Source organism: Rhizobium sp. CB3060 (assembly GCF_025200735.1).
Taxonomy (GTDB): domain Bacteria; phylum Pseudomonadota; class Alphaproteobacteria; order Rhizobiales; family Rhizobiaceae; genus Rhizobium.
Genome location: NZ_CP104158.1, coordinates 3,240,965 through 3,354,560 on the forward strand (window position 1 = coordinate 3,240,965; position 113,596 = coordinate 3,354,560).

General features: G+C 60.7%; 110 protein-coding genes, 1 tRNA gene and 2 pseudogenes (2 of these 113 cut by a window edge). 56 read left to right on the forward strand and 57 right to left on the reverse strand.

Annotated elements, in window-relative coordinates:
* Nucleotides 1-38 carry the 5' end (the start) of an NCS1 family nucleobase:cation symporter-1 gene (locus N2601_RS15670; protein ID WP_104824667.1) on the reverse strand. The gene continues 1,417 nt to the left of window position 1, outside the view, so only the first 38 of its 1,455 coding nucleotides appear in the window; the start codon lies at nt 36-38; its stop codon lies off the left edge, out of view.
* A 336-nt stretch (nt 39-374) separates the two neighbouring features.
* Here N2601_RS15670 and rplS point away from each other — a divergent pair, with 336 nt between their 5' ends.
* The 5 genes from rplS (at nt 375) to leuC (ending at nt 4,517) form a co-directional block, all read left to right on the forward strand.
* A complete protein-coding gene (gene rplS / locus N2601_RS15675; protein ID WP_104824668.1) occupies nt 375-914 on the forward strand; it encodes a 50S ribosomal protein L19 in 540 nt (179 codons plus the stop codon).
* A 207-nt stretch (nt 915-1,121) separates the two neighbouring features.
* Nucleotides 1,122-1,919, forward strand: a complete 798-nt coding sequence (locus N2601_RS15680) for a basic amino acid ABC transporter substrate-binding protein (protein ID WP_104824669.1) — start codon at nt 1,122-1,124, stop codon at nt 1,917-1,919.
* Between the two features lie 34 nt (nt 1,920-1,953).
* Nucleotides 1,954-2,832, forward strand: coding sequence for an amino acid ABC transporter permease (locus tag N2601_RS15685; protein WP_104824670.1), 879 nt, complete (start codon nt 1,954-1,956; stop codon nt 2,830-2,832).
* An 84-nt stretch (nt 2,833-2,916) separates the two neighbouring features.
* Nucleotides 2,917-3,039, forward strand: coding sequence for a hypothetical protein (locus tag N2601_RS15690; protein WP_260303993.1), 123 nt, complete (start codon nt 2,917-2,919; stop codon nt 3,037-3,039).
* Between the two features lie 68 nt (nt 3,040-3,107).
* Complete coding sequence (gene leuC, locus N2601_RS15695) at nt 3,108-4,517, forward strand: 3-isopropylmalate dehydratase large subunit (protein WP_104824671.1); 1,410 nt, start codon at nt 3,108-3,110, stop codon at nt 4,515-4,517.
* Nucleotides 4,518-4,610: 93 nt separating this feature from the next.
* Here the strand turns inward: leuC and N2601_RS15700 are convergent, their stop codons facing one another.
* A complete protein-coding gene (locus N2601_RS15700) occupies nt 4,611-5,510 on the reverse strand; it encodes an EamA family transporter (protein WP_104824672.1) in 900 nt (299 codons plus the stop codon).
* Between the two features lie 81 nt (nt 5,511-5,591).
* Here N2601_RS15700 and N2601_RS15705 point away from each other — a divergent pair, with 81 nt between their 5' ends.
* Nucleotides 5,592-6,101 (forward strand): MarR family winged helix-turn-helix transcriptional regulator, encoded by a 510-nt coding sequence (locus tag N2601_RS15705; RefSeq protein ID WP_104824673.1) that lies wholly within the window; start codon nt 5,592-5,594, stop codon nt 6,099-6,101.
* Nucleotides 6,102-6,176: 75 nt separating this feature from the next.
* Here the strand turns inward: N2601_RS15705 and N2601_RS15710 are convergent, their stop codons facing one another.
* The gene (locus N2601_RS15710; RefSeq protein ID WP_104824674.1) at nt 6,177-7,166 is read right to left on the reverse strand and encodes an aldo/keto reductase; all 990 of its coding nucleotides are present in this window, start codon (nt 7,164-7,166) and stop codon (nt 6,177-6,179) included.
* A gap of 13 nt (nt 7,167-7,179) precedes the next feature.
* Nucleotides 7,180-7,575: a (R)-mandelonitrile lyase gene (locus N2601_RS15715; protein ID WP_104824675.1), complete on the reverse strand. Its 396-nt coding sequence runs from the start codon at nt 7,573-7,575 to the stop codon at nt 7,180-7,182.
* A gap of 124 nt (nt 7,576-7,699) precedes the next feature.
* Between N2601_RS15715 and N2601_RS15720 the strand changes: the two genes are divergently transcribed.
* On the forward strand, nt 7,700-8,593 hold the full coding sequence (locus N2601_RS15720; protein WP_104824676.1) for a LysR family transcriptional regulator: 894 nt from the start codon (nt 7,700-7,702) through the stop codon (nt 8,591-8,593).
* 109 nt (nt 8,594-8,702) lie between these two features.
* Here N2601_RS15720 and N2601_RS15725 read toward each other — a convergent pair whose 3' ends face one another.
* Together N2601_RS15725 and N2601_RS15730 are read right to left on the reverse strand one after the other, a co-directional pair.
* Nucleotides 8,703-9,533, reverse strand: coding sequence for an aldo/keto reductase (locus N2601_RS15725; RefSeq protein ID WP_104824677.1), 831 nt, complete (start codon nt 9,531-9,533; stop codon nt 8,703-8,705).
* A gap of 145 nt (nt 9,534-9,678) precedes the next feature.
* The gene (locus N2601_RS15730) at nt 9,679-10,227 is read right to left on the reverse strand and encodes a L,D-transpeptidase family protein (RefSeq protein WP_260303193.1); all 549 of its coding nucleotides are present in this window, start codon (nt 10,225-10,227) and stop codon (nt 9,679-9,681) included.
* Nucleotides 10,228-10,375: 148 nt separating this feature from the next.
* Here N2601_RS15730 and N2601_RS15735 point away from each other — a divergent pair, with 148 nt between their 5' ends.
* Nucleotides 10,376-11,059, forward strand: a complete 684-nt coding sequence (locus N2601_RS15735; RefSeq protein ID WP_104824679.1) for a response regulator transcription factor — start codon at nt 10,376-10,378, stop codon at nt 11,057-11,059.
* Nucleotides 11,060-11,067: 8 nt separating this feature from the next.
* Nucleotides 11,068-11,523 (forward strand): cyclic nucleotide-binding domain-containing protein, encoded by a 456-nt coding sequence (locus N2601_RS15740; protein WP_104824680.1) that lies wholly within the window; start codon nt 11,068-11,070, stop codon nt 11,521-11,523.
* A 10-nt stretch (nt 11,524-11,533) separates the two neighbouring features.
* Here the strand turns inward: N2601_RS15740 and N2601_RS15745 are convergent, their stop codons facing one another.
* The 6 genes from N2601_RS15745 to tesB all read right to left on the reverse strand — a co-directional run bounded on the left by N2601_RS15745 (nt 11,534) and on the right by tesB (nt 19,195).
* Nucleotides 11,534-12,337, reverse strand: coding sequence for an exodeoxyribonuclease III (locus N2601_RS15745; RefSeq protein WP_104824681.1), 804 nt, complete (start codon nt 12,335-12,337; stop codon nt 11,534-11,536).
* A 204-nt stretch (nt 12,338-12,541) separates the two neighbouring features.
* On the reverse strand, nt 12,542-13,207 hold the full coding sequence (locus N2601_RS15750) for an outer-membrane lipoprotein carrier protein LolA (RefSeq protein WP_104825251.1): 666 nt from the start codon (nt 13,205-13,207) through the stop codon (nt 12,542-12,544).
* 134 nt (nt 13,208-13,341) lie between these two features.
* Nucleotides 13,342-16,002 (reverse strand): FtsK/SpoIIIE family DNA translocase, encoded by a 2,661-nt coding sequence (locus tag N2601_RS15755; protein WP_104824682.1) that lies wholly within the window; start codon nt 16,000-16,002, stop codon nt 13,342-13,344.
* A 277-nt stretch (nt 16,003-16,279) separates the two neighbouring features.
* The gene (locus N2601_RS15760; RefSeq protein ID WP_104824683.1) at nt 16,280-17,719 is read right to left on the reverse strand and encodes an ammonium transporter; all 1,440 of its coding nucleotides are present in this window, start codon (nt 17,717-17,719) and stop codon (nt 16,280-16,282) included.
* A 27-nt stretch (nt 17,720-17,746) separates the two neighbouring features.
* Entirely contained in the window at nt 17,747-18,097 is a 351-nt protein-coding gene (locus tag N2601_RS15765; protein WP_199773498.1) for a P-II family nitrogen regulator, read from the reverse strand.
* A gap of 213 nt (nt 18,098-18,310) precedes the next feature.
* Nucleotides 18,311-19,195: an acyl-CoA thioesterase II gene (tesB, locus tag N2601_RS15770; protein WP_104824684.1), complete on the reverse strand. Its 885-nt coding sequence runs from the start codon at nt 19,193-19,195 to the stop codon at nt 18,311-18,313.
* An 83-nt stretch (nt 19,196-19,278) separates the two neighbouring features.
* Here tesB and N2601_RS15775 point away from each other — a divergent pair, with 83 nt between their 5' ends.
* The gene (locus N2601_RS15775; RefSeq protein ID WP_104824685.1) at nt 19,279-20,493 is read left to right on the forward strand and encodes a ubiquinone biosynthesis hydroxylase; all 1,215 of its coding nucleotides are present in this window, start codon (nt 19,279-19,281) and stop codon (nt 20,491-20,493) included.
* A gap of 27 nt (nt 20,494-20,520) precedes the next feature.
* On the opposite strand, the gene N2601_RS15780 is transcribed toward N2601_RS15775, so the two are convergent.
* The 4 genes from N2601_RS15780 to N2601_RS15795 all read right to left on the reverse strand — a co-directional run bounded on the left by N2601_RS15780 (nt 20,521) and on the right by N2601_RS15795 (nt 23,257).
* On the reverse strand, nt 20,521-20,709 hold the full coding sequence (locus N2601_RS15780) for a Trm112 family protein (protein ID WP_104824686.1): 189 nt from the start codon (nt 20,707-20,709) through the stop codon (nt 20,521-20,523).
* Nucleotides 20,710-20,718: 9 nt separating this feature from the next.
* Complete coding sequence (locus N2601_RS15785) at nt 20,719-21,378, reverse strand: LON peptidase substrate-binding domain-containing protein (RefSeq protein WP_104824687.1); 660 nt, start codon at nt 21,376-21,378, stop codon at nt 20,719-20,721.
* 232 nt (nt 21,379-21,610) lie between these two features.
* Nucleotides 21,611-22,588, reverse strand: coding sequence for a thioredoxin (trxA, locus tag N2601_RS15790; protein ID WP_104824688.1), 978 nt, complete (start codon nt 22,586-22,588; stop codon nt 21,611-21,613).
* A gap of 159 nt (nt 22,589-22,747) precedes the next feature.
* Entirely contained in the window at nt 22,748-23,257 is a 510-nt protein-coding gene (locus tag N2601_RS15795; protein ID WP_104824689.1) for a prolyl-tRNA synthetase associated domain-containing protein, read from the reverse strand.
* Nucleotides 23,258-23,500: 243 nt separating this feature from the next.
* Here N2601_RS15795 and N2601_RS15800 point away from each other — a divergent pair.
* Nucleotides 23,501-23,575, forward strand: a tRNA-Gly gene (locus N2601_RS15800).
* Between the two features lie 143 nt (nt 23,576-23,718).
* On the opposite strand, the gene N2601_RS15805 is transcribed toward N2601_RS15800, so the two are convergent.
* Both N2601_RS15805 and N2601_RS15810 read right to left on the reverse strand, forming a co-directional pair.
* Nucleotides 23,719-24,003 carry an acylphosphatase gene (locus N2601_RS15805; protein WP_104824690.1) on the reverse strand — a complete coding sequence of 95 codons (285 nt, stop codon included), beginning with the start codon at nt 24,001-24,003 and terminating at the stop codon, nt 23,719-23,721.
* Between the two features lie 97 nt (nt 24,004-24,100).
* Nucleotides 24,101-25,372 (reverse strand): MgtC/SapB family protein, encoded by a 1,272-nt coding sequence (locus N2601_RS15810; RefSeq protein ID WP_104825253.1) that lies wholly within the window; start codon nt 25,370-25,372, stop codon nt 24,101-24,103.
* A 229-nt stretch (nt 25,373-25,601) separates the two neighbouring features.
* Between N2601_RS15810 and N2601_RS15815 the strand changes: the two genes are divergently transcribed.
* The 3 genes from N2601_RS15815 to N2601_RS15825 all read left to right on the forward strand — a co-directional run bounded on the left by N2601_RS15815 (nt 25,602) and on the right by N2601_RS15825 (nt 27,754).
* Entirely contained in the window at nt 25,602-25,958 is a 357-nt protein-coding gene (locus tag N2601_RS15815) for a hypothetical protein (protein WP_104824691.1), read from the forward strand.
* A gap of 139 nt (nt 25,959-26,097) precedes the next feature.
* Nucleotides 26,098-26,739, forward strand: a complete 642-nt coding sequence (locus N2601_RS15820; protein WP_104824692.1) for a DUF1007 family protein — start codon at nt 26,098-26,100, stop codon at nt 26,737-26,739.
* Between the two features lie 175 nt (nt 26,740-26,914).
* Entirely contained in the window at nt 26,915-27,754 is an 840-nt protein-coding gene (locus tag N2601_RS15825) for a MipA/OmpV family protein (RefSeq protein ID WP_104824693.1), read from the forward strand.
* Here N2601_RS15825 and N2601_RS15830 read toward each other — a convergent pair.
* From N2601_RS15830 to N2601_RS15880, 11 genes are all read right to left on the reverse strand, one after another.
* The gene (locus N2601_RS15830) at nt 27,695-29,029 is read right to left on the reverse strand and encodes an SAM-dependent methyltransferase (protein ID WP_104824694.1); all 1,335 of its coding nucleotides are present in this window, start codon (nt 29,027-29,029) and stop codon (nt 27,695-27,697) included. The two genes, N2601_RS15825 and N2601_RS15830, sit on opposite strands and share 60 nt — an antisense overlap.
* Entirely contained in the window at nt 29,029-29,457 is a 429-nt protein-coding gene (locus N2601_RS15835) for an EamA family transporter (protein ID WP_104824695.1), read from the reverse strand. The genes N2601_RS15830 and N2601_RS15835 overlap by 1 nt, the downstream gene beginning before the upstream one ends.
* Complete coding sequence (locus N2601_RS15840; RefSeq protein WP_104824696.1) at nt 29,457-30,602, reverse strand: peptidogalycan biosysnthesis protein; 1,146 nt, start codon at nt 30,600-30,602, stop codon at nt 29,457-29,459. Before N2601_RS15840 ends, N2601_RS15835 begins: the two co-directional genes overlap by 1 nt.
* Complete coding sequence (locus tag N2601_RS15845) at nt 30,583-31,398, reverse strand: alpha/beta hydrolase (RefSeq protein ID WP_104824697.1); 816 nt, start codon at nt 31,396-31,398, stop codon at nt 30,583-30,585. Before N2601_RS15845 ends, N2601_RS15840 begins: the two co-directional genes overlap by 20 nt.
* The gene (locus tag N2601_RS15850) at nt 31,388-32,260 is read right to left on the reverse strand and encodes a fatty acid desaturase family protein (protein ID WP_104824698.1); all 873 of its coding nucleotides are present in this window, start codon (nt 32,258-32,260) and stop codon (nt 31,388-31,390) included. The genes N2601_RS15845 and N2601_RS15850 overlap by 11 nt, the downstream gene beginning before the upstream one ends.
* Complete coding sequence (locus N2601_RS15855) at nt 32,257-32,610, reverse strand: EamA family transporter (RefSeq protein ID WP_104824699.1); 354 nt, start codon at nt 32,608-32,610, stop codon at nt 32,257-32,259. Before N2601_RS15855 ends, N2601_RS15850 begins: the two co-directional genes overlap by 4 nt.
* Nucleotides 32,607-33,560, reverse strand: a complete 954-nt coding sequence (locus N2601_RS15860) for an arginase (RefSeq protein ID WP_104824700.1) — start codon at nt 33,558-33,560, stop codon at nt 32,607-32,609. Before N2601_RS15860 ends, N2601_RS15855 begins: the two co-directional genes overlap by 4 nt.
* Before the next feature lie 4 nt (nt 33,561-33,564).
* Nucleotides 33,565-34,986: an aspartate aminotransferase family protein gene (locus tag N2601_RS15865; RefSeq protein ID WP_104824701.1), complete on the reverse strand. Its 1,422-nt coding sequence runs from the start codon at nt 34,984-34,986 to the stop codon at nt 33,565-33,567.
* Nucleotides 34,987-35,005: 19 nt separating this feature from the next.
* Nucleotides 35,006-35,689 (reverse strand): MtnX-like HAD-IB family phosphatase, encoded by a 684-nt coding sequence (locus tag N2601_RS15870; protein WP_104824702.1) that lies wholly within the window; start codon nt 35,687-35,689, stop codon nt 35,006-35,008.
* Nucleotides 35,690-35,858: 169 nt separating this feature from the next.
* On the reverse strand, nt 35,859-37,238 hold the full coding sequence (locus N2601_RS15875) for a sensor histidine kinase (protein WP_104824703.1): 1,380 nt from the start codon (nt 37,236-37,238) through the stop codon (nt 35,859-35,861).
* Entirely contained in the window at nt 37,235-37,891 is a 657-nt protein-coding gene (locus N2601_RS15880; RefSeq protein ID WP_104824704.1) for a response regulator transcription factor, read from the reverse strand. The genes N2601_RS15875 and N2601_RS15880 overlap by 4 nt, the downstream gene beginning before the upstream one ends.
* Nucleotides 37,892-38,130: 239 nt before the next feature.
* Here N2601_RS15880 and N2601_RS15885 point away from each other — a divergent pair, with 239 nt between their 5' ends.
* Nucleotides 38,131-38,415: a hypothetical protein gene (locus N2601_RS15885; protein WP_104824705.1), complete on the forward strand. Its 285-nt coding sequence runs from the start codon at nt 38,131-38,133 to the stop codon at nt 38,413-38,415.
* 63 nt (nt 38,416-38,478) lie between these two features.
* On the opposite strand, the gene N2601_RS15890 is transcribed toward N2601_RS15885, so the two are convergent.
* Nucleotides 38,479-39,897, reverse strand: coding sequence for an aminotransferase-like domain-containing protein (locus N2601_RS15890; RefSeq protein WP_104824706.1), 1,419 nt, complete (start codon nt 39,895-39,897; stop codon nt 38,479-38,481).
* A 106-nt stretch (nt 39,898-40,003) separates the two neighbouring features.
* Here N2601_RS15890 and N2601_RS15895 point away from each other — a divergent pair, with 106 nt between their 5' ends.
* The 5 genes from N2601_RS15895 to N2601_RS15915 all read left to right on the forward strand — a co-directional run bounded on the left by N2601_RS15895 (nt 40,004) and on the right by N2601_RS15915 (nt 43,852).
* Nucleotides 40,004-40,867 carry a DMT family transporter gene (locus tag N2601_RS15895; protein WP_260303195.1) on the forward strand — a complete coding sequence of 288 codons (864 nt, stop codon included), beginning with the start codon at nt 40,004-40,006 and terminating at the stop codon, nt 40,865-40,867.
* An 82-nt stretch (nt 40,868-40,949) separates the two neighbouring features.
* Nucleotides 40,950-41,414, forward strand: coding sequence for a nuclear transport factor 2 family protein (locus N2601_RS15900; protein ID WP_104824707.1), 465 nt, complete (start codon nt 40,950-40,952; stop codon nt 41,412-41,414).
* A gap of 4 nt (nt 41,415-41,418) precedes the next feature.
* Complete coding sequence (locus N2601_RS15905) at nt 41,419-41,982, forward strand: TetR/AcrR family transcriptional regulator (RefSeq protein ID WP_104824708.1); 564 nt, start codon at nt 41,419-41,421, stop codon at nt 41,980-41,982.
* Nucleotides 41,983-42,153: 171 nt separating this feature from the next.
* Nucleotides 42,154-42,369, forward strand: coding sequence for a TetR-like C-terminal domain-containing protein (locus tag N2601_RS15910; RefSeq protein WP_104824709.1), 216 nt, complete (start codon nt 42,154-42,156; stop codon nt 42,367-42,369).
* Between the two features lie 157 nt (nt 42,370-42,526).
* Nucleotides 42,527-43,852, forward strand: coding sequence for a glucoamylase family protein (locus N2601_RS15915; RefSeq protein ID WP_104824710.1), 1,326 nt, complete (start codon nt 42,527-42,529; stop codon nt 43,850-43,852).
* 50 nt (nt 43,853-43,902) lie between these two features.
* On the opposite strand, the gene N2601_RS15920 is transcribed toward N2601_RS15915, so the two are convergent.
* From N2601_RS15920 to N2601_RS15930, 3 genes are all read right to left on the reverse strand, one after another.
* Entirely contained in the window at nt 43,903-44,892 is a 990-nt protein-coding gene (locus tag N2601_RS15920) for an Ldh family oxidoreductase (protein WP_260303984.1), read from the reverse strand.
* A gap of 89 nt (nt 44,893-44,981) precedes the next feature.
* Nucleotides 44,982-46,517, reverse strand: a complete 1,536-nt coding sequence (amaB, locus tag N2601_RS15925; RefSeq protein ID WP_104824711.1) for an L-piperidine-6-carboxylate dehydrogenase — start codon at nt 46,515-46,517, stop codon at nt 44,982-44,984.
* 88 nt (nt 46,518-46,605) lie between these two features.
* The gene (locus N2601_RS15930; protein ID WP_104824712.1) at nt 46,606-47,889 is read right to left on the reverse strand and encodes an NAD(P)/FAD-dependent oxidoreductase; all 1,284 of its coding nucleotides are present in this window, start codon (nt 47,887-47,889) and stop codon (nt 46,606-46,608) included.
* A gap of 178 nt (nt 47,890-48,067) precedes the next feature.
* Between N2601_RS15930 and N2601_RS15935 the strand changes: the two genes are divergently transcribed.
* Nucleotides 48,068-48,304, forward strand: a complete 237-nt coding sequence (locus N2601_RS15935; RefSeq protein WP_034522129.1) for an Lrp/AsnC ligand binding domain-containing protein — start codon at nt 48,068-48,070, stop codon at nt 48,302-48,304.
* A 287-nt stretch (nt 48,305-48,591) separates the two neighbouring features.
* The gene (locus N2601_RS15940) at nt 48,592-49,794 is read left to right on the forward strand and encodes a glycosyltransferase family 4 protein (RefSeq protein WP_104825255.1); all 1,203 of its coding nucleotides are present in this window, start codon (nt 48,592-48,594) and stop codon (nt 49,792-49,794) included.
* On the opposite strand, the gene N2601_RS15945 is transcribed toward N2601_RS15940, so the two are convergent.
* Nucleotides 49,761-50,615, reverse strand: a complete 855-nt coding sequence (locus N2601_RS15945) for a glycosyltransferase family 2 protein (RefSeq protein ID WP_104824713.1) — start codon at nt 50,613-50,615, stop codon at nt 49,761-49,763. The two genes, N2601_RS15940 and N2601_RS15945, sit on opposite strands and share 34 nt — an antisense overlap.
* Nucleotides 50,616-50,800: 185 nt before the next feature.
* On the opposite strand from N2601_RS15945, the gene N2601_RS15950 reads away from it, so the two are divergent.
* The 4 genes from N2601_RS15950 (at nt 50,801) to N2601_RS15965 (ending at nt 56,255) form a co-directional block, all read left to right on the forward strand.
* A complete protein-coding gene (locus N2601_RS15950; protein WP_104825256.1) occupies nt 50,801-52,315 on the forward strand; it encodes a lipopolysaccharide biosynthesis protein in 1,515 nt (504 codons plus the stop codon).
* 10 nt (nt 52,316-52,325) lie between these two features.
* Nucleotides 52,326-54,119, forward strand: coding sequence for an alpha/beta hydrolase (locus N2601_RS15955; protein WP_104825257.1), 1,794 nt, complete (start codon nt 52,326-52,328; stop codon nt 54,117-54,119).
* A 62-nt stretch (nt 54,120-54,181) separates the two neighbouring features.
* Nucleotides 54,182-54,850, forward strand: a complete 669-nt coding sequence (locus tag N2601_RS15960; RefSeq protein ID WP_104825258.1) for a response regulator — start codon at nt 54,182-54,184, stop codon at nt 54,848-54,850.
* A complete protein-coding gene (locus N2601_RS15965; RefSeq protein WP_104824714.1) occupies nt 54,840-56,255 on the forward strand; it encodes a sensor histidine kinase in 1,416 nt (471 codons plus the stop codon). The genes N2601_RS15960 and N2601_RS15965 overlap by 11 nt, the downstream gene beginning before the upstream one ends.
* 40 nt (nt 56,256-56,295) lie before the next feature.
* Here the strand turns inward: N2601_RS15965 and N2601_RS15970 are convergent, their stop codons facing one another.
* Entirely contained in the window at nt 56,296-57,009 is a 714-nt protein-coding gene (locus N2601_RS15970; RefSeq protein ID WP_104824715.1) for a DNA helicase, read from the reverse strand.
* A 348-nt stretch (nt 57,010-57,357) separates the two neighbouring features.
* Here N2601_RS15970 and N2601_RS15975 point away from each other — a divergent pair, with 348 nt between their 5' ends.
* Nucleotides 57,358-57,948 carry a sugar O-acetyltransferase gene (locus N2601_RS15975; RefSeq protein ID WP_104824716.1) on the forward strand — a complete coding sequence of 197 codons (591 nt, stop codon included), beginning with the start codon at nt 57,358-57,360 and terminating at the stop codon, nt 57,946-57,948.
* A gap of 86 nt (nt 57,949-58,034) precedes the next feature.
* Here N2601_RS15975 and N2601_RS15980 read toward each other — a convergent pair whose 3' ends face one another.
* The 3 genes from N2601_RS15980 to N2601_RS15990 form a co-directional block, all read right to left on the reverse strand.
* Nucleotides 58,035-58,916 (reverse strand): ABC transporter permease, encoded by an 882-nt coding sequence (locus N2601_RS15980; protein ID WP_104824717.1) that lies wholly within the window; start codon nt 58,914-58,916, stop codon nt 58,035-58,037.
* 13 nt (nt 58,917-58,929) lie between these two features.
* Nucleotides 58,930-59,748, reverse strand: a complete 819-nt coding sequence (locus N2601_RS15985; RefSeq protein WP_104824718.1) for an ABC transporter ATP-binding protein — start codon at nt 59,746-59,748, stop codon at nt 58,930-58,932.
* A gap of 109 nt (nt 59,749-59,857) precedes the next feature.
* A complete protein-coding gene (locus N2601_RS15990; protein ID WP_260303196.1) occupies nt 59,858-60,871 on the reverse strand; it encodes an ABC transporter substrate-binding protein in 1,014 nt (337 codons plus the stop codon).
* Nucleotides 60,872-61,771: 900 nt separating this feature from the next.
* Between N2601_RS15990 and N2601_RS15995 the strand changes: the two genes are divergently transcribed.
* The 7 genes from N2601_RS15995 to N2601_RS16025 all read left to right on the forward strand — a co-directional run bounded on the left by N2601_RS15995 (nt 61,772) and on the right by N2601_RS16025 (nt 67,722).
* The gene (locus tag N2601_RS15995) at nt 61,772-62,074 is read left to right on the forward strand and encodes a hypothetical protein (RefSeq protein ID WP_104825259.1); all 303 of its coding nucleotides are present in this window, start codon (nt 61,772-61,774) and stop codon (nt 62,072-62,074) included.
* A 196-nt stretch (nt 62,075-62,270) separates the two neighbouring features.
* Nucleotides 62,271-62,729, forward strand: coding sequence for a helix-turn-helix domain-containing protein (locus N2601_RS16000; RefSeq protein WP_104824720.1), 459 nt, complete (start codon nt 62,271-62,273; stop codon nt 62,727-62,729).
* A gap of 378 nt (nt 62,730-63,107) precedes the next feature.
* The gene (locus tag N2601_RS16005; RefSeq protein ID WP_245463907.1) at nt 63,108-65,021 is read left to right on the forward strand and encodes a tetratricopeptide repeat protein; all 1,914 of its coding nucleotides are present in this window, start codon (nt 63,108-63,110) and stop codon (nt 65,019-65,021) included.
* Between the two features lie 28 nt (nt 65,022-65,049).
* Nucleotides 65,050-65,346 (forward strand): hypothetical protein, encoded by a 297-nt coding sequence (locus tag N2601_RS16010; protein ID WP_104824722.1) that lies wholly within the window; start codon nt 65,050-65,052, stop codon nt 65,344-65,346.
* A gap of 25 nt (nt 65,347-65,371) precedes the next feature.
* On the forward strand, nt 65,372-66,625 hold the full coding sequence (locus N2601_RS16015; protein WP_104824723.1) for a YcaO-like family protein: 1,254 nt from the start codon (nt 65,372-65,374) through the stop codon (nt 66,623-66,625).
* Nucleotides 66,622-67,347, forward strand: coding sequence for a TfuA-like protein (locus N2601_RS16020; protein WP_104824724.1), 726 nt, complete (start codon nt 66,622-66,624; stop codon nt 67,345-67,347). Before N2601_RS16015 ends, N2601_RS16020 begins: the two co-directional genes overlap by 4 nt.
* A gap of 132 nt (nt 67,348-67,479) precedes the next feature.
* The gene (locus tag N2601_RS16025; RefSeq protein WP_104824725.1) at nt 67,480-67,722 is read left to right on the forward strand and encodes a hypothetical protein; all 243 of its coding nucleotides are present in this window, start codon (nt 67,480-67,482) and stop codon (nt 67,720-67,722) included.
* 134 nt (nt 67,723-67,856) lie between these two features.
* Here the strand turns inward: N2601_RS16025 and N2601_RS16030 are convergent, their stop codons facing one another.
* Nucleotides 67,857-68,540 carry a TetR/AcrR family transcriptional regulator gene (locus N2601_RS16030; protein WP_104824726.1) on the reverse strand — a complete coding sequence of 228 codons (684 nt, stop codon included), beginning with the start codon at nt 68,538-68,540 and terminating at the stop codon, nt 67,857-67,859.
* 85 nt (nt 68,541-68,625) lie between these two features.
* Here N2601_RS16030 and N2601_RS16035 point away from each other — a divergent pair, with 85 nt between their 5' ends.
* From N2601_RS16035 to N2601_RS16050, 4 genes and pseudogenes are all read left to right on the forward strand, one after another.
* Nucleotides 68,626-69,936: an efflux RND transporter periplasmic adaptor subunit gene (locus tag N2601_RS16035; RefSeq protein ID WP_104824727.1), complete on the forward strand. Its 1,311-nt coding sequence runs from the start codon at nt 68,626-68,628 to the stop codon at nt 69,934-69,936.
* 8 nt (nt 69,937-69,944) lie between these two features.
* Entirely contained in the window at nt 69,945-73,091 is a 3,147-nt protein-coding gene (locus tag N2601_RS16040) for an efflux RND transporter permease subunit (protein WP_104824728.1), read from the forward strand.
* Between the two features lie 140 nt (nt 73,092-73,231).
* Nucleotides 73,232-74,254, forward strand: a complete 1,023-nt coding sequence (locus N2601_RS16045; RefSeq protein WP_104824729.1) for a zinc-binding alcohol dehydrogenase family protein — start codon at nt 73,232-73,234, stop codon at nt 74,252-74,254.
* Nucleotides 74,255-74,351: 97 nt separating this feature from the next.
* A pseudogene (locus tag N2601_RS16050) lies at nt 74,352-74,611 on the forward strand (FitA-like ribbon-helix-helix domain-containing protein).
* A gap of 129 nt (nt 74,612-74,740) precedes the next feature.
* Here N2601_RS16050 and N2601_RS16055 read toward each other — a convergent pair.
* The 5 genes from N2601_RS16055 to N2601_RS16075 all read right to left on the reverse strand — a co-directional run bounded on the left by N2601_RS16055 (nt 74,741) and on the right by N2601_RS16075 (nt 85,209).
* Nucleotides 74,741-77,848, reverse strand: a complete 3,108-nt coding sequence (locus N2601_RS16055; RefSeq protein WP_104824730.1) for an efflux RND transporter permease subunit — start codon at nt 77,846-77,848, stop codon at nt 74,741-74,743.
* Entirely contained in the window at nt 77,845-80,964 is a 3,120-nt protein-coding gene (locus tag N2601_RS16060) for an efflux RND transporter permease subunit (RefSeq protein ID WP_104824731.1), read from the reverse strand. Before N2601_RS16060 ends, N2601_RS16055 begins: the two co-directional genes overlap by 4 nt.
* Complete coding sequence (locus N2601_RS16065; protein ID WP_104824732.1) at nt 80,961-82,469, reverse strand: efflux RND transporter periplasmic adaptor subunit; 1,509 nt, start codon at nt 82,467-82,469, stop codon at nt 80,961-80,963. The genes N2601_RS16060 and N2601_RS16065 overlap by 4 nt, the downstream gene beginning before the upstream one ends.
* A 369-nt stretch (nt 82,470-82,838) precedes the next feature.
* Entirely contained in the window at nt 82,839-84,002 is a 1,164-nt protein-coding gene (locus N2601_RS16070) for an amidase (protein WP_104824733.1), read from the reverse strand.
* 100 nt (nt 84,003-84,102) lie between these two features.
* Nucleotides 84,103-85,209, reverse strand: coding sequence for an RHE_PE00001 family protein (locus tag N2601_RS16075; protein WP_260303197.1), 1,107 nt, complete (start codon nt 85,207-85,209; stop codon nt 84,103-84,105).
* Nucleotides 85,210-85,380: 171 nt separating this feature from the next.
* Here N2601_RS16075 and N2601_RS16080 point away from each other — a divergent pair, with 171 nt between their 5' ends.
* The 3 genes from N2601_RS16080 to N2601_RS16090 all read left to right on the forward strand — a co-directional run bounded on the left by N2601_RS16080 (nt 85,381) and on the right by N2601_RS16090 (nt 89,133).
* Nucleotides 85,381-87,891 (forward strand): heavy metal translocating P-type ATPase, encoded by a 2,511-nt coding sequence (locus N2601_RS16080; protein ID WP_104824735.1) that lies wholly within the window; start codon nt 85,381-85,383, stop codon nt 87,889-87,891.
* Between the two features lie 91 nt (nt 87,892-87,982).
* Complete coding sequence (cueR, locus tag N2601_RS16085) at nt 87,983-88,369, forward strand: Cu(I)-responsive transcriptional regulator (protein ID WP_104824736.1); 387 nt, start codon at nt 87,983-87,985, stop codon at nt 88,367-88,369.
* Nucleotides 88,370-88,815: 446 nt separating this feature from the next.
* Complete coding sequence (locus tag N2601_RS16090) at nt 88,816-89,133, forward strand: hypothetical protein (RefSeq protein WP_104824737.1); 318 nt, start codon at nt 88,816-88,818, stop codon at nt 89,131-89,133.
* A 38-nt stretch (nt 89,134-89,171) separates the two neighbouring features.
* On the opposite strand, the gene N2601_RS16095 is transcribed toward N2601_RS16090, so the two are convergent.
* Complete coding sequence (locus N2601_RS16095; protein WP_104824738.1) at nt 89,172-90,362, reverse strand: acetyl-CoA C-acyltransferase; 1,191 nt, start codon at nt 90,360-90,362, stop codon at nt 89,172-89,174.
* Nucleotides 90,363-90,555: 193 nt separating this feature from the next.
* Here N2601_RS16095 and N2601_RS16100 point away from each other — a divergent pair, with 193 nt between their 5' ends.
* Both N2601_RS16100 and N2601_RS16105 read left to right on the forward strand, forming a co-directional pair.
* Nucleotides 90,556-90,780: a type II toxin-antitoxin system VapB family antitoxin gene (locus N2601_RS16100; protein WP_104824739.1), complete on the forward strand. Its 225-nt coding sequence runs from the start codon at nt 90,556-90,558 to the stop codon at nt 90,778-90,780.
* Complete coding sequence (locus N2601_RS16105) at nt 90,780-91,175, forward strand: type II toxin-antitoxin system VapC family toxin (protein WP_104824740.1); 396 nt, start codon at nt 90,780-90,782, stop codon at nt 91,173-91,175. The genes N2601_RS16100 and N2601_RS16105 overlap by 1 nt, the downstream gene beginning before the upstream one ends.
* A 16-nt stretch (nt 91,176-91,191) precedes the next feature.
* Here the strand turns inward: N2601_RS16105 and N2601_RS16110 are convergent, their stop codons facing one another.
* From N2601_RS16110 to hutI, 7 genes and pseudogenes are all read right to left on the reverse strand, one after another.
* A complete protein-coding gene (locus tag N2601_RS16110) occupies nt 91,192-91,500 on the reverse strand; it encodes a hypothetical protein (protein WP_104824741.1) in 309 nt (102 codons plus the stop codon).
* Nucleotides 91,501-91,603: 103 nt separating this feature from the next.
* A complete protein-coding gene (locus N2601_RS16115; RefSeq protein ID WP_260303198.1) occupies nt 91,604-93,043 on the reverse strand; it encodes an MFS transporter in 1,440 nt (479 codons plus the stop codon).
* A 203-nt stretch (nt 93,044-93,246) separates the two neighbouring features.
* Nucleotides 93,247-93,872, reverse strand: a pseudogene (locus N2601_RS16120) (sulfite oxidase-like oxidoreductase).
* A gap of 77 nt (nt 93,873-93,949) precedes the next feature.
* Nucleotides 93,950-94,513, reverse strand: a complete 564-nt coding sequence (locus N2601_RS16125; RefSeq protein ID WP_104824743.1) for a HutD/Ves family protein — start codon at nt 94,511-94,513, stop codon at nt 93,950-93,952.
* A gap of 1 nt (nt 94,514) precedes the next feature.
* The gene (hutU, locus tag N2601_RS16130; protein ID WP_104824744.1) at nt 94,515-96,200 is read right to left on the reverse strand and encodes a urocanate hydratase; all 1,686 of its coding nucleotides are present in this window, start codon (nt 96,198-96,200) and stop codon (nt 94,515-94,517) included.
* Between the two features lies 1 nt (nt 96,201).
* Nucleotides 96,202-97,737, reverse strand: coding sequence for a histidine ammonia-lyase (hutH, locus tag N2601_RS16135; RefSeq protein ID WP_104824745.1), 1,536 nt, complete (start codon nt 97,735-97,737; stop codon nt 96,202-96,204).
* Nucleotides 97,734-98,990 (reverse strand): imidazolonepropionase, encoded by a 1,257-nt coding sequence (gene hutI / locus N2601_RS16140; protein ID WP_104824746.1) that lies wholly within the window; start codon nt 98,988-98,990, stop codon nt 97,734-97,736. The genes hutH and hutI overlap by 4 nt, the downstream gene beginning before the upstream one ends.
* Nucleotides 98,991-99,091: 101 nt before the next feature.
* On the opposite strand from hutI, the gene N2601_RS16145 reads away from it, so the two are divergent.
* The gene (locus N2601_RS16145) at nt 99,092-100,435 is read left to right on the forward strand and encodes a formimidoylglutamate deiminase (RefSeq protein WP_104824747.1); all 1,344 of its coding nucleotides are present in this window, start codon (nt 99,092-99,094) and stop codon (nt 100,433-100,435) included.
* An 83-nt stretch (nt 100,436-100,518) separates the two neighbouring features.
* Nucleotides 100,519-101,238 carry a histidine utilization repressor gene (gene hutC, locus N2601_RS16150; protein WP_104824748.1) on the forward strand — a complete coding sequence of 240 codons (720 nt, stop codon included), beginning with the start codon at nt 100,519-100,521 and terminating at the stop codon, nt 101,236-101,238.
* Between the two features lie 109 nt (nt 101,239-101,347).
* Here hutC and N2601_RS16155 read toward each other — a convergent pair whose 3' ends face one another.
* Nucleotides 101,348-101,500, reverse strand: a complete 153-nt coding sequence (locus N2601_RS16155; protein WP_158704499.1) for a hypothetical protein — start codon at nt 101,498-101,500, stop codon at nt 101,348-101,350.
* Nucleotides 101,501-101,679: 179 nt separating this feature from the next.
* Here N2601_RS16155 and N2601_RS16160 point away from each other — a divergent pair, with 179 nt between their 5' ends.
* From N2601_RS16160 to N2601_RS16190, 7 genes are all read left to right on the forward strand, one after another.
* Nucleotides 101,680-102,264: a TetR/AcrR family transcriptional regulator gene (locus tag N2601_RS16160; RefSeq protein ID WP_104824749.1), complete on the forward strand. Its 585-nt coding sequence runs from the start codon at nt 101,680-101,682 to the stop codon at nt 102,262-102,264.
* Nucleotides 102,265-102,471: 207 nt separating this feature from the next.
* Complete coding sequence (locus N2601_RS16165; RefSeq protein ID WP_104824750.1) at nt 102,472-103,095, forward strand: hypothetical protein; 624 nt, start codon at nt 102,472-102,474, stop codon at nt 103,093-103,095.
* A gap of 186 nt (nt 103,096-103,281) precedes the next feature.
* Nucleotides 103,282-104,139, forward strand: a complete 858-nt coding sequence (locus tag N2601_RS16170) for a cytochrome b/b6 domain-containing protein (protein WP_104824751.1) — start codon at nt 103,282-103,284, stop codon at nt 104,137-104,139.
* Nucleotides 104,136-104,912 carry a molybdopterin-binding protein gene (locus N2601_RS16175; RefSeq protein ID WP_104824752.1) on the forward strand — a complete coding sequence of 259 codons (777 nt, stop codon included), beginning with the start codon at nt 104,136-104,138 and terminating at the stop codon, nt 104,910-104,912. Before N2601_RS16170 ends, N2601_RS16175 begins: the two co-directional genes overlap by 4 nt.
* Before the next feature lie 112 nt (nt 104,913-105,024).
* Entirely contained in the window at nt 105,025-105,279 is a 255-nt protein-coding gene (locus tag N2601_RS16180) for a hypothetical protein (RefSeq protein WP_104824753.1), read from the forward strand.
* A 177-nt stretch (nt 105,280-105,456) separates the two neighbouring features.
* Nucleotides 105,457-105,690 carry an AbrB/MazE/SpoVT family DNA-binding domain-containing protein gene (locus tag N2601_RS16185; protein ID WP_104824754.1) on the forward strand — a complete coding sequence of 78 codons (234 nt, stop codon included), beginning with the start codon at nt 105,457-105,459 and terminating at the stop codon, nt 105,688-105,690.
* 1 nt (nt 105,691) lies between these two features.
* Nucleotides 105,692-106,099: a type II toxin-antitoxin system VapC family toxin gene (locus N2601_RS16190; protein WP_104825261.1), complete on the forward strand. Its 408-nt coding sequence runs from the start codon at nt 105,692-105,694 to the stop codon at nt 106,097-106,099.
* A 34-nt stretch (nt 106,100-106,133) separates the two neighbouring features.
* On the opposite strand, the gene N2601_RS16195 is transcribed toward N2601_RS16190, so the two are convergent.
* Nucleotides 106,134-106,622, reverse strand: a complete 489-nt coding sequence (locus N2601_RS16195; RefSeq protein WP_104824755.1) for an Lrp/AsnC family transcriptional regulator — start codon at nt 106,620-106,622, stop codon at nt 106,134-106,136.
* A gap of 136 nt (nt 106,623-106,758) precedes the next feature.
* On the opposite strand from N2601_RS16195, the gene N2601_RS16200 reads away from it, so the two are divergent.
* Nucleotides 106,759-107,511, forward strand: a complete 753-nt coding sequence (locus N2601_RS16200) for a tryptophan 2,3-dioxygenase family protein (RefSeq protein WP_104825262.1) — start codon at nt 106,759-106,761, stop codon at nt 107,509-107,511.
* A 19-nt stretch (nt 107,512-107,530) separates the two neighbouring features.
* Here N2601_RS16200 and mntR read toward each other — a convergent pair whose 3' ends face one another.
* Entirely contained in the window at nt 107,531-107,986 is a 456-nt protein-coding gene (mntR, locus tag N2601_RS16205; protein ID WP_104824756.1) for a manganese-binding transcriptional regulator MntR, read from the reverse strand.
* 200 nt (nt 107,987-108,186) lie between these two features.
* On the opposite strand from mntR, the gene N2601_RS16210 reads away from it, so the two are divergent.
* From N2601_RS16210 to N2601_RS16220, 3 genes are all read left to right on the forward strand, one after another.
* Nucleotides 108,187-109,542 (forward strand): Nramp family divalent metal transporter, encoded by a 1,356-nt coding sequence (locus tag N2601_RS16210; RefSeq protein WP_104824757.1) that lies wholly within the window; start codon nt 108,187-108,189, stop codon nt 109,540-109,542.
* 132 nt (nt 109,543-109,674) lie between these two features.
* On the forward strand, nt 109,675-111,504 hold the full coding sequence (locus tag N2601_RS16215; RefSeq protein WP_104824758.1) for a M23 family metallopeptidase: 1,830 nt from the start codon (nt 109,675-109,677) through the stop codon (nt 111,502-111,504).
* 172 nt (nt 111,505-111,676) lie between these two features.
* A complete protein-coding gene (locus N2601_RS16220; protein ID WP_104824759.1) occupies nt 111,677-112,105 on the forward strand; it encodes a GFA family protein in 429 nt (142 codons plus the stop codon).
* On the opposite strand, the gene N2601_RS16225 is transcribed toward N2601_RS16220, so the two are convergent.
* Both N2601_RS16225 and N2601_RS16230 read right to left on the reverse strand, forming a co-directional pair.
* Entirely contained in the window at nt 112,102-113,025 is a 924-nt protein-coding gene (locus N2601_RS16225) for an SMP-30/gluconolactonase/LRE family protein (RefSeq protein WP_104824760.1), read from the reverse strand. The two genes, N2601_RS16220 and N2601_RS16225, sit on opposite strands and share 4 nt — an antisense overlap.
* A 270-nt stretch (nt 113,026-113,295) precedes the next feature.
* A protein-coding gene (locus N2601_RS16230) for a xanthine dehydrogenase family protein molybdopterin-binding subunit (protein WP_104824761.1) crosses the window boundary here: on the reverse strand, nt 113,296-113,596 show its end. 1,988 nt of this gene lie beyond the right edge of the window; the window shows 301 of its 2,289 coding nt (coding positions 1,989-2,289); its start codon lies beyond the right edge, outside the window; the stop codon is at nt 113,296-113,298.

Sequence of the window (113,596 nt, forward strand, 5' to 3'; positions counted from 1 at the left end):
TCGTTGTAGAGCAAGGGCGATGGATTATTCACTGTCATGACTGCCTCTTTTCTTAGCTCCCCTGAAGAAATAAGTGTGCAGCACGACGCGAATTTTGACAATTATTTAAACCCTTCGGACACCAGCTTGTTTTTTAGTCAGCGCAAGGAGCGGATTCCGTCAAAAGCGACGTCTCGCTCATGAAATTCCCCGACAAGGGGTGACAAAGCCGCGACAATAGGATATGTGCGCGCCCGGCATGGGAAATTTCCCATCAACCAGCAAAGAAAAGCAGACGTATTCGCTCCTGCCTTTATTGGCAGATATCCGAGGCTCGACCAAGGATAGACCATTCGGAGCGCTCTGGCTGTTGAACCAACAAAGAGGTTGATAACATGAACATCATTCAGCAGTTGGAAGCCGAACAGGCCGCCAAGATCGAAGCCAAGCGTACCCTTCCCGAGTTTTCGGCCGGCGATACCGTCCGCGTCAACGTGAAGGTCACGGAAGGCAACCGTACCCGCGTTCAGGCCTATGAAGGCGTTTGCATTGCCCGCTCCGGCGGCGGTCTGCAGGAAAACTTCACGGTTCGCAAGATCTCCTACGGCGAAGGCGTCGAGCGCGTATTCCCGGTTTACTCGCCGCTGATCGAAAGCGTCGAAGTCGTTCGCCGCGGTAAGGTCCGTCGCGCCAAGCTCTACTACCTGCGCGACCTGCGCGGTAAGGCTGCCCGTATCGTTGAAAACACCGGCACGCGCGCTCGCAAGCTCAACGATGCCGAGCGCCAGGCTTTGGCCGATGAAAAGGCTCGCATTGAAGCTGAAAAGGTTGCCGCAGCTCAGGCTCTCGCAGCCGAGAAGGCAGCAGCAGAAGCCGCCGAAGCAAAGGCAGCAGCCGAAGCCGCTGCAGCCGCCGCGGAACCGGCAGCAGAATAAGCTTTCCTCTTGGATTGCAGAGATCAAGGCGGCCTTCGGGTCGCCTTTTTTGTTGCGAAGGAGATAAAGGGACGAGAAGGAAAATTCCCCGCAAACCACGAGCTTTGGAGAGGCTTTTCTGTTTTTATCGTCGCGACCATGGCAATAGCCTTGCCATTCGCTTTCTAATTATGACAATTTTCCGTTGCGCTATCCGGGGAGATTTCCATGACATTCCGTCGTTCGTTTCTTTTGGGCCTGACCGCCCTCGTGCTTGCACCATTTGCTTCTTTCGCCGCCGATCTGCCGAACCTGAACGGCAAGACCGTGGTCGTCGTCACTGAGAATGCCTATCCGCCGCTGCAATTCGTCGACCCCAAGTCCGGCAAGCCGATCGGCTGGGAATATGACGCGATGAACGAGATCGCCAAGCGGCTGAACTTCAAGGTCGAGTACCAGAACACGAGCTGGGATGCGATGATCCAGGCCGTCTCCGAAGGCCAGTACAACATCGGCATGACCGGCATTACCATCAAGGAAGACCGCAAGCAGAAGGTCGACTTCTCCGATCCCTATATGCGCTCGCAGCAGTTCATGTTGGTGCGCGGCGACGAGAAGCGCTTCACCGATGCCAAGAGCTTCGCCGCCTTCAAGGAAGGCCTGATCGGCGCGCAGCCGGGCACGACCCCCTTCTACACCGCCGTCTATGAAGTCCTCGACGGCAACGAGCAGAACCCGCGCATCAAGACCTTCGAAACCTTCGGCGCGACCGTGCAGGCGCTGAAGACCGGCGATGTCGATCTGGTGCTGACCGACGGCACGGCAGGCAAGGGTTACGTCGACGCTTCAAACGGCGGATTGAAGCTGATCGGCGATCCTCTCGGCACCGAGGATTTCGGCTTCATCTTCCAGAAAGGCTCCGATCTCGTCGCTCCGATCAATGCCGCCATCGCCAGCCTGAAGGCCGACGGCACCTTCGACGCCCTGAACAAGAAGTGGTTCCTCGACTACAAGATGGGCCAATGAACCCTGCAGATCGATATACTGGAAGCCCGCTCTGATGGCACCATTGACAGGCCTGGGCGGGCACCCCGGCAAGGATGACTTTCCCTGGTGGTTGATCGCCCTTGCCATACTCGGCGTCGTCATTTCCTTTGCAATCGCGGCAAACGGCCTCTACGCCCAGATCTTCTCTCTTCTGCTCAACGGCATCGGCGTCACGATCTTCGTGACGCTGGTGGCCTTTACGCTTGCCATGCTGCTCGGCCTTGGGCTTGCGCTGCTTGGCCTGTCGGACTTCCTCGTGCTGCGGCAGGCGGCGCGCTTCTATATCGAGATCGTGCGCGGCATCCCGATGCTCGTGCTGCTCTCCTACGTCGCCTTCGTTGGCACACCGGCCTTCGTCGCCGTTTATAACTTCATCATTTCCCCGTTGATTTCCGCCGGCTGGACAAGCCCGCTTGTCGTCCGCGACGTGCCGTTCGTCTGGCGCACGATCATCGCGCTGACGATAGGCTATTCGTCCTTCATCGCCGAGATCTTCCGCGCCGGCATTCAAGCCGTCGACCAGGGCCAGATCGAAGCGGCAAAGGCGCTAGGCCTCACCCGCTTCCAGCGTTTCCGCCTCGTCGTCTTTCCGCAGGCGATCCGCGTGATCCTGCCACCGCTGTCCAACGACTTCATCGCGATGGTGAAGGACAGCTCGCTGGTGTCCGTGCTGGGCGTTGCCGATATCAGCCAGCTTGCCAAGCTCTATTACTCGGCCAATTTCCGCTACTTCGAAACGCTGTCGATCCTCGCTTTCATCTACCTGTTGCTGACGATTGGCCTGTCGCTATTGCTGCGGCAGCTCGAAGCCTGGATGCGCCGGCGTTCGGGCGGCGATCGCTCCGCCTTCCGCCGCATGGCGCCTGGCCAGCCGCCGGATGCGCAAGTGTGATGGCTGCGGCCAAACGTCGGCCCACCCAACACCACCCTATCGCCACCATTGCCGAAGGTTTTGAAAATTGGTATGAGCATCGGCATGACAAAGATCATGAGCAAAGACGGACAGCTCGTCACGGCTTTCGTGCTGCAGGACCATAAGCGCCTGCCGGCCCGATTCTTTGCGATGATTTCGGGCGCGCTCAACAGCCGACTTCGCTGATCACTCCCGAGGCCGGCGGTCCTGATCCGTCACCCCCATTTTCGACAATGCAATATGGATCTGTAGCCATGAGCGCTCCACGCACCCTTTACGACAAAATCTGGGATGATCATCTCGTCGACAGCCAGGACGACGGCACCTGTCTTCTCTACATCGACCGTCACCTCGTTCATGAAGTGACGTCGCCGCAGGCTTTCGAAGGCCTGCGCATGAGCGGCCGTAAGGTTCGCGCCCCGGAAAAGACGCTGGCCGTCGTCGACCATAACGTTCCGACCTCTGCTGATCGCCATCTCGGCATCAAGAACGAGGAAAGCCGCATCCAGGTCGAGGCGCTCGCCAAGAACGCGGCTGAATTCGGCGTGGAATATTACTCCGAAAACGACAAGCGTCAGGGCATCGTCCACATCATCGGCCCTGAGCAGGGTTTCACCCTGCCCGGCATGACCATCGTCTGCGGTGACAGCCATACGTCCACCCACGGCGCCTTCGGCTCCCTGGCGCACGGCATCGGCACCTCCGAGGTCGAGCATGTGCTCGCCACACAGACGCTGATCCAGAAGAAGGCGAAGAACATGCTGGTGCGCGTCGACGGCCAGTTGCCGGAGGGCGTCACTGCCAAGGACATCATCCTCGCCATCATCGGCGAGATCGGCACTGCCGGCGGCACCGGCTACGTCATCGAATATGCTGGCGAAGCGATCCGCGCGCTGTCGATGGAAGGCCGCATGACGATCTGCAACATGTCGATCGAAGGCGGCGCCCGCGCCGGCCTGATCGCGCCGGACGACACGACCTTCGAATATATCAAGGGCAAGCCGCGCGCGCCGAAGGGTGAAGCACTGGAGCAGGCGATCGCCTACTGGAAGACGCTGCAGAGCGACGAAGGCGCGCATTACGACCGCGTCGTCGTGCTCAACGCTGCCGCCCTGCCGCCGATTGTCTCCTGGGGTTCGTCGCCGGAAGACGTCGTCTCTGTGCAGGGCATCGTTCCGAACCCGGACGAGATCCAGGATGAGACCAAGCGCGCTTCCAAGTGGCGCGCCCTCGACTACATGGGCCTGAAGCCGGGCACTCCGATGACCGAGATCAACATCGATCGCGTCTTCATCGGCTCCTGCACCAACGGCCGCATCGAGGACCTGCGCGCCGTCGCCAAGGTCGTCGAAGGCAAGACGGTGGCATCCACCGTCGACGCGATGATCGTTCCGGGCTCCGGTCTTGTGAAGGAACAGGCGGAAGCCGAAGGCCTCGACAAGATCTTCAAGGCCGCCGGCTTCGACTGGCGCGAGCCGGGCTGTTCCATGTGCCTCGCCATGAACGATGACCGCCTGAAGCCGGGCGAGCGCTGCGCCTCCACCTCGAACCGCAACTTCGAAGGCCGCCAGGGCTTCAAGGGCCGCACCCATCTGGTCTCGCCGGCTATGGCAGCGGCAGCGGCAATCGCCGGTCACTTCGTCGATATTCGCGAATGGAACTGATTGATTTCAGATAACCGACAAAGGCGGCTTTCGAGCCGCCTTTTTTGTTTGTCTCGATGGACGAAGCACTGATCGGATTCCCGTCACCGGACTCTATCGTTCCGACGCGATTGCCGGATTGGCGGACGCTGATTTCCCGGCAGAAGGAAGCTGCTGCGCGCGCTGGCTCAGCCAGACGCTGCCAAGCACGATGGCGATGCCCAGAATCTGAATTGCGCTGAGCTGTTGGTCCAGCACACCCCAGCCGAGGATCACGGCGGTCATGGGACTGAGAAAGCCGAGCGGCGAGACGACGGATGGTTCCAGGCGCGACAGGCCGCGAAACCAGAGAATATAGGTGAGCGCCGCTCCAATCAGGCCGAGATAGGCAAAGCCCAGAATATTGGCGGCGGTCGGAAGAGGAAGCGGCGGCTCCATCATCATGGCGAAAGGCAGCAACAGCAAGCCGCCAGCGGTCAACTGCCAGGCAGTAAAGGTGAGCGGCGAGACATCGGGCCGCCAGCGCCGGCTGAGCACGGTACCGGCCGCCATGGAGACGGCGCCGCCGACCCCGGCCGCAATGCCGACGGGATCGAGCGTTGCCCGCGGCGTAAGGATCAAGAACGCAACGCCGACAATGCCGGCAAGCGCCGCCACGATAGAAAGGCCGCGGATCGGCGAGCCGAGCAAGAGGCGGGCCAGCACGATGACGATCAGCGGCTGGATCGCACCGACGGTCGCTGCCACGCCGCCCGGCAGCCGGTAGGCGGAGATGAACAGCATCCACCAGAAGATGGAGAAATTCAGAGCGCCGAGGACGAGCGATCTCACCCACCAGATGCCGTGCGGTACCCGCCGCACGATGGCGAGCAGAAGCAGCCCTGCGGGCAACGCACGCAACAGGGCAACCGTCAGCGGATAGCCGGCCGGCAGAAGTTCCGTCGTCACAAGATAGGTGCTGCCCCAGATCGCCGGCGAGACGGCGGTCAACAAGAGATCGGAATTGCGCGTCATGTCTTACTTCCGAATTTATCTTGACCTCAAGATAATCTGAAATATCTTGACGTCAAGATATTTTCATGGCGATGTCCGGGCATGGATCGCATCGACAAGATTCTTGCCCAATGGAAAAGGGAGCGGCCCGATCTCGATACCACCCCGATGGGATTGATCGGCCGCCTCGGAAACGTAGCCCACCATCTTGGCCGCGAGATGGAGCGTACTTTCGCGCAGTTCGGCTTGAATCGCGCAACCTTCGACGTGCTGGCGACGCTGCGCCGCTCGGGAATGCCCTATGCCCTCTCCCCCAGCGATCTGATGGCCGCCATGATGGTAACCTCCGGCACCATGACCAATCGCATCGATCAACTGGAAAAAGCTGGCCTCGTTGCCCGCAGCGTCAACCCTGAAGACGCCCGCAGCTTTCTGGTATCGCTGACCGAAAAGGGTTTTGCGCTGATTGACAGCGCGGTGGCAGCCCATGTCGAGACGCAGACCCGTCTCGTCTCTGGTCTGTCGGAGGAGGAAAAAGCAGCATTGAATACGCTGCTCGGTAAATATCTATCTGACTTCGAGACTGCGCTGGAGAAATCCGCCGCAGTCTGAACCGCCGAAAAGTAGCCCGCCGATGACGGGCTATTTTTACGCGTAGCATTCTTATCGGATCGGCCGCGTGGCGCTCTAACGGTTGACCCTTGCTTGCAGGTGCGGAGGATAGCGGTCCCCCTGCACGGCGATCTGAGAGAGTGCGTCGTCGATACGCTGAAGATCGTTGGCGGTGAGCACGACATCAACCGCTCCGATGTTCTCTTCAAGCCTGTGCATCTTGGTCGTCCCAGGGATCGGAACGATCCAGGGCTTTTGGGCAAGCAGCCAGGCAAGGGCAATCTGCGCCAACGTCGCCCGCTTCTGTGCCGCGATTGCGCCAAGCAGATCGACGAGGGTTTGGTTGGCCTTTCGCGCTTCCGGCGTGAAGCGTGGGACGATGTTGCGGAAGTCCTTACTGTCGAATGTAGTGCTTTCGCTGATCGCGCCGGTGAGGAAGCCTTTTCCGAGCGGGCTAAAAGGAACGAAGCCTATGCCGAGTTCTTCAAGGGTGGGCAGAACCTCCTCCTCAGGCTCTCTCCACCAGAGTGAATATTCGCTTTGAAGGGCCGCGACCGGTTGGATCGCGTGCGCACGCCGGATCGTCTGTGCGCCGGCCTCCGACAATCCGAAATACTTGACTTTGCCCTCTCCGATCAGATCCTTCACCGCACCGGCGACATCTTCGATCGGGACGTTCGGATCGACGCGATGTTGATAGAAGAGATCGATGGCGTCGGTCTTCAGACGCATCAGCGCGGCTTCGGCAACCCTGCGGATATGTTCCGGCCGACTGTTCATTCCGCTCTGGCCGCCATTCGCATCGAATTCAAAACCGAACTTCGTTACGATCACGACTTTTTCCCGAATGGGCGCCAGGGCTTCGCCCAGAAGCTCCTCGTTCTTGTAGGGGCCGTAGGCTTCGGCGGTGTCGAAGAAGGTGACGCCGCGTTCGAAGGCCGCACGGATCAGCTTGATCGCCTCTTGCGTATCCGTCGCCGGGCCATAACCATAGCTGAGGCCCATGCATCCGAGACCGAGAGCCGAGACTTCGAGACTGCTGTTTCCAAGTTTACGCATCTGCATGGCTTCTCCTCCCTCAGGCCCGATATTGCTCGTCGCTGACATGCTCCATCCATTCGACCACTTTGCCGTCGCGATGTTCCTGAATGGCGATATGGGTCATGGCCGTGGTGGGTGAGGCGCCGTGCCAATGCTTTTCGCCCGGAGAGAACAAGACAACGTCCCCGGGCCGTATGTCTTCGATCGGCCCGCCCTCGCGTTGAACCCGGCCAAGACCGGCCGTCACAATCAGGGTTTGACCGGCGGGGTGAGTATGCCAAGCCGTGCGGGCGCCCGGCTCGAATGTGACGCTGGCACCGGCCGCGCGCGTGGACTCATGGGCTTGAAACAGCGGATCCACCCGGACTGTTCCCGTGAACCAATCGGCTGGTCCCCTGCTCGATGGCTGCGAACCGTTTCGTTTGATTTCCATGACCTTCGTCCTTTGATCTAAGGGCAGCGCGATGAATTCGGCTGCTGATAACAGGCATTTAGGGCATGCGATTGACCCCGATTAGATGGTAAAAGTGGCAAAGGCTTATGAGAAGGGTTCATGAATGCCGCGCCAGCCCGTGAATGACCTCATTGCGTTCCTTGCCGTGGCACGGGAACAAAGCTTCACCAAAGCAGCCGCAAAACTCGGCGTTTCCCAATCGGCGCTAAGCCATACCATCCGCGGACTGGAGGCTCGTTTGGGGCTCAGGCTGCTGACCCGCACCACCCGCAGCGTCTCACCGACCGAAGCAGGCGAGCGTTTGCTCGTGACCATTGGCCCTCGCTTCGATGAGATCGAAAACGAATTGGCCGCCCTTAGCGAATTTCGCGAAAAGCCAGCAGGCACCATTCGCATTACCGCCGGTGAGCATGCAGCCGAAACCATCCTTTGGCCTGCACTGGAAACATTGCTGCCGCAATATCCGGATGTCCATGTCGAGATCATCGTCGACTACGGCCTGACCGATATCGTCGCCGAACGATATGATGCCGGCGTGCGGCTGGGTGAACAGGTGGCGCGAGACATGATCGCCGTGCGCATCGGTCCCGACATGCGCATGGCTGCCGTCGGTGCTCCCACATATTTTGAGAAACGGCCGAAACCGCTGACTCCTCAGGATCTGACCGGTCACAATTGCATCAATCTGCGCCTGCCGACGTACGGCGGCATCTATGCTTGGGAATTCGAGAAGGACGGGCGGGAGCTGAAGGTGCGGGTCGAAGGCCAATTGGTGTTCAACAATATCGCACTCCGCCTGAACGCGGCACTGGCAGGTTTAGGCTTGGCATATCTTCCGGAGGATATCGTGCAGCCCCATCTTCACGACGGGCGGCTCGTCAGGGTTCTCGAGGACTGGTGTCCGCCCTTTGCCGGATATCATCTCTATTATCCGAGCAGGCGGCAGGCCTCGCCGGCCTTCGCCCTGGTGGTGAATGCGCTTCGCCGCCGCATTTGAAGAGATTTTGCCCGCGGCACGATCAACGATTCTAAGCGGCCCGGAGTATCGGCTCCGGGCCTTCCGAATGCTGAGCGGAAAGACAATTCCCCTCCGCAAACCTCGACAATCAGAACGCCGCCGTCATCGGGTCCGGCCCGATACGTCCGCCAGCCGAATCCAATCTGGCGATTTCGGCGAGATCATACGCATCGAGTTTGAAGTCGAACACGTTGAAGTTTTCTTCGATGCGGCTCGGCGTCACCGATTTCGGGATGACGATCAGCCCGTTGTCCATGTGCCAACGGATGATGACCTGCGCCGGCGTGCGGCCATGCTTGGCGGCAACCTTGCCGATGACGGCGTTGCCGAGAAGCTTGCCCTGGCCGAGCGGGCTCCAGGACTCCGTCTTGATGCCGAGCTTGTCGTGCACCTCGCGCAAGCCCCTCTGCTGAAAGGTCGGATGCAGCTCGATCTGGTTCAGCACCGGGGTGACGCCGGTCTCGCCAATAATGCGGTCCAGATGCTCCTTGGCGAAATTGGAAACGCCGATCGAGCGGGCGCGGCCTTCTTCCTTGATGCGCAGGAAAGCCTTCCAGCTATCGAGGTAACGGCCACGATGCGGCGACGGCCAGTGGATGAGATAGAGATCGACATAGTCGGTGCCGAGCCGCTTCAGGCTTTCATCGAACGCCTTCAGGGTCGAATCGAAACCCTGGGCTTCGTTCCAGAGCTTGGTGGTCAGGAAGATATCCTTGCGGGCGACGCCGGACTGGCGAATGCCTTCGCCGACGCCGTCTTCATTGGCGTAGATGGCGGCCGTGTCGACATGGCGGTAGCCGGCCTTCAGCGCCGCGCTGACAGCCATCGGCGCGACGTTTTCCGGCGTCTGCCAGACGCCGAGGCCGACCTGCGGAATGGAATTGCCATCATTGAAAGTGATCGTCGATTGCGTGGTCACGATAAGTCTCCAAAGGATGAGAAGCGGTGGAGTGAAGGCGTGATTTAAATTCTGAAAGAAAGAAGCCGGGCCAGGGCCGCAGGGGCGCGCCGGTCGCAAACCTATATAGTGGGGAATACTGGGATTTTAACCCCGGGGCCGCCAGTCAGACGACGCGGATGGTCGTACCCTTGCGCAGCAGCGGAAGGATCCGCCGCATGTCGCGAAGATCGACCGCGACACACCCCGCCGTCGGCTCGTAGCCCGGCCGGATCAGATGAAAGAAGATCGCCGAGCCGCGGTGACGCTGGCGCGAGCGGATGTTCCAATCGAGCACCAGGCAGATGTCGTAAAGCCCATCGTGCCGCAGCATCTCTTCATGGCTTGGCTTGAACGGCGCCTTGACCAGCCTGTTGTAATTGGCGTCTTCCGGCTGATCGCACCAGAGCATGCTCTTGCGAATGCGCCGTATCGGCAGAGATGTACGTAGAAAGCGGACATGATCGCCGCGCGTGAAGCCGTAAAGCAGCTTCATCGCCGCAATCGGCGTCGCGCCGTCCCCTTCCCGCTTCAGCACGCTGCGCCCCGATCGGCCGATCGCCGCCGGCAGCGCCAGCGGCCCGATCTGCACTAGGGCGCGCGTGGACTTCCCCGGCGCGGGACGAACGACGATTGTGGAAACGGCCCGCCTGCCACCCGCCCTTGCTTTTTGCATTTTCCTCACATGTTTTTGCTTTGCTTGTGATTTCGTTTGAAATCATAGCAGTTTCAACTGGACGACCAAGCCCGAGCTGCCTGACGACTTGCTAAAAATGCAATTTGGCGTAGGACTTAAGGTGCAATAGAACGAGGACCGCAACGGCATGACCGCACGCACCATTCTGCTGGTGGATGATGACAACGACCTGCGTGAAATGCTGGTCGAGCAACTGTCCCTTTATGAGGAGTTCACGGTTCTGCAGGAAGCGACCGCCGGCAAGGGCGTCGCGGCCGCACGCGCCGCTCCCGTCGATCTGCTGATCATGGACGTCGGCCTGCCCGATATGGACGGCCGCGAAGCGGTGAAGCTGTTGCGCAAGAGCGGCTTCAAGGCACCGATCATCATGCTGACGGGCCACGACACCGATTCCGACACCATCCTCGGCCTCGAAGCCGGCGCCAACGACTATGTCACCAAGCCGTTCCGTTTTGCCGTGCTGCTTGCCCGCATCCGCGCGCAACTGCGCCAGCACGAGCAGAGCGAGGACGCAACCTTCACCGTCGGCCGTTATCTCTTCAAGCCAAGCCAGAAGCTGCTGACCACGGAAGATGGCCAGAAGATCCGACTGACGGAAAAGGAAGCGGCGATCATCCGCTATCTCTACCGCGCCGACCAAAAAGTCGTCACCCGCGATATCCTTCTCGAGGAAGTGTGGGGCTACAATTCCGGCGTCACCACCCACACGCTGGAAACCCATGTTTATCGCCTGCGCCAGAAGATCGAGCGCGATCCCTCCAACGCCGAAATCCTGGTAACGGAAAACGGCGGCTACAAGATCATTCCGTAGGCGATACGATGGCGCTCAACGACGATATCCGCCTGCTGTCGCAATTGCCGTTGTTCCACGGCATGGGCGATGAGCCGTTGCGGCTGATCGCCTTCGGCGCCGACCGTCGCCATGTCACAGCCGGCCTCACTCTGTTCCGCGAAAAATCGCCAGCCGAATGCGCCTATGTCATCGCCCGCGGCAGTTTTGAGCTGAGCACCCTTGATCCCACGGGGCAACCCCATGTCGAGGCCACCGTGCAGGCCGGCGCCATGCTGTCGGAGCTGGCGCTGGTGACGCTGGTGGAGCGCAAATACACCGCCGTGGCGCTGGAGGACTCCGATGTCATCCGCATCACGCGGGCGCTATTTCACCGGCTGATCGAGGAATACCCCGACGCCGGTCTGCTCATCCAAAACCGCGTCCGCGAAAATTTCGCCGTCCTCGCCAAGCAGGCCGCGGCGCTCCTGCACCGGTTTTCTTGAAACTCCTGGCTCAGAGATTGAAATGCGCGGTCACCGGCACATGGTCGGACGGGCGGTCCCAGCCCCGGGCCGCCTTCAGGATCTCGATGCGCTGCAGGAGCGGCCCGAGATCGGATGACGACCAGATGTGGTCGAGACGCCGGCCGCGATCCGCCGCTTCCCAATCCTTGGCGCGATAGCTCCACCACGTATAGAGCTTCTCGGTCTCCGGCACATGCTGGCGCATCAGATCGAGCCAGGCGCCGCGTTTCATCACCTCGATCAACCCGTCGGTTTCGACCGGCGTGTGGCTGACGATTTTCAGCAATTGCTTGTGCGACCAGACGTCATGCTCGAGCGGCGCGATGTTGAGATCGCCGACCAGGATCGCTGATGTGTTCGGTTCGGCATTGGCATGCAGCCGCTTCATCTCGTCGATAAAATCGAGCTTATGGCCGAACTTCGGATTGATCGTCCGATCCGGCTCGTCACCGCCGGCCGGAACATAGAAATTATGCAACCGGATGCGCCGGCCGCCGCGTTCGAAGATCGCCGAGATATGTCTGCTGTCGCCGACATTGCAATAATCCTGCCGATGGTCCTCGGTCAGCGGAACACGCGAGGCGATGGCGACGCCGTGATAGCCCTTCTGGCCATGGACGATGATGTGCTCGTAGCCGAGCGCCCGCAAAGGCGACAGCGGGAAGAGCTCGTTGGGGACCTTGGTTTCCTGCAGGCAGAGAATATCGGGCCGGTGCTGCATCACGAATTGCTCGACGATCGGCATGCGCAGCCGCACCGAGTTGATGTTCCAGGTCGCAATCGAAAATCCCATGCCCAAACCCTTATCCTTAGAGCGGTTCAGCGTTTCACAGAATCGCTTTCCCGCTCTATCCGTTTGTTTTTACGCATTCCGGACGGAAAACCGCTTCGCACTTTTCCTGGAATTGCTCTAATCAGGCTAGGGATTTAGACTGGCAAGGAGAGAAAAGGAAGATCGTTCAACCTCTTCTCCCCGTTCGTCATGGCTGGCAGGGGATCACCGGCTCGTGCCGGTATAATCGATCCGGAAAACGCTGTCGTCGAAGGAAATATTGGTCTTCACATTGTTGATGATGACATCCGTGGTCTTGCCCTGGGGGTCGATGACCGTCCATTGGCGCAGGTCGTACGTCTTGGAATCGAAGATCATGGCGATGGTCGAATCACCGAAGACGGTGCGGTTTCCGAGCGTGATCTTGGTAAGGTCCGGCTGTGCATCGACATTGCGCACCATGTCCGCGGAAAGGTCGATCTTGTTGGCGAGCAGCAGGCTCAGCGGCGTCTTCGAGAGCTGATACATGTTGTTCGTACGCGTCTGGTCGTTGATGACCTGGACGTTGTTGCCGTCGCAGATGACGCGCATGCGGGACGGCGGGTCATAGTTGAAGCGCAGCTTGCCGGGGCGCTGGATGAAAAACGCACCGCTCATCTGGTCGCCACGCGGCCCGATCTGCAGGAAGCCGCCCTTCATGGTCTTGATGGACGAAAAATGATCGGCGATCGCCTGGGCTATGCCGGGATTGAGGGTCGCAGCCGCAGCTTGCGACTGCGCAAAGGCCGACGCGGGGGCCGCGCTTGCCGCACCGGCCGCCAGCACAGCGCCGAGGAAATGACGGCGGGTCAGGTTCAGGCTGGTCAAGGGCTGTGCATCGGTCTTTTTCATCGAATTCTCCTTCATGCTTTGTCCATGGCGCGCAAAATCGGCGTCTTCATGGCGCGGCGGCCCATGCTCGATCACGGGCCGCGATCAAATCTCCGAAAGCATATTCGGGATATGTGACACGGGCTCGCGATCCCTCAGCGATCGAGAACATCCGCTTCCGTCGGCACGAGAATCTCGCGCTTGCCGGCGTGGTTGGCCGGGCCGATCAAGCCTTCCTGCTCCATACGCTCGATCAGCGAGGCGGCACGGTTATAGCCGATGCCGAGCCGGCGCTGGATGTAGGAGGTCGACGCCTTGCCATCGCGCAGCACGATCGCCACGGCTTGGTCGTAGGGGTCCTCCGAGTCGGAAAGGTTGGCCGTACCCGCCGGACCGTGACCATCGTCGTCATCATCATCGTCGGCAGTGATCGCATCGAGATATTGGGGAGAACCCTGCGTTTTCAAGTAGGATACGATATCTTCCACCTCGCCGTCGGCGACGAAGGGGCCGTGGACACGCTGGATGCGCCCGCCGCCGGCCATGTAGAGCATGTCGCCCATGCCGAGGAGCTGCTCGGCGCCCTGTTCGCCGAGGATCGTGCGGCTGTCGATCTTCGATGTGACCTGGAAGGAGATGCGGGTCGGGAAGTTCGCCTTGATCGTACCGGTGATGACGTCGACCGACGGACGCTGCGTCGCCATGATGACATGGATGCCGGCCGCACGCGCCATCTGCGCCAGACGCTGCACGGCGCCTTCGATATCCTTGCCGGCGACCATCATCAGGTCGGCCATCTCGTCGATGATGACGACGATGTAAGGCATGGGCTTCAGATCGAATTCCTCGGTCTCGTAGATCGCCTCGCCGGTCTGGCGGTCGAAGCCGGTTTGCACGGTGCGGCTGATCGCTTCGCCCTTGGCGACGGCCTGCTCGACGCGGGTATTGAAGCCGTCGATGTTGCGCACGCCGATCTTCGACATCTTCTTGTAGCGCTCTTCCATCTCGCGGACGGTCCATTTCAGCGCGACAACGGCCTTTTTCGGATCGGTGACTACAGGCGAGAGCAGATGCGGAATGCCGTCATAGACGGAGAGTTCGAGCATCTTCGGATCGATCATGATCAGGCGGCACTGTTCCGGCGTCATGCGATAGAGCAGCGACAGGATCATGGTGTTGATGGCGACCGACTTGCCCGAGCCGGTGGTACCGGCAACGAGCAGATGCGGCATCTTGGCGAGATCGGCGATAACGGGCTCGCCGCCGATCGTCTTGCCGAGCGCCATGGCAAGCTTGGCCTTCGAGCTTTCGAAATCACGGCTGGCGACGAGCTCGCGCAGGTAAACGGTCTCACGCGTGGAATTCGGCAGTTCGATACCGATGGCATTGCGGCCGGGAACGACGGCGACGCGGGCGGCGATGGCGCTCATCGAACGGGCGATATCGTCGGCAAGCCCGATCACGCGCGAAGACTTGATGCCCGGCGCGGGCTCCAGTTCATAAAGCGTGACGACCGGGCCGGGCCGGACATGGATGATCTCACCCTTGACGCCGAAGTCCTCGAGCACGCCCTCGAGCATGCGGGCATTCTGCTCCAACGCATCGGAAGACAGCGTCGCGTCACGCACGATCGTCTTCGGCTCGGCAAGCAGATGCACGGCCGGAAGCTGGAAACCATAGGGACGGATGAAGGAGGTTTGCGCCTCGCGCTCGGCGCGGATACCGGGCTTCGGGCGGGCGGCGGCGGGAACGACGCGGTGGCCGCCGGGAACCTTCGGCGAAGCGGGACGCAGCGCCGCCCATTCGTCTTCCTCGTCATCCGGCAGAATACCGGCCGGGCGCGGCAGCTCGCGCTCATAGGAGGGATCGTCGTCCTCATCCTCGTCATCGTCGATACTCATCGACGGCGGAGAAACGACGCGGCGCTGCGCCGGACCGTCCATCGACGGCTCGACGCGTTCGCCACGGGCAACCGGCGCCTTGGCGCGCACCGGCTCGTTCAGCGTACCGAACTCGTCGTCATTGAAGTCGTAGGGCGCATCGAAGGCATGGTCGCGGCGCTTGCGCGGCCCCATGCCGAATAGCCGGCGAAGGCGCGCCTGCGTATTGTACCAGGCATGCATGAGGGCGCCAAAGGCCAGGAAGCCGCCGCGATCGTCATCCTCGTCGTCGTCGCCGACATTGCGCGCACGGCTCGGCGTGTTCTCGTATTCCTCTTCGTCCTCCTCATCTTCCGGCAGGCTGCGGCCGAGAACGCCGGCAGCAAACAGCATCAGCCAAGCCGCGGGAATCGCGAGAATGGAGCCGAACACGGTGGCGAAGACGCCGCTCGGATAGGTGCCGATGAAAAGAGCGGGGAAGCGCAGAACGATGTCGCCGATAACGCCGCCGATACCGTTCGGGATCGGCCAGGTCGGAGGCGCGGGGAAGCAGGCGATGGAACCGGCAGCAACGATAGCCCCGCCGACCCAGGCGCCGAGACGAGCCGGCACACGATGAATCCTGCGGTTGGAAATCAGCGCAACAGCCCAGGCGACGACCGGCAGCAGCGCGACGACCGAGGCAAGACCGAGCGCCTGCATCATGATGTCGGCAAAGGCAGCGCCGGAAAAGCCGAGTATGTTCGTCGGCGCGTTGCTCGTGGCGTAGGAATAGCTGGGGTCCATGACGTTCCATGTCGCCAGTGCCGCAACGGCAAGCGCCAGCAGGAACAGCAGCGCGAAGCCGCTGAGGCCCCTCACCTGCCGCCAAACCACTCCCGAAAGCGAGAGACGACCGGAAGGACCGCCCAACGCTGCCGAATTGCTTCTGCCCATATTATCCAGCCCGTTCGTTGTCGAAAAGCACGCGAATCGGCTTCATGCCAACTCACGGAATACGTCGGCCCTAGCTAATCAGAGGAGGGTTAATGGCATGTTAACCATGCGGGTGCGGCGGGCGAATCAATGAAATATGGGCGCGTGGCAGACGGTCGCGCGAACAAAAAAAGCCCGAACCGAGGTCCGGGCCAAGAGCGGCTCATTTTTGATAAATGAACCGCGACGGGATGTTCTGCGACGTCGGAAACTTTGTTCCGGCGTCGCAAGCCCCAGATTAGGAATTGTGGTAAGCGGCTTCGCCGTGGGAGGCGAGGTCGAGACCTTCGCGCTCTGCTTCCGGCGTCACGCGGAGGCCGACGATCACGTCGACGATCTTGTAGAGGATCGCCGAACCGACGCCGGACCAGATCAGCGTGGTGAGTACACCCTTCACCTGAGCGAGCAACTGGGTTGCGGTGCCCGGATAGGAGGCTGCGAAGTCAGCCGTCGAATAGTCGACGATGCCTGCACCGCCGAGGGCCGGATTGACCAGGATGCCCGTCGCGATGGCGCCGAAAATACCACCAACGCAGTGAACGCCGAAGACGTCGAGGCTGTCGTCGTAGTTGAACTTGTTCTTCACGACGTCGACGAAGAAGTAGCAGATCGGCGAAACCAGCAGGCCGAGAACGATGGAGCCCATCGGACCGGCAAAGCCGGCAGCCGGCGTGACGGCGACGAGGCCAGCAACGGCACCCGAAGCAGCACCGAGCATCGAAGCCTTGCCGCGGGTGAAGGTTTCAACCACGCACCACGAAAGAGCGGCGGCAGCGGTGGCAACGAAGGTGTTGATCATGGCGAGCGAAGCGTAGCTGTTGGCTTCGAGGTTGGAACCGGCGTTAAAGCCGAACCAGCCGACCCACAGCAGCGAAGCGCCGACCATGGTGAGCGTCATCGAATGCGGAGCCATGATCTCCTTCTTGTAGCCGGTGCGCTTGCCAAGCATGATCGCGCCGACCAGACCGGCGATACCGGCATTGATGTGAACGACCGTGCCGCCCGCGAAGTCGATCGCGCCGAAACCGAAGACCATGCCCGACGGAGCCGAGTACGAGCTTGGACCACCCCAGAACCAGACCATGTGAGCGATCGGGAAGTAGATGAACGTGACCCACAGGAAGACGAAGAGCATCACGGCCGAGAACTTGATGCGCTCGGCGAAGGCGCCGACGATCAGGGCCGGCGTAATGCAGGCAAAGGTCATCTGGAAGCAGACATAGGTCAGCTCCGGAATGCCAACACCCTTGGTGAAGGTTTCGACGAGATCCTTCGGATCGGTGCTGACGCCAGCGAGGAAGGCCTTGGAGAAGCCGCCGACGAAGCTGTTCAGCGAGCCGCCGTCGGTAAAGGCAAGCGAGTAGCCATAGACGCACCAGATGATCATGACCATCGCGGTGATCATGAAGACCTGCATCAGGACGGAGAGCATGTTCTTGGCGCGGACGAGACCGCCGTAGAACAGCGCCAGACCCGGAATCGTCATCAGAAGAACGAGAACCGTGGAAACCAGCATCCAGGTGTTGTCACCCTTGTCCATGGTCATTGCCGGTGCTGCGGCAGCGGCCGGCGCTGCGGCTGTCGTGGCTTGCTGCGCAAAGGCAATCGCCGGCGCGAGCAAGGCCGCGGAAAGCGCGCCTACCCGTGCGAGAGTGGAGGAAAGCTTTGTAGATGTCATGCAGATAACTCCCTGATCGGCCGTGTCTTACAGCGCGTCTGAATCGGTTTCGCCCGTACGGATGCGCACGGCATGGTCAATCGAGTAGACAAAAATCTTGCCGTCGCCGATCTGACCCGTCTTGGCGGACGCCGCGATGGCTTCGACGGCCTTGTCGACGATTTCGGTTGCGACCGCGACTTCGATCTTCAGCTTCGGCAGGAAGCTGACGGCATATTCGGTGCCACGATAGATTTCGGTGTGCCCCTTCTGGCGCCCGTAACCCTTCACTTCGGTCACAGTCAGGCCTTGGATGCCGACAGCCGTGAGGGCCTCACGGACCTCATCGAGCTTGAACGGCTTGATAATGGCCATCACAATTTTCATCTGGTTTCCCATCCTTTGTTACCCTCGGCACGGAGCCGACTCTCCTTGCCGCTGACGACTGTTTCAGCAGCGACTGAGGGTACACATTCAAGGGACGTGCCAGATTCGTGACACTATTATAACTAATTGAATTTTAACGACTTTGCGGAAGGCACCTAATAAAGCGGCAGATCTCGGCGCGCCTCGCGCACAAATAATATGCAAATTTGAAAAATTGCATATTATTTAATCATTTGCCTTTTTACGAATCAAACCTTCCTGCGCCACCGACGCAATCAGGACACCAGAGCGCGTAAAAAGACTGCCGCGGGCCAAGCCGCGCGCGCCTGAGGCGCTTGGGCTATCCTGGGTATAGAGCAACCAGTCGTCGAGCTTGAACGGCCGGTGGAACCACATGGCATGATCGAGGCTCGCCACTTGCAGGCCCTGATCGAAAACCGACGTACCATGCGCATGAAGCGCTGCGTCGATGAGCGTCATGTCCGAGAGATAGGCAAGCACTGCATTCCGATAGAGCCGGTCATCCGGCACCGGTCCGGTCAGGCGAACCCAGATATCCTGCCGCTGGCTGGGCTCAGTACGGGAGAAATAATGATCGAGCGATACCGGCCGGATTTCGATCGCCCGCTTCCTCTCCCAATAGCGGCGCACATTTTCCGGCGCATTGGCGAGATAGCGCTCCTTGATCTGCTCCTCGTCCATCAGTTCTTCCGGAGCCGGCACCTGCGGCATCTCGCTTTGATGCTCGAAACCGGGCTCGTCGATCTGGAAGGAAACCGTCATCGCGAAGATCGCCTTGCCGTGCTGGATCGCCAGCACGCGGCGCGTATTGAAACTCGAGCCATCCCGCAGGCGGTCGACCTGATAGAGGATCGGCACAGTGGGATCGCCGGGGAGCATGAAATAGGCGTGCAGCGAATGCGCGAAACGATCGTCCGCCACCGTCCGCTGCGCCGCCATCAGCGCCTGGCCGATGACCTGCCCGCCGAAGACGCGCTGCCAGCCGACCTGCGGGCTGTTGCCGCGAAAAAGGTTCATCTCGATCGTTTCGAGATCGAGCGTCGCGAGCACGACTTGCATGGCGGTCAATTTCTCGTTCTCGCGCGACATTTTGCATGAACTCCGACGGTAGGAACCACGAATGGGATGCTCTATATAGAACAGGAAATGACAGTAGGACACGGGGAAGCGCTATGTTGGACATGCTGGTAGTGGGTGGCGGTTATGTGGGTCTCGCCGCCGCGGTTGCCGTCAAGCAGGCAGCCCCCCATCTTGACGTCATGGTCATCGAGGCCGCCCCGGAAAGCGCCTGGAAAAAGGACATGCGCGCCTCGGCGATCATCGCCGCCGCTTCAAAGATGCTGGAGGTTTTCGGCATCTGGGACGAGATCAAGCCGGAAGCGGAACCGATCACCCGCATGATCGTCACCGATTCGCGCACCAGCGATCCCGTGCGGCCAGTCTTTCTTACTTTCGATGGGGAAGTGGCGGAAGGTCAGCCCTTCGCCCACATGGTCCCGAACCTCACCATGGTCGGCGCGCTGCGCGGCGCTTGCGAGCGCCTTGGTATTCCGATTCGCCACGGCGTCAGCGCGACAGACTTCAAGACCGGCGATGCCAACGTTACGCTGACGCTCTCGGACGGCAGCGGCCTAGAAACAAAGCTGCTGGTCGCCTGCGATGGCGTGCGCTCCAAGCTCCGCGATATGGCTGGAATCAAGACGGTGAGCTGGGACTATGGCCAGTCCGGCATCGTCGTGACCGTCGAGCACGAGCGGCCGCACAATGGCTGCGCAGAGGAACATTTCCTACCCTCCGGCCCCTTCGCCATCCTGCCGCTGAAGAACAATCGCGCCTCGCTCGTCTGGACCGAGCGCACCGCAGATGCCGACCGGCTGGTCGCCTCCGACGATCTGGTATTCGAAGAGGAATTGGAGCGCCGTTTCGGCCACAAGCTCGGCGCACTGCACGCAGTCGGCGAGCGCCGCGCCTTCCCGCTCGGCCTGACGCTTGCCCGCGACTTCGTCGCACCGCGCTTTGCACTCGCCGGCGATGCCGCCCACGGCATCCACCCGATCTCCGGGCAGGGCCTCAACCTCGGCTTCAAGGATGTTGCGGCATTGGCGGAAACCGTCGTTGAAGCCGACCGCCTTGGCCTCGATATCGGCTCGATCAATATTCTCGAACGCTACCAGACCTGGCGGCGCTTCGACACCTTCCGCATGGGGGTGACGACCGACGTGCTGAACCGGCTGTTTTCCAACGATATTACGCCGGTGCGGATCGCCCGCGATTTCGGCCTCGGCCTCGTCGACCGCCTGCCGAAACTAAAATCCTTCTTCATCGGCCAGGCCGCCGGCACGGCTGCCAGGGACAGTCCACGGCTTCTCGCCGGCGAGGCGATCTGAGTTCCTTTATCGGGAGAACAATCCCCCTCAGTCCTCTAAGCGCCGCGCCTCCGAGATCAGCATGATCGGAATGCCGTCGCGGATGGGATAGGCGAGCCGCGCCTTTTCCGACACCAGTTCGTTCTTTTCGCGATCATAAGTCAGCCGTCCCTTGGTAAGGGGGCAGACGAGGAGATCGAGCAGTTTCGGGTCCACCTTGCTGACGGTGATATCCATCGCAACCCCCTACTGCATGACGGAATCGGTATCCCCGAAGCGGGCGAGTACGATTTCGATGATGGCGATGAAGGTCTCCGCCCGCGTCTTCAGGTCGGGCGCTTCCAGCAGCGCCTGCTTCTCGGCGGGATCGAAGGGCGCCATCATCGCCAGCGAATTGACCAGCGTCATGTTGCTGGCGCGCTCCACGCTCTCCCAGTCCGCCTCCAATTTATTGGCGTCGAGATAGGCCCGGAAGGCCAACAGAAGTGCCGAACGATCGACCGTATCCTCCTCGTCGCGCGACTTGAGGTCGGAAATGAAGGGCGTAATACGGAAGCTGCGATAGGGATGGTGGCCGGTGATCTCGTCCATCAGCCGGAAGCGGCAGATGCCGGTCAGCGAGACGATATAGCGGCCATCGCCCGTCTCGGCGAAGGAGGTGATGCGCCCAAGGCAGCCGACATGCGCAAGATGCGGCGTTTCCGGATGCTCGCCGAGCGCCGGCTGCACGACGCCAACCAGCCGGTTGCCGGCGATCGCGGCATCGAACATCGAAAGATAACGCGGCTCGAAGATATTGAGCGGCAATTGCCCGGTCGGCAGAAGCAGAGCACCGGACAGAGGAAAGACAACCACCGAATCCGGCAGATCGCTTGGCTTCAGATATCTGGCATTGCCGACTTGCATGATTTTCGTCCCGCTACATCACCGTGCTGCGCCTTGTGAGACGCGCAAGAACGATACCCCAACGGACATTCTTCTTCCGTCACACGCCGCGCCACAGGACAATGTGACCCCCTCTCCCGAAAACACAAGAGCATTTCCGGGCAAAACGCCGAAGCATTTCGCTTTCCTGTTCAACCGAGGCAACCGCGACGCCCCGAATGGCGCGTCAGGTTCCTTCCGGACAGATGACGCCTTAGGAAAACAGGATCGACGAAAGCTTGCGACGCGCGGCAATGGTCGCCGGATCCTTGGCACCCCAAACCTCGAAGAATTGTAGCAACTGACGGCGCGCGCCATCGTCGTCGAAAGCGCGGTCGCGGCGCATGATCGTCAGCAGATGCTCGGCCGCCTCATCGCGCTTGCCCTCGACATTACGGATCTTGGCAAGTTTGACGCGCTGCTCGTGATTGTCCGGATTGACCGCCAATTCCTGTTCGAGCGCCACGGGATCGCCGAGCTTGCGGGCCTCCTCGATCTGATCGAGCTTCTTCACCACGGCCTGGATGCCGGCATCATTGGCAAGCGTTTCCGGCAGATCCGTCAGCGCTTCGCGCGCCCTTTGGCTCTGGCCGGCCGCGATCATGCACTCGGCCATGCCGGCAAGCGCCTTGGCGTTTTCCGGATCGGCCTGCAGCACCGCGCCGAACAGCTCGGCGGCGCCATTGATATCGCCCCCGGTGAGAAGACCGGCAGCCTCTTCCAAAATCGCTTCGATCTCCGCCGCCTGGTCGCCGGCACCGTCAGCCGGACCACCGAGCCGATCGATGAACTGGCGAACCTGGCTTTCGGGGACAGCGCCCATGAAACCGTCGGCCGGACGGCCGTTGACGAAGGCAATCACCGCCGGGATCGACTGGATGCCGAGCTGGCCGGGAATGGCCGGATGATCGTCGATATTCATCTTGACCAGCTTGACGCGGCCCTTGCCCTCGTTGACGACCTTTTCCAGAACCGGCGTAAGCTGCTTGCACGGGCCGCACCAGGGCGCCCAGAAATCCACCAGCACCGGCTGGTTGCGCGACTCCTCGATAACGTCCCGCGCGAAATTCGCCGTCGTGGTGTCCTTGATGGGCGAAGCGCCGCCGGATGCGACAGGTGCGGCACCATAGGATGCCGAAGCCGACATCTGGCCGCCGAAGGACGCGTTATAAGGATTGTTTGAACCGCTCATGAGTGTCTCCCGCCTGCCGGTATCCTGGACCCTTTAAAGCATGATTCCAAAAGGAAAGAAGCAGCCTTTGGATAAAATCACGCCCAATGAAATAGCCAAAGCGACAGGCCAATTCGAAGATAGGTCCTCTCGCTCTAATCGTAGCGCTAAAATCGTATGTCAGCCCGTCACTTTCAAGACTAGCGGCGTATGACCCGTCGCCTCCATGAAACGAAGGAGATCGCCGCTGGCAATCGAGGTCGTCGCGTCGTTCGACAACGGGTGGCAATTGACGATGTCGTGCTCCATCAATTCGGCATCGATCACAAAGGTAACGTTCTTGCCTGTATCGTTGATCGCCCCGAAGGCCGTCACCGCGCCGGGAACGACACCCAGATATTCTAGCAGCTTTTCGGGTTTGCCGAAGGAGACTTTGCTGGTCGCACCGATCAGCGTGTGCACCGTCTTCAGATCGACGCTCGCATTCTCCTCGACCGTCAGTAGGAAGAAATTGTCCTTCTTGTCCTTCACGAACAGGTTCTTCGTATGCCCGCCGGGGATTTCGTCGCGCAGCGACACCGATTCGGCAACAGTAAACACCGGCGCATGATCCTTGGTGCTGTGGGAAATGCCGAGGCCATCCAGGAAACGGAAAAGATCGTCGCGGGTTTTCGGGCTGTTGTCGGTCATGAGCGTCTCGCAATAAAAATATCCCGCCCCTGATACGTCGCCCGCAAATCCTTTGCAATCTTCCAGACGACAAAGCCCGGCGTCCTGGGGCTTTCCGGCGGGCAATGAAAAAAATGCAGATTTTTCTTCGCCACCTCGTCATTTCCCTGTTGCATTTGAAAAATGGTTAGGCCATATAGCGCCCGTCGCCGCAAGACGACGCCCAGCGGTCCAACACACTACCCCGGACGGCTGCGGATATGAGCGGGTGTAGCTCAGGGGTAGAGCACAACCTTGCCAAGGTTGGGGTCGAGGGTTCGAATCCCTTCGCCCGCTCCAGTTTTCTCAAGAAAATCAGATGGTTATAATGGCCGCTCGAGGCCATTTTGCGTTTGCCGCAAGGCCTGTCGCTGAGGAGTGCCGACAGGCATCGGCGCATTTGAAGCCGTGAGAACTCCGCAAGTTTGCCGTTGCGGATGCGGCTAGCCGGTGATGCGAAACCCGGTCGGCATCTCGGCGAGAGTGGTCGGTTGCTTCTCCACGCTGGAAACCGATGCGCCGGCAGGCCCGTGCCAGAAACGCTCGATCATGGTCGAAATCGCGGCATCAGGTCCGGCGATCAAAGCGAGGACGGACCCATCCGATTCGTTGCGGACCCAGCCTGTCAAACCGAGCCTTGACGCCTCGTTGCGGGTCCAGACACGGAAACTGACACCCTGTACCCTGCCGGTTATCCGTACCAGGGTAGCCTCATAATCATCGGACATAGCCACACCCATCTGGCAACACCATTAGAATGCCAAGCTGTAAAGCGGCGCGCAAGGGATGACTGATTCCCACGGCAAACGGGTCTGGCCGATCGCATCAATCGGGCATGAAGCTGCACAGCGCGAAATAGGCGACAGCGCCCGTGACGATCGCAATGGCCGACGCTTGCGCCAGGGCCATGCCATATTCGCGCGTGCCGGACGAGAAGGCCAGGACCGCCTTTGTCACGACATTGACGACGACAGCAATGAGGATGACGTCGGCAGCTGTCTTGACGTCGATCGCAGACCCCACGAGCCGTGCGGTTGAAAGCGTGACGGCGTCCACGTCCACCAGTCCGGAAATTGCGGCCACGACGAAAAGGGCGGATGCGCCGATATAGTCGATGGTCATTTTCGATATCAGACTGATCAGCCCGAGCAATGCGGCGAACGAGAACACCATGCGCAATTCGAACGGGTTCTTCAGCTTGATTTCCGGAACCTCCGTTGCGGAGCCGGAGCGCCAGACCCAGAGGAAGCCGGCAGTCAGGAAGCCTATAATCGCCGGCACCAGGCCAGACGCCAGCGGCAGAAGCAAGTTGAAGGAAAGGGCGCTGCCGATCACCAAGACGCGGGCGAAGGACAAGGCGCCGGCAATAGCAGCCCCAGCGGCCAGATGTGCCGAGCCCTGCGGCGCCTCCTTCGAATGACGGGCGAAGGAAAGCGTCAGCGCCGTCGAGGAGACCAGCCCTCCCGCGGCGCCGGCGAGCAGGATGCCGCGGCTCGTGCCGGTCAGCTTGATGGCGACATAGCCCGCAAAGGAAAGGGCGGCGATGGTAATGGTCAGCAGCCAGAGAGAGAAAGGGTTGAGCGCTCCCCAGGGATCGAGCGCCTTATCTGGCAGTAGCGGCAGTGCGACCATGGTCATTGCCAGCAACACGAGCGCCGAACGCAGTTCCGGCCAGGTCAGTCCCCTAAGAAAGCCGTGCAGACTCTGGCGCGCGGCAAGAATTGCCGTCGTGACAACGCCACCGGCGGCCGCAGTCACAACGTCGCCGACGGCAGCCAGAACGCCCAGCCCGAAAACGACGAGAGCGGCGACGACCGAGGTGATGCTGTAATCTTCATCCTCTTTCGTTTCCTGCCACTTGCCTGCGATATAGATGAGGCCGAGCAAGACGGCGATCGTCGCCGGCAGCAATGGGCCAATCATGGACTGCAGTACGCCGGCTATTCCGCCCAGGAAACCGGTGAGGCCGAACGTGCGGATGCCTGCCGTTCTGCCGCCTGCCCGAACGTCGCGCTCCTGCCAGCCCCGCTCGATGCCGACAAGCAGGCCAATGGCAAGCGCCACACCGAGGCGTTGAAAGATTTCGCTGTGCTCCATGACATAACGATATGCCTCTTGCGCCCGCGCGCAATCCACCTTCGCCTTTCAGGAAAAACCGCGTGTTTATGGGCACCGTCGCGCTAAGGTGAACCGCATCGATCCGACAAAGTCCGGCTGCATTTTTGAGCCATGGAAACAAACGAAGACATTGAGGGAAACCAAGCGCGTTGTTTCAGGTTCTTGTTCGATACGATCTTTGCGCAATGGACAGTGATGGACCCGGATCATGATCTCTTGGGCGAAACCTCTTCTCATCTTCGAAGTCACGCTCTTTGCTGCCGCCTCGCTCGTCCACTCCGGCATACTCCTTGATGGCTATGCGCATGCGCGGGCCGCGACAGCCGAGGGGTTGATTGCGGCGGTTCTGGCTTGCGGGATCTTCGCGTGCCTCTTCCAGCCGGCATGGACCCGCTCGGTGGCTCTTGCGGTCCAGAGTTTTGCACTTTTCGCAACCCTCGTCGGCGCATTCACCATCGCCATCGGCATCGGCCCGCAGACGACGGCCGACCGTGTATTCCACCTGCTCCTGCTGCTGGTACTGATCTCAGGCTTTGTCGCCGCCTTCAGATGGAACAGTCCATAGAGTGGAGAGCTCAATCTCGGCACGAGTTCAGCACGTATCCAGCCATCCGTGACCGGAACCCGTCAGGGTCTCAAATCAGTCTCAATTGAAGTTCAGGCCTCGACACCAGAGCCACCGACGGATCACGGACAGAGCCTGAATGAAACGACTGACGATTCTGCCGATCGCGATGCTGTCGCTCCTTCCTGTCACGGCTCTTGCCCACCCGCATATATTTATCGATGCCAAGTTCGAGGTGGTCGCAGCACCGGACGGCTCGATCGCCGAGCTTCGCAATGTCTGGCGTTTCGACGAGGTCTTTTCCTCCTCGGTGCTGCTGGATTTCGACAAGAACGGCAACATGGCGCTGGATGCCGGCGAGCTCAAAGCGGTGGGAAAGACGGTCAGGAATTCGCTTGCGCAATACAACTACTACACAAACGTCACCAGTAACGGCAAAGCGGTCGCGATGGCGAAGCCCGAGGCGATACAGGCGGATTATAAGGACAACGCCCTGATACTGACCTTCTCGCTAAAACCGCTGCAGAAGACCTTCCTCAAGGGAACCACGATTTTCGGGATTTACGATACGACGCTTTATACCGCGGTCGATTTCGCCGCGGACAGCGACATGGCCACCTCCGGAGAGGCATTTGCCCGCTGCAAGCGCAAGGTGGTGAGGCCCAATCCCAACGAGATCATCGCGCAGAACCAGGCGACGCTCACCAGTATGTTCTTCAACGACCCGATGGGAACGAATTATTCGCAGCTCGTAGCGACGAGGCTGGAGGTCCAGTGCTGAAATCGCCGTCGATCTGAGGAGCCAATCCGGTCGAAATGCAGGTGCGGAACAGCCTTAACCACCACCCCTGCTCAAGTTTTTTCTATTTTTGGAACCGCAGGCCGTGCTAGGAATGCGCGCGGGGGCGATCTGCCTGTAAATCGGTGTGGGGCGATCAGGGACGGGTGTTGGCAGAATGTTCAGCGTCAAAACATCTTTCGCCAGCGTCTCGGCGCTTGCCGGGATAGCTCTGCTGGCGACATCCGCAATCGGCGCGCTTCCGGCACTGGCGCAGGAGGCGGCGAAATCTTCGTCGAGTACCTGGATCGTTACGCTTGGCGGCACGGTGGAATACGGCCCTTCCTACGAAGGATCGAAGCATCTCTCCTTCAGCGGCATGCCATCCTTCGACTTTCATCGCCTTGGCGAAACGCAGGACTACAGCGCTCCGGACGACAACATCGACTATAGCCTCTTCGAGGTTGGCGGCATCGAAGTCGGTCCGGTCGTCGGCCTGAGAGGTGGGCGCTCGGCATTTGACGATTCCAGTCTGAACGGCCTGCACAGGGTTCACTGGAATTTTGACGCCGGTGCGTTCGCGCAATATTGGCCGATGGAAAATCAGTTGCGGCTGCGGGCTGAGACGCGTCAGGCATTGTGGGGCGGCGACGGCCTCGTTGCCGATCTGTCGCTCGACTGGTTCCAGCCCGTTGGAGATAGCTGGCTTCTGTCGGCGGGTCCGCGCATGTCGCTGGCGAACTCCACCTATATGCGCAGCAATTTCGGAATCACCGCGAGCGAGGCAGCGAAGAACGGCCAACTCGACTCCTTTGACGCCAGCGGCGGCTTGAAATCCGTCGGTTTCACGGTGGCCGCGACCTATACGATCTCGCCCGCCTGGAGCGTGCAGGTCTATGATAAATATAGCCGCCTCGTAAGTGATGCAGCCGACAGCCCGATCACCTCGCAGATCGGCTCACCCAACCAGAACGTCATCGGCTTTACGCTCAACAGAACGTTCGATATCCGGTTTTGAAGCCTGCTGCGCTTCGTTGCGGGCGATGTAGTCCCGCGTGACCGGAACGATGTCGTTGTGTTTGCTGATCTGGATCTGGAAGACGACGAGATCTTCATAGCGGAACGCAGCTTCCGCCGTCGAAAGATAATATTCCCACATGCGGCAAAAACGCTCATCATAGAGTTCGGCCACTTCGCCCCAGCGCGCCATGAAACGCTCGCGCCAGTTGGCAAGCGTCCAGGCATAGTGCAGGCGCAGCACTTCGACATCGGTGATCGTCAATCCCGCTGCCTCGACCTCCGGCACGATCTCCGAAAGTGCCGGAATGTAACCGCCGGGGAAGATGTATTTGTCGAGCCAGGGCGTGGTGAAGCCGGGCGTTGCCGAACAACCGATAGTGTGCAGCACCATGATACCGTCATCCTCGAGCAATTCGGCACATTTGCGGAAGAAGGTCCGATAGGATGACAGGCCGACGTGTTCGAACATGCCGACCGAGACGATCCTGTCGAAATGACCCGTCAGGCTGCGGTAGTCCCTGAGCGCGAACTGAACCTCCGCCCTCGATCCCTCCACGGCGCCCTGCAACCGTTTCGAAGCATAATCGTGCTGCTCTTCGGACAGGGTGACGCCGAGGACATAGCCGCCCGGTGCCTGCTCGGCCAGGTGCAGGGCAAGGCCGCCCCAGCCGCAGCCGATGTCGAGAATGCTGTTGTCCGGCTCGATCGACAGCTTGGCCGCCAGATGCCTTTTCTTCGCTAGTTGCGCCTCTTCAAGCGATTGACCGGGATGGGCGAAGTAGGCGCAGGAATATTGCCGGTCCGCATCCAGAAAAAGCTCGTAGAGCCGCCCGTCGAGATCATAGTGATGCGCGACGTTCGCCCTGGAACGCCCCGGCAGATTGCGGTGACGGAAAATCCGCAGCCTCGTGCGGATGTGATCGATGACACGGGCAATGAGCGGATGCGTGCTGTTCTGCGCCTCCCGCAGCATCATCGCGACGAAATCGTAGAGCGAGCCCCGTTCGACAAGAAAACGGCCATCCATGTAGAGTTCGCCGAGCCGCAGGTCGGCGTCGACAAGGAAAGCCCACTGCGCGCTTGTGTCCGTGAAGCGAACATGCACCGGCTGACCAGTGGCATCGCCGAAAGTCAGGACGCGGCCGCCTGCGGTCGTCACCGTCAGTGATCCCCGCGTTACGATGTGCGACAGCGCGCGTCTCAAGCTCCAGTCCGCAAGGCCGGACGCGATGCTGACGCCCTTGTTTTGGTCTTCAGCTTGCAATCGGGACATCACTTATCCTTACCCGTGTCGGTACTGAGCGAACCGCGCTTTGGCGCCCAGCCATTTTGGTCTGAGGTTTCGCCCGCAGCACTTGCGATCAGCCAGACGCCCGTCAGGATCAATCCGCTGCCAATGACCTGCAGGCCGACGACGGGCTCGCCGAAGACGAACCAGCCGGTGGCGATGATCAAAACGTAGCTGATGCCGGAAAGGGGGAAGGCCCGGCTCAGATCAAGCTCGGAAAGTACATTCATCCAGATGAAGAAGCAGAGGATCTCGGCGGCGATCGCCGCCAGGATCCAATGCGACGTGAGCGCCTGCCACAGCCAATCCGCTCCGCCGTCACCGTCCAATTGCGCGGCTCCATGCTTGATGAAGAATTGGTACAGCGTGTTCAACACCGGCACCGCCAGCCAGGATAAGCGCATCGACATCATCAGCCCGCCTCATCTGTCGAAAACAGCGGCGAAACCAGCCGCAATATTTTCTGGAGAACCGGATTGCGGTGGCGAAAGAACATCGCATTGGCGGTGAGCTTGCTGCCGAGCCGCATCTTGTTTTCATAATAGGCCTGACCGCTCTGGTAACGGCCTATGCCGTGCTCCAGGCAATAGCGCAGATTGGTGAACCAGCTCAGGAAATAAAGATTGTAGGGCCGCCCCTCTTCGCCATCCATGCAGAAGAATTTGTCGATGGCGGCGCGTCCGTCATGGACGATCAGATTGGCAGCAAGAAGCCTGTCATCGACGAAATAGAAGGCGCAGAAAGAGCGACCGTCCATCCGGGAAAGGATTCCCTCGAAGTAACCGGCCGTCAGTTCCTCGAACTGCCATTCGCTGCGATTGCGTGTGTCGTGGTAGAGCCTCATGACCTCGGGCAGGAAATCGCCGAAATCCGTTCGAATCTCGACCCTGACCCGCGCAAAGGATTTCAACTTGCGGCGCATGTCCTTGCGCGTGCCGGAAGAGAGCCGGGCGAGATATTCGTCGATCGTCTTAAAGTCGATATCGAGCCAGGCGGTCGGCAAGCCGCCGATCATGGCGTAACGGCGGGCCGACAGCGGTCCGTCTAGCGCGGGGGCAACCGGCTGGGGAATGTCCTTGAGGCCCATCAGCGCGCAATCTTCCGTTGCCGCAAGCTGTTCGAAGAATGACAGCAATTCGGCAAACAACACCTCGCGGCGTTCCGGCGGCACATCGGGATGAAAGCCGACCGCGCCCGTTTCCGTGCAGGGAGAGCCAAGACAGGCGAGGCGCAGCGTCAGGAAGCCAGCAAAGCGCTGCCGCACCCACCGTATGCCCCTGCGCAGCGCGCCCTCTTCCAGAGTCGTGTCCAGGGCATAGGGGCAGAGGAAAGCCGGCATTGCGGCGCTGATCCGCCCGTCCTCGGCGACCGTGATGTAGCGCCATTCGAAGCCTTCGATACCGGCCTCCTCGATGGCCAGCAGGCAATCATAATCCTCGACCTGATCATGAAAGCAGGCGTTCCAGGCATCGCGGCCGATGGCGCGAATGCTGAAATGCACCTCGGCGACCGGATCGCGCGCCGGCGTCGGCGAAGGACTAAGCGAGCGCTGAAGCATGGCTCGCCTCGAAGAAATCGGCGGTGAATTCCGCGACCTGCCGGTGCTGACGATCGACGTGGATCATATGATAGCTGTCCTTGATCCACTTCAGCTCATGCGGGCCGCCAATGTGCTCGGAAATGTAGCGGGCGTGCCTCGGATTGCTGAGATCGTCTTCCTCCGCGTGCAGGATCAAGGTCGGCACGCGAATGTCGGGCAGCACGCCCCGCAGCGTCTTGCCCAAACGGTGCATCTCGACGATGCCGCGGCCAGGGAATTTTTCTAGCATGCCTTCGCCCGCCATTGCCTCGACCATGCGGCGCAAACGCTCGTCCTTGATGCCAAGGGATGAATTCTCTTTGAAATTGAGACGGTCGAGGAAGGGAATGCGCGATAGCCAGCCGATATGCGGCGACAGCAAAGTGTAGTGGCGTGGCACGTCCCAGCCGTCATAGTGGAAGCAGGGCGAATAGATCGCCACGGCCTTTATGAGATCCGGGCGGCTATTGGCGGCCAGCATCGACAGCTTGCCGCCCACACAGATGCCTGCCGCGAAAATATGCTGCGTGCGCCGCGCCATGAATTCCGCCGCCTGTACCACGCTGTTCAGCCAATCTTCCCAATGAGAGAGCCGTAACGCCCTGACATCCTCGCCGTGACCTGCCAGCAGCGGTGCGTGGACGCTGAACCCTCTGCGGTTGAGCTGACGCGCGACAAGCTTCATTTCGGCCGGCGCACCCGTTAATCCATGAATGAGGAGCACGCCTTTGCCGTTGTTTCCTTCGAGAAAGAAACTCAATTCCTCAGATTTCATGGGAAAGCTCCGCCTGCCGGTTTTCCTTGGCCATGAAGCCAAGGGCGTGGCAGGTGCTGATGACATGCGTGCCGGCCTTTTCCTGCTCTTCCTTGATCTGCTCGTGCAGCGTGCTCAGCTTCGTCCAATGGGTCCGCGGCCGGTAATGGTGCTCGGCATGATAGCCGTTGCCGAACCACAGCCAGTTGTAGAACGACTTGTGGCTGCTGACGCCCCAGGCGATCGGCTCGTCCGGATCGCCGTTCAGATGCTCGTAATAGCCGTTCAGCGACGACAGGCAGTTGCCGAAATAATAGAAGGGCACGAAGAACAGCACGGCCTTCCAGTCATAGATCAACGCAATTGCAGCAAGGCCAAGGAAGAAAAAGAGCTCGAACCGGCCCCATTTTGCATCGAACGGCCGCGTGCGGGCGATAGCCTTGTGAATGTCGCCGAGACTGTCCCGAAAGAAGCTCAGAAGCGTATAGGACCACACATTCTCCGGCTCGCCGTTGCGGCCGTGGCGATAGATCGACAAGAGATCGATCGTATCGCCCTTTTCGTCCGGCCGATCGCTGTTGCCGGAGTGATGGCGCATATGCACCCAATGATAATAGGTCTGCGAGAAGCCGATCGCGACCGATTCCAGCAGGCTGAACGCGTAGTTCATCCAGCGCGGCTTGAAATAGGGCGTGTGGATGAAATTATGGGATATGCTGTTGATATTCCACGAGATCGACACTGCATACAGGCAGCCGAGGACAGCCGAGAGCCATAACGGCCGGCTTTCGAAACCGACGATCAGATAGATGTCGAAAGCGAGATGCGCCACAGCGGCCAGAACCGGCGCGGCATCCCATCTGGTGTGCGCAAAGATTTTCATAGTCCGGTTACTCCCACGCAAGCCACGCCGGCGGTCACGAGGAACACACCCGTCGCGTGGCGGAGGTTGATATTTTCTTTGAAGATCAGGGCCCCGGCGAAGACGATGACGACATAGCTCAGCGCCATCAGCGGAAAGGCGATGGATAGGGGGACGTGCTCGAGCACGGCGGTCCAGGCGAGCAGCTCCACCGCCCAAAAGAAGATGCCCAGCCATGTCACTGGCTTGGTCAGCGCCGAAAGCAATGCGTTTTCGCTTGCCGACTGCTTGAAGCAGACCTCGCGCGCCGTTTCCGCCAGCACGCAGAAAAGGATCAGGCCGAGCATCGGAAGGGTCAGGCTGCCGCTCATGCCATGTACTCCGCCAGGACCTCCAGCAGCGCGTGGTTTGCGGCACTGTTGATATTTCTGATCGTTTCGGCCCTTGGCCGGATATGCGGCTGGTCGATAAAAACCTCGGCCCTTTTCAAAATCCTGGTTTGAAAACTGCCGGCATAGCTCGGGGCCGAGTAGTCGCCGATGACGTCTGCGCCGATAATGCGATGGCGGTTGCCGATTTCGCTGATCAGCGCCAGCAGGTAGGGCAGCCGCATACGGCCCTGGTCCCAGTTCGTCACGGCGTCATCCGCCACCAGCACATCCTTGTCGATCGTCAGATAGACCGCTTCGGTGCGAATCCGGCTCAGCATCCGGTCGATGAAATTTTCCTCGCCGATCTCGGAAATGGATTTCCAGTGCAGGGCGCCCTTCTCCTGCCGATAGCTGGCGCCGCTGCCGTATTCGGCCAAAACACGGCTCGGCGGATGTTCATAAGGATAGAGCTCCAGCTTGCCTTCGCCGAGCCAGTGCAGATTGGCGCCTTTGCGCTCCGGGCTGCGAAGGTCGTGACTGCAAACGCCGATGGTGATGACCTTTTGGATATGGCGGTTGGCCAGCGCGCTGTTGACCCAGGAGCCGCAATGCATCCCGCCATTGAAGGTGACCCAATCCGGATGATTGTCGAAATGAATGAGCGTCGTCGCAATGGACTGCCGCTCCAGAGCCCCATCGAGAAGCAGCGCCGTCACATGATGAAAGTCGCCGGAGCCCATGAAACAGAGCTGCGGATCCTTGCCGATTGCGGGCGTGTTCCGGACGATGTTGCGGCCGAGTTCGGCAAGCGCCTTCTGCTTGCTCCAGAGCCGCACCGCCCTGCCGGTTCCTTTATCGGCATATTGGCACGCGCCCGCAAACTTGCAGGCGCGCACGAAATCTGGCTGCAACTCCAACGCATCATCGAGATGAAGAAGAAGGAGTTGCACCGGTCTATCTCCGGGCTGCGCGCGTGAGAAGCTGATCGAGCAGGGCAATCGCCAGATCGATCTCCTCGCGGGTGATGAGCAGGTTCGGCGCGAAGGTGATGACGTTCTTGTGGTAGCCGCCGACGTCCAGCACGAGGCCGTACATCTTGGAGCCGACCTGAATGTCGCCCTTCATGCCCTCGTCGCAAAGCCAGTCCATCGTCGCCTTGTCCGGCGTGTAGCTGTCGTCCTTGCAGATCTCCATCCGCAGGGCCAAGCCGAGACCGTCGACCTCGCCGACGATGGCATGGCGCTTCTGCAATTGTTTCAGCCCATCGAGGAAATAAGCGCCCTTGGCCATGATGGCCGCGCCGAAATCCTCCTCTTCCAACATCTTCATGGTTTCGAGAGCCACGGCGGTCCCCATCGGGTTGCTGGCGAAGGTGGAATGTGTCGAACCGGGCGGGAAGATTTCCGGATTGATCATCTCTTCCCTTGCCCAGACGCCTGAAAGCGGATTGAGCCCATTGGTGATCGCCTTGCCGAAGACAAGAGCATCGGGGGAAACGCCGAAATGCTCGATCGACCAGAGCTTGCCGGTGCGGTAGACGCCCATCTGGATTTCGTCGACGACGAGCAGGATGCCGTGTTCGTCCAGCACCTTCTTGAGTTCGATGAAGAAGTTCATCGGCGGAATGACGTAGCCGCCCGTGCCTTGGATCGGCTCGATGTAGAAGGCGGCATATTCGGACTTGCCCGCCTTCGGATCCCAAACGCCGTTATATTCGCTCTCGAACAGACGGGCGAACTTCTGAACGCAGTGATGCCCGTACTCTTCCTTCGACATGCCCTTCGGGCCGCGGAAATGATAGGGAAATTCGATGAACTGCGCCCGATCCCCGAAATGACCGTAGCGGCGGCGGTAGCGGTAGCTGGAGGTGATGGCCGAGGCGCCGAGGGTGCGGCCGTGATAACCGCCCTCGAAGGCGAACATCAGGCTCTTGCCGCCGGTATAGTTGCGCACCAGCTTCAGCGAATCCTCGACGGCCTGCGAGCCGCCGACGTTGAAATGAACCCGCCCCTTGCGCCCGAACTTGCGTTCGGCGTCCTGGGCGATCATGGCCGCCAGCTCCACCTTTTCCCGGTGCAGATATTGCGAGGCGACCTGCGGCAGCCGGTCGAGCTGCCGGTGTGCGGCGGCATTCAGGCGTTCGTTGCGGTAGCCGAAATTGACGGCGGAATACCACATCTGCAGATCGAGGAACGGCGTCCCTGACTGGTCGTAGACGTAGGAGCCTTCGCATTCCTCGAAGAATTTCGGCTTTGCCGTATAGTGGACCGTATCGCCATGGGAGCAATAAGCCTCCTCAAGGATGCGCAACTCCGCCTCAGATTTGACGGGCGATTGCATCTCGCCACTGAAGGCTTCGACTACATTGGTTTTCATTAATGCCTCTCGGTCTGGTTCACGCGATCTTGGAATGCAGCAGCGCGCGGTGCTCCCGTGCGGCACTGGGAAGAATGGCTTTCATCTTTGGAAGCAGGTCGGCGAAATTGTCGAAGCCGACATAGGAAATGCCGCGGTCATCGCAGTAATCGGCGAGCTTGGCTTTTGCGAAGACGAGATCGACCTTGTCGGCAACACAGAAATCGCTTCGCCCATCGCCGATGTAGATCTGCAGTTCAGTTCCCCTGACAACCCGGCATTTGCAGACGCCTGAACCGGACATGCAGCCGGCTGCCGTGGGCGACGGAGAAAGAGAATACAAGTCTCGGCCATGAGCGAAGCGATAGGTGAGGACGTTGGCGACTATTCTGAGGTCGCCGATGCCGTGACGTGCCAGGATATGGCGAATGAAATAGTCGACCCCATCGCTGACGATCGTCACGGGCAGATCACTGCGGTTGCAGTATGACAGGAAACCCTCAAAGCCGGGGTCGATGGACACCCCGTCCAGGAGAGCCTCGAGATCTTTGCGGCTCGCCTGCACGAGGGCGATCTGCCGGCGCATGCATTCGCCCGACCCTATCAGCCCCTGTTTCCACTGCTGTTCTATGTCTTCCCATTCGGAACCGGCGAAACGGGACAACACCATATCCGTCGCGTCTTCGATGGATATGGTTCCATCAAAATCGCAAAACACCTGCATAAAAAAACCCTTTCGCCTTATCCTGAAGTTGCGTTTAGCAACCACGGATGAGCCAGGCATGAGGGCAGGATGATGCGAAAATGAAAAACGAGCAGCCCCACGACTTCGTGAAAAGCTGAACCGTCCAGCGATGAGCACCGAGCGCTCGGATGGGTATATAGGGGTCGCTCTATTGGTTTTTGGGCAACCGCAGATCGACCCGCAGGCCGGTGCCCCAACGCGGCGTCAATAGCTGGATTGAGGCCGCCAGCCGGTCGGCCGTATCGGCGACGATCGCAAGACCGAGGCCGGCCCCTTCAGTGTGAAGCGTATTGAGCCGATAGAATCGCTGGAAGACCGCAGCACGCTCATCGGGCGGTATGCCGGGCCCGCTGTCGCTGATCGATATCAGCCAGAGCGCGTTTTCAGAGGAGATCACGACTTCGATCTTGCCGGCAACGGGTGTGTATTTGATGGCATTGTCCAAGAGGTTGCCGATCATCATGCGCAGCAGCGATTCATCCGTTTTGACTTGCGCCGTCTCGTCGCCTTCCAGCAGGACATCAAGCTGCCTGCTGGTGATGATATTGCCGAATTCCGCCAGAACAGACGCCACCATATGGTAGAGCGGGACGGGTGTCGGATTGAGGGGATGATGGCTTACCCTGGCCAGCCGCAACAATTGCTCGATCAGATGTGTGGCGCGATTGTTGCTGGCCACGAGGTCGGCGATGATCGTCTGCCGTTCCTGCTCGCTGTCGGTGTTGCCCAGCATCTGCAGCAGCAGCTTCACGCTCGCCTGCGGGGTGCGCAATTGATGTGCCGCAAGATCGGAGAAGCGCCGCTCGAGGGTCAATGAGTGACCGAGTTTCTCCAAAAGCTGATTGATTGAGCGGCCGAGCGGCAAGAGGTCACGCGGCAGGCCCTGGACAGGGATGGCGGAGAGATCGTCGGGCGACCGGGTGCGAATCTGGCGTACTAGCCCGTGGATCGTGCGCAGGCCGCTGTTGATGCCAAGCCAGATGAGGAAGCCGATGACCGGCACCAGCACAAGCAGCGGAAAGAAGAGATTGAGCAGGATGTTGGAGACCAACGTTTCCCGCAGGGCGATCTTCTCGCCGATCTCCATGACGATGGTCGTGTTCGGTATCGGCAGCGAGTAGACCCGCCATTCCTCTCCCTTATAGGTGAGCGTGGTGAAGCCGACCTTCTGCTGCGGCACATCGGACTGGAACGCCGTGCTGCTGTAGAAGCGAATACGGCCATCCACCCAGGCGCGAAACATGTGGGCGTCGGCATAGTCGTCGGCGTCCTCATTGAAGGATAGCTGGTTGTCCATGTTGAAGTCGATGTCGTCGATCTTCTTCGGAGAGCGGTCCGGCGATCTTTCCAGAGGGCGACGCAGCAAGCTCCAGATAACGTTCGCGTCATCGATGAGCTGGGCATCGTAGATATTGTTAATCTCGCGCGTTGCGCTGTTGAACGCGAAGGCGCCGATCACCACGATCGTCACCGCCACGACCGGCGCTATCCTGAAGAAGAGTTTGCGGGTTAGCGTGGACCTGATCATCGTTCGATCATGTAGCCGACGCCGCGGATCGACTTGATGAAATCGGTGCCGAGCTTTTTGCGCAGGTTGTAGATCGTCACCTCGATGGCGTTGCTTTCGACGCTGTTCTCGGCATCGTAAAGCGCATATTCGATATCGTTCTTGGTCACGTATCGGCCGCTGCGCTCCATGAGCAGCTTCAGCAGATGGAATTCCTTGGCGGTGGTATGAACCTGCGCGCTGCCCTTGCGGGCGACCATCGCCGACGGGTCGACCTCGACATCGCCGCATCGTATGAGGCTTTCGGTTCGCCCATCGCGGCGGCGAATCAGCGCGCGCAGGCGGGCAAGCAGTTCGTCGAGATCGAACGGCTTGACCAGGTAATCATCGGCGCCCTCATCGAGCCCCTCGACCTTCTGCCGTACCGCATCGAGCGCAGTCAGCAGCAAAACCGGCACCGCATTGCCCCGCTGTCGAATGCCTCTCAGCACCTCCATGCCATTGAGCTGCGGCAGGTTGATATCGAGAATAACAGCCGCGAAATGCGAATGCTGCGCAGCTTCGAGACCGGACTCGCCATCGCGCATCCAATCGACACCGTAAGCGTGTTTCTCCAAAGCCTTCTTGAGGGATGATCCGAGAATATTGTCGTCTTCAACAAGCAGAACACGCACGGTCGATCTCATTTTGCCAACGGGGATTAGAAAGCCGATGTGAACCGCAATTGAAGCGGCCTTGTGGCGGAGCTATACTGTGATGCTTAAGTTCAGCAAGACCTGCAAGAGCGTATTAGAGCTGCTTCCCAGTGTCCGATTGTCTTTCCCATCCCTCTCTCGGCATTCGACCCTATCCAAAGACGTTTGGTCTGCATGTCTTGTCCGTAGACTGCGGGCGGAGCTGAGGCTGCAGGGACATGAAAACGTTCGCTCTTGTCGTTCCGTCGCTGATCTCAATCACCTTCGCCCTTTCCTTCACCGCCTTCGCCGCGAACACCGCAACCACGGGAAGCGGCAATTCCGCGCCATGCGCCAAAATGGTGGAGAGTATCAATAATGGGTTGAAGACATCGGCGATCAGCGCCGCCGACAGAAAGCGGGCAAGCGCCCTGGTGGCTGAGGGTCTCAAGCGTTGCAAGGCCGACGACTATTCCGGCGCCAACAGCTATTTCATCGACGCCTTGAAGATGCTGCATAAGTAATGCATCCGGCACTCCCGCTGGCCGGATTGTCATCGCCTGGGACCGGAGCGGGAACGCCGCCGCTCATCCGGCCCCCAATCTCCGCATCGACGCCGCCAGGACCTCGAAAATGCGAGCATCCGTTGATTGCGCAACATTGAAGCGGAGGAAATTGCTTGCCGCATCCCTCTGGCTGAAGGCATTGCCGGGTGCCAGGATGATGCCTTCGGCGAGGCAGGCGCGGGCGACGTCGGCCGCATTCAGCCCCTCCGGCAGCCGGCACCAAAGGAACATGCCGGCCTGTGGCTTCAGCCAGGGCGTGATGCCGATTGCCTCCAATCGGGAGATGGTTTCGCTCATGGCCTTGGCAAGCCGGACTCGCAACGCCTCGATATGCTTGCGATAGCCTCCGTCCTTCAGGGCCGAGAACAACAGCTCGGCCCCCAATTGGCCACCGCTGAAGTTGGTGGCGATCTTCAGATCGACAAGGCCGTCGATCCAATCCCGCCGCGCCGCGATGAAGCCGCAGCGCACCGAGGCCGACAGCGTCTTCGAGAAGCTGCCGATATGGATCACCCGATCGAGCCCATCATAGGCGGCAAGCCGCGGCGCCGGCACGTGCTCGAAATCGGCAAAAATATCGTCTTCGATGATGATCAGGTTGGAAGCATCCGCCAGCTTCAACAGGCGATGCGCCGTCACCGGCGACAATGCGGCGCCGGTTGGGTTGTGAACGGCGGAATTGGTGATGTAGAGGCGCGGCTTATGTCTTTCGAGTGCCTCGGCAAACCGCTCGATATCCGGCCCTGTCGGCGTGAAGGGCACGCCGACGATATTGGCCCGGTGCGCCCGCAGGAGAGCGTGGAAATTGAAGTAGCAGGGATCGTCGACCAGCACGGTATCGCCCGGTTCGAGCAGGAAACGGCAGAGAAGATCGATGGCCTGCGTGCCGGATTCCATGAGCATGATTCGATCAGGCGACGCCGTAATGCCGTGTTCGCCCATGCGCCGTGCCAGAAGCTGCCGCAACGGCGGCAGGCCGAGCGGTGTTCCATAGTTGGTGAGAATGTCGCTCCCGCCGGTCCGCGCCAGGGTTCGCATCGCTCGACGCAGCGCCGCTTTCGGCATCCAGGAGGGCGGAAGCCAGCCGCAACCGGGCTTCAGCACAGCATCGTCCACCTCCAACGATTGCCGCGAAATCCAGAGCGGATCGACATCGCGTTCGAGCGGCGGAGCGATCTCCGACAGGGAAAGCGGCGCGAGCGGCCCACAGACGTAAAAGCCGGAACCGGGCCGCGAGCGGATGACGCCCTCGGCCGCCAGCCGCTCATAAGCCTCGACCACGGTGGAAACGGATACCTGCATCGTCCTGGCGAAGCTGCGCACCGAAGGAAGCCGCGCCCCCGGCACCAGGCTGCGTGCGGCAATGCGATTGGAAATCGCCGCCATCACGACCTCGATGCGCGTGCCGCTGGCCCCATTCGTTACAATGGTATCGTTCATCCGTACTGCACCCCACACCATAACAGTTTGCAAAAATTGTACTGCGCCGTCTCTGGAATGACCAGCCGACTTCGCCGATACCGGCCGATAAACTTGGAGCATCGGAATGGACAAGACGACAAGCGGCTGGATCTATGGAATGACGGGCGTGCTGATCTTCAGCGGCTCATTGCCGGCAACACGGGTGGCGGTGATGGATTTCGATCCCGTCTTCCTGACGGTCGCCCGCGCGGCGATTGCCGGCATTCTCGCGTTGTGCCTGCTGCTCGCATTTCGGGAGAAGCGACCGGTTCGCAACGATATCATCCCTCTTGCCATCGTGGCACTTGGATGCGTCGTCGGTTTTCCGCTGCTGACGGCACTGGCGCTAAAGCACGTCACCTCGGCGCATTCGATCATCTTCATCGGGTTGCTGCCGCTTGCCACGGCCATATTCGGCGTATTGCGCGGCGGTGAACGGCCGCGGCCGGCCTTCTGGATATTTTCCGCCGTTGGCAGCGCCATCGTCTGCGGCTATGCGCTGGCCCAAGGTATCTCCGCCTCGCCGGTCGGCGATTTGCTGATGCTGGCGGCAATCCTCGTTTGCGGGCTCGGCTATGCCGAGGGCGCGGTGCTGTCGCGCCGGCTGGGCGGCTGGCAGGTCATTTCCTGGGCGCTCGTCCTGTCGCTGCCGGTCATGATCGCGCTTTGCCTCTTCACCATGCCGCAGGCGATCGGCGGCATCGGCGAGCCGGCCTGGATCAGCCTGATCTATGTCTCGCTCTTCAGCATGCTGATTGGCTTCATCTTCTGGTATCGCGGATTAGCACAGGGCGGCATTGCTGCCGTCGGGCAACTGCAGTTGCTGCAGCCCTTCTTCGGCCTGGCGCTCGCCGCTACCTTGCTGAAGGAAAGCGTCAGTTGGTCCATGCTTGCGGTGACGCTCGGCGTTGTCGCCTGTGTCATGGGCGCAAAGAAATTCGCGCGATAGCCTCCCGAGAAAATCAAATTCGCTCTTGCTCTACTAAACCGATCGGTCTAGAATAATCTTATCGGTCCAAAAGGAGCAAGCTATGGCCACCCCACTCGTGCCGCCGTTTACCCGCGAAACCGCTAACGCCAAAGTCCGCATGGCCGAAGACGGCTGGAACAGCCGCGATCCCGAACGTGTCTCGAAGGTCTATACCGAAGACAGCCAGTGGCGGAACCGCGCCGAATTTCCGCGCGGCCGCAAGGAAATCGTCGAATTCCTCACCCGCAAATGGGCCAGAGAGTTGGACTACCGGCTGATCAAGGAACTATGGGCCTTCGACGGCAACCGCATCGCCGTGCGTTTCGCCTATGAATGGCGCGACGATAGCGGCCACTGGTTTCGCTCCTATGGCAATGAAAATTGGGAATTCGACGCCGAGGGCCTGATGCAGCGCCGCTTTGCCTCGATCAACGACATGCCGATCAAGGAAGAAGACCGGAAATTCCATTGGCCGCTCGGCCGCCGTCCGGACGACCATCCAGGGCTTTCCGATCTCGGACTCTGAGACGATGACACGCACCATCTTCGAAAAATCGGACGCCATCATCCTCGTTGCCGAAGTCTTTCGTGAACTCGGCTACGAGGGTGCATCGATGAGCAACATCACGGCGCGTACCAAACTGTCGAAGGGCAGCCTCTATCACTTCTTTCCCGGCGGAAAGGAGGAGATGGCGGCGGAGATCATGGCCAATATCGACGCCTGGTTCGTCAACGAGATGTTCAAGCCGCTCGAAGAAGACGAACCGCACGCCGCCATTGCCCGCATGTGGGAGACAACAGACACTTATTTCCGCTCCGGCCATCGCATCTGTCTCATCGGCGCCTTCGCGCTCGACGAAACACGCGACCGTTTCGCAGCGGCGATCCAGACCTATTTCAACCGATGGATCGAAGCACTTGCCGGCGCTTTGACGAGAGCGGGCCTCAAGACGGCAGAAGCAAATGCGCTCGCCGAAGAAGCGGTAGTCGGTATCCAGGGCGCACTGATACTTGCGAGAGCGCTGGGGGACGACGCGATTTTTGGGCGAACGCTTCGACGGTGGCGGGAGCGGGTGGAAGCCAAGTTGGGGTGACCCGGCTGCCTATTGTTCTGCCGCTTCTTCCGCTGTCCAGAATGCAAGGCCGCAGAACAGGATCGTCGTGCCGATATCCAGAATTTTTGGCACTTTGCCGAGAATGAACCGGTCGCGTAGCAAAGAACGAAGGAAACAAGCGCGGCCAGGAACAGCGCTACGGTCGGGCCAATGAAACCATCCGCCACCGCCCGCGCACCCGACATATCGATGCCGCCGCTACAGATGGCGGCGCAGGCGACGGCCCTCTGGTCACTGGTGCATGGCTTCGCTATGCTGCGGCTCGAGGGACGCCTGGACGGCATGATCAGATCGCTTCCTGGCGACGAGACGGCGGATAGTTTGCTGGACGCGATGCTTTCGGCCATCCGCGTCGTAGATGATTAAGCTTCTCGAGGCAGCCGCTGCTAGTATATCTGACGGGTGCTCCGATTTTAAACAATCGTCCACAAAAGCGTGGCAGCATTAATCATCTTTGATTTGCAACTGTCCGAGCTCCTATGCTCAGCAGAAACCGGGGGGCGCCGAGGAGATGGATCAGACAATGCTGCAACAGACCAACGAAACCGACGATGCGTTGATCGACCGTCTGCAACGTTCGGCCTTCGACTATTTCATGCTTTACACCAATCCGGAAAATGGGCTGGTGGCGGATACTTCGATCAAGACGAGCCATTGCAGCATCGCCGCCGTCGGCTTCGCGCTGTCGAGCTATCCCGTCGCCGTCGAACGCGGCTGGATCAGCCGCGCGGATGCGGCCCAGCGCGTGTTGACCTCGCTGAACTTTTTCGCCGAAAGCCAGCAGGGAGAAGAGCGAGGCGCCACCGGTCATCGCGGCTTCTACTATCACTTCCTCTATATGGCGACCGGCAACCGGGCCTGGAACAGCGAACTCTCCACCATCGATACCGGCCTTTTCCTGCTCGGCGTATTGACGGCGGCAGCCTATTTCAACGGCCCCGATCAGAACGAAGAGGACATTCGCACACAGGCGCAGTTTCTCTATGAGCGCTGCGATTGGCATTGGGCGCTGAACAAGGGCAAGACGATCAGCATGGGCTGGAAGCCGAGCAGCGGTTTCCTGCGCTGGCGCTACCAGGGCTATGACGAGGCGATCTTTCTTTACGTGCTGGCACTCGCTTCGCCCAGCCATCCCATACCGTCATCGAGCTACGACGCCTTCGCCTCGACCTATACCTGGATGATGTTCAGGGACACGCCCTATCTCTATGCCGGGCCGCTGTTCATCCATCTCTTCTCTCACGCCTGGATCGATTTTCGCGGCATCGCCGACCGGCATGTGGCCGACAAGGACACGGACTATTTCCGCAACACCCAGACGGCCATCGCCGTTCAGCGCGATTACACCGACCGCAACCCGGGCCACTTCGTCGGCTATGCCAAGAACATTTGGGGGCTCTCGGCCTGTGACGGCCCGAATCCGACCGGCACCAAGCACAGCCGGCGTTACAGCCCTAAGGTTCTCGGCTATGCCGCCCGCGGCGCGCCGCTCGGTCCCGACGACGGTACGATCGCGCCCTGGGGCCCGTTATCCTGCCTGCCGTTCGACCGCCAAGCCGCCCTCGACGGCACCAAGGCCCTGCTTTCCACCTATCCGAACCTGTTGCTGGACGGCCGCTTTCCCGGTGGCTTCAACCCCAGCGTCAGAGGCCCAGGCCCAGAAGGCTGGGTGGACGACCGCTCGGTCGCCATCGACCAGGGCCTGCTCGTGATGATGATCGAAAATGAGCGCAGCGGGCTGATCTGGAACCTGATGCGGCAATCGCCGATCCTGCGCCGTGGCCTCGAACGCGCCGGCTTTATCGGCGGCTGGCTGAACGAAGAGCAGACGGCGCCGGCGATCGTCTGATCTGTGGATCGCGGGTAGCCGTCAGGCACCCGACCATCACCGTCGGCGGCTCAAAGCCTCTCTATCGCGGCAATCACTTCGTCCTCGACACTGATGCCTTCACTCAGCGCAAGGCGTCGTGAGTTCTGCCCGCGCCGGCCGGGCAGGCGGACATTGGGATCGCTGGTGATTTCGCTCGCCAGCAGGGCCAGCCGCTTTGCCGTATCGCCCGCACTCATCGCCGCCGGATTGATGGCGATGATCGTATGCCCGAGCGCGGGTGGCGAACCCTGATCGTCGAACAGCGACGAAGCTTCGAAAGAATAGTTGGCGCCGGTCAGGCCGGCGGAGAGGATCTCCACCATCATGGCCAGTGCCGCCCCCTTTGATTCACCGGCGGGGATCATCGTGCCGGCCAACGCTTCCTCAGCATCGGTCGTCGGCTTGCCGTCGCGGTCGTAGGCCCAATCGGCCGGGATCGGCGCGCCCTTCTGCCGGGCGGCCATGACCTTGCCGCGCGCCACTTTCGACAGTGCGAGATCGATGACGATGGGATCGGCGTCCGGCAGCGGCGCGGCGAAGGCGATCGGATTGGTGCCAAAGACAGGCCTCTTGCCGCCCCAGGGCGCCATGGAGGCCGGCGCATTGGCGACCATCAGCGCCACCAGCCCCTGATCGGCAAAACGCTCGACCGTCAGGCCCATGACGCCGGCATGATGCGAGCGGCTGATGGCCGCCAGCGCGATCCCCTGTTCGCGAGCAACAATGGAAAGCTCGGCAACGGCGAGATCGAGCGCCGGATAGGCATAGCCGTTGCCGGCATCGATGCGCAGCACGGCAGGATAGGGTCGAAGGAGCTGTGGCTTGGCGAAGCCGTCGGTCTTGCCGATCTTCGCCTGCCCGGCATAGGCGGGCACGCGGCGCAGACCATGGCGCCCTTGCCCGGCCGCCTCCGCCGCGACGAGGGCGACCGCCACCGAACGGGCGTTTTCCGCACTGACTCGATTTCGCTGCAGCGCCTCCACAACCAGCGTTTCGGCCTCGGCGAGCGACAGATGCATGGTGAGCGACCTTGGAATGATGAAGGAGGGCGAAGACGTTTCTACGCCCATGCCCTCCTCATCGCAACGCAAGGATTGCGACGCTCGTCTTACTCGACGTCGAACTTGACGCCCTGCGCCAGCGGCAATGTCCTGCCGTAGTTGATAGTATTGGTCGCCCGGCGCATATAGGCCTTCCAGGCATCCGAGCCGGACTCACGGCCGCCGCCGGTCTCCTTCTCGCCGCCGAAAGCACCGCCGATTTCAGCGCCGGAAGGGCCGAGATTGACATTGGCGATGCCGCAGTCCGAACCGCGCGCCGAGACGAAGGCTTCCGCCTCGCGCATGTCATTGGTGAAGATAGACGACGACAGGCCCTGCGGCACGGCATTGTGCAGCGCCACTACCTCGTCGAAATCACTGTACTTCATCACATAGAGAATCGGCGCGAAGGTTTCGTGCTCGACCGGTCCGGTCTGGGCTGGCATCTCGACCAGGGCCGGACGGACGTAGAAAGCATCGGCCGCGCCGTTTTCGACGCGTTCGCCACCCGTCACCTTGCCGCCGGCCGACTGCGCCTGGCCGAGGGCTGCCTGCATCTTCTCGAAGGCCTGCTTGTCGATCAGCGGGCCGACAAGCGTGTCCGTTTCCAGCGGATTGCCAATGGTGACCGAGCCATAGGCCTTTTGCAGGCGTGGGACGAGCTGATCATAGACGCTTTCATGCACGAAGAGGCGGCGCAGCGTCGTGCAGCGCTGGCCGGCCGTTCCCATGGCGGAAAAGGCGACGCCGCGCAGCGTCAGGTCGAGATCGGCCGTTGGGCAGACGATCGCGGCATTGTTGCCGCCAAGTTCGAGAATGGCGCGGGCGAAGCGGTTGGCGAGACGCGGACCGACAGCGCGGCCCATGGCTGTCGAGCCGGTCGCCGAAACGAGCGGAATCTTCGGATGATCGACCAGCACCTCACCGACATCACGGCCGCCGATGATCAGCGTCGAGAGATTGGCCGGCGCCTCGCCGCCCTCGACGACATAGCGCTTCAGCGCCTTTTCGAACATGGCCTGTACGGCAAGCGCCGTCAGCGGCGTCTTTTCCGATGGCTTCCAGACGGTGGAATTGCCGCAGACGATGGCGAGCGCCGCGTTCCACGACCAGACGGCAACGGGGAAGTTGAAGGCGGAAATGATGCCGATCGGCCCCAGCGGATGCCAGCTCTCCATCATTCGATGTTCCGAGCGCTCAGTGGCTATGGTCAGGCCATAGAGCTGGCGCGACAGGCCGACGGCGAAATCGCAGATGTCGATCATCTCCTGCACTTCGCCGAGGCCCTCGGAGGTGATCTTGCCGACTTCGATGGAAACGAGACGGCCGAGCGCCGCCTTGCCGATGCGCAGCTCTTCGCCGAGCAGGCGGATCAGCTCGCCCCGCTTCGGCGCCGGCACGGCACGCCAGGAAAGAAACGCCTCATGCGCCTTGTCGATCGCAGCCTTCGCTTCGGCAGCCGAATGCTCCCTCAGGCGGCCGATTTCAGCGCCGGTTACCGGTGAGGTTACGGCAAGTGTTCCGCCCGTGTAGCGATCGGCGGTAACGCCGAGTTCGGTCAGGACTGCCCTGGTCTCGGCGGCGAGATCGAGTGTGGCGGTCATGTCATCTTCCTCTTCTTGTTATGATGGTCCGGTTCCCGTCCCTGGAGCATCCCGCTTTTAGGTGAAATCACCAAGCCGATAGGATGCTCTAGTCCCTCGCGCCTACAAAATGCGCAGCCTGGGCGCCGGCTTCGTACCACATTTCCTTCAGCGCACGGAAGCCGTGCTCGCGCGGATCGGTCGCCGGCAGCGGCAAGTCGGCTTCGGAAACTCGGCCGAGAATATGGTCGGCCAATATCTTCCCGAACACCGTGCCCGGCGCGATGCCGCGCCCATTATAGCCGGAAAAGCCGACGACATTCGGCGCGAACCTGTGGAAGCGCGGCAAGGCATTGTCGGTCATGCCGATCTTGCCATACCACTCACTTTCAAAGGCGATATCTCCGAGCTGCGGAAACAGCTTTTTCAGCGAACGACGCGCCCAGTTCTTGTGGACGGCAAGCCCGGTATTGCGCAATGCGCCGACGCTGCCGAAGACAAGGCGGCCGGCCTGGTCCATGCGGAAGGACGACAGGATTTCCTTCGTATCCCACGCGCCCTCACGACCGGGTAGCACCGATCTGCGCAGATTGTCGCCAAGTGGTACGGTGGCGAAATTGAAATAGGGCAGATGCACCTGTTCCTGGCGCACCTCTTGCCAGGGACCGGTGCTGTAAGCATCCGTCGCGACGACGATCCAATCCGCACTGACACTGCCGCCGGCGGTTTTGACGATCCACCGCCCGCCATTCCTCTCGGTCGCCGTCACGCGGCTGCCGGTTTGGATCACAACGCCGGCCGTGGCCGCCACATGCGCCAGGCCGCGGACATAGGCGAGCGGCTGCAGCGTACCGGCGCGCATGTCGAGCAACGCTCCCGCGTAGGCAGAACTCCCCACCCGCCGCGCCGTCTCGTCCGTATCGAGCACGGTGACCGGGGCACCGTGCTTGCCCCATTGACGGGCACGCTCTTCGATCTCCTTCAGTCCCTCGGACCCGACGGCGCAATGCAGCGTGCCGTTGCGTTCCAGCTCGCAGGCGATGCCGTGTTTCTCGATCAGCGCCATTACCAGCTTCGGCGCATCGCCAAGAAGCTCCAGCAGCCGTTCACCATGGACGGGACCCAGCACGCCAGGCAGGTCGTCGGGCATGACCCACATGCCGGCATTGATCAGACCGACATTGCGCCCCGCGCCGCCAAAGCCGATTTCATTGGCTTCCAGCAGCACCACCTTGGTTCCGGCTTCCGCCAGATGCAGCGCCGAGGACAGCCCCGTATAGCCGCCGCCGACCACCACCACGTCGGCCGAAACATCGCCTGCAAGCGGCCCGGTCGCAGGCGGCGGCGGAGCAGTCTTCTCCCAAAGTCCGTGAGAGCGAGGGTCATTCAGCATCGAGTCGATCCGGTTGGCTAAAAGAATCCCGTCAATCTAGCGCCACCTCCCGACTTGCGGAAGCGGCAAGCGCGACATCCGGTGGATAGAGAAAAACTTGCATGGCCACGCCGCTTTCGACCATTATAGAGCAAAGCGCCGGCCGCCATCGCGGCCGCGACAGAGTCAGGACAATCTCATGAAGCCCATTTTCGTTCAGCTCCAATGCGCACCCGGCAAGACCTACGAGGTCGCCGACGCGATCTACCAGACGGAGCTGGTCTCGGAACTCTATTCCACCAGCGGCGACTACGACCTGCTGCTGAAGGTCTACATCAAGGACGAGCAGGATATCGGCAAGTTCATCAACGACAACATCGCCAATATCCCGGGCATCGTCCGCTCGCTGACCACACTGACATTTCGGGCGTTTTGAGAGGTCCGGCTGAGGAGGAGTTATGCCGCTCTTTCCGAGATGACCCCTCACCCCAACTCTGTCCCCGCGTGCGGGGAGAGGGCAAGGGTGAGGGGCCATGCACAAGCCCAACCTTCCCTGACGGAATGTTCCGATATTAACCTTCTTGCTTGAAACGGCGCGATCCCTCGTCCGCAATTAAGCTCTTTTTAACCAGCAAGATGGTGTGCTTTGCGCCGATCAAGAGACGGCGCTTTCGCGCGCCTGATCGCCGCGGCTTTGTGCGGCCAAAGATCGAGGGCGGGTCAATGACATCGGCTATTTCGGATATTCAAGCACAGAATGCCTCGGGACCGCTGATCGTGCATGTCGTGCGCCAGTTCCTGCCCAACAAGGGCGGGCTGGAAGATGTGGTCGCCAACCTCTGCCGGCAGTTGATCCGCCGCGGCTATCGTGTCCGCGTCGTTACCTGCAATAGCCTGTTCTCCGATCCTACCCATAAACTTGTACCGGCCGAAACCATCGATGATATCGAGATCGTCCGCATCCCCTGGTCCGGCTCCAGCCGCTATCCCTTGGCGCCGCAGGTTTTCAAGCATATCGCCGATGCCGACCTGATCCATGTCCATGCCGTCGATTTCTTCTTCGACGCGCTTGCCTGGGGCAAGCTGTTCCATGGCCGCCCGATGGTTGCCACCACCCATGGCGGCTTCTTCCATACGCCGAAATATGCCGCCATCAAGAAGCTCTGGTTCAACACCGCAACCCGGCTTTCGGCCCTTGCCTATGCCGAGCTCGTCTGTTGCAGCCTGTCGGACGAGCGGCTGTTTTCCGGCATCGCCGCCAGCCGCACCCGCCTGATCGAGAACGGCGCCGATGTCGGCAAATTCGCCAATTGCGCCGCGCTCGAAGCCCGCCGCCGCATCGTCACTATCGGCCGCTTCTCCGTCAACAAACGGCTTGACCGCATGCTTGACGTCATGAAGGTGCTCGCCGCCCGCGATCCGGATTGGCATCTCGACATTATCGGTGCCGTCTCCGATCTCGATCAGCCGGCGCTGGAGAAGGAAATCGCCGTCCGCGAGCTTGGCCGCCATGTCTCGCTGCATGTGTCGATTGACAATGGCGCCATCCGCAACGTTATCGCCCGCGCCTCGCTTTTTGCTTCCGCCTCCGAATATGAGGGCTTCGGCCTGGTGGCGATCGAGGCGATGAGTGCCGGCCTGCTGCCGGTGCTGCACACAAACGATGCCTACAAGGCGCTCGCTGAAACCCATCCGACGCTAATGCTTTCCGATTTTTCCAATCCGGAAACCGCCGCCGATGCCCTAGCCGCCGCTTTCGCGCGTCTCGGTGCCGAAGGCCTGGGCCTGAGAGAAGAACTCATTCATGACGCCCGCGCCTATGCCTGGGACGAGGTCGCGCAACGCTATGTGGATGTCTATGCCGAAGCCATGACGCCAAGGGGCGAACGGCCTCAACCGCTGCGCCATCGCGGCCAGGTCGCATAGCCTTCCAATATGCCCATCAGCCAGGCGCGCTTGTAACGCGCCGTATCGACCCTGCATCGCACCAGCGCTGCCAGCCAGCCGGCGACAGGCCTGCACAGGCGGTAGCCGACATAGGCGAGCGGAAAGCGCTGCTTGCGCATCAGCGCGCCGAAGCCGCGGCCATATTTGCGCGCCCGTTCGATCTGCCGCGGGCCATATTCGCTGGTGACCTGATCATGGTGGACGATCAATTCCGGAAAGAACATCAGCCGCTTGCCTGCAGCAAGAGCACGCAGTAGGAAATCCGCCTCCTCGCCGCTTTGGAATGGCGAGTCCGAGCCGACCCCGAGATTCTCGTCGAAGCCGCCGATGGCGGCCAGCGCCGCACGGCGCACGAAAATGCTGTTGGAGTTGCCGCATTTCAGATAGTTCCAGCGCGTCACCGCAAGCGACGTTTCGCCTGTCGGGCTGACGGAGGCCAAGCCGTCGGCATCGAGTGTACGACCGGTGACGATGGCAAGCTCCGGGTGCGCGGCAAACAGCCGCTCCGCCGTCTCCAGCGTATCGGGCTCATACCAGCAATCATCATCGGGAAAGCAGACATAGTCGCCATTCGCGGCGGCCATTCCGTTGTTGCGTGCCCGCGAAAGGCCCTTGGCCGAGCGGACATGGCGGATCATGAAGAAGGGCGAGAAGCTTCCGATCAGCTCCGACAGCCGATCGTCAGGATTCTGGTCGACAAGGACCACCTCGAAATCCCTGTGACGCTGACTCATCAGCGACTGAAACAGTCGTTCCAACTGGTCGAAGCGGTCGATCGTACAGACGATGAGGCTGAACAAAGAGGACTCCCGAACAAGCGGCAAGACAGCCAATATCGGAAATATGCATATTAGCCGAAGTAAAAATGAAAGTTACATTAGGAATAGACGGTAAATATTAAGGCATATGAAATACAGCAGGCGCTATCTCCATGAAGAGCCGGCATTTGCGGCCAATTTCTGCGACCTGGGGAACGGTAATCTTCATGACGAAGAGCATCATGGCGAATTCGGCGTTGAACGCGGCGGCGGGGCTGACCCTGCTGGCGACCGGTTTTGCCTGTTCGATCATCGCTGCCCGCCTGCTTGGCCCGGAAGCTAACGGCATCATCGCCTTTTCGCTCTGGTTGACGACCACGGGCGCGCTCGTCGCCGAACTCGGCACCGGCATCACGCTACTGCGCATACTGCCGCAACTAAAAGTCCAGGGCTATTCGACGGAGGAGCGGCGCGGCTTTGCGGCCTACCTCCTGCACCCGACGATCCTGTCGACGCTGATCCTGCTCGCAGGCTACACGGCCTTTTATTGGGAAGCGGAGCGGCTGCATTGGGCAAACGATGAATGGTCCGTCATCGTCATCACCGGCGCGTTTTTCGTCCTTCAGTCGCTGGGCGCCTACAGCAAGAACTATCTGGTCGGCGAACAACAGCTCGGCGCTTTCTTCCGCATCACCCTGACAAGTTCGGTGCTGCAGCTCGCCACCGTGCTTCTCGGCGCCATCTTCTTTGGCGTCAGCGGCGCTCTTGCCGGCTATGCCATCGGTCAGCTCCCGATGTTCGTTTCCAGCCTGAGGATCGCAGTCGCGCGCCGGAACAGTTGCGGCGTCAGCCTTGGCTATCTCGTCAGTTCCTCGCTCATTCTCTCGGTCGAATTCATCAACAGCTCGATCTTCCTGAACCGCATCGAGCTGGTCTTCCTGCAGCATTACTGGGGCATCGAAGCAGTCGGCTTCTACGCCGTCGGCCTGTCGCTTGCCAATCTGGCGCTGCAGCTTCCGGTGCAGTTGAGCGGCAGCCTGCTGCCCTATTATTCCGAACAGATGCATTCGCAGGCGTCGGGCAAGTTGCCGGTTCATGTCTTCGAGGGCGTCGCGCGCGCCATTTCCTATATTACCCTGCCCATGAGCTTCGGCCTTGCGGCGATCGCCCCTGAGCTGGTGGTAACGATCTTCGGCAAGCCCTTCGGCCCGAGCGGCGGCATGGTGGCGCTGCTGTCGCTGACGGCTGCTCCCTACGTCTTCATGCAGATCTGCACGCAATATCTCTACTCCATCGACCGCATGCGCGAGCGTACCATCATCGGCGGCGTCGCCAGCGTCATCATGGTCGTCGGCTGCCTGATCGCAGTGCCCTCGTATGGCGGCGAAGGTGCCGCGCTAGTGCGGTTGCTCGCCTTCTCCGCCATGTGCGTGCTGATGGTGCGCCGCATGGAATTCGAGGGCTCGATGCACAGTATGTTCGTCAGCCTTGCCAAGGTGACCGGCGCATCCGCGCTCTGCGCCGCCGCGGCCTATGGTTTCATCCATGTGCTGCCCGGCATTCCCGGCCTCGTCAGCGCCGTCATTGCCGGCATCCTGGTCTATGGCCTGGCGCTCCGGCTGCTGAATGCCGTGCCGCCGGAGGATATCGCCGTCCTTCAGCAAATTGCCGCGCGTCTGCCCCGGCGCGCTCATCCGATTGCCGTTCACGCGCTGGCATGGCTGGCGCCGCGCCGAATTTGAGGAGAATGCCATGGCTGCGTTGGGAGCCGCCGAATACCAGGGCCCGCTTAAGGATGTCACCCCCGCCGCCACGCCGGTGACTTTCGCCGGAACTGTCGGCCTGTTCATGCCCGCCGCGGCACCGACGAGCCAGACGGCCGTATTGTTCCTCAGCCCCTGGGGTTTCGAGGAAATGTGCACCCGCAAATTCTGGCGCATTCTCGCCGAAGATTTTGCCAAGGAAGGTATTGCCAGCCTCCGCTTCGACTATGCCGGCACCGGCGATGCGCTCGACGTTGCCGATCCGGGTGAAGGACTGGCGCTCTGGGAAGGCACGGCCCTCGCCGCCGCCGGCATGCTGCGATCGCTCTCCGGCTGCGAGCGGCTTATCCTGGTGAGCCAAGGGCTCGGAAGCGTCGTCGCCCTTGATATTGCAGAGCAGCTCTCCGGCGTCGACGGCATCGCCTTTCTGGCTCCGACCATTTCCGGCCGCGCCTATCTGCGCGAATTGACCGTTTGGTCGAAGATGATCGACGAGGGCATGGGGCTCACCGAAGCGCAACGCCGGGCCGAGGGCGTGACCATCGCCAGCCTGCAGATGCCGGACTCTATCGCCGCCGCGGTCAAGAAACTCAATCTGATGACGCTTGCCCATATCAGCGCGCCGGATTGCCTTGTCCTGACGCGGCCCGGCCGCCCTGGAGACGCCGATTTCGCTGCCCATCTCGAAACCCTCGGCCCACGCGTCGAACGCTCGGCCTATGAGGGCTATGACGAGCTGGTATCGAACCCGACCGTAGCCACCATGCCGCTCGAAGCCGGCCGGAAAGTTCTGGACTGGGCACGGTCGATCGCGACGGAAGAATCCGCGACGGCATCTCGCAGAATTCTCCGCGCGCCGCGCGCCGAACCGCTGATCGGCGACGGTTTTCGCGAAACGCCGCTGCGCTTTGGCGAGGGCAACCGCCTCTCCGGCATTCTCTGCGAACCCACAGGCACCCGTGCGGGCGCGACGGCATTGCTTTTGACCACGGCCTATGACCGCCATGCTGGCTGGGGCCGAATGTCGGTGACCATGGCGCGAACGCTTGCACGCGACGGCATCCCCTCGCTGCGTTTCGATACCGCCAACGTCGCCGACAGTCCGCCGCTTCCCGATGCGCAGGAACAGGTGCTCTATTCCCCCGCGCAGCTTCAGGACGTTAGCGCCGCTCTCGACCTTCTGGAGGCGGAGAAACTGTTGCCCGCCTTTGCCGTTGGCCGCTGCAGCGGTGGCTATCTCGCTTATCAGAGCGCTATCCAAGATGGCAGGTGCGGCGGTCTGATCACCGTCAACCCCTATGCTTTCTTCTGGGATGAAACCCAGCCCGTGGAGGAAGCCCTGCGCTTCGTGCCGCGTTCGCTCGAGACCTACGGCCAGAAATTCCTGCAGTTTGAGACGCTGAAGCGGCTCTATGGCGGCCAGATCGACGCCAAAAGTGCGGCGCGCAACATCGTCGTGGCGCTGGCGCGGCGCGCCGTCCGTCTCGGCCGCCCCCTCCTCGGCGTTCTCCCGTTCTTCGCCGGCGAGCACGAAACCGTCATCAACGGCTTCCGCTCGCTCGTCAAACGCCAAGTCGATATTTCCCTGATCTACAGCGCCCACGACATTGGTCTCGATCATTTCCGCGAACATTTCGGCGAAGATGCCGCCGGCCTCAAGAATTTCCCCGACATCCGCCTCACCATCATTCCCGATACCGACCACAATCTGACGCCGCCCTATGCGCGCAAAGTATATTTGCGAGAGGTGAAGGAGATGGGATTGAGGCTGTGGCGGCGCTGAAATAGGGCCACGGCAATTCCGGAAACACTCGCACTATCGGGTACTTGCTGTATAGTTGCTCCATGAGGCTCCTGATCGTCGAAGACAACCGCGAACTGGCGTCCTGGCTCGGCAAGGCGCTGCGTCAGGCGCAATATGCCGTCGACATCGCCTATGACGGCGAGGACGCCGAACATATGTTGAAAGTGGCGGGTTACGCGGTCGTCATCCTCGATCTGTCACTGCCGAAAATCGATGGGTTGACGCTGTTGAAGCGCTTGCGCCAAAGCGGCAACAAGGTGCCGGTCATCATCCTGACCGCCAATGCCAGCCTCGACGGCCGTGTTGCCGGGCTCGACAGCGGCGCCGACGACTATCTGGCAAAGCCTTTCGAAATCGCCGAGCTGGAAGCCCGTATCCGCGCCCTTGTCCGCCGCGGCCATGATCGCGCCGCACCCGAAATCGCCGTGGGCGACCTGCTCTTCGACGGCGGCACGCGGCAGTTCTTTCTTGGCGGCGAAACCCTGGCGCTCACGCCGCGCGAACATGCCGTGCTCGAACATCTCGTCATGAAGGTCGGCACGACAGTCACCAAGACCGCGCTGTCCGAAAGCGTCTTTGGCTTCGACGATCTCGCCGACACCAGCGCCATCGAAATCTACGTGCACCGCGTCCGCAAGAAACTCGAAGGCAGCGCCGTGCAGATCGCCACGCTGCGTGGCCTCGGCTATCTCCTTCGCCATGCGCAATGACGAAAGCCAAGCACGCAAGGGACGTCTGCGCCGCGCCATCGCAGGGCTGACCTCCAGCCTGCGGGCGCAACTCTTTGCCTGGGTGGTACTGACGCTGATCGGGGCGATCTGCGTCAATCTGTACCTCAGTTTCCACTCGGCGAACGCCACCTCGGACCTCGTCACCGACCACACGCTGCTTGCATCGGCCCGCGTCATCGCCGAAGCCGTACATGTCGATGCAAACGGCACTGTCCAAGTCGATCTCCCACCGGCGGCGCTGGAAATGTTCGATACCGGTTATGGCGACCGCGTCTTCTATCAGGTGGTGACCGCGTGGGGGAACCTCGTCGCCGGCTATCCCGATCTGCCGCAACCGAAGAAACAGCAGGTCGGTGAAGATACCACATTCCGCGCCGATCAGGTTCGGCTGATGATGCTGAACCATCCGATCGTCGGCCTTAGCGAAGACAGCACGATCTCCGTCACCGTCGCCGTCACCCACAAAAGCCAATACGCCATGCGCCGCAGGCTGTGGCTCTCGGATTTCACCAAGCAGCTCGTGCTCGTGCTGCTCGCCGGCCTGGTGACCATTATCGGCCTGCAGCGCGGTCTGACACCGGTGCTGCGGCTACGTGATGCTGTGCGCGAACGCGGCCGCCAGCGGCTGGACCCGCTGGAGCCGGATATGGTGCAGAGCGAGCTACGCCCCCTGGTTCATGCGCTGAACGATCATATGGAGCGGGTGCAGAACCAGATGGCGGCACAGCGCCGATTCGTCTCCAACGCTGCCCATCAGTTGCGCACGCCGCTTGCGCTCATCTCGACGCAGGCAAGTGTGGCGGCGCGCGAGGACGACAATGCCAGACGTGACGAAGCCCTGACGGCACTACGCTCCAGTACAAGGCAGGTGACACGGCTGGCGAGCCAGCTTCTCACCCTGTCGCGGGCCGAACCCGGCAGCCGCCGTCCACGTAGCGACACGATCGACCTCGTTGCCACCGCCCGGCAAGTCTTGGAAAACCTGGCGGAAGAAGCGCTGAGACGCAACATCGACCTGGGACTGGAGGCCGATGGCGCGCCGGTCCATGTCGAAGGCGACGGCACCATGCTGCGCGAGATGCTGGTCAATCTCGTCGACAATGCCCTGCGTTATACCCCGGCCAATGGCCGCGTCACGGTCGGGGTCCGGCTTGATGACAACAACGCCGTACTGTCGGTGGAGGACAACGGTCCGGGCATTCCCGAGGCCGAACGCGGGCAAGTATTCGAGCGTTTCTACCGCATCATCGGCACGGAGCCCGAAGGCAGCGGCCTCGGATTAGCCATCGTCCGCGAAGTCGTCGACGGCGCCGGCGGCACGATCGCGCTCAGCGACGCGCCCGGCGGCGGCTTGTTAGTGACCGTAAGGCTGCCGGCGGTTTGACCGAGTCCCAACCGCCAGCAACCAGAAAGAAGCAGGACCGTTATCCTGCCGCCCGAGGCTGGACTTCGCCCTTGTTCAGGAAAAATGTCTTGTCGAACAGCGCCAGATCCAGCGGATTGGGCAGACGGACATCCTTGAGATCGGGATAGGCTTTCATCGACGGATCGTAGGACCGATCGATCTGCGAGATGAAGACGAGGATCAGACCTCTCTCACGCGCAAAGGATCGCAACGTCAGGACCTGCACCATCAATTCCGGCTTCTGCCGGTTTTGATCGAGGATTTGCAGGTAATCGATGACCACCAGCGTTCCCTTGGGCATCGACGCCAGCCTCTCGACGATATAGTCGGCGCTGATCGCGTCTGAACAGTCAAATTCGAACCGGTCTTTGAAAGACTCGAACTCAGCGCCAATCATGCGGAAACGATCGAGAACGGCCCTTTCGGTATCCTCCAGTGTGAAGAAGATGCCACGGTTGCCGGCTTTCATCGCCTCGACCGCCAGCCTCAGACTCATCAGCGTTTTGCCGTGGCCCGGACGGGCACCCAGAAGCACCAGGTCGCCAGGATCCAATTGCGCGAACATCTCACCGGCGGGCGTCGTCGCGTCCGCACGAGCTGCAAGCAAGCTCCAGCCGCGGAAACCTTCCTCGGCTGCAATTCGGTCCAGCGCTTCATGCAAGGGAATATTCTCCTCGCGCGACATGAGCCGGGCTTTACGCTTCAAGCGATAAATTGGGCCAGAAAGCCTCATCTGTAAAACCTCCTATCGCGAGCAACGATTGCAACCCCTCCTTATGCTTGGCGCTCGAACAGTCGGTTCGATGATCGATCAGCCCCGCATGAACGATACTTTCCCGGATGGAGGGGGGAGGCATGGGCTTTGCCGGAATCGGACCATAAGCTGATTCTCATCCGGAGGAAATTGCGCGATAGGACAATAACGGCCGCCCGGCCGTCCCGGCTTATATGGCAACTTGGCGCAAGCAAAGCTCGCTCGCCATAGCTGTCGTCGAAACACCCATCAGCAATCATTCATGGACGGTTCATGCGTATTAACTAAGCAAATAAAACACAAACAATACCTGAGGGGAGAGTGCCCATGACGCTTGCTGACCAGTTGGAAATCATCCGCTCTGGAAAAATGTACAACGATCTGACGCCCGAGCTGATCAAGGCTCGAGAGGAGGCCGTTCTACTGACCAACCGCTACAATGCAAGCTTCGGCAAGACGTCCGCAGAACGGGAAAGCATCCTTCGTGAGCTGTTGGGCAAGGTGGGCGAGCACGTGCTTTTCGAGCCGACGTTCCGTTGCGAGTTCGGTCGGAACGTCGTTATCGGCAACAACTTCTACGCCAACTTCGACTGCGTCTTGCTGGACGGTGGCGGCATCGAGATCGGTAATGACGTGCTGTTCGGTCCCCGTGTCGGCATTTACACCTCCAACCACGCAATTGATGCTTCCGAGCGCGCGGCGGGTGCGTGTTACGCGAAGCCGGTGAGGATCGGGAACGGGGTGTGGATTGGCGCCGGGGTACACATCAACCAGGGCGTGACCATTGGCGATGGCGCGATAATTGGGTCAGGTAGCGTCGTGACCAAAGACGTTCCAGCAGGTGTGATTGCAGCGGGCGTTCCTTGCAAGGTAATTAGAGAGATCACCGAGATGGACAGAACGGGTTTTCAGCCCTGAGCATACGGTAGGGCCTGACCGGCAGACAAAAAAAGAGGCCGGGTGGGGGTGCCCGGCCTTGGGAGTTAACTGAGTGCCTCGAGGGCTTATTGCACGTCCATGTGCTGCTGCGGACGCCATCTGGTGATGCGGTTTTCGACGAGCGTCATCACGTATTCGGCACCGAGCGTGACCACCATCACGAGGATGATCGCGGCATAGAGGCCGGCTGCGTCATAGGTGCCCTTGGCGATCGAGATCAGGTAGCCGATGCCGGCGAGCGATCCGACGAATTCGCCGACGATCGCGCCGATGATGGCGAAGGAGAAGGAGATGTGCAGGCTTGCAAAAATCCAGCTCATTGCCGACGGCAGGATGACGTTGCGGGTCACCTGCCAGTTGGAAGCGCCGAGAATGCGGGCATTGGCGATCATGTTGCGGTCGGCTTCACGAACGCCCTGGAAAGCGTTGGCGAACACCACGAAGAACACCATGATGAAGGCAAGCGCGACCTTGGAGGCAAGGCCGAGGCCCATGATCATCACGAAGATCGGCGCGAGAACGACGCGCGGGATCGAGTTGATCGCCTTGATGTAGATCGACAGGATATCGGAAGCGAGTTTGTTGCGGCCGAGAGCGACGCCGACGAGAACGCCGGTCACCGAGCCGATGACGAAGCCGATCAGCGCTTCTTCCATGGTGACGCCGAGATGATACCAGAGCGAGCCGCTCTCGGTGCCCTCGGTGATCCAGTCCCACAGGCGCAACGCGATGCCATACGGGCTGGAATAGAAGAACGGGTCGATCCAGTGCAGATCGGAGGCGACCTGCCAGAGACCAAGGATGGCGAGCAGAATGCCGACCTGCCATGCCACGACAACGTACTTGCGGCGGGTGAGCGCCTTCAGCGCTGCGGCTTCGATTTCCGCATCCGAAGTCCCGGCGCGGAAGATCGGGGCATTGCCTGTTTCGAGGGCTGTGTTTGCCATGATCAATCCTCCCTTATGCCGCTTCAGCGGCACGGCGATAGCTGGTTTCGACCTCTTCGCGAAGGTCATCCCAGATCGTCTTGCAATAATCGATGAAGTTCTGCTCGTAGCGGATCTCGGAGACGACGCGCGGGCGCGGCAGGTCGATCGTATAGACCGATTTCACCGTCGCCGGGCCGGCGGTCAGCACATAGACCTTGTCGGCGAGTGCCACGGCCTCTTCGAGATCGTGCGTCACGAAGACGACGGAAGCCTGGCGTTCGGCCCAGAGCTTCAAGAGCTCCTCATGCATGACCGTGCGGGTCTGCACGTCGAGCGCCGAGAACGGCTCGTCCATCAGCAGGATTTCCGGCTCGTTGATGAAGGTCTGTGCCAGCGAAACGCGCTTGCGCATGCCGCCCGAGAGCTGATGCGGATAATGATGCAGGAATTTTGAAAGCCCGACGCGGGCGAGCCAGTCCTTGGCGCTCTTTTCGGCTTCCGCCTTGGACTTGCCGCGGAACAGCGGGCCGGACATGACATTGTCGATGACGTTCTTCCAGGGGAAGAGCGCATCCGTCTGGAAGGCGAAGCCGACGCGCGGGTCGATGCCGTTGACCGGGCCGCCCATCAGTCGGACTTCGCCGGCGCTTGGCTTGGCAAGGCCGGTGACAAGATTGAGGGTCGTCGACTTGCCACAGCCCGTCGGACCGACGACGGCGACGAATTCGCCGCGCTCGACGGTCATGTTGAAATCGCGAAGTGCGGTCAGCGACTTGCCCGTCGGCGATACGAAACGGCGGCTGACATTAATGAGTTCGATCGCCGGGGTGCGGCGTTCATCCTGTTGCATGGTGCTGATCCTGACGCGTGCCTTCGGGGCGTGCACGCAAAGCCCAGTGAAATGCAAAGTCTCTTGAACTGCCGCTTCCGGAACCTTCCGGAAGCGGCGTTATGACTGCTTACTTGACGTTCTTGACGAATTCAGTCGTGTAGGTCTTCGACAGGTCGATCGTCTTGCCCTTGACGTTCTTGGAGAACTGCGAGAGCACGGCGAGAACCGTCTTCGGACCATCTTCCGGCATCACGCCATCAGCCGTGAACATTTCCTTACCGGCGTCGAGAGCCTTGATGTAGCCCTCCTTGTCACCGACGTAGAAATCCTTCGGCATCTTCTCGGCAATTTCGGCACCCGAATGGGTGTTGATGAAGCGCAGCGTCTTGACGAAGGCGTTTGCGAGCTTCTGCACTTCTTCCTTATGAGCATCGACCCAGGCGGCGTCCATATAAAGCGACGCGGCCGGATAGGTGCCGCCGAGAGCGGCCTCGGTGCCCTTCAAGGTTCTGAGATCGACGAGAACCGAAGCTTCGCCGGTCTTCAGCATGCGCGAGATCGTCGGTTCGGTGGTCATGCCGGCCTGGATGGCGTCCTGCTGCATGGCTGCGATGAAGGTCTGGCCGGCACCGACCGGAACCGGGGTGACGTCAGCCGGCGACAGGCCCGCCTTGGACGCCATGAAGAGCGTCAGGAAGTTGGTGGAAGAACCGAGGCCGGTAACGCCGACGCTCTTGCCCTTCAAATCGGCGAAGGACTTAATTTCCGGATGCTTGGCCGACACCAGTTCCACCTCGCCCGGTGCCTGGCTGAACTGCACGACGGATTCGATGAACTTGCCCTTGGCCTGCAGGTCGACGCAGTGATCGTAGAAACCGACGACGCCCTGGACGGCACCGGCGAGGAGCTGGTTTTCGGCATCGACGCCGGCGGATTCGTTCAGAAGCTCGACATCGAGGCCTTCGTCCTTAAAGTAGCCGAGGCCTTCCGCAAGCTTGGCCGGCAGATAGATCTGCTTTTCATAGCCGCCCACCATGATGGAAATTTTGTCGGCAGCATGCGCTGCCGTGGCGCCGAGGGAAGCGGCGGTCATGACGAGGGAAAGGGCAACGGTATGAAAAAGCGTGCGCGATGAACGCATGAGTGTCTCCTCCTGTTAGGATGCCTGCGTCAGATGTTCGCGCACGGCATGTGCTTCCTCCACGAAGCTGGGCAAGCCTAGCGCGGGCAACCTTTCAGTCAGCTTTCAGCGGAATTCCCGCAGAACGGCATCGCGATTTTTTTCTCAACCACCGCCAGCAGACCTTTTGAAGTTGGGAAGTGCCGGTGTTCCCAATGCAAATATTTGCGAGTACCCACGCTTTGCAATGCTTGTGCGAGTTGCATCAGCAGCAATTAAAGCAGCGGTTTGTGGACGGCAGCGGAGTTCTGGTTGATCGTCGTGCCGCCGTGCTTGGACGGCCGGGGCTCGCTGACCCCCCTGCTGCATCAGCATGGCGGGCCCCGCAAAAAAACAAAAAAATGGAAGTGAAAAAAGGACCCGCTGTTCTTGGTGCAGCGGGCCTAATACTCCAGCAACTTGTCCGGGCGCGGGCACGACCGGACGAAGGGCATTAAGACCACCTAATATAACAGGGTCAAGACGCGATTTCGACCAATTTTGGTTCTCTCACTCAACCAGTGTTAGAGTTTCGTGTCGCGCAATACGCTAGTTCGTTGATTTTATAATAGGAAATATAACCAAGCTTCTCTCGAAAAAAATGAGCGTTATAGCAAAAAATTTTTGCTTCCGGCCCCACTCCGCTCCTCCCGAGAATGACCAATTCCCATAATCACATGGTTGAAAAGACTAACCTTGCGTTATTTAAGAAAAAATTAATGTAGTAAACGCCGTGAGCAGCAGACTGCTCCTGGGATCGCCGACGAAAGATCGGCGCCTGCTGGGCCGCCGGCTCTTGCACCCGTAAAATCTCGAGCCCAGATCCCTGAAGATTTCTGAGTGGCGCATCTGAGACGAGCTATGTTCATCGAGGGAACATCCATGAACATCGTGGGCGCAACTTTGCTTTTATTGGCGACTGCCGATCCGGCATTGGCGATCTCGCGCTATGATTCACTCAAGCAAACCTGCGCATCGATGCAGCAGATAATTTCGCGGGAGCGCGCGGCGCTGCTTCGCTACCCCTCGAAGAGCGGCAATGTGGTGCTCTATGACCGCTATGTAGCCGGCGACGGACAATGCGGAACCGGCCACTACGCAGCTCCCGCCCGCGTACCGACCAAAGACAATCCGGTGTGTCCCTTATACAATTGCAGATCGTCCTCAGACTTTAGTCCACATTGACGCGAAGGTTCTTTTCAGCCGATTATCTCTTTGACGTTCGGGGGAAAATCTCTGGCGCCAGGACTTTTGGTTGAAATTTACCAACATTTAATACACACTGAACGGGCAGATTGGGGACGTGTTCCTTGCCTCCTCCCCGGGCATCTGTAAGGTGGCGCCCGCTGGGGTTCCCCCGTTCGAATGAGGAGATTGCGCAGTGAGTGCAAAAGTACCAAATCCGATTGACGCCTATGTCGGCTCACGCGTGCGCATGCGCCGGCTAATGCTCGGCATGAGCCAGGAACGGCTCGCCGAACAGATCGGCGTTACCTTTCAGCAGGTGCAAAAGTACGAAAAAGGCACCAACCGCATCGGCGCCAGCCGGTTGCAGGCGATCGCAGGGGTTCTGGCTGTCCCTGTCGCTTTCTTCTTCCAGCAGGACAACTCACAGCCGTTGACGACGGAAGGGTTGGGGGCGATCAGTGGCCTTGAAGACCTGTCCGATTTTCTGACGTCCAAGGAAGGTCTCAGCCTCAACAAGGCCTTCATGAAGATCAACGATCCCAGTGTCCGCCAATCCGTGCTGATGCTCATCAAATCGCTGGCCAACGCCTCCGAGCCCGCCGTCGTACATGCGCCGCCTGCAGCCGAAGTTCCTTTCGGCCTCAGAAACTGATCTCCATGCCTCGCCCGAAAAATGGGTGAGGCGCGGATCTTGATCGAATGCTAGATTGTCCCCCCATCGACGATCGCGGAACCCGCCATCGCAGAAAATGCTTGAGTGCGGCGCGTTCATTCAAGCGCAGACGAGTGGCTCCGGCTTTTTGAATCCAGGGCACCTTGTCCGCTTCTAGCTATTTAACCGAAAACAAAGATGTTCTAGCGATTGCGATAGGATAGCAGTCGTCGTAGTGTGAATTCTCAAAAAGATACCTGTGATCACATGACGTGATCGCAAGCGATGCCGAAAGCCATGATTGCGATATCGGGACGCTGCTAGATGCAGTGGGGGCATATGGATTTCAGACTGCTGACATTCGGAGACCTACGTCTCGTGGACGGAACAGGCGCGACAGTGCCTTTTCCCGAAAAGGGTCTGCTGTCGCTCTGCTTTCTGCTGACAAGCCCCTCGCCGCAAAAAAACCGTGCGGAGCTTGCGGAATTTCTTTGGGGCGACATTCCCCTGGATAAGGGGCTTGCCAATCTGCGGCAGACCCTGTCGCGTGTCAAAAACCGCCAGGACGAGCTCGGAATCGGGCTGCTGCTGATCGAGCAGGCGACCGTCAGCGCGAATCTCCAAGCCTTCACCACCGATCTCGCGCTGCTGGATGCGGTGTCGCAAACTAACCCCCACACCGCCCTGGAAGAGTTGCTGCAACTCGGCCGCTGGGATTTTCTTGCCCGCACCGAAGTCATCGGTGGCACGGCCCGAATGTGGCTGCGTACACAGCGGGATCGCATCAAGACAAAGATGCTGACAACACTTCGCGATGCCATTGCGGCCATGGGCAAGGACGCGGACGCCACCATTGTCAAGGAGGCGGCGCTGCGGCTGTTCGAGGCTCATCCCGAAGATGAGACGGTCTACCAGATATTGGGAGAGACCTATGCCGGCGAACCCCAGCTCGAAAGCGCCCGCCATATTTTTGAAAGCCGCAGAAAATATCGCTGGGGCGAATTGCCGGTCGATCCCGATCCGCAGACGTTAAGCGTTGCGCGGCGGCTGTTCGAACGTCAGCGCAGCATCGCGCCGCAGCTTCGGGAGAAAGCGCCGTCGCAGTTGGAAGTCATTCCGCCGGTGCCTCGTGGGCCACCCAAGCTCGCGCTTTTGCCGCCGGTAAACACCTCCAGCAACTATCAGCCTGCCGTCTTTCTCTCGGCAGCGCTTTTGGAAGATATCACCGTCGGTCTTTGCGTGTTGAAGACCGTGACGATGGTAGCGCATTACACGGCGGAAAAGATTGCGCTCAATCTCGACCGGGGTGCAATGCTGGAAAAATACGCCATCAACTATGTGCTGGATACAAGGCTCAGCTTCGACGGCAGCGCCTACTGGCTTTTCGCGCAACTGGTTTACGCTGGCAATGACGAAGTTATCTGGGCCGAGCGCTTCAGCATGGAGGCCCAGGATCTGCCGCGCCAGCATCGCGAAATCGGTCAACGCGTCGTGGCGTCGGTCGCTAGCTATATCGAGCGCAACGAATTTTCCCGCGACTATTTCGAGCGGAATCCGGAAGCTTATCGTCAATATCTGCTCGGCCAGCGTCATCTGAAACATCTCGATTTGCCGGACATCCGTCGGGCCCGCAAGGCATTCCAAGCAGCCCTGAAGGAGAACCCCTATTTCTCGCCTGCTCTCAGCGGCGTCGCGCGCACCTACCATCTCGAGTGGTTGGTGACGGCGCAGGGCGACGCAAGGCTGTTGAAGCTTGCCGAGGAAGAGGCCGGCAAGGCGATTGCGACCGGTCAGGATATCGTGGGCGGCTATCATCAATTCGGCGTCGCCAAGCTCTACCAGGGAGCTTTTGATGAAAGTATCGAGGCCTTCGAACTAGCCGAGACTATCAGTCCGCATTATGCCGACGTCATCGCCGACTATGCCGACACGCTGATGCATGCTTCGAAACCAAGTGAGGCTTTGGAAAAGGTTGAACGCGCCATCAAGCTCAATCCGTTGAGCCCGGACCTCTATTTCTGGACAGCAGCAAGCGCTAACTACTCTCTTCAACGTTATGAGGATGCCGGCGCCTATATCTCGCGTATGGCCGATCCTTCTCAGGCTGCGCGACTTGCCGCGGCAACGGCGGCAATGGCGGGCGACATGCGCAAGGCCAAAGCGTTGGTGCGCAAAGTTAAAGAGACCTATCCTGATTTTAAGATCGATACTTGGCTTTCCATCGTTCCCCTACGAGAACAATGGCAGAAAGACCAATATCGCGAAGGGCTGCGAAGAGCAGGATTTGACTGAGATATTTAACCATTGAGGGGATTTGGGCATGACAAATTTTGTAGTAATCGGCGTTCCCGGCAATTCACAACTTTACCTCGCCGATCTAGGCGCAGGTACTATATCTCCGCTCGCAGCGCCAGCGGGCAGCGATCTCGGCACTGCCGATCAGTTGCGTAATGCCGGCGCAACTATCATTAAGGGTGTCAACCTTGCCGTTGCCGTTGGCAGTTCGGCTGATGCCGCTAATGGTAGGCTCGATGAAGCAGCGAGCATCAGATTGGACGAGGGCCCGGCAAGCGGCAGGCTCGACGAAGCTCCTGCGGGTGGCAGGCTCGACGAGTAACACCAGAGGCGTCGTGGCGGCGGTAATGACTTCAGATCCATCTTTGGTTGAATTCCTCACCCGGAATTCAGGTCGGAAGGAATTTGTCGCCGCCTCATCGCCTTATTCAGACCGTACCTGTTCCGCCGAGGAGACGTTTCGGCGGATCGAACCTTGTCTTGCGGCTCATGGCGTCACCCGCCTCGGCCGCTTGACGGGGCTCGACAAGGTCGGCATTCCCGTCTGGCAGGCGGTCAGTCCGAACGCGCGCTCGATCGTCATCAACAATGGCAAAGGCATCACCGATCTCGATGCCAAGGTCTCAGCGGCCATGGAGGCACTGGAGCGGACTGTTGCAGGCGCACCCGCCGTCAAAACCGTTATTACCAGTCGCCGGCAACTGATGGCCGAAGGACTTCATGCCGATCTCTTGCCATCGCTGATTGCCAAGAGTCAGGCCGATATCGCCGACGACGAAGAGATCACCTGGGCCGAAGGCTATGATCTGATCGCCGCCCAAAAAGCTTGGGTTCCCTTCGACGCAGTCACGCTTGACCGCACTGTCCGCAGTTCGCGCTTCTGGCAGTCTTCCGATGGCCTCGCCTCGGGGAATGTACTGGCCGAAGCCATCCTGCACGGCTTACTCGAACGCATCGAGCGTGATGCCGAAGTCCTCTGGGATATTTCCGAGCCGAAGCTGCGCATGGGCGCCTGCATCGATCCTGCCTCGTTCGCCGATCCAGTGCTGGACGAACTTATCGTGAAGATTACTGCCGCCGGCCTGACGCTGCGGCTCTTCGATATCACCAGCAACATTGGTATACCTGTTATCGTGGCCCTCCTCGGTCCTGGAGAAATCGCAGAAGCGCGGCGTATCCGCTACCTCGATGTTACGATCGGCAGCGGCGCTCATCTATCGCCGGTGCGAGCGGCGATCCGTGCCGTGACGGAAGCAGCGCAATCGCGCCTGACCTTCATCAGCGGCGCCCGCGACGATATCCGTCCCGAGAATTTCACCCGGGAACTACCGGAGAGCATCCGCCGTTGCTTCGACGCCATGCCGAAGCCAGCGGCAAGACCGAATGAAGTCCTGCCGCATGACGCTGAAGCCCTGTTGCATCTGACCATCGTCCGTTTGCGCCAGGCGGGCATCAATTCCGCCATTGCCCTTTCCCTTGGCGACGCCTCGCTTCCCTTTGCGGTCGCCAAACTCGTGGTGCCGCAACTGGAAAATCCGGCTGGGGACCGCAAGCGCCGCTTCGGCTATCGCGCCATCTCGAAAACGTTGCAACTGCTATGAAGATCCTGTTCGTCGGCCCAACGCTTCCCGATGCCGCCGAGATCGCCGATCCCGGCATCGCTCTCCGTCCGCCGGCAAAGCAAGGCGATATCGTCGAAGCCCTCGAGAATGGCGCGAACGTCATCGGCCTGATCGACGGACTTTTCGAAAATGTCGCGCCCGTCTGGCACAAGGAAATCCTCTTTGCCCTGTCGAAAGGCGTCCGCGTCTATGGCGCCGCCAGCATGGGCGCGCTGCGCGCCGCCGAATGCGCCGCTTTCGGCATGATCGGCATCGGCCGCATCTTCGAGGCATATGCCTCCGGTGCGCTGGCGGACGATTCGGCGGTAGCGCAAATCCATGCGCCGCAGGAACTTGGCCATCTGCCCCTCAGCGAACCGCTCGTCAACGTGCAGGCAACCTTGCAGGCGCTGGCGGAGACCGGCGCGATCAGCGAGATGGAGCGAGACGTCCTGCGAACATGCGCGGAATCGATCTTCTTCAAATCGCTGACCTATCGCTCCCTCGCGGAAACGGCCGACCTGCCGGACCCCTCGCGGCGCAGCGAAATCGCTCGCCTGCTGCGCGCCAATGCGGTCAACCAGAAGCGAGCGGATGCCCTGGACCTGCTCCGCATCCTTGCCGATTGCCCGGACGAACGGCAACAACCACCGCACGACTGGACGTTCCAGGCCAATAGTTTGTGGCGGTTCGCCTTCCACCGCCTTGAAATTGCGCCGTAAAAAGCAGCTCGCAATCCCCGCTCGTGTCACGCTGTATGTCACGCGCCAAGGTGTCCGACTTGAGTTAATGTCTGCTCATGTTCCTGGCGATGAGTATCTAGTTCGCCAGGAACGGGGGCAAAGGGGCATGACATGACAGCAATACTTCCTATCGAAATGGCACATCACGATTCGGATTCACTGAAAGAATTGGCGTCGATCGCACGGTTGATCACCTATGCGCGTCAAAGCGCCAAGAGCATGAACGCCGAATTCCCGGTCTGGTGCCTCGATCTCGCGCTCGGAGCCGTCTTGCAGGAAATGTACGCAAATGGCCTGCAGATGCCGCTCTTCGAAGAAGGCGTAGACAAAGTGAATAGGGCTGTCGCACACTAAGCGCAGTTTTTAGGTTTTCTGGCGGGGGGCCGGAGAAAGATGCCGGTGTGGTTCTTCGGAGCCATGCCGGCATCGCTTTTGTGGCGGGAGCTGATCTCGAAACGTCCGGCGTCGTTTAGCGAACGACTGAAAGCCTATCGGCGCTTCCGATGCGCCTGCACACCCGCCAGGAAGATTGCTATACAATGACGCAGATGCCGCAGCCGGGTTTCGCGGTCTGGCCAGTCGTTCAGCTTGCCGGGATGCGAAATCATCGCGCCGAAGATCATGTTCATCAGCATGCGCGCGCCGCTTGCGGCATCGGCAATCTCGATCAGGCCGCGTTTCTGCTGCAGGCGGAGCCAATCGGCCAGCATCTGCCGCGACTGTTCGGCACCGTAGGTGCGCAGCAGCGACGCCATTTCGGGAAACCGCTGCGCTTCGTTCACGGCAAAGTGAATGAAGGCCTCGCGGTCCCGCTCCGCCACTTCATCGATGTCGATCATGAAAATCTGTTCCAGCGCTTTGTCGAGCGGCAGATTTTCCTTGGGGTCGCGCGGCAGGGCCAGCATCGAGGCACGATGCTCGGCGATGATCGCCATAAACAGCTCGGTCTTGCTCGAAAACAAGCGGTAGAGGGTCTGCTTGGAAATCCTGCACCGCGCCGCGACGAGATCCATGGTCGTGCCGCCGTAGCCAAGCTCATGAAACGTCGCGCGGGCTTCCGCGACGATCTCCGCCCGCTTTGCGTCGTCACTCGCGGTCTTCGGACGGCCGCGCGGGCGGCGAGCGGCAGTTTGCTCTGCTTCCCTAGCTCTTGCCCCCGTCCGTGCTTCCATTCCCAACCTCAAAAAAAGCCAAATGACATTGACATTTATAGCGGTACAAATATTTTCTGTACTAATTGGTACTGTAAATAAGGCAATGGGAAATAGCAACGTGGAAAAGCGCGCCTCTTCTACCCCTGTATTCGTACGTCCGGCGGCATCCAAACGCCTCCCAGCCACACGCATCTCATTGGTTGCCGCAGGGATCGCCGCCACGTTGCTGCTGGCGGGCTGCAACGAGCAGAAGGCCGCGCAAAACAATGCACCGGCCGTCAAGACCGAAGTCAGCGCCATGACGCTGCACCCGCAATCGGTTGCGATCACCGCGGAGCTGCCCGGCCGCACCAGCGCCTACCTGATCGCCGAAGTGAGGCCGCAGGTCGGCGGCATCATCCGCAGCCGTAATTTCAAGGAAGGCAGCGAGGTCAAGGCGGGCGACGTGCTCTACGAAATCGACCCCGCCACCTATCAGGCCGCCTATGACAGCGCCGCCGCCGCTCTGCAGAAGGCAGAAGGCGCCATACCGAGCGCACAGGCCAAGATGGATCGTTACAAGGGATTGAGCGCCCAGAACGCTGTCAGCCAGCAGGACTACGACACTGCGCAGGCGACGCTTGTCCAGGCGCAGGCCGATGTCGCCTCCGCCAAGGCCGCGCTCGAGACCGCACGGATCAATCTCGACTACACCAAGCTGCGCGCACCGATCGGCGGCCGTGTCGATGCCTCGACGGTCACGGTCGGCGCGCTCGTCACCGCCGACCAGACGACGGCGCTGACCACCATCCGCCAACTCGACCCGATGAATGTCGACGTGACGCAGTCAAGCACCAACCTGCTTGAGTTCCGCCGCGCCATTGCGGAAGGCCGATTGAAGACGAGTGGTGACAACGTCTCCGTCCACCTGACGCTGGAAGACGGTTCCGACTACAAGCAGACCGGCAAACTCCAATTTTCGGAGGCCTCTGTCGCCGAGACCGTCGGAACGATCACCGTACGCGCTGTCTTCCCCAATCCGGAACGCGTGTTGCTGCCCGGCATGTATGTTCGCGCAAGCATCGAGGAAGCTGTCGCGGAAAACAGCTATCTCCTGCCGCAGCGCGCCGTCTTCCGCAACACCAAAGGCGAACCGACGGCGATGTTCGTGACCGCCGACAACAAGGTACAGCAGCGTGTGCTGAAGGTGCAACGCAGCGTCGGCAATAGCTGGCTGGTGAACGAAGGCATGCAGGATGGCGACCGTCTGGTCGTGGAAGGCAGCCAGCGCGTCCGGGACGGCCAGGAAGTCAATGTCGCCGCCGTCACGATCGATGACGCGACCGGCGAAGTAAAGCAGGTCGCCGGCGAGCCCGCTGAACAGGCCAAGCTGGAAAAGACCGAAACCCAGCCCGCCTCTGGCGCCCAGAAGTGAGGTAAGCGATGTCGCGTTTTTTCATCGACCGGCCGATCTTTGCCTGGGTCATCGCCATCGTCATCATGCTGGCCGGAGCGTTGTCGATCCTGACGCTGTCGATCTCGCAATATCCGCAGATCGCACCGACGACGGTGAGCATCAACGCGAACTATCCCGGCGCGGATGCCGCAACCGTCGAGAATTCGGTGACCAAGGTCATCGAGCAGGGCATGACCGGCATCGACAATCTCGACTACATGACATCGACGTCGACATCGACGGGCCAGGCCTCCATCTCGCTGACCTTCACCAACAAGGCCGATTCCGACGTCGCGCAGATGCAGGTGCAGAACAAGCTGCAGCTCGTCACCGCGCAATTGCCGCAAACGGTGCAGTCGACGGGTATCACCGTTTCCAAGTCGACATCGAACTTCCTGATGGTCGTGGGCTTCGTGTCGAAGGACGGCAAGCTGAATTCCAACGACCTTGCCGACTATGTTTCCAGCACGCTGAATGACACGCTGAAGCGCATCGAAGGCGTCGGCAACACTCAGATCTTCGGCGCCGGCTATGCCATGCGCATTTGGGTCGATCCGGATAAGCTGGCCAAATACCAGTTGATGGTCAGCGACGTCACCAACGCGATCCAGTCGCAGAATTCGCAGGTCTCGGCCGGCCAGCTCGGCGCGCTGCCGCAGCGAAAGGGCCAGCAGCTCAATGCAACGGTCACGGCCAAGAGCCGCCTGCAGACGCCCGAGCAGTTCAACAACATCATCCTGAAGAGCCAGTCCGATGGCTCGCTGGTCCGCCTCAACGATGTCGCGACGGTCGAGCTTGGAGCGGAAAGCTACACCACGTCGAGCACCTATAACGGCCATCCTTCGGCCGGTCTCGCCGTCATGCTCGCTTCCGGCGCCAATGCCATCAATACCGCGGAAGCGGTGAGATCGACCATCAGCAGCTTGAGCCAGACTCTCCCGCCGAATGTCGAAATCGTCTATCCCTACGACACGACGCCCTTCGTCAAGCTATCGATCGAAGACGTGGTCAAGACGCTGTTCGAAGCTATCGTACTCGTCTTCATCGTCATGTTCGTCTTCTTGCAGAACATCCGCGCTACCTTGATCCCGACGCTCGCCGTTCCCGTCGTGCTGCTCGGCACCTTCGGCGTGCTGTCGCTGTTTGGCTATTCGATCAACACATTGACAATGTTCGGCATGGTGCTGGCGATCGGCCTCTTGGTCGACGACGCCATCGTTGTCGTCGAAAACGTCGAGCGCGTGATGGAGGAGGAAGGTCTTTCGCCGCGCGAGGCGACGATCAAGTCGATGCAGGAAATTACCGGTGCTTTGATCGGCATCGCGACGGTTCTCTCTGCCGTGTTCATCCCGATGGCCTTCTTCTCGGGCTCAGTCGGCGTCATCTACCGGCAGTTCTCGGTGACGATCGTCTCGGCGATGATCCTGTCGGTCATCGTCGCGCTGATCCTCACGCCGGCACTCTGCGCCACCATTCTGAAGAGGCCCGAGCACGGTTCCAAGCAGCGTGGCGCCTTCGGATGGTTCAACCGCAATTTCGAGCGCGCAACGCTTCGCTACCAAAGCGGCATTCACGGCATGATCCGCCTGACGGCGGTCTTCCTGCTGGTGTTCGTGTTGATCGGCGGCGCCGTCGGCTATCTGTTCAACCGCCTGCCGAGCTCGTTCCTGCCAGATGAGGATCAGGGCATCCTCCTGACCGCCATCCAGCTTCCGCCGGGTGCCACGAATTCCCGCACCTGGACCGTACTTAACACGGTGAAGGACTATTATCTCAACAATGAGAAAGACTATGTCGAAGGCGCTTTCGCCGTCGCCGGTTTCGGCTTCAGCGGTCAGGGCCAGAATGTCGGCATCGTTTTCGTCCGATTGAAGGACTTTGCCGAGCGGAAGACGCCACAATCGAAAGCACAGGCGATTGCCGGCCGCGCCATGGGCGCCTTTTCGAAAATCAAGGATGGCAGCGTCTTTGCGCTCGCGCCGCCGGCCATTCCCGGCTTCGGCAGCTCCAGCGGTTTCGATTTCTTCATCAAGGACATCAACGGCGCAGGCCATGCTAGCCTGATCGCCGCCCGCAACCAGTTGCTGGGCGCAGCAGCGCAGAATAAGAAGCTCTTCGGCACGCGTCCCAACGGCCAGGAAGACACGCCGCAATATTCGCTGAACATTGATCAGGAAAAGGCGAGCGCGCTGAACATCGCACTCTCCGACATTGACACGACGCTCTCGACCGCCTGGGGCGGTACCTATGTCAACGACTTCATCGATCGTGGCCGCGTCAAGAAGGTCTATGTTCAGGCGGATAAGAATTTCCGCATGCAGCCGGAGGACTTCGGCCGCTGGTATGTGCGCAATTCCGATGGTGCCATGGTGCCCTTCTCCGCCTTCTCGAAGGGCGAATGGACCTATGGCTCGCCGCGTCTCGAACGCTACAACGGCTCGTCCGCCGTCGAAATCCAGGGTTCCGCCGCTCCCGGCGTCTCCTCCGGCGACGCCATGAACCAGATCGACCAGATCATGGCAAGCTTGCCGCCGGGCTTCAGCCATGAATGGACGAGCCTCTCGGCCCAGGAAAAGCTTTCCGGCAATCAGGCGACCCAGCTCTATGCCATCTCCATCCTGGTCGTCTTCCTGGCGCTGGCCGCCCTCTACGAAAGCTGGTCGATCCCGCTTGCCGTCATGCTGTCGGTGCCGATCGGCATTTTCGGTGCCCTTCTCGCCGCCACCATTTTCGGCCAGTCGAACGACGTCTATTTCAAGGTCGGCCTGCTGACGACCATAGGATTGGCGGCCAAGAACGCCATTCTGATCGTCGAATTCGCGATCGAGCAGCAGGCGAACGGCAAGGATCTGATCCCGGCGACGCTGGAAGCGGCCCGTCAGCGCCTTCGACCGATCCTGATGACCTCGCTCGCCTTCATCCTCGGCGTGATGCCGCTGGCGATCGCCAACGGCGCAGGCTCCGGCAGCCAGAACTCGATCGGCATCGGCGTCATGGGCGGCATGATCTCGGCGACCGTACTCGGCATCTTCTTCATCCCCTTGCTCTTCGTCTCCGTGCGTCGCATCTTCAAGGGCGGGAAGCGGCCGACAAGCACCACTACATCCGAGCCAACCCCGGACACGGCGCACTAGAGCGGTTCAGCGTTTCACGGAATCGCTTTCCCGCTCTACACCTTTGTTTTTACGCATCCCGGACGGAAAACCGCTTCGCACTTTTCCTGGAATTGCTTTAAGAAGCGTCACTTGCATGGCTTTTAAGGGAGGAGAATGCTGTGATCAGGGCTTTGATGATCGAGGCGGAAAACGTGACGCGCTTCCACGAGGTCCCGGAAGGACCGTTGGGCGCCGGCCAGGTCCGCGTCGGTGTCCGGCACATCGGGCTCTGCGGCAGCGACCTCAACACCTTCAAGGGCCTCAACCCCCTGGTGAAGCTGCCGCGCATTCCCGGCCATGAAATCGGCGGCGAGATCCTTGCCGTCGGCCCCGGTGTTGATCCCGCCTATGCGCCCGGCCGCCGTGTCATCGTCATGCCGTACACGAATTGCGGCGAGTGCACCTCCTGCCGCAAGGGCCGGCTCAATGCCTGCCGCTACAACAAGACGCTCGGCGTGCAGCAGGATGGCGGTCTGGCCGAGGAGATCGTGCTGCCGGCTGAAAAGCTGATCCTCAACGATACACTGCCGCCGCGCCATCTGGCTTTGGTCGAGCCGCTATCCGTTGGTTTTCATGCGGTTGAACGCGGACGGGTGGCGAAAGGCGATCGCGTCGTTGTGCTTGGCTGCGGCATGATCGGCATGGGCGTCTTGATCGCCGCCGTCGCTCGCGGCGCCGAGGTCATCGCCGTCGATCTCAGCGAGGAAAAACGCGCGCTTGCCCGGCAATTCGGTGCCGTCGAGGCGATCGATGCGGGCAGCGAGGATGTCGTCGCCAGGGTCAGCGAATTGACGGGTGACGATGGCGTGGATGTCGCTTTCGAGGCGGTCGGCCTGGCCGCGACCTTCACCCAAGCCATCGATCTCGCCTGCTTCGGCGGCCGTGTCGTCTATGTCGGCTATTCCAAGGCGCCGGTCACCTACCAGACACAGTTCTTCAACCTGAAGGAACTCGACATCATGGGCTCCCGCAACGCCCTGATGCGCGATTTTCAAAACGTCATCAGCCATCTCGAGGAGATCGGCGACAAGGCCGATGCGCTGATCTCGAAGGTCTTCCCTTTTGAAGAAGCGGAAAAAGCGCTGCCCTATTGGGATAGCCACCGCAATGCGCTCAAGATTGTGATTGAGCGCGGCGCTTAGCGCTGCGGCGAATGGCGTCTCCGATTCGCCCACGGAATGATGAGGGCCAAATTCCCAATTTAAAAATCTGCCATCGATGATTAATGTGCAATCATTGATGATAGGAGAGGCCCCTTTAGCCAGCATGACGATCCGCAATATCGATGATCATCTGAAGGCACGACTGCGCGCGCGGCAGCATATGGACGATCGATGGAAGATGAGGCACGCGATATCCTGCGAGCTGCATTGTCGACTGAGGAAACACGGCAGCCAAATTTAGCGGAGGCAATTCGCCGTCGGATGGCTGCAACCGGCGGCCTCGTATTGGAGATCGCGCCACGCGAACCGATCCGACCGGTCGAACTTGACCCATGATCATCCTCGATTCAGCGATCACAGGATCGCGAGGAGCAATGCTGGCCACACGCAACGTGCCGGATTTTCTGAACACCGGAATTGCGATGGTCAACCATGGGACCATCGCGGCTGAACCCCGACACCCAATCATGCCGACGTCGAGGACATAGGCGTCTCTGCCGGTTGCTTCGTCGACCACCGACTGTGCAGCTTTGCCAGCATCAGGTAGATGATTGGCGTCGTGTAGAGTGTCAGCACCTGCGAGACAATCAGGCCGCCGACGATGGTGATGCCGAGGGGGCGGCGAAGCTCGGCGCCGGGGCCGGTGGCGATGATCAGCGGGATGGCGCCCATCAAGGCGGCGAGCGTGGTCATCAGGATCGGCCGGAAGCGTTTCAGGCAAGCCTCGTAGATCGCCTCCTCCGACGGCAGGCCGAGCTTGCGTTCGCCCTGCAGCGCGAAATCCACCATCATGATGCCGTTCTTCTTGACGATGCCGATCAGAAGGATGATGCCGATGAAGGCGATGATTGTCAGTTCCGTGCCGCTGATGACCAGCGCCAGCAGCGCCCCGAGACCGGCTGATGGTAGCGTCGAGATGATCGTCAACGGGTGCGCCAGGCTCTCGTAGAGGATCCCGAGGACGATATAGACCGTCAGCAGCGCCGCCAGGAGCAACAGCGGCTGGCTGCTCGAAGATTGTGTGATGCTGGCCGCATCGCCGGCAAAATCCGCATGCAGCGTATCCGGCAGATGCATTTGCAGCACCGCCTGTTGAATGGCATCGTTTGCTGCCTCCAGCGTGGTATTGAGCGCCAGATTGTAGGAGATGGTGACGGAAGGATATTGCCCCTGATGATTGACCACCAGCGGCGCTAGAGTCCGTTCGACCGAGGCCACCGCACTGAGCGGGATCTGGATGCCGCCAGACGCCGGCACGTAAAGCTTGGAAATATCATTGGGATCGCGGGCATAGCTGGGATCGGCCTCCAGCACCACGCGATATTGATTGCGCTGGGTATAGATGGTCGACACCTGCCGCTGCGCGAAGGCGTTGTTGAGCGCCGCGTCGATCGACTGGATGCTGACGCCGAGCCGCGAGGCTTCATCACGATTGATATTGACCGTCGCCTGCAAGCCGTTCGGCTGCCGGTCGGTGGCGACATCGGTCAGCCCCGGCAGCGTCTGCAGGCGTGCCAGCACTTTCGGCGCCCAATCCACCAGCTCGTCGTAATTCGCGCCCCAGAGCGTGAACTGATATTGCGACTGCGATTGGCGCCCGCCGGCGCGAATATCGCCCGGCGAAAACAGGAAGGTGCTGAGACCGGGAATGGCCATCAGTTGCTTGCGCAGCCGGTCTATCACCTCGGAGGTCGAGACGCGTTCCGATTCGGGCTTCAGAGAAATGAACAATTGCCCGCGATTGATCGAACTGGAAAACCCGCCGCCGCCCACGGACGAGCCGACACCGGAGACGGCCGGATCCCTGGCGACCATATCGGCCGCCTGCTGCTGCAGCTTGACCATGGCGGGATAGGAGATGTCGGTCGCCGCCTGCGTGCCGCCCTGAATGAAGCCGGTATCATCCTGCGGAATGAAGCCCTTCGGCACCTTGATATAAAGATAGGCTGATATGACGACGCAAGCGAGGATGACGAGGACGGAGAGCACGCGATGATGCAGCACCGCCTTCAGCGTCCGACCGTAGAAATTGGTGATTGCGCCGAGCGTTCCTTCGACGATCCGGCCGAACAGGCCCGGCCGGGCCTCCATGTCGCGCGCCCGCAGCCGGTGGCCGCAGATCATCGGCGTCAGCGTCAGGGACACCAGGGTCGAGACGACGATGGTGAAACCGAGCGTCAGCGAGAAAGTCTGGAAGAAGCGGCCGACAATGCCGCCCATGAAGAACAGGGGAATAAAGGCGGCAAGCAGTGAAAGGCTGATCGAAACGACCGTGAAGCCGATCTGTTTCGCGCCCTCAAGTGCGGCCCGCATCGGCTTCACGCCGGTTTCGAGATTGGCATAGATGTTCTCGATCATCACGATGGCGTCGTCGACGACGAAACCGACGGAAACGGCAAGCGCCATCAGCGACAGATTGTCGATCGACAGTCCGAAGAGCCACATGGCGGCAAAGGTGCCGCAGAGCGACAATGGCACGGTGACCCCGGCTGCGAAAGTCGTCGTGGCGCGCCGCAGGAAGACGAAGACCACGGCCATGACCAGGCAGATGGTAGCAAGCAGCGTCCATTGCATATCGGTGACGCTGGTATGGATCGTCGTGGTGCGGTCGGAAAGAACCGAGATGTGGACACCGGACGGAATGAGGCTCTGCAATTCGGGGATCAGCGCCTTGACGCCATCCACCGTGGCAATGACGTTGGCGTTCGCTTCCTTGGTGATGTTGAGCAGCACGGCCGGTTTGCCGTCATACCAGGCATCCGAGCGGCTATTGCGCACGCCGGGCTCGACGGTGGCGATATCGGAGAGACGAACGGCCGTGCCGTCGCCGCTCTGCACGATGATCCGGCCATAATCTTCCGGCGTCCGGAGCTGGCCATTCATGGAAATGGAGAAGGCGGCATTGCTGCCGTCGATCGAGCCGATGGGGCCGAGCACATTGGCGTTGACGATTGCCGTGCGAACGCTGTCTAGCGACAGACCCATGGCGGAGAGCCTGTCGGGATCGAGCCTGACGCGCACGGCCGGCTGGTCGGCGCCGCTGACCGTGACGCCGCCGACGCCGTCCACCTGCGAGATGCGCTGTACCACCACGGTATCGGCCGCGTCATAGATGGCGCTTGGCGACACATTGTCCGATGTCAGCGCCAGGATCAGCACGGGCGCCGCCGCCGGGTTGATCTTGCGGAAGGAAGGCAAGGTCGGCAGATCGCCGGGCAGGTCGGTCGCCGCCGCGTTCAGCGCTGCCTGCACGTCCTGCGCCGCGCCGTCGACGCTGCGCGACAGATCGAATTGCGCGACGATGCTGCTCGATCCAAGCGAACTGACCGAAGTCAACTGCGTGATGCCGGCAATCGTGCCGAGATGTCGCTCCAGCGGCGCCGCGACGCTTGCCGCCATGCTGGCGGGGTCGGCGCCGGGGCGGCTGGCGGAGACGACGATCGTCGGCAGATCAACAGTCGGCAGGCTCGCCACCGGCAGAAAACGATAGGAAACGATGCCGAGGATCATCAGCCCGATCGCCAGAAGCGTCGTTCCGACAGGACGTTTGATGAAAGGCTCGGAGAGGCTCATGTCCCGCCACCCGCGACTTCGTCCAGTTCCGGAGCCGGCGTGCCCGTCGGACGCCCGACGATCCGGGCACGCAGGCTTTCGAAAGCAAGATAGATCACCGGCGTCGTATAGAGCGTCAGAAGCTGCGACAGCACCAGGCCGCCGATGATGGTGATGCCGAGCGGGATGCGCAGCTCCGCTCCGGTACCTTGCGCCAACGCCAATGGCAGTGCGCCGAAGAGCGCCGCAAGCGTCGTCATCATGATCGGGCGGAAACGCAGGATCGAGGCTTTCAGGATCGCCTCGCGCGGCGCCAACCCCTCCTTGCGTTCGGCCTCCAGCGCGAAGTCGATCATCATGATCGCGTTCTTCTTCACGATACCCATCAGCAGCACGATGCCGATCAGTGCGATGATCGACAGGTCCTGTCCGAACAGCATCAATGCCAGCAGCGCACCGACGCCCGCCGACGGCAAAGTCGACAGGATCGTCACGGGATGCACGGCGCTCTCGTAAAGCAGGCCAAGGACAATATAGATCGTCACGACAGCCGCCAGGATCAGCCAGGGCTCGCCCGCAAGCGACGAGGCAAATTCCTCTGCATCGCCGGAATAATTGCGCTGGATCGAACTTGGCATGCCGATATCGCGCTCCGCCGCCTGAATCTCGGTGACGGCCTCGCTGAGCGACGCGCCCTTGGCGAGATCGAAACTGAGCGTCACGGCCGGAAACTGTTCGTCATGGCTGATGACCAACGGTGCCGTCATGAACGACGCCGTCGTAAAGGCGTTGAGCGGCACCTGTGTATCGCTGGCGCCGGCGACGTAGAGCTTGTCGAGAGATTTCGGATCGGACTGATATTGCGGTGCAGCCTCGAGGATGACGCGATACTGATTGACTTGCCCGTAGATCGTGGCGATCTGGCGCTGGCCGAAAGCGTCGTTCAGCGTGTCGCTGACGGCCTGCATCGAGACGCCGAGTCGCGAAGCGGTTTCGCGGTCGACATTGACGAAGATGCGGCCGCCGCCCATCTCGACTTCCGAGGCGACGTCGATCAGCTTCGGGCTCTGCTGCAGCCGCTGCGCCAGTTTTTCCGCCCACTCCACCACCGTCGCCGTATCCGTGCCTGTCAGCGTATATTGATAGGGCGCACGGCTGACGCGCGTGCTGATCGAGATGCCTCGCACGCTCTGGAACGTAACGTGGATGCCGGGCAGATCGGCCACTTCACCACGCATGCGGTCGATGATATCGGCCGCCGACGCCGCGCGCTGGCTCCTGGGCTTCAGTACCAGGCTGAGATTGCCGGTGTTGGGCGTCAGGTTGGTGGCGCTGGTGCCGACAACCGAGACGATACCGGTTACGTCAGGGTCTTTGCGTAACCGCTCGGCCACGATCTCCTGCGTCTGCTTCATCGCTTCGAAGGAGATGGTCGGCTCGGTTTCGACGACGGCGGTGATCAGGCCGGTATCCTGCGGCGGCAGGAAGCCTTTCGGAATGACGATGTAAAGGGCGATCGTAGCGGCAAGCGTTGCCACCGTGACCAGCAGCATGAATCCGCTGCGGTCCACCGCCCAGACGAGGCTGCGACGGTAGCCTTCGACCAGCCGTCCCATGCCGCGATCGGTGCCCGCCAGCAAACCGCCGCGATGCTCCTTCGGCTTGCGCAGGATGCGGGAGCACATCATGGGCGTCAACGTCAGCGAAATCACCGCCGACACCACCACGGCGATGGTCAGCGTCAACGCGAACTCGCGGAACATACGCCCGACGATGCCGGTCATGAACAGCAGCGGGATGAAGACGGCGATCAGCGAGAACGTCAGCGAGATGATGGTGAAGCCGATTTCGCCGGCGCCCTTCAGCGCCGCCTGCATCGGGCTCTCGCCCTCCTCGATATGGCGGGCGATGTTCTCGATCATCACGATGGCATCGTCGACGACGAAACCGGTGCCGATGGTGAGCGCCATCAGCGATAGATTATCGAGGCTGAAGCCGGCGAACCACATGACGCCGAAGGTCGCGATCAGCGACAGCGGCAAGGCCACGCCGGCGATGAAAGTCGCCGTCACCGTCCGCAGGAACAGGAGAACGACGAGGATGACCAGGCCGATGCTGACGACGAGCGTCCATTGTACGTCATGGATCGAAGCACGGATCGTCTCGGTGCGGTCGTTGACGATGTCGAGCGAGATACCGGCCGGCAGCGCCTGCTTCAGCCGCGGGATCTGCTTCTGCACGCCCTCGACCGTCTGGATGACGTTGGCGCCCGGTTGGCGCATGATGTCGAGGATGACAGCCGGCTGACCCTGATACCAGGCGCCGACCCGGTTGTTCTCCAGCCCTTCGACGACGGTGGCGACATCCTTCAACTGCACCGGCGCATTGTTGCGATAGGCGACGATCACGGACTTGTAGATGTCGGGATCGACGATCTGATCGTTGGCGGCGAGCGTGAAGCTCTGCTGCGTGCCGTCGAGCGCGCCCTTGGCGCCGGCAACGCTGGCATTGGTGATTGCGGTGCGCAGATCCTCCAGCGCCAGACCATAAGAGGCAAGCCGCGGCAGGTCGGCCTGGATGCGGATCGCCGGCTTGACGCCGCCCTGGATGTTGACATCGCCGACCCCTGAAACTTCGCTTAGTCGCTGTGCCATCATCGTATCGGCGAAATCGCTGAGTTCGCGGATCGAATAGCTGTTGGAGCGCAGCGCCAGCGTGACGATCGGCGTATCGGCGGGGTTCACCTTCGAATAGGTCGGCGGATAGGGCAACGTGCGCGGCAATGTCGAACCGGCGGCATTGATCGCCGCCTGCACATCCTGGGCCGCGCCATCGATATCGCGGCCGAGATCGAACTGCAGGGTGATCTGGCTGATGCCGAAGGCACTCGAGGAGGTCATCGACGCCAACGACGGGATCTGCCCGAGCGGCCGCTCCAGCGGCGCGGTCACCAATGCCGCCATCGTATCGGGATCGGCGCCCGGCAGTTGCGTCGTCACCTGGATCGTCGGAAAATCCACCTGCGGCAGCGGAGCGACCGGAAGGAAGAGAAAGCCGAGAATGCCGCCCAACAGCACCGCGACCCCGAGAAGCGAGGTGGCGACAGGCCTGGAGATGAAGAGCGACGAGACGTTCATTGCTGTTGAGTTGACGTAGCGGGTGGATTGGTGGAAGCGGCATCGCCCCCGCCGGTATTGGCGTTGGGATTGGCATCATTGCCGCCGGCACCATCCGCCTTCTGCCTGCGGTGACCACCATTGCCACCGCCCTGGCCATTATGCTGGCGATGCGGCCGCTGGCCATCACTGGCCGTATTGCCGTTGGTTTGGGTCTGATTGGTTTGGTTTGCGTTTTCGGCAACCGGCTGCCCATCGACCGCGGGCGTCGTTGCAGGCGGTGCGCCCGCGCCGGCCCCTTCGGAAATCTGTACTTTCGAACCGTCCTGTAGGCGCGCAAAGCCCGTCGTCACCACCTTGTCGCCCGGGGCTACGCCATCGGCGATGACGGCCTGTACATCGTCCTGCTGGCGCACCGTTACCGGCTTCATGGCAACCGTTTGATCCTGTCGGACGATGTAGACAAAGGTGCCGTTCGGGCCACGCTGCACGGCAGCGGTCGGAATGACCGTCACGCCCTTCAGCGTCTCGACAAGCAGGCGGGCGTTGACGAAGGCGCCGGGCCAGAGCGCCAGCTTGTCGTTCGGAAAATTGGCCTTCAGCTTCACCGTACCCGTGGTGGGATCGACCTGGTTGTCGACCACCGCCAGCGTGCCGTTGTCGATCACCGTCTGACCGTTGCTTGCGATCGCCTGGACGGAAAGCGCACCCGCCGCGCTCGCCGCATTGACGCGGGCAAGCTGCTGCTGCGGAATGGAGAACAGGATGGAAATCGGCTTGATCTGCGACAGCGTCACTATGCCCGTCGCGTCCGACGAGCTGACGAGATTGCCGACATCGACATTGCGGATACCGGTGCGCCCGTCGATCGGCGCCTCGATCGTCGTATAGTCGAGCGTCGCCTGCGCGCTTTCGATGGCTGCCTGGTCGGACTGGATCGCCGCCGTATATTGCGCCACAAGCGATATCTGGGTATCGACCTGCTGCTGCGTGCCCGAAGCGCTCTGCACCATGCGCTGAAAACGATCGAGATCGCGTTTCGCGCCGGCCAGCAATGCCTCGTCCTGCGCCTTCTTGCCAATGGCCTGGTCGAGCTGGGCCTTATAGACGGCATCGTCGATGCGGGCGATGACGTCGCCCTTCTTGATGTCCTGGCCTTCCTCGAAACCGATTTCGACAATCTTGCCGCTGACTTGGGCGCGAACCGTCACCGTGTTCAGCGCCTTTACCGAGCCGACACCGTCGATATAGACCGGGACGTCGGCGGATTTCGCATCCGCCGCCAGCACTGGAACCGGACCGGTGAATTGCGAAAGACTGCCACGCCGCCGTCCGCCGCCTTGGCCAAAACCCTGCCCCTGATTGCCACGGTGTTCGCCCTGGGCCTGCTCGCCGGGCGCGGCCGCGCTCTGATAGCCGAGCAGACGCTCGGCACTGCCAAGCCAGCGATCGCGTGTCACATAGGCGCCGTAGGCCACGGCGCCAATCACTGCTACCGACATCAGGACCCGAAATGTCCGAGCCATCAACATACCTTCCTTCACAGCTCCGGCTTCAATGATCTACCGGTGCGATATAGGCGCGACTTTAGCTTGCAGCTTGTCGCTTAGGAATTTGGTAGGGCCATTAAATTTTGTCCATTTTTGTGTGGCTTAGCGCAACAAACTGTTACATTGGACGAAAACCAGGGTTGTGGTTGCAAATGAGCAAAGGCACACCATGTCCTCGCTGTCTTACAAACTCTGAGCGACGCTTATGGTTCGGGCAGCCGCTGGACGAGATCATTCCCGCCGTCGTCGGCATACTGGAAAATGGCTCCTGCCAAGCCGCGCAGCCATCGATTATCCAACGAATGCGGGCTGAAAATCAGGCAACAGGGGCCGCGAGGGCAGGCATCACAGCCTTTTCAGCAGATCCAACAACCCGCCATCGCAACCACGGCGGCCGATGACCGACAGCCCTACCGGTCCGCCGTCCATCTTCCCGGCCGGCATGGAAATCTGCGGCAGGCTGGCATGGCCGGCGATGGAGAGGAGGCCTATGGCCTGCTGCCGGTAGGCGTCGAATATCTCTTGCGATGAATCCCTGCGCGGCGCAGGACCCGGGCCCGTGGGGATGATCATCACCAAACCGCCGGCAAGTGCCGCGTCCATTGCAGTAGCAATTTCGTGGCGCACCGCATCGACCTTGGCAAAGGTCTCGTCGCTGACGGATCGCGCCACGGCGAAACGCGAGGCGATGTCAGGCCCGAGGTCGACATCATGCGCCTCGATCCAGCCGCCCAGCGCTTTCCATGCATCATAGCCCTGCCAGAAGCGAAAGGCTTCTGACCTTTCTTCCGGCCCGACGATCGGCAACGGATCGGTAACGGTTTTGTCGAACAACGCCGCGATCTTTTCCGTCATCGGCCGCAGCAATGCGGCAAGTCCCGGATCGACGCCCGTCCAGATATCCGAAGGCAGCCAGGCCGTCGAAAAATTCGCCTCGCCGGCAAGACCAAGGGCGCGACCGACGCGAACCAGCGTTTCGACATCGCGGGCAAACCAGCCAAGCGTATCGAAACCGGGGCTGAGCGGCACCACGCCGCCCATGTCGATCGCCCCATGACTGGGCCGCATGCCGAAAATACCGTTGAAGGAGGCCGGCAGCCGTACCGAGCCGCCGGTATCCGTCCCCAGCGCGAATTCCACCAGGCCGGCGGCGACCGCCGCAGCCGAGCCGGAAGAGGAACCACCCGGCACACGGTCGGGCGCCGCGCTGTTCAGCGGCGTGCCGTAATGCGCGTTGGTGCCCATCAGACTATAGGCAAATTCATCCATATGCGTCTTGCCGGCGAGCACTGCCCCCTCTGCCAGCAGTCGGGCGACGATAGGCGCATGCGCTACCGCCGGGCCATGGGCGCGCCGCCAGATCGGATTGCCGTTGCCGGTGATCCGCCCTTCGACATCGATATTGTCCTTGGCAGCAAAGGTCAGCCCCGCCACCGAGCCGCTATCCGTGGCACGGACGGGTTGTGCGAAGAGCTCGATGAAGGCATTGGCGGTATCGATCAGAGGCATGGGTGCATGTCCGTGAAGGCGGGAATATCAGGCTAGCCCCATTCCGTCCTACTAACAATGACGGCACCACCTTCCGATGAGCAATCTAGCGCTCACCGCATCAAAGGACACCCCAGCCGCGATAACGCCCGCGTCCGGTCATCTCGCGCACACCGAGTTCCGTCACCAGATTGAGGGCGCCACGGGAAGTGACGCCGACATGGCGGGCAACCATGCTGGCGGAGACGATGGGCCGGGAAAGCACGATCTCGATGACGCCGGGCAAACTGCTGTTCGACCGCCGATCCTTGAGCCGCTGTTCCATCTGTATCTTGGCGAGCGACAGGCGATCGAGCTCCTTCAGCCCCGCTTCGGCCGATAGTGCCATGGCTTCGAGAAAAGCGGTCAATCGCATGGTGCCATCCGGCGAGCGGCGGCGCTCCCGCCGTACGGACTTCAGCCCGGTATTGAGGCAGAAGAGGTGCGACGTGACTTTGCCGCGACTGCGAAGATAGGCGCTGACGAGCAGGCTGCCGAGCCAATGCTGCCGCCGCAGCGGCTCGATCCGCTCCCATGCATCGAACAGCACGGCACCACCCAAAGCCGGCGGCAGGAGATCGGCCTGGTGGATGACGGCGCGCCAGGTCTCCAGCCGCTCGTTCTCGTCCCAATCGTCGTCACGAATCAGGCCGAGCGGATCGTCTGCCATCACCATCCTGGCTTCGGGAATCTTTCCATCCAGCACCTGGCCGGAGCGGGCGATGACGGCATCGATCTCGGCAAAGTCCATGCCGAAATCATCATCATCGTCATCCTCCTCCTCTTCCATTTCGGCCGTCTCGATAGAGATGGGGCGCGGAGTGGCCGTTTCCTCGGCGTCGCCGACGTCGCCGCGCAGGGCGGCAATGCCGGCCATCCCCAGCCCCCAGTCCGGCTCGGCGCTCCACAGCCGTCGCCGGGCGCGCAGCACGGCATGCGCAATGACCAGCTCATGCGTCGGCGCGCGAGCGTCGACATGTGCATCATGCAGTACCAGATCCTCGACATGCACCAGTTCGCCGCCGACCCAGAGCGCGCCAACGGCATCGAAAAAATGCCCGCGCTCACGAAAACCGTTGCCGACAGCATGCCGCAACGCTCGCTCATCCAGCCGCGCCAGCATATCCTCTGCCCTGGTCATCGCGGGCAGAAGTGTCGTCAGCGGCAAGTTCGCAAGATCATATCGCATTGGAATCCCATGATTGATTTGATCTAACGGAAGTTAACACCCCTAACGGCATCGGGATAGAAAGCAGCCTCTTTCAACTGTGGACGGTACTTCCTATTTTCCTCTTGACCTTCCAGTAACAGGAAGGTTCATAAACCTAGCCACGCTCGCTTCCAAGCGCTGGAGTTTCCGATGGCATTCCACGACGAACATGACCACCACCATCATCATCACGATGCGCCACAGGATGCGGTGATCCGCGATCCCGTCTGCGGCATGACCGTCGATCCCAAGGCGGGCAAACCATCGCTGGACTATCGTGGCCATACATTCCACTTTTGCAGCGAAGGTTGCCGCGACAAATTCGAAGCAACGCCCGAAAATTACCTGACGGCCAAAGACCCGGTTTGCGGCATGGATGTCGACCGCGCCACCGCGCGACATTTCCTGAAGCATGAGGGCGAGAAATTCTATTTTTGCTCCGCAGACTGCAAAGCAAAATTCGAAGCCGAGCCGGCGGCCTATCTTGGTGACGAAAAGCCAACACCGAGGCCGATGCCGAAGGGCACGCTCTATACGTGCCCAATGCACCCCGAGGTGATCAGCGATCATCCCGGCGATTGCCCGATATGCGGCATGGCCCTCGAACCGATGGGGGTGCCAGCCGCCGATAAAGGCCCGAACCCGGAGCTTGTCGATTTCACACGACGCCTCTGGATGAGCGCTGCCCTGTCGCTGCCGCTGTTGATCCTCACTATGGGGCCGATGTTCGGCCTCCCTCTGCGCGACCAAATCGGCGAGCCCACCGCCACCTGGATCGAGCTGGCGCTCGCGACCCCGGTCGTGCTCTGGGCCGCTCTCCCCTTCTTCCGCCGGGCGTGGAATTCAGTTCGCAACCGCAGCCCCAACATGTGGACCCTGATCGGCCTCGGCGTCGGCACGGCCTATCTCTACAGCCTCGTGGCGACGCTTGTGCCCGGCATTTTCCCTATGAGCTTTCGCGGCCATGGCGAGGCTGTGCCCGTTTATTTCGAAGCCGCTGCGGTCATCGTCGCCCTGATATTTGTCGGCCAGGTGCTGGAGCTGAAGGCGCGCGAGCGCACCGGCTCGGCGATCCACGCGCTGCTCGACCTCGCGCCCAAGACCGCCCGCCGCATCGGCGCCGACGGCAGCGAGACCGACGTTCCTGTCGATCATATCCAGGCCGGCGACCGACTGCGCATTCGGCCCGGCGAGCGCGTGCCGGTGGACGGCTCCGTTGCCGAGGGACAGTCGACCATCGACGAATCGATGATCACGGGCGAGCCGCTCCCGGTCGAAAAGACCGTGGGCGATGCGCTGACCGGCGGCACGATCAACAAGAACGGCACGCTGATCATGATCGCCGAAAAGGTCGGCGTGGAAACGACACTATCGCGCATCGTCGAGTTGGTCGCCAAGGCGCAGCGGTCCCGCGCGCCGATCCAGACGATGGTGGATCGTGTTTCGGCCGTCTTCGTGCCCGCCGTCGTGGTTGCAGCCATCATCGCCTTTGCGGTCTGGGCCTTTGTCGGACCGGAGCCGAGGCTGGCGCATGCACTGCTCGCCGCCGTCGCCGTCCTGATCATCGCCTGCCCCTGCGCATTGGGGCTTGCGACGCCGATGTCGATCATGATCGCCACCGGCCGAGGCGCGCAGGAGGGCGTACTGGTGCGCGACGCCGAGGCGCTGGAGCGCTTCGCCAAGGTCGACACGCTGATCGTCGACAAGACCGGCACATTGACCGAGGGCAGGCCGAACCTGACCGATGTCGTCCCCGCCGCCGGCGTCGACGAAGCGCGCCTGCTGTCGCTCGCAGCCAGCCTGGAACGCGGCTCCGAACATCCACTGGCCGAAGCGATCGTAACCGGCGCGCAGGAGCGCGGCGCGCGCCTTTTCGACATATCCGGCTTCGCGGCAAAGACCGGCAAGGGCGTCGAGGGCCGCGCCGGCGATATGGCGATCGCCCTCGGCAATGTCGCGATGATGACCGATCTCGGCGTTGCGACCGACGAGCTGCAGGCTGAAACCGAACGTCTGCGCGGTGAAGGCAAGACCGTGATGTTCGTCGCCCTCGATGGCCGGTTGGCCGGCATCGTCGCCGTTGCCGACCGGATCAAGCCGACGACAGCGGCCGCCATCAAGGCGCTGCACGATAGCGGGCTGAAGATCATCATGGCAACGGGCGACAACGCTCAGACCGCCAAGGCCGTCGCTGCGCGTCTCGGCATCGACGAAATCCGCGCCGATATGTTGCCCGAAGGCAAGAAGGCGCTGATCGACGAGTTGCGGGCCAAGGGCAATGTGGTTGCCATGGCCGGTGACGGCGTTAACGACGCGCCGGCGCTGGCCGCAGCCGATGTCGGCATCGCCATGGGCACCGGCGCCGATGTCGCGATGGAAAGTGCCGGCATCACCCTGGTGAAGGGCGATCTCAATGGCATCGTCAGGGCACGGCACCTTTCGGAAGCCACGATCCGCAACATCAAACAAAACCTGGCCTTCGCCTTCGGCTATAATGCTCTCGGCGTGCCGCTTGCCGCGGGCGTGCTTTACCCGGTCTTCGGCCTGCTTCTATCGCCGATGATCGCGGCGGCGGCCATGAGCCTGTCCTCGGTCTCGGTCATCGCCAACGCGCTGCGGCTGAGACTAGAGCATCCCGCTTTCAGGCGGAACCGCCTGTAAGCGGATAAGATGCTCTAGATTCAAAAGACTAGAGCGACCTTTGTGCGTTCAAACGAACGCACAGCGCTCTACCGAAATAAGGAGGGTTCACATGAATATCGGCGAAGCATCGGGCCGCTCCGGCCTGCCGGCAAAGACAATCCGTTACTACGAGGATATCGGCCTGATCCGCCCCGATCGAGGCGACAACGGCTACCGCGACTATGGCTCCGACGACGTGCACAAGCTACGCTTCCTGCACCGCTCCCGCAGCCTCGGCTTCTCCGTCGACGAGTGCCGGCAACTGCTGGCGCTCTACGAAGACAAAAGCCGTGCCAGCGCCGACGTCAAGGAAATCGCCACATCGAAACTCACCGAAATCGACCGCAAGATCCGCGAACTGACCGAGCTGCGCCGCACGCTGGAACATCTCGTGCATGCCTGCCAGGGCAATGAGCGGCCGGACTGCCCGATCCTGGAGGAGCTATCGGAGGGGTGAGAATTTTTGGCGGCGGGTCAGGCGAATACATCAATGCAGCGGCAATGTGCCTGGCCGCTCACCCCAGCCCTCTCCCCCGCAAGCGGGGGCGAGGGAGCTTAAGGTGCCTCGCGCCACCCTCGGTCAGCGGAGCGAAGAGGCTCGTTATTTTGCGCCGTCGTCCCTTCTCCCCGCATGAGCGGGGAGAAGGCTAGGATGAGGGACCAGGCACGCAAGCGCGGCATCGGCAGATGCTCCTGACTTGCCCGATCCACTCACCCAACCAGATCCACCGCAATCGCCGTCGCAGATGCGGAGTACTGCGACGCCGCGCATAGCGCCCTGGCGCGGCAGCGCATGCAGCGGCGTCACGATCGGAAAATAACGCACAGATTTGACTGGCAAGAACCACCAAGTATTATCGCATTACGCGAGGATATACCTCCGCATGAACTTGGGGGTGTGATTTGATCGTCAGCCTGCTGGTGCCGTACACGATCGGTTTTTTTCTCGTCGCTCTTATCGAGCGAGCGTGGCCTCTGATGCTAGTCTCTCTTTCACTGATTGCGGCGTGCCTTTCGATGATTTTGGGGAGCAGCTTTGAAGGGGCCGGTTCCGCGCTAGTTTTACCCACGCTTGTTGCTCTGATGCTCGGCATTTTTGGCGGATTCTTGGGCCGGGCATTGGCAATCGCCGGCGAATTCGAAACCGCAACCAAGACCTTAGTGATTACGTTCCTTAGCATAGTCGGCATAATTGGCCTGCTCATTGTGCTAGCAACATAATCCGCTCCCCTACCGTGGTGTTGGCAGCAGGATTCTCCTCACCCAATCCTCTCCACCGCAATCGCCGTCGCCTCGCCGCCGCCGATGCAGAGTGCGGCGACGCCCCGCGTTGCACCCTGACGCTCCAGCGCGTGCAGCAGCGTCACGATCAGCCGCGCGCCCGTAGCCCCGATCGGATGGCCCAGCGCACAGGCGCCTCCATTGACGTTGAGGCGGTCGCGGGCAATGCCGAGGTCCTTAGCGGCGGCCATGGCGACGACGGCGAAGGCTTCGTTGATCTCGAAGAGGTCGACATCGCCGACCTTCCAGCCGGTCTTGTCCAACACCTTGCGGATCGCCGGAATCGGCGCGGTCGTGTACCACGCCGGCTCCTGGCTATGGGCGGCATGCGCCTTGATCTCGGCGAGGATCGGCAGTCCCTCTCGCTCGGCGATCGAGCGTCGCGTCAGCACCAGCGCAGCCGCGCCGTCCGCATTGGCCGAGGCACTGGCTGCGGTGATGGTACCGTCCTTGCGGAAAGCCGGCTTCAGCGCGGGGATTTTTTCCGGCGAGACTTTCTGCGGATGCTCATCCTTAGCGATCGTCACCGGTCCGCCCTTGGCAGCAACGGAAATCGGCGTAATCTCGGCCTCGAATGCCCCCGTCTCGATCGCCTTGCGCGCCCGCGTCAGCGTCTCGACGGCATAGGCATCCTGGTCGTCACGGCTAAACTGATAGGCTTCCACCGCCAACTCGCCGAAGTCGCCCATCGAGCGGCCCTTCTCATAGGCGTCTTCCAGCCCGTCGAGCATCATGTGGTCGAAAATGCGGTCATGGCCCATGCGATAGCCGCCCCGCGCCTTGGCGAGCAGATAGGGCGCATTCGACATCGACTCCATGCCGCCGGAGACCGCGATCGAGGCGGAACCGGCAAGGATCAGGTCATGCGCCAGCATGGTCGCCTTCATGCCGGAACCGCAGACCTTGTTGATCGTGGTGGCGCCAACCGCATCCGGCATTCCCGCGCCGCGCGCCGCCTGCCGCGCCGGTGCCTGCCCCTGCCCCGCCGGCAGGACGCAGCCGAACAGCACCTCGTCCACCTTCTCCGCCGACAATCCGGCACGCTCCAAGGCAGCACGGATGACATGGGAGCCGAGTTCCGGCGCCTGCAACGATGACAATTCGCCCTGGAAACGGCCGAGCGGCGTGCGCGTAGCGGAGACGATAACGACAGGATCGGTAACGGACATGATGGCTCCTCGCAATCTGCAAGTTAAGGGATCAAGCTATTGCTATCACGTTAGATGATGTTCGTCATGTAAATATCGCGGAAACATTTCTTCGGACGAAGTGCCCGCTATTGCCCGATCCCGACTACCGCGATGATTGTCCTCCTCGTGGATATATTCTAAGGATATCCATCACTAAAGAAATGGATATCCCATGCCTCTCTACATCAAAGACGATGCCATCGATCGATTGGCCCGGCGCTACCAGGCGCTGACCAAAACGTCCACCAAAACCGAAGCCGTGCGGCTGGCATTGCAAAAGGCGTTGAACGAGGAGCTTGCCAAGCCGTCGCTTGTCGATATCGCCGTCACTTTCTGTCGTAACCTGAAGCAGAAGGCCGGCACCAAGGCGGATGCTCTTTCGGAAGGGGATGCCTGATGTTTGTCGATGCCTCGGTGCTTTCCGCAATGATGACCGATGAGGAAGAAGCCCGCAACTTTGCCGCCCGCATGCAGGCTGCGACCGCGCGCATGACGTCGCCGCTAGCGGTAACCCAGGCGGCGATCAGCGTCGCCGGCCGTCTTGACCTCACAATCGTCGACGCCGGGAATGCGGTCCGGACGTTTCTGGAGCTGATGAACATCCAGCTTCTCGCAATTCCGCCGCGGGCCGCCTTTCTGGCGATCGAAGCTCATGAGCGGTACGGCGAGGGTCGCCATCCGGCGGCTCTCAGCCTCGACGACTGCATGACCTATGCCTGCGCCCGCTATTATCGCCAGCCGCTTCTGTTCCGGAGCGATGCATTCGCCCAGACCGATATCGAGGTGGTCTAACCTGTCTGCTTCGAAACTACTGCCCAGGGCAAAGCGAGGTGGGACCGGCGGCGTATGTGTTCGAAACGCCAACGGCGTTTGGCGCCGCCGCGCATTGCAGCCTCGATATCGCATCGCCCGCTCTGATCGGGCCGGTCACAGACGGATCGGTGTTGATCGTACCATCCGGAAGGATTGCGTCCTTGGAATGGTCAAAATTGCCGACGTCGGTCTGGATTGCCTGTGCGTCGAACGTTGTGGTGCGATGTTTATGCGCCGGCCCCGCCATGGCGACGCTGGACATTCCGATGACGAGGGCCGAAATGGTAAGAGCTTTAAGCAGCATAAGACTGCCTCCCATGGGCGTTGAACCTCTATTCATATGGGAGCCTGTAACCCGATTTACAGCGGCGGGCAGGTCAAATATCGCAATTATTTGAAAGCCATGTTCATGTCTTGATGCGATGCCGCGACACCTCCGCACCCGCATCATGCGGCAAGCGGAGGAAGCGCAGCGACGAGACCGCGCCAATGAGGCAAACGACCAGAAAAGCCCAGTGAAAATCGACAAGGGAAAGCGTCTCTCCCCCATGGATGATGCGCGAGAGATTGAGCACGGCGGCGGCGACGGCAACGCCGAGCAACAGCGAGACCTGCTGCAGCATGCTCGAGAGCGTCGAGGCGGAACTGCGCTGCGCCGCATGGATATCGGCAAAGCCGAGCGTATTCAGCGCCGTGAAGTTCATTGAACGCGACAGGCCAGCAATGAATAGCAGGCAATATATCAGCAGATCCGGCGTCGACGGCGACAGAAACGCGCATCCACCGATGCTGGCCGACGAGATCAGGCCATTGACAACAAGCACGTTGCGGAAGCCGAAGACTTTCAACATCTGCGTGGTGATCGTCTTCATGCCGAGATTGCCCGCGAAGTAGAAGAGCAGATAGGTGCCGGCGTCGATCGCCGTACGCCCGAAGCCGACCTGGAAAAGCAGCGGGATCAGGAAGGGCGTGGCATTGATCGCAACCCGGCTTGCCGTTCCCGCCGAAAGCGTCGACATGGCGAAGGTCTGCACCTTGAAGGCGGAGAGATCGAGCAAGGGCGCATCGACCCTCATGAAATGCCGGGTGGCGATGACGGAGAAAACCACGCCGGCGGCAATGAGCCCGATGCTGGGCGCCAATCCCGTCGTCCCCTGGACCACGAACTCCAGACCGGCCAGCAGGAAGGTCAGCCCCGCCGCCGATTGCAGGAAGCCGATGAAATCGAGCCGCGCGACCTTTTCCTCCCGCTGATCCGGCACGAAGCGCAGGACGAGGCCGAGGCCGATGATCCCGATCGGAATATTGATCAGGAAATTCCAGTGCCAACTGAAATAGGTGGTGATGAAGCTGCCGAGCACCGGGCCGATGACCGGAGCCGTCAGCGCCGGCCAGGTAATCATCGACACGGCATGCACCAGATCGGATTTGCGCGCGTTTTTCAGCACGATGATGCGACCGACCGGCGTCATCAACGCGCTGCCGACGCCCTGTACGGCGCGGGCAATGACGAATTCGAAGAGATTGCCGGAGAGGCCGCAGAACAGCGACGCCACGGTGAAGATGGCGATCGACGCCAAAAACACCCGCCGCGCGCCGTAGCGGTCGCCGGCCCAGCCCGCCAGCGGCACGAAGGCCGCCATCGTCAACAGATAGACCGTAATGCCGATGCTCATCGACACCGGCTGGATGCCGAAGGTCATAGCCATCTGCGGCAATGAGGTCGTGACGATGGTGCCGTCCAGAATCTGCATGAAGAAGGAGACGGCGACAACCAAGGCGATGATGCGGGACTGCCGGCCGAAACTTGCTTCGGAAGGCTGATCTGTGGTCCGGGCAATGGTCATGACATGAAATTTCAGAGAATGGCGTTCAAGGGACCGGGCGCTTCCGGCAACAATCATACGATCATTGAATACGCCCATCGCCATGGATTGCAAAGCCGCAAACCCGCGCCGCAGCCATCAAAAATTGACACGGTGACATAAGAAACCGCGATTCCTGCCGAGTTTACCTAAGCTATATCTCCGCCGACAGGATCCTACGGGCGTCAATCGTCCGAATAGCGCTGCTCCCGCCAGGGATCGCCATACATGTGATAGCCATTCTTCTCCCAGAAGCCGGCCCTGTCGGCATCGATGAGTTCGATGCGGTTCAGCCACTTCGCGCTCTTCCGCCATGCTCGCCGGTCAATGGCTGGCCCTCCCAGGCAGTGGCGAGGATCGCATCTTCGGCCGCGAAATCCGAAAGAGGGAGGTTGGTGGTGTAGCCGTCATAACTCGTCAGCAGCACATGATGCGCTTCGGCCGTCGGCATAGCGAGATCGAGCATATCGCGCGTCGAAACCCCTTCCCAGCGATTGTCGTAGCGCGACCAGGTCGTCACGCAATGGATATCGCTGACGCGGGTGCTTTGCTCGATCGCCTGGAAAGCCGCCCAATCGAGGCTGAGCCGCGTTTCCACGAAACCGACCACATCGAGCCGCCAGCTCGACAAGGACACATGTGGCTGCACGCCGAGATCGAGCACCGGCCAGTTCTTGACGAGATGCTGCCCCGGCGGCAGCCGCTCGGTCTCGGGTCGGCTGATGCGCCCCGTCAGAAACTTGCCCTCCGCCGCCCAGCGGCGCTTTGACGTGGTGAGCTTGCTATCGGCGGGGATCTGATCGTCGCTCATGCAGGCATCCTCTCTGCGGCGCAGAAATAGGATAGCCGAGGTATGTCCGTGTCAAGTCAGGGGCAGTTAATAGCCGACTATATTGCCTCGATGGCGATGCAGAACAGCTCCGCCTTGCCAGAGATCGAGCGTCGTACGGCGACGTCATTCGAAACAAGAAGGCAATCGCCCGCGGCAAGCACAGCATCGTCAATCTCGACATCGCCGCGATGGCAAAGAACAAGGCTGGTCCCGCCCTCGAAAGCGACTTCGCTATTTCCGTCGACCGAGACACGCCGCACCGAATGCGTAAAGCGCGCCCGCCGCGTCATCACATTGAGATCCGTGATCGTCCCGTCAATCAAAGTTGCCGAGGTCGGCGCATCGGCCGCGAAGGGCAGCGGCTCGCTCGCCTGCGTCAGGCGTTCAGGCGCGCGCGCCTCGATAAAGAGGGTCATACCCTCGCCATCAAGAATGGATAGCGTACGATCGATGCCCGGAAAGACCGAGAACGGCCCATCCGTGGCAACGGTCGCCATGCTGACGCGCCAGTCGAAGTCTGCAAGCCCGGCGCCGTCGGGCGAAACGGCGATCTCCACCGTCTCCCCGCCGCCGTTTTTCCAGGGCATGCGCTTGTGGTCACTGGCGCGCAGCAGCTTCATCTTAGTTCCCCAGGATGGCCGGCAGGCGCAGGCCCTGCTTCTTGGCCCAATCGAGGGCGATGTCGTAGCCGGCATCGGCATGGCGCATGACGCCGGTTGCCGGGTCGTTCCAGAGAACGCGCTCCAGGCGCTTGGCCGCATCATCGGTGCCGTCGGCGCAGATGACCATGCCGGAGTGCTGGGAAAAGCCCATGCCGACGCCGCCGCCGTGATGCAGCGATACCCAGGTAGCGCCGGATGCGGTGTTGAGCAGGGCGTTGAGCAGCGGCCAGTCGGAAACGGCATCCGAGCCGTCCTTCATGGCTTCCGTTTCGCGGTTCGGCGAAGCAACCGAGCCAGAGTCCAAATGGTCGCGGCCGATGACGACGGGCGCCTTCAGCTCGCCATTCCTGACCATTTCGTTGAAGGCAAGGCCGAGACGGTGGCGATCGCCGAGACCGACCCAGCAAATGCGTGCCGGCAGACCTTGGAAGGCGATACGCTCGCGCGCCATGTCCAGCCAGTTGTGCAGGTGCTTGTTGTCGGGCAGCAGCTCCTTCACCTTGGCGTCGGTCTTGTAGATATCTTCCGGATCGCCCGAGAGAGCAGCCCAGCGGAAGGGACCGATGCCGCGGCAAAAGAGCGGACGGATATAGGCCGGCACGAAGCCCGGGAAAGCAAAGGCATTTTCGAAGCCTTCATCCTTGGCGACCTGGCGAATGTTGTTGCCGTAGTCGAGCGTCGGCACGCCAGCATCCCAGAAGGCGACCATGGCTTCGACATGCACCTTCATCGAAGCGCGGGCGGCAGCTTCGACGGCTTTCGGATCGCTCTCGCGCTTGGCCCGGTGTTCGGCCACCGTCCAACCGGCCGGCAGGTAGCCGTTCAGCGGGTCGTGGGCAGAAGTCTGGTCGGTGACGATATCCGGACGCGGACCGCCGGCCTTCATGCGCTTCACCAGTTCCGGGAAGATTTCGGCAGCATTGCCGAGCAGGCCGACGGACTTGGCTTCGCCAGCCTTCGTCCACTTGTCGATCAGGGCCAACGCTTCGTCGAGCGTCTTCGCCTTTTCGTCGACATAACGGGTGCGCAGGCGGAAATCGATGCGGGTTTCGTCGGATTCGACGGCGAGGCAGCAGGCACCAGCCATGACGGCGGCCAGCGGCTGTGCGCCGCCCATGCCGCCGAGACCGCCGGTCAGGATCCACTTGCCCTTCAGGTTGCCATTATAGTGCTGGCGACCGGCTTCGACAAAGGTCTCGTAGGTGCCCTGCACGATGCCCTGCGTGCCGATATAGATCCACGAGCCGGCCGTCATCTGGCCGTACATGGCAAGGCCCTTTTTATCCAGCTCGTTGAAGTGATCCCAGGTCGCCCAGTGTGGCACGAGGTTGGAGTTGGCGATCAGCACGCGCGGCGCATCCTTGTGGGTGCGGAATACGGCGACCGGCTTGCCGGACTGCACCAGCAGCGTCTCGTCTTCGTTCAGCGTCTTCAGCGTCGCGGCGATACGATCGAAATCGTCCCAGGTGCGGGCGGCGCGGCCGATGCCGCCATAGACAACCAGCTCGTTCGGGTTTTCCGCAACGTCCGGATCGAGATTGTTCATCAGCATGCGCAGCGGCGCTTCGGTCATCCAGCTCTTGGCGTTGAGCTCCGGGCCACGAGGAGCGCGGATTTCGCGGATATTATGGCGTGGGTTGGTCATGTCATATCTCCAAAGAGGGCAGGATGCCGGCGGATACGGATGCGTTGAGTGCGCCGGAAGCGACCAGGTCGCTGGCGGCCTTGAGGTCGTTTGCCATGTAGCGGTCTTCATCCAGCGTAGGCGCTGCGGCACGGATGGTGGCAATGGCAAGGGTCAGTTCGGGACTGGTGGTCAGTGGCGCACGTAGCTCGACGCCCTGTGCGGCCGTCAGCGCCTCGATGCCGACGATGCCGAAGAGATTGTCGGTCATCGGCAGGAGCCGGCGGGCGCCATGGCAGGCCATCGACACGTGGTCCTCCTGATTGGCGGAGGTCGGCGTCGAATCGACAGAAGCCGGGTGCGACATCTGCTTGTTTTCCGACATCAACGCTGCGGAGGTGACCTCGGCAATCATCAGTCCGGAGTTCAGACCGGGCTTCTTGGCGAGGAAAGCCGGCAAGCCATAGCTCAGTGCCGGATCGACCAGCAGCGCGATGCGGCGCTGCGAGATCGCGCCGATCTCGCAGACGGCAATCGCGATCTGGTCGGCGGCGAAAGCCACCGGCTCGGCATGGAAGTTGCCGCCGGACACCACGGAATTGTCCGAGAGCACAAGCGGATTGTCGGTGACCGCATTGGCCTCGATTTCAAGCGTGCGACCGGCCGAACGCAGGAGATCCAGACAGGCGCCGTCGACCTGCGGCTGGCAGCGGATGCAATAGGGGTCCTGTACGCGCTCATCACCTTCGATGTGGCTTTGACGAATCACCGAACCGGTAAGCAGGCCGCGGAGGGCAGCGGCGGTATCGATCTGGCCTTTATGGCCGCGCAACGTGTGGATATCGGGATGGAACGGTGCCGAGGAGCCCATGGCGGCATCCGTCGACATCGCGCCGGTGATGAGGGCTACCTGCGCGGCGCGATGGGCGCGAAAGAGACCGGCCAGAGCAAGTGCGGTCGAGACCTGCGTGCCGTTGATCAGCGCCAGCCCTTCCTTGGCGGCAAGCACGACCGGCGTCAGTCCAGCCTTTTTCAGCGCAGCAGCGCCGTCCAGCCGCTCGCCAGCATAAAAGGCCTCGCCATGACCCATCATGACGGCGGTCATATGCGCGAGCGGGGCGAGATCGCCGGAAGCGCCGACAGAACCCTTCTCGGGGATGACGGGCACGACGCCCTTTTCCAGCATCGCCTCGATCAACCGCACCAGTTCCAGACGCACGCCGGAAGCGCCGCGGCCAAGCGAGATCAGCTTCAGCGACAGGATAAGGCGAACGACGTTCTCCGGCAGCGGCTGGCCGACGCCGCAGCAATGCGAAAGAATGAGGTTGCGCTGCAGGGTGGCGACGTCGGCGCTGTCGATCTTGATGGAAGCCAGTTTACCGAAGCCGGTATTGATGCCGTAGACCGGCGCATTGCCGGCGACAATCTCGGCGATACGCGCTGCAGCTTTGAGAATGCCGGCATCGAAGGAGGCATCGAGCTTGGCAGGCTCGCCGGTCCAATAGATCGCGGCCAATTGTTTCAGCGAAACGGAGCCGGGATGGAGAGTGACAGTCATCGGTCGAATCTTTCCCCCTTAAAGATGCGGGCGTGGAGCGGATTGAAGCCGATGCGATAGACAAGCTCGGCAGGGCTTTCGATATTCCAGATGGCGAAATCGGCCGATTTGCCGGCCTCCAGCGTGCCGGTCTTGGAAAGCAGGCCGAGCGCGCGGGCGCCTTCACGGGTGGCACCCGCGATGCATTCCTCGACCGTCAGGCCGAAGAGGGTTGCTGCCATGTTCATCGTCAGCAGCATGGAGGTCAACGGCGAGGTGCCGGGATTGCAGTCGGTGGCGATGGAGATTGGAACACCCGCCTCGCGCAGCGCCTTGACCGGCGGCTTCTGCTTCTCATGAATGGCGTAGAAGGCGCCGGGCAGAAGGACCGCGACCGTGCCGGCATCCGCCATCGCCTTCACGCCGTCCTCATCCAGATATTCGACATGGTCGGCGGAAAGCGCGCCATAGGAGGCGGCAAGCTTGGCGCCGCCGAGATTGGAAAGCTGCTCGGCATGCAGTTTCACCGGGATGCCAAGCGACTTGGCAAGATCGAAGACGCGGGCAATCTCAGCCGGCGAAAAGGCGATCCCCTCGCAGAAGCCGTCGACGGCATCGGCCAAGCCCTTGGCATGCGCCTGCTTGAGACCCGGCAACACGACATCGGAAATATAGTCGTCGTTGCGGCCCTTGTAATCCGCCGGCGTCGCATGCGCGGCGAGATAGGATGTGACGACGCGAACCGGACGGGCGTCTTCCAGCGCCCGGGCGGCTTGCAGCATCTTCAATTCGGATTCGATGCTGAGGCCATAGCCGGATTTCACCTCGATCGTGGTGACGCCTTCGGCAAGCAGCGTATCGAGGCGCGGCAAGGCCGTCGCAATAAGATCGTTGACGGAAAGCGCGCGCGTTGCGTTGACGGAGGAAACGATGCCACCGCCGGCCCGCGCAATCTCTTCGTAACTCGCGCCTTCCAGACGCATCTCGAATTCGCGGGCGCGGTTACCTCCGTGAACGATGTGCGTGTGGCAATCGACGAGACCGGGCGTAACCCAGCGGCCTTCGAGATCGATGGTTTCGGCATCGCCGATCTCAGGCGCATCGCTTTCGCTGCCCGCGAAAAGGATGCGGCCACCCTTGGTCAGGATCGCACCCTTCTCGACAATGCCGAGCCCCGGCGCATCCTCTCGCAAGGTCGCCAGACGGGCATTGCGCCAAAGGCGGCTTTCGCCCTCGGATCTTACGCTATCGCCGGAAAAATTGTTCCCACTCATCAGCTTTACGCCTTTCCTTATGGGCTCATAATGTATATACATATTAAAAGAACTGACAAGAGGGATTTTGGACTCGGTATCCAAAAGGAAAGAGCTAGGTCATGACGAAACTCCATGCACGTTCGGCACTGCTTCAGGATGGCTGGCGGGAAAATGTCCGACTGACTCTGGAGGATGGCCGCATTGCCGGCATCGAGGCTGATGTTGCGGCAGAGGCCGGTGACGAGCGGCACGACGTTCTGGTTCCTGCCATGCCCAACCTCCACAGCCATGCCTTTCAGCGCGCCATGGCCGGCCTTGCCGAAGTCCGAGGCCCGGCGAACGACAGCTTCTGGAGCTGGCGGACCGTCATGTACAAGTTCGCGCTCTCGATGACCCCCGATCATGTCGAGGCGGTGGCCGCGCAGCTCTACATGGAAATGCTGGAAGCCGGTTTTTCCCGGGTCGGCGAGTTCCATTATCTGCATCACGACAAGGACGGCAGCCCCTATGCCAACATTGCCGAGCTTGCCGAGCGCATCGGCGCGGCAAGCACTGAAACCGGCATTGGGTTGACGCTGCTGCCGGTCTTCTACGCCCATTCCGGCTTCGGCGGCGCAGCCCCCATCGACGGCCAGCGACGCTTCATCAATTCGCTCGATCGATTCGAGGCCCTGATGGCCGGCTGCCGGACGATCGTTGATCGGGTGCCGGGTGCCGAACTCGGCCTTGCCCCGCACAGCCTGCGGGCAGTAACGCCCGAGGAGCTGGCAAAACTCGTGCCGCTCGCCGGCGACGGACCGATCCATATCCACGTCGCCGAGCAGGTGAAGGAAGTCGAGGATTGCATTGCCTGGTCCGGCGCGCGACCGGTCGAATGGCTGCTCGATCACGCCCCGGTCGACGGGCGCTGGTGCCTAATCCACGCCACCCACATGACCGATGACGAAACCCGGCGGATGGCGAAAAGCGGTGCGATCGCCGGCCTCTGCCCGGTGACGGAAGCCAATCTCGGCGACGGCACCTTTCCGGCACCGCTGTTTCTGGAGGAAGGCGGCCGCTATGGCATCGGCTCGGATTCCAATATCCTGATTTCCGTTCCGGAAGAGCTGCGGCAGTTGGAATATTCGCAGCGCCTGGCGCTGCGGGCCCGCAATGTCATCGCTTCATCGGGCGGCTCGACGGCGCGCGCACTGTTCGATCACGCAATCGCCGGCGGCGGTGTGGCATTGAAGGCGCCGGCCGGGCTCGCCATCGGCCGTTACGCCGATGTGGTTTCCCTCGATGTCAGCGCCGTTCCCTATCTCTCCGGCGATCAAATCCTGGATCAGTGGATGTTTGCCGGCGGCGTTGCCGTCGACAGCGTCTGGGCGCAGGGCCGCAAACAGGTCGAAGGCGGGCGGCACAACAGACGGGAAGCAATCTCCGCTCGATTCCGCGCTGTGATGAGCGAACTAATCGGTTGAAAAAGAATTTTTCCTCGCGACAATGAAATCCTAAATAAACAAAGTGACGATTACCCAGGTCTCACGAGGAAGCGGTCGGCGGCATGACCACAGGTAAAGAGGCGACGCTCCATCAGCGTATCCTGAACGATATCGAGAGCCGGATCGTTTCCGGCGATTGGCCGCCCGGCCATCGGATTCCCTTCGAACTTGCCCTGGCCGAACAATATGACTGTTCGCGCATGACGGTGAACAAGGCGCTGACGCAGCTTGCCCGGGCCGGATTGATCGAGCGGCGGAAGCGCTCAGGGAGTTTCGTCACTCAGCCACAGGCGCAATCGGCAGTGTTGGAAATCCACGACATCAAGTCGGAAATCCTGTCGCTGAACCTGCCCTACTCCCATAAGATCGTGAAACGCGCCAAGCGCAAGGGTCGTCCCGAGGATGCGCGGCGGCTGCAATTTGCCGGCGCGGTCTCGGTGCTGGACATCACCTGCATTCACTACGCCGGCCGCCGGCCTTTCTGTCTGGAAGACCGCGTCATCAATCTCGACGCCGTACCGGAGGCGGCTCAGGTCGATTTCGACGCATTGCCGCCGGGACCGTGGCTGATCAATCAGGTGCCATGGAGCACGGCCGAGCACCAGATCCGCGCCATCCCCGCCGAGGGCGAGGCCGCCACGAGCCTCGACATTGCCAAAGGCACCGCCTGCCTCGTCATCGAACGGCGCACCTGGAGCAACCTCGGACCGATCACACATGTCCGCCTCACCTATCCCGGCGATCGTCATACGCTGGTGGCGCGCTTCACGCCGTCAAGCTGAAACCGTAGACCGGAAAGCATTTCACGGAATCGCTTTCCGCTCTATCCCTTTGTTTCTACGCATTCCAGACGGAAAACCGCTTCGCACTTTTCCTGGAATTGCTTAGCCGCTACTGGCGCTGGGCGGGCTCGGTCTGCATCGGGATAAGGTTGTCGGATTGATGGATGGGCTTTACGGGATTGACCAGCAAAATGCTGAGCGCAATCAGCACCAACGCAAGGATGAGGGTAAGGCCGATCAAAAGTGGACGAATCGCGATCATTTCGGTTCTCCAATCTTTCGTGTCCTAGCCATAACGTGACAGGAAGGGGATTTTGAGGCAACCAGCTTTTTTGCGCTTAAACATTGCGCCAAACTGCAAAATTTCAACCTCAATCCCCGAATTGATCGGAGTTTTGGCTCGGACTTGACAGACACCCTACCAATAGGTAGGCAAAGTGAATGAGCAATATTTCGACCAAAGCGGACGAGATCGTCCAATCGGCACGCGGCCTGATCATCGCGGGCGGCTATAACAGCTTCAGCTTCGCTGATATTTCGGCAGAGGTCGGCATTCGCAAAGCCAGCATTCATCACCATTTTCCGACCAAGGCCGATCTCGTCAGGACCGTCGTGGCGCGTTATCGGGAAGAGGCTCGGCAGGGTCTCGCCGGGGTCGACGCCAATATTGCCGATCCCGTTGCACGCCTTCGCGCCTATACGGGCTTCTGGGAAGCATGCATCCGAGACAATACCGCACCCTTCTGCATCTGCGCCATGCTTGCCGCCGAACTGCCGGTGCTGCCGGCCGATGTTGCCGCCGAAGTGCGAGGGCATTTCCGGGATCTCTCGAGTTGGCTTGCCGCCGTGATGGAAAAAGGGGCGGCCGAAGGCCGTCTTATTTTGCCGCGCCCGGCAGCGGGGGAAGCTCTGTCCTTCATGGCAACCGTGCATGGCGCCATGCTCTCGGCGCGAGCCTATGGCGACCCGTCAGTCTTTGCCACCATCGTCGAACCGCTGTTCGATCGGCTGGCCACTCTCCATTGAAATTATTCAGATTTTCGTGATGTGGACCGATAACGCGGCTCTCACGCTTGTTTGATTGGCGGAGCTACCGAGTGGTAGATAGGATCGCCTTCGTTGCAATCGAGATGACTTCCTCCGGTTCTCTCATGCAAGGAATTCTGTTGGCCGACCTTGGCCGCTCTGTCGAAAAAACCTACCGATTAGTAGGTAGATCAAAGGAGACTATTCATGGATCGCAAGCATCTGACGAAGGGCATATTGGCACTGGCCACCGGCGCTGTCGTAACGCTCGCCGCGCTACAGGGCGCCAATGCCGCCGACCCCGTCCGCGTACGCGGCACGATCGAAAGCCTCGATGGCGACACCCTCAACGTCAAGTCCCGCGACGGCAAGGACATCGCCGTCATGCTGAAATCCGGCTGGGCCGTCGCCGGCGTCACCAAGGCCTCAGCCGCCAATATCAAGCCCGGCGATTTCGTCGGCATCGCCAATGAGCCAACCGCCAGCGGCGTTGCCGGCGCCATCGAAGTCGTGATCTTCCCCGCCTCGATGAAGGGCACCGGCGAAGGCGACCGCCCCTGGGATTCGAAGCCGAACAGCTCGATGACCAATGCCACGGTCGCCAATGCCGTCAAGTCGGTCAATGGCCCGACGCTCACCCTGACCTATAAGGGCGGCGAGAAGAAAATCAACATTCCGGACGGAACTCCGGTCGTGACCTTCACCTCGGCCACCAAGGACGATCTGAAGGCAGGCGCCGGTGTCTTCATCACCGGCCAAACCACAGGTGACGGCATCGTTTCCACCAATCTCGTTGCCGTCGGCGTCAACGGCACTGTTCCGCCGATGTGATCTTCCCTTCCCGCCCAAGGGAAGCCTGCAGGCCAATCGGCACCCGCCCCCGCCGTAGCCTGCCATGCGGCGCTCCAGATTCAGTTCCCTCGCTGATGGGGCGCCGCCACTTTCCCGGTGGATTTGTGGTACTCTGCAGCCAGGGTTTCCAAAGGGTTCATTGAAGATTTCGAGAGGAGCCTAGCCATGGCCGACATCGATACGACCGGTGCACCACCTGCGCCTCCCCGGACGATCTACATTCGCCGGCATTCGATCGTTACCCGCCTGACGCACTGGCTGAATGTGCTCTGTCTTTCGCTGCTGCTGATGAGCGGCATGCAGATTTTCAACGCCCATCCTGCCCTTTACTGGGGGCAGTACGGCGCCAATGCCGATCCATCCTGGCTGCAGATATCGGCCACCGATGGCGACAACCAGCCCTACGGCACCTTCCGCATCGGCGGCCTGACGATCCCGACGACCGGCGTTCTCGGCGCCTCGAAAGAGGATGGCGAATGGACCGAACGCGCTTTTCCCGCCTGGGCAACGATCCCGAGCTACCAGGACTTGGCCGCCGGCCGGCGCTGGCATTTCTTCTTTGCCTGGCTCTTCGTCTTCAACGGCCTGATCTATCTGCTCTATGGCTTCATTGCCGGCCATTTCCGCCGCGACTTGGCGCCCTCGGGTGCCGAGGTCTCGCCGCGCAATCTCTGGCATGAAATCATTGAGCACGCCCGCCTGCGCTTCCCGAAAGGCGAGAAGGCAAAGCGCTACAATGCATTGCAAAAGCTCAGCTACCTGATCGTCATCTTCATCCTGCTGCCGCTGATGCTGGCGACCGGGCTCACCATGTCGCCCGGCATCGATGCCGGCTACCCGTTCCTGCTCGATATCTTCGGCGGGCGGCAGACGGCGCGCGGCATTCATTTCATCACCGCCTGGACGATCGTTCTGTTCGTCCTGGTCCATGTGGCGATGGTCATCCTGTCCGGTCTCTGGAACAATATGCGTTCCATGGTGACCGGCCGCTACGCCATCCGTAGGGAAGGAGAGGACGCATGAGCAAGATCGTCAGCCGCCGCGGCTTCCTCATCGGCTCTGTCGCCAGCCTCGGCGCTATCGGCCTTACCGGCTGCGACGACGTCACCGAGAACCAGAACGTCCAGAAGGTTCTCGCGCTGGCCGAAGGTCTGACCATGGGCACACAACGCCTTCTCGTCCCGCCGCAGACGCTTGCCCGCGAATATACCGAAAAGGACCTCTCGCCGACCTTCCGCTCGAACGGCACGGATAATCCCGGCACTGCGGATTATGCCGCAATGGTGGAAAACGGCTTCTCCACCTGGAAGCTAAAGATCGACGGCATGGTCAACCAGCCGATGGAGTTTTCGCTGGCCGACCTGAAGAAACTGCCGTCGCGCACGCAGATCACCCGGCACGACTGCGTGGAAGGCTGGAGCGCCATCGGCAAATGGACCGGCGTGCCGCTTGGCCTCATTCTGCAGAGCGCCGGGCTGAAGCCGGGCGCGCGTTATGCGGTGTTCTATTGCGCCGACGAATTAGAGCAGACGCTCGACGGCAGCGGCCGCTACTACGAGAGCCTCGACCTGATCGACGCCTTTCATCCGCAGACGATCCTCGCCTATTCGATGAACGGCAAGGATCTCGAAGTCGCCCACGGCGCGCCGCTGCGTCTGCGCGTCGAGCGCCAGCTCGGCTACAAGCACGCCAAATATGTCATGCGCATCGAAATCCGCGACAAATTCAACGATCTCTGGGGCGGCAAAGGTGGCTTCTGGGAAGATCGCGGCTACGAATGGTATGCCGGAATTTGAAGGCATTACTTTAGCATGTTTCAATTTGTCGCAGGTCGCTTCAGGCCGGAACACTTATGCGTGCAGGTACGTTCTCGCAAAGGGCAATTATGCCCTTTCGGAGGAAATGCACATGCTGAGATCGATTTTGATCGCGGCCGTGCTTGCAGCGGCGAGCACCATGCCCGTTTATGCCGCAGCCACGGTGAAATGTGACGATGCTTCCATTATGGCCTTGCAGACCAAAGTGGATGCAATGACCGACCAGACGAAAAAGACAGCCGCCACCAAACAGGTGACTATGGCAAAAGACGCCATGAAGGCGCACAAGATGAAAAATTGTGTGACCCACATGGAAAATGCCGAGAAGGGCATGAGCAAGATGTAACGGCTCGCCGTTGCTTTGGTGGATTCGGAGGACAAGGCCCGGGCTTCCGGGCCTTAAGTTTGTTGGGGGTGCGAGAAGCCGATGTTTGGATACCCATAAGCTCGCCGAAACCGGCCTGTCTTGAAAGTCGCGGTTAAAAGTAATACCTCTATTTTAGCAATCATTACCGGGATTCCCATGAGTACGACCGTAACTGCAAAAGGACAGGTCACGATTCCAAAAGCCGTTCGCGACAAGCTCGGCATCGGCCCCGGAAGCCAGATCGATTTTCGCCGAGCTGCCGATGGCAGCATTGTCCTTGTCCCGGTGGAAACCGGCAGACAAATCAGCCGTTTTGCCAAATTTCGAGGACATGCCGGAAAAGGCCTGAGCACTGACGAGATTATGGCACTGACGCGTGGCGACGATTGATGTGATCTTCGTCGATTCCAACATACTTCTGGATATTATTACCGACGATCCGATTTGGTATGACTGGTCCATCGGCGAGCTCGACAAAGCATCGCTCGTGGGTCCTCTCTACATCAACGACGTCGTTTACGCCGAAATATCCGTTCGCTACCAGCGCATTGAAGATCTCGATGAGATGCTTGTCGGGACTGGCGTCAGCATCATATCGATTCCACGAGCGGCACTTTTCCTTGCTGGCAAGGTTTTTGACCAATATCGAAAAGCTGGTGGAACGCGCACAGGCGTTCTGCCGGATTTCTTCATCGGCTCTCATGCGACCGTCAGCGGCCTCTCCGTACTGACGCGCGACACCAAGCGTTTCCAGACCTACTTCAAATCGGTAACGCTCATTAGCCCGCCAACAGTATAACTATCGCTACCGGATCAGCCGGCCTTTCCGCAGCCTAGCGGCTACCGCCAATATGTCGCGCGGCGTCGGCAAACGAGATGTCCGACTTGATCTCTCGTGTCGACATCGACGTTACCGTATGCCGCACGCCCGGCAGCCGGTTCAGTTCCTGACGCAGCAGCCGATCGAGGGCGGCCATGTCGGCGGCCAATATGTGCAGGAGATAGTCGGCCTCCCCCGTCGTCGCATGGCAGCGCCAGATCAGCGGGTGGCGGCGCACCGCGGCTTCGAAGGCATCGAAGCGCTCGACGTCGATCGACACTTGCACGAAGGCTTCCAGGCCAAAGCCGAGCTGTGCCGGATCGAGGATCGTCCGGTAACCGCGGATCACACCGGCCTCTTCCAGCGCCTTCACCCGTTTCCAGCACGGCGTCTTGCTGAGACCGACCAGATCGGCGAGCGCGGCAAAGGAGATGCGGGCATTGGCCTCCAGGGCAGAGACGATCTTATGGTCGAGCGCGTCCAAGTCCAGCGTTCCCTCCATTGCCTTTCATAAGGTTGATCGTACTCCTGATTGGCAATTTTAGAAGACAATTAGGAACAATGTTCAAGGGAAAATTTCGTATCCTTCCAAAAGGGCAAATATGCCAGCGGCAAAGGCCGGGACAAAGGGAACGAAGATGCAGAAGCAAGACTATTACGCGCGGATCGAGGCGCCAGACATGCGCGACTATGGCGTTTATCTGCAATGCGACAAGCTGCTCGCCTGCCAGAAGCCACTAAACGGGATGGTCAACGGCGACGAGCTGCAGTTCCAGATCGTCCATCAGGTGGAAGAGCTCTGGATGAAGCTCATCGCCTATACGCTGGTCGACGTGATCGCCTTCATCGAGGAAAACAACACTCATCGCGTGGTGACGCTGATGGGCCGCGTGCATCGGCTGATGCGGATGATGACGGCGCAGCTCGATCTGCTCGAAACCATGTCCCCGAAGGAATATCAGCAGATCCGCCTGCAGCTCGGCAATGGCAGCGGCCAGGAATCGCCCGGCTTCAAATTCCTGCTGCGCATACCGCCGGATCTCTGGCGGGCCTTCAAGGCCCATTATCTCGACGCACTGGGGCTTACGGTCGAGGATGTCTATGACGGCAAATATGATCATGGCGACAGCTATGTCGTCGCCGAGGCATTGGCCGAGTACGACGAATTGTTCCAGAAATTTCGCGCCAACCACATCTATCTGATCCAGCGCTCGATCGGGCTCGGCTCGAAATCCCTCAAGGGCCGGCCGGTCGAACTGTTACAGGCCGGCGCTCGCCATCGCTTATTCCCCGATCTCTGGGATATCCGCGCCGAGATGACCGACCGCTGGGGCAGTCAATACGGCGTGGTGCGCGATTCCATTTCCAGACACGACGACGCGGCGGAATAGGGTACGCGACCCCGCTGACTTATCCGTCGCGCTGCATGGTGCGACGGAACGCTTTCAGCGTTTCGGCGCTGACATGATGTTCCATGCCCTCGGCGTCGATCCGCGCCGTCTCGGGGCTAACGCCAATCCAGCGCAAGAACGCTTCGACCGTCTGATGGCGGGCACGGATGTTCTGGGCGATCTTATTGCCCGCCTCCGTCAGGAAAACGCCGCGATAGGGCCGCCGCGATACCAGCCCGTCTTCGCAAAGACGTGCCAGCATCTTGGCGACCGTCGGCTGTGACACGCCAAGCCTTGCCGCGATATCCACCTGCCGGGCCTCGTTGCCATCATCGATGAGATCGGCGATCAGCTCGACATAATCTTCGACCAGAGCGCCACGGGTGGCCTCCCGCGTATGCCGAAAACCCTCCGAATGCGTCTCGGCATCCGGCAGCGGTTCGTCGCGATGGATCGGCGGTTTTCTGGCTGGCAATGCGTTTGGCTCCCTGGACGCACGAATAAACTCGCTTTGATCTTTATAGCACGAGCTTCAATCTTGAAAGCGGATGATGATTTTTGCGACGCGCCATCATCGCCATCACAACGCCGCAACTATAAAATATAGCCTATTGCATAATGTTGATATCCAGCATATTTCTTTAGTCACATCGTAATTCGATCCCGGAGCCCCGCATGACGCAGATTCAGGAAGCAGCCGCGCCGCAAGCGTGGAAATTTGCCCGCCCAGATGAAGAGGCGCGGCTGAGCCTTCCGGAAGTCAATGCAACGATTCATGTTCCGCACGCCGGCACCTGGGTCCGGCGGCTGATCGCCTTCCTCGGGCCGGGCTATATGGTCTCCGTCGGTTATATGGACCCAGGAAACTGGGCGACCGACCTCGCTGGTGGTGCGCAATTCGGCTACACGCTACTAGCGGTCATCATGCTGTCCAATCTGATGGCGATCCTGCTGCAAGCACTTGCAGCCCGGCTCGGCATCGTCACCGGCCGCGATCTGGCGCAGGCTTGTCGCGACCACTATTCGAGACCGGTCAATCTGGCCCTGTGGTTTGCCTGCGAACTCGCCATCATCGCCTGCGATCTCGCCGAGGTCATCGGCACGGCGATCGCGCTGCAATTGCTCTTCGGTATCCCATTGATCGGCGGCGCGCTGATCACCGCGCTCGACGCCTTCCTGCTGCTGCTTCTGATGAATAGGGGCTTCCGCTTCCTGGAGGCCTTCGTCATCGCGCTCCTCATTGTCATCGCCGTCTGCTTCGCCATCCAGATCGCCGCCGCCGCTCCTCCGGTCGCCGCTATCCTCAATGGTTTCATCCCGTCGCCCGAGATCGTCACCAATCACGAGATGCTCTACATCGCCATGGGCATCATCGGCGCGACCGTCATGCCGCATAACCTCTACCTGCATTCCTCGATCGTGCAGACGCGCGCCTATAAGCGCACGGATGAAGGCCGCCGCGATGCGATCAAATGGGCGACCACCGACAGCACGATCGCCTTAATGCTGGCGCTTTTCGTCAACGCTTCGATCCTGATCGTCGCCGCCGTCGCCTTCCACAATAGCGGGCATTCGGATGTCGCCGAAATCGGCCAGGCCTTCCAGTTGCTGTCGCCGCTGCTCGGCCTTGGGATCGCCTCGACACTGTTTGCCGTCGCACTTCTCGCCTCCGGCCTTAATTCCACCGTGACGGCGACGCTCGCCGGCCAGATCGTCATGGAAGGCTTCCTCCGCCTGCGTATTCCACACTGGGCCAGACGGCTTTTGACGCGTGGCCTCGCAATTATTCCGGTTGTTTTTGTTACTGCATTTTATGGTGAAAAAGGCACTGCCGATTTGCTCGTTCTGAGCCAGGTCATTTTGTCCATGCAACTGCCCTTCGCGGTCATTCCGCTTGTCCAATTCGTCACAGATCGCAGAAAAATGGGCAGATTCACCATCCCAAGGAGCGTTGCCGTTCTCTCCTGGCTGGTTGCGGGCGTCATCCTGGCGCTGAATTTCAAGCTGCTGTACGACACCATCTTCGGTTGACGAATCACCCGTGATGCGAGAATCTGCGAACCTGGAAGATCACGGTAATTAACAGATACGTAATATTTGCCCAGATTTTGACATGATTTGCCCTAGTTTGGGCCCACCGCAGTCTGCAGGGTTCCTCAATTCATGGTCGAAAGTCCATTGCGCGTCCAATTTCCTGCAGAGGCTGCGATTCAGGCGCGGCCGCATCACGAATTTCATATTCCCTTTCTGCCCCGATCCGCCCATCTTCGCCACCTGATCGCCATCGGTCTTGCCGGCACCGCCTCCTGCGGCCTTCTCGCGACCGTTCTCTACCCGCTGCTTGCCCGCCATACGATCGAGCAGGCCGTTCCGATTCACACAGCCCAGCTCGTCCAATCGCAGCCGGCGTTGCACAAGAGCGACCGGCTTGCCACGAAACAGCGTTTCGACGGCGCCCGTTTTGCGCAGGTGGCGGAAAAGACCTCGAGCGGCGAAACCCGTATCTTCACCTATCACCGCACGACACTGGTCTTCAAAGCCGAGGTTACCGAGCCCGCAGACAGTGATGCCGCGGCCATCAATGCGGCCTATGACGGCGATACACGGACTGAGAACGCTCTGTTTTCGCCACCGTCGCTCGCGGATATCCGCCAGGGCATCTATCCGCATGTCAATCGCTACGACGCGGTCCGCCGCTCGCGCTTCCCGGTTCGCGGCGTGCCGTTGAATGTCAGCGTGTCGAGGGCGACCACGGGCGAGGCAGGCCGCGAGTTCAAGAGGCTGGTTTCCATGCCCAAGGACCGGCAGGACCTGCAGGATATCCTCGCCTCCGCCGGTCTTGGTGTAGATGCTGGCGACGAGCTGCAGCGTGCCTTGGAAACCGATACGGTTTCGCCCGGCGACAGCCTGGAACTGCTGCTGGAGAAAAAGACCGCCGATGCGCAGCCGAAGCTGATCATGGCTCGCCTCAGCGGCGAGAAGACACCCGAGCGCATTGTGGCGCGCGACGATGCCGACGGCTTCGTGCCTCTTACCGATGACCGGCTGTTTTCCACGCTCTATAGCGAGAGCCAGGCCGACACGCCGTCCTCTTCGGACGTGGCTGCCGTCGACCTCAAGGGCATCGACAGCAACGATCGGTCGACGATCAGCGCCAAGCTGAAGAAGGCGGGGCTTTCCGATGAAAGCGTCGATCAGCTCTTGAAGCTCGCCAAGGCGAACGGCGTTTCACTAACCGGTGGCGACGATGCGCCCGACAGCGTCGATCTGCTGTTCCGCAAGGCGGACAATGGCAAAAGCGAACTGATGTTCATCGAGTTCCACACCGATGGCGACACGCATCGCTTCTATCTGCACAAGGACGGCGGCGACGGCGCCTCAGAATTCTACGACGAGGGTGGCCACTCCGTCGCCAAGGTGCTGACCCATCGTCCCGTGCCCAACGGCACGCTCGGTGACGGATTTGCCTGGCGCATTCATCCGATCCTCGGCGTCCGGAAATTCCACAACGGCGTCGATTTCCGCGCGCCGATGGGCAGCCCGATCATGGCAGCCGGCGACGGCACCGTCGAAAAGATTTCCTGGGAAACGGGCTACGGCAAATATGTCCGCATCCGCCACGACGGCGGCTACGAGACGACCTATGCCCACATTTCCTCGACGCCGTCGGACCTGCATGTCGGCGAGCGCGTTACCCAGGGCCAAGTCATCGCCTATGTCGGCTCGACCGGCTATTCCACCGGTCCGCATCTCTACTACGAACTGCGCGTCAACGGCCGCTACGAAAACCCGCTGACCGCCCAGTTGCCGGCCGGCACCAATCTTACCGGCAAGTCGCTGGACAGCCTGCGCTCGCAGGTCAGCCACGTCGATAATATCATGACCTATCTCGACGTGCCGTCGCCGCAAAGCGAAGCCCGCCCCTTCAACGCCTTCGACCAGGGACCGGAGCGAGGCCCAGGCGCAGGCACCGGTCATTCCGGTAGGCCCTGATGCCGCAACTATAGCGGCACGACCGAGATTCCCCGAACAGCGAAGTTTTGATTCGCGGCTGGAAATTGGAACCAGCCTCGGATGCATGCTGAACGATGCGCAGCGGGAGGGCGTCGCAGCGCTGGTTTGAAATCTCCACACGATCCCGCTTCAGAAAACGGAGGATGTTCCAATGGCTGATGCCCGATGCAGTTGCGGCGCTCTCACGCTGACGCTTTCAGAACCATCGAAATTGGTTGTCGCCTGTCATTGTCTTGACTGCCAACGCAGGACCGGCGCGCCGTTTAGCGTCGGCGCCTTTTATGCCGCCGATGCCGTCGCCATTTCCGGAACTCCAAAAGAGTTCAGCCGCGATGCGGCAAGCGGCGGGAAGGTCCACACCTACTTCTGTCCGAACTGCGGCTCAACCGTCTATTGGAAGGCCGACAGACTACCGTCGCTGATCGGCGTTGCCGTCGGCGCGCTGGCAGATCCCAAATTCCCGGCTCCCGTTATATCGGTTTTCGAGCAGTCGAAACACCATTGGGTTGAAATGGATGGCGCCGTCGAACATTTCCAACAAAGCAGTGCGGCAAAAAATTCGAATCGAGACTCCACTTAACGCAAACGATTAGCCGGCTCAGCAGGTCCGCTATTCACATAAATCGCATAGAGCGAGCTCGTGGCGGTGATGTAAAGCCGGTTGCGCTTCGGGCCGCCGAAGCAGAGGTTCGATATGACTTCGGGAACGAGAATGCGGCCGATCAATGTGCCATCCGGCGCGTAAACCCGGACGGAATCGCCGCTGGAGGCAAAGATGTTGCCATGGCGATCGACCCGGAAACCGTCGAACATGCCGACTTCGCAGGTGGCGAAGACCCGCCCCTCGCTGAGACTGCGCCTGTCCGGATTGACGGAATAGGCCGTGATTGTCGGCGGCAGGCCGGGCACATGCGAACCACCGGTATCGGAGACGTAGAGCACGCTTTCATCCGGCGAAAAGGCAAGGCCGTTCGGCTTGACGCGGTCGCTGGCGACCAGCGTCACCGTTCCGTCCGCCGGATCGATGCGGTAGACATTCGATGCGTTGATTTCCGATGGTGCGGCAAAGCCCTCATAATCACTGTCGATCCCATAGGTCGGATCGGTGAACCAGACCGAGCCATCCGACTTCACGACGACGTCGTTCGGCGAATTCAGCCGTTTGCCGTCGAAATGTTCGGCGAGCGACCGCCAAACGCCGTCATGATCAAGCCGGCTGACACTGCGGCGGCCGTGCTCGCAGGCGACGATCCGGCCCTCGAAATCGAGCGTATGGCCATTGTGATAACCAACCGGGCTCTCAAAGACGCCGGCTGCGCCCGTCACCTCGTCATAACGCAGGATTCGGTCGTTCGGTATATCGGACCACACGACATGACGCGCGGCCGGCACATAGACGGGTCCCTCGGTCCAACGCCCGCCCGTCCAAAGCTGCTCCAATTTCGCAGAACCATTGATCAGCGCCTTGAAGCGCTGATCGAGAATATCATACTGGCTCATGATGCTCCGCCCTGTTCCTCACAGCCAGCCAACCTCCGGACCGGCCTCCCGTAGTCGGAAACCAATCTAGAGACAGCAATCATCGGCTGTCAAAAACAAGCTGCGGACATGACACGCTTTTTACCGGCGTCTTTTTCGTTGCTGGAAGATCTATCCTGCCAGCTCCATCGTCCCCGCTCTCCGCAATACGGGAAAGGGCTAGGGTGAGTGGCCGGGCAGGCGAGCGCGGCGAAACCACGTTTGCCCGACCATCCCCAAATCCCTCAAAAATTACAGCAGTTTCTCCAACGTAATCGGCAGATCGCGTATCCGTTTGCCCGTCGCGTGGAAAACCGCATTGGCAATCGCCGGCGCAACGCCGACGATCCCCAGTTCGCCGACCGCTTTGCCGCCGAGCACGGAGGCATGCGGATCGGGGATGCCGACGGAAATCACTTCGATGTCGGGAATATCGGCATTGGTCGGCACGAGATAGTCGCCGAGGTTGTTGTTGATGACGCGCGCGTAGCGCTCATCGACAATGCCCTCTTCAAGCAGCGCCTGGCCGATGCCCATGATGATGCCGCCCTTC

Coding starts and splice junctions, on each gene's coding strand:
- rplS (WP_104824668.1), top strand. CDS start 375: ATGAACATCATTCAGCAGTTGGAAGCCGAACAGGCCGCCAAGATCGAA.
- N2601_RS15680 (WP_104824669.1), top strand. CDS start 1,122: ATGACATTCCGTCGTTCGTTTCTTTTGGGCCTGACCGCCCTCGTGCTT.
- N2601_RS15685 (WP_104824670.1), top strand. CDS start 1,954: ATGGCACCATTGACAGGCCTGGGCGGGCACCCCGGCAAGGATGACTTT.
- N2601_RS15690 (WP_260303993.1), top strand. CDS start 2,917: ATGACAAAGATCATGAGCAAAGACGGACAGCTCGTCACGGCTTTCGTG.
- leuC (WP_104824671.1), top strand. CDS start 3,108: ATGAGCGCTCCACGCACCCTTTACGACAAAATCTGGGATGATCATCTC.
- N2601_RS15700 (WP_104824672.1), bottom strand. CDS start 5,510: ATGACGCGCAATTCCGATCTCTTGTTGACCGCCGTCTCGCCGGCGATC.
- N2601_RS15705 (WP_104824673.1), top strand. CDS start 5,592: ATGGATCGCATCGACAAGATTCTTGCCCAATGGAAAAGGGAGCGGCCC.
- N2601_RS15710 (WP_104824674.1), bottom strand. CDS start 7,166: ATGCAGATGCGTAAACTTGGAAACAGCAGTCTCGAAGTCTCGGCTCTC.
- N2601_RS15715 (WP_104824675.1), bottom strand. CDS start 7,575: ATGGAAATCAAACGAAACGGTTCGCAGCCATCGAGCAGGGGACCAGCC.
- N2601_RS15720 (WP_104824676.1), top strand. CDS start 7,700: ATGCCGCGCCAGCCCGTGAATGACCTCATTGCGTTCCTTGCCGTGGCA.
- N2601_RS15730 (WP_260303193.1), bottom strand. CDS start 10,227: ATGCAAAAAGCAAGGGCGGGTGGCAGGCGGGCCGTTTCCACAATCGTC.
- N2601_RS15735 (WP_104824679.1), top strand. CDS start 10,376: ATGACCGCACGCACCATTCTGCTGGTGGATGATGACAACGACCTGCGT.
- N2601_RS15740 (WP_104824680.1), top strand. CDS start 11,068: ATGGCGCTCAACGACGATATCCGCCTGCTGTCGCAATTGCCGTTGTTC.
- N2601_RS15745 (WP_104824681.1), bottom strand. CDS start 12,337: ATGGGATTTTCGATTGCGACCTGGAACATCAACTCGGTGCGGCTGCGC.
- N2601_RS15750 (WP_104825251.1), bottom strand. CDS start 13,207: ATGAAAAAGACCGATGCACAGCCCTTGACCAGCCTGAACCTGACCCGC.
- N2601_RS15755 (WP_104824682.1), bottom strand. CDS start 16,002: ATGGGCAGAAGCAATTCGGCAGCGTTGGGCGGTCCTTCCGGTCGTCTC.
- N2601_RS15760 (WP_104824683.1), bottom strand. CDS start 17,719: ATGACATCTACAAAGCTTTCCTCCACTCTCGCACGGGTAGGCGCGCTT.
- N2601_RS15765 (WP_199773498.1), bottom strand. CDS start 18,097: ATGGGAAACCAGATGAAAATTGTGATGGCCATTATCAAGCCGTTCAAG.
- tesB (WP_104824684.1), bottom strand. CDS start 19,195: ATGTCGCGCGAGAACGAGAAATTGACCGCCATGCAAGTCGTGCTCGCG.
- N2601_RS15775 (WP_104824685.1), top strand. CDS start 19,279: ATGTTGGACATGCTGGTAGTGGGTGGCGGTTATGTGGGTCTCGCCGCC.
- N2601_RS15780 (WP_104824686.1), bottom strand. CDS start 20,709: ATGGATATCACCGTCAGCAAGGTGGACCCGAAACTGCTCGATCTCCTC.
- N2601_RS15785 (WP_104824687.1), bottom strand. CDS start 21,378: ATGCAAGTCGGCAATGCCAGATATCTGAAGCCAAGCGATCTGCCGGAT.
- trxA (WP_104824688.1), bottom strand. CDS start 22,588: ATGAGCGGTTCAAACAATCCTTATAACGCGTCCTTCGGCGGCCAGATG.
- N2601_RS15795 (WP_104824689.1), bottom strand. CDS start 23,257: ATGACCGACAACAGCCCGAAAACCCGCGACGATCTTTTCCGTTTCCTG.
- N2601_RS15805 (WP_104824690.1), bottom strand. CDS start 24,003: ATGTCCGATGATTATGAGGCTACCCTGGTACGGATAACCGGCAGGGTA.
- N2601_RS15810 (WP_104825253.1), bottom strand. CDS start 25,372: ATGGAGCACAGCGAAATCTTTCAACGCCTCGGTGTGGCGCTTGCCATT.
- N2601_RS15815 (WP_104824691.1), top strand. CDS start 25,602: ATGATCTCTTGGGCGAAACCTCTTCTCATCTTCGAAGTCACGCTCTTT.
- N2601_RS15820 (WP_104824692.1), top strand. CDS start 26,098: ATGAAACGACTGACGATTCTGCCGATCGCGATGCTGTCGCTCCTTCCT.
- N2601_RS15825 (WP_104824693.1), top strand. CDS start 26,915: ATGTTCAGCGTCAAAACATCTTTCGCCAGCGTCTCGGCGCTTGCCGGG.
- N2601_RS15830 (WP_104824694.1), bottom strand. CDS start 29,029: ATGTCCCGATTGCAAGCTGAAGACCAAAACAAGGGCGTCAGCATCGCG.
- N2601_RS15835 (WP_104824695.1), bottom strand. CDS start 29,457: ATGATGTCGATGCGCTTATCCTGGCTGGCGGTGCCGGTGTTGAACACG.
- N2601_RS15840 (WP_104824696.1), bottom strand. CDS start 30,602: ATGCTTCAGCGCTCGCTTAGTCCTTCGCCGACGCCGGCGCGCGATCCG.
- N2601_RS15845 (WP_104824697.1), bottom strand. CDS start 31,398: ATGAAATCTGAGGAATTGAGTTTCTTTCTCGAAGGAAACAACGGCAAA.
- N2601_RS15850 (WP_104824698.1), bottom strand. CDS start 32,260: ATGAAAATCTTTGCGCACACCAGATGGGATGCCGCGCCGGTTCTGGCC.
- N2601_RS15855 (WP_104824699.1), bottom strand. CDS start 32,610: ATGAGCGGCAGCCTGACCCTTCCGATGCTCGGCCTGATCCTTTTCTGC.
- N2601_RS15865 (WP_104824701.1), bottom strand. CDS start 34,986: ATGAAAACCAATGTAGTCGAAGCCTTCAGTGGCGAGATGCAATCGCCC.
- N2601_RS15870 (WP_104824702.1), bottom strand. CDS start 35,689: ATGCAGGTGTTTTGCGATTTTGATGGAACCATATCCATCGAAGACGCG.
- N2601_RS15875 (WP_104824703.1), bottom strand. CDS start 37,238: ATGATCAGGTCCACGCTAACCCGCAAACTCTTCTTCAGGATAGCGCCG.
- N2601_RS15885 (WP_104824705.1), top strand. CDS start 38,131: ATGAAAACGTTCGCTCTTGTCGTTCCGTCGCTGATCTCAATCACCTTC.
- N2601_RS15890 (WP_104824706.1), bottom strand. CDS start 39,897: ATGAACGATACCATTGTAACGAATGGGGCCAGCGGCACGCGCATCGAG.
- N2601_RS15895 (WP_260303195.1), top strand. CDS start 40,004: ATGGACAAGACGACAAGCGGCTGGATCTATGGAATGACGGGCGTGCTG.
- N2601_RS15900 (WP_104824707.1), top strand. CDS start 40,950: ATGGCCACCCCACTCGTGCCGCCGTTTACCCGCGAAACCGCTAACGCC.
- N2601_RS15905 (WP_104824708.1), top strand. CDS start 41,419: ATGACACGCACCATCTTCGAAAAATCGGACGCCATCATCCTCGTTGCC.
- N2601_RS15910 (WP_104824709.1), top strand. CDS start 42,154: ATGAAACCATCCGCCACCGCCCGCGCACCCGACATATCGATGCCGCCG.
- N2601_RS15915 (WP_104824710.1), top strand. CDS start 42,527: ATGCTGCAACAGACCAACGAAACCGACGATGCGTTGATCGACCGTCTG.
- N2601_RS15920 (WP_260303984.1), bottom strand. CDS start 44,892: ATGCATCTGTCGCTCGCCGAGGCCGAAACGCTGGTTGTGGAGGCGCTG.
- amaB (WP_104824711.1), bottom strand. CDS start 46,517: ATGACCGCCACACTCGATCTCGCCGCCGAGACCAGGGCAGTCCTGACC.
- N2601_RS15930 (WP_104824712.1), bottom strand. CDS start 47,889: ATGCTGAATGACCCTCGCTCTCACGGACTTTGGGAGAAGACTGCTCCG.
- N2601_RS15935 (WP_034522129.1), top strand. CDS start 48,068: ATGAAGCCCATTTTCGTTCAGCTCCAATGCGCACCCGGCAAGACCTAC.
- N2601_RS15940 (WP_104825255.1), top strand. CDS start 48,592: ATGACATCGGCTATTTCGGATATTCAAGCACAGAATGCCTCGGGACCG.
- N2601_RS15950 (WP_104825256.1), top strand. CDS start 50,801: ATGACGAAGAGCATCATGGCGAATTCGGCGTTGAACGCGGCGGCGGGG.
- N2601_RS15955 (WP_104825257.1), top strand. CDS start 52,326: ATGGCTGCGTTGGGAGCCGCCGAATACCAGGGCCCGCTTAAGGATGTC.
- N2601_RS15960 (WP_104825258.1), top strand. CDS start 54,182: ATGAGGCTCCTGATCGTCGAAGACAACCGCGAACTGGCGTCCTGGCTC.
- N2601_RS15965 (WP_104824714.1), top strand. CDS start 54,840: ATGCGCAATGACGAAAGCCAAGCACGCAAGGGACGTCTGCGCCGCGCC.
- N2601_RS15970 (WP_104824715.1), bottom strand. CDS start 57,009: ATGAGGCTTTCTGGCCCAATTTATCGCTTGAAGCGTAAAGCCCGGCTC.
- N2601_RS15975 (WP_104824716.1), top strand. CDS start 57,358: ATGACGCTTGCTGACCAGTTGGAAATCATCCGCTCTGGAAAAATGTAC.
- N2601_RS15980 (WP_104824717.1), bottom strand. CDS start 58,916: ATGGCAAACACAGCCCTCGAAACAGGCAATGCCCCGATCTTCCGCGCC.
- N2601_RS15985 (WP_104824718.1), bottom strand. CDS start 59,748: ATGCAACAGGATGAACGCCGCACCCCGGCGATCGAACTCATTAATGTC.
- N2601_RS15990 (WP_260303196.1), bottom strand. CDS start 60,871: ATGCGTTCATCGCGCACGCTTTTTCATACCGTTGCCCTTTCCCTCGTC.
- N2601_RS15995 (WP_104825259.1), top strand. CDS start 61,772: ATGAACATCGTGGGCGCAACTTTGCTTTTATTGGCGACTGCCGATCCG.
- N2601_RS16010 (WP_104824722.1), top strand. CDS start 65,050: ATGACAAATTTTGTAGTAATCGGCGTTCCCGGCAATTCACAACTTTAC.
- N2601_RS16015 (WP_104824723.1), top strand. CDS start 65,372: ATGACTTCAGATCCATCTTTGGTTGAATTCCTCACCCGGAATTCAGGT.
- N2601_RS16020 (WP_104824724.1), top strand. CDS start 66,622: ATGAAGATCCTGTTCGTCGGCCCAACGCTTCCCGATGCCGCCGAGATC.
- N2601_RS16025 (WP_104824725.1), top strand. CDS start 67,480: ATGACAGCAATACTTCCTATCGAAATGGCACATCACGATTCGGATTCA.
- N2601_RS16030 (WP_104824726.1), bottom strand. CDS start 68,540: ATGGAAGCACGGACGGGGGCAAGAGCTAGGGAAGCAGAGCAAACTGCC.
- N2601_RS16035 (WP_104824727.1), top strand. CDS start 68,626: ATGGGAAATAGCAACGTGGAAAAGCGCGCCTCTTCTACCCCTGTATTC.
- N2601_RS16040 (WP_104824728.1), top strand. CDS start 69,945: ATGTCGCGTTTTTTCATCGACCGGCCGATCTTTGCCTGGGTCATCGCC.
- N2601_RS16055 (WP_104824730.1), bottom strand. CDS start 77,848: ATGAGCCTCTCCGAGCCTTTCATCAAACGTCCTGTCGGAACGACGCTT.
- N2601_RS16060 (WP_104824731.1), bottom strand. CDS start 80,964: ATGAACGTCTCGTCGCTCTTCATCTCCAGGCCTGTCGCCACCTCGCTT.
- N2601_RS16065 (WP_104824732.1), bottom strand. CDS start 82,469: ATGGCTCGGACATTTCGGGTCCTGATGTCGGTAGCAGTGATTGGCGCC.
- N2601_RS16070 (WP_104824733.1), bottom strand. CDS start 84,002: ATGCCTCTGATCGATACCGCCAATGCCTTCATCGAGCTCTTCGCACAA.
- N2601_RS16075 (WP_260303197.1), bottom strand. CDS start 85,209: ATGCGATATGATCTTGCGAACTTGCCGCTGACGACACTTCTGCCCGCG.
- N2601_RS16080 (WP_104824735.1), top strand. CDS start 85,381: ATGGCATTCCACGACGAACATGACCACCACCATCATCATCACGATGCG.
- cueR (WP_104824736.1), top strand. CDS start 87,983: ATGAATATCGGCGAAGCATCGGGCCGCTCCGGCCTGCCGGCAAAGACA.
- N2601_RS16095 (WP_104824738.1), bottom strand. CDS start 90,362: ATGTCCGTTACCGATCCTGTCGTTATCGTCTCCGCTACGCGCACGCCG.
- N2601_RS16100 (WP_104824739.1), top strand. CDS start 90,556: ATGCCTCTCTACATCAAAGACGATGCCATCGATCGATTGGCCCGGCGC.
- N2601_RS16105 (WP_104824740.1), top strand. CDS start 90,780: ATGTTTGTCGATGCCTCGGTGCTTTCCGCAATGATGACCGATGAGGAA.
- N2601_RS16110 (WP_104824741.1), bottom strand. CDS start 91,500: ATGCTGCTTAAAGCTCTTACCATTTCGGCCCTCGTCATCGGAATGTCC.
- N2601_RS16115 (WP_260303198.1), bottom strand. CDS start 93,043: ATGACCATTGCCCGGACCACAGATCAGCCTTCCGAAGCAAGTTTCGGC.
- N2601_RS16125 (WP_104824743.1), bottom strand. CDS start 94,513: ATGAAGCTGCTGCGCGCCAGTGACCACAAGCGCATGCCCTGGAAAAAC.
- hutU (WP_104824744.1), bottom strand. CDS start 96,200: ATGACCAACCCACGCCATAATATCCGCGAAATCCGCGCTCCTCGTGGC.
- hutH (WP_104824745.1), bottom strand. CDS start 97,737: ATGACTGTCACTCTCCATCCCGGCTCCGTTTCGCTGAAACAATTGGCC.
- hutI (WP_104824746.1), bottom strand. CDS start 98,990: ATGAGTGGGAACAATTTTTCCGGCGATAGCGTAAGATCCGAGGGCGAA.
- N2601_RS16145 (WP_104824747.1), top strand. CDS start 99,092: ATGACGAAACTCCATGCACGTTCGGCACTGCTTCAGGATGGCTGGCGG.
- hutC (WP_104824748.1), top strand. CDS start 100,519: ATGACCACAGGTAAAGAGGCGACGCTCCATCAGCGTATCCTGAACGAT.
- N2601_RS16155 (WP_158704499.1), bottom strand. CDS start 101,500: ATGATCGCGATTCGTCCACTTTTGATCGGCCTTACCCTCATCCTTGCG.
- N2601_RS16160 (WP_104824749.1), top strand. CDS start 101,680: ATGAGCAATATTTCGACCAAAGCGGACGAGATCGTCCAATCGGCACGC.
- N2601_RS16165 (WP_104824750.1), top strand. CDS start 102,472: ATGGATCGCAAGCATCTGACGAAGGGCATATTGGCACTGGCCACCGGC.
- N2601_RS16170 (WP_104824751.1), top strand. CDS start 103,282: ATGGCCGACATCGATACGACCGGTGCACCACCTGCGCCTCCCCGGACG.
- N2601_RS16175 (WP_104824752.1), top strand. CDS start 104,136: ATGAGCAAGATCGTCAGCCGCCGCGGCTTCCTCATCGGCTCTGTCGCC.
- N2601_RS16180 (WP_104824753.1), top strand. CDS start 105,025: ATGCTGAGATCGATTTTGATCGCGGCCGTGCTTGCAGCGGCGAGCACC.
- N2601_RS16185 (WP_104824754.1), top strand. CDS start 105,457: ATGAGTACGACCGTAACTGCAAAAGGACAGGTCACGATTCCAAAAGCC.
- N2601_RS16195 (WP_104824755.1), bottom strand. CDS start 106,622: ATGGAGGGAACGCTGGACTTGGACGCGCTCGACCATAAGATCGTCTCT.
- N2601_RS16200 (WP_104825262.1), top strand. CDS start 106,759: ATGCAGAAGCAAGACTATTACGCGCGGATCGAGGCGCCAGACATGCGC.
- N2601_RS16210 (WP_104824757.1), top strand. CDS start 108,187: ATGACGCAGATTCAGGAAGCAGCCGCGCCGCAAGCGTGGAAATTTGCC.
- N2601_RS16215 (WP_104824758.1), top strand. CDS start 109,675: ATGGTCGAAAGTCCATTGCGCGTCCAATTTCCTGCAGAGGCTGCGATT.
- N2601_RS16220 (WP_104824759.1), top strand. CDS start 111,677: ATGGCTGATGCCCGATGCAGTTGCGGCGCTCTCACGCTGACGCTTTCA.
- N2601_RS16225 (WP_104824760.1), bottom strand. CDS start 113,025: ATGAGCCAGTATGATATTCTCGATCAGCGCTTCAAGGCGCTGATCAAT.